General features: G+C 36.9%; 97 protein-coding genes, 1 tRNA gene and 1 pseudogene (1 of these 99 running past the window's edge). 49 read left to right on the top strand and 50 right to left on the bottom strand.

All coding sequences use genetic code 11. The annotated features are described in order from the left end of the window. Window positions 1-158: the 3' portion of a leucine--tRNA ligase gene (gene leuS / locus AN34_RS08065; RefSeq protein ID WP_029284110.1), read on the top strand. It extends 2,668 nt beyond the left edge of the window; the window shows 158 of its 2,826 coding nt (coding positions 2,669-2,826); its start codon lies off the left edge, out of view; its stop codon occupies window positions 156-158. Between the two features lie 377 nt (window positions 159-535). Here the strand turns inward: leuS and AN34_RS08055 are convergent, their stop codons facing one another. Beyond that, complete coding sequence (locus tag AN34_RS08055) at window positions 536-1,840, bottom strand: DEAD/DEAH box helicase (RefSeq protein ID WP_029284107.1); 1,305 nt, start codon at window positions 1,838-1,840, stop codon at window positions 536-538. A gap of 552 nt (window positions 1,841-2,392) precedes the next feature. Between AN34_RS08055 and AN34_RS08050 the strand changes: the two genes are divergently transcribed. Then, on the top strand, window positions 2,393-5,620 hold the full coding sequence (locus tag AN34_RS08050) for a TonB-dependent receptor (protein WP_082468350.1): 3,228 nt from the start codon (window positions 2,393-2,395) through the stop codon (window positions 5,618-5,620). A 15-nt stretch (window positions 5,621-5,635) separates the two neighbouring features. Beyond that, window positions 5,636-7,351 (top strand): RagB/SusD family nutrient uptake outer membrane protein, encoded by a 1,716-nt coding sequence (locus AN34_RS08045; protein WP_029284103.1) that lies wholly within the window; start codon window positions 5,636-5,638, stop codon window positions 7,349-7,351. Window positions 7,352-7,423: 72 nt separating this feature from the next. Here AN34_RS08045 and AN34_RS08040 read toward each other — a convergent pair whose 3' ends face one another. Both AN34_RS08040 and AN34_RS08035 read right to left on the bottom strand, forming a co-directional pair. After that, the gene (locus tag AN34_RS08040; protein ID WP_029284101.1) at window positions 7,424-8,758 is read right to left on the bottom strand and encodes an MFS transporter; all 1,335 of its coding nucleotides are present in this window, start codon (window positions 8,756-8,758) and stop codon (window positions 7,424-7,426) included. Window positions 8,759-8,951: 193 nt separating this feature from the next. After that, window positions 8,952-10,286, bottom strand: coding sequence for an APC family permease (locus AN34_RS08035; RefSeq protein ID WP_029284099.1), 1,335 nt, complete (start codon window positions 10,284-10,286; stop codon window positions 8,952-8,954). Window positions 10,287-10,646: 360 nt separating this feature from the next. Here AN34_RS08035 and AN34_RS08030 point away from each other — a divergent pair, with 360 nt between their 5' ends. Both AN34_RS08030 and AN34_RS08025 read left to right on the top strand, forming a co-directional pair. Then, window positions 10,647-12,515 carry a DNA topoisomerase IV subunit B gene (locus AN34_RS08030; protein ID WP_029284098.1) on the top strand — a complete coding sequence of 623 codons (1,869 nt, stop codon included), beginning with the start codon at window positions 10,647-10,649 and terminating at the stop codon, window positions 12,513-12,515. A 40-nt stretch (window positions 12,516-12,555) separates the two neighbouring features. Then, window positions 12,556-14,697 (top strand): ATP-binding protein, encoded by a 2,142-nt coding sequence (locus tag AN34_RS08025; protein ID WP_051666333.1) that lies wholly within the window; start codon window positions 12,556-12,558, stop codon window positions 14,695-14,697. A gap of 46 nt (window positions 14,698-14,743) precedes the next feature. Here the strand turns inward: AN34_RS08025 and AN34_RS08020 are convergent, their stop codons facing one another. Genes AN34_RS08020 through AN34_RS08010 form a run of 3 tightly spaced genes read right to left on the bottom strand, consistent with a single transcriptional unit; the run spans window position 14,744 to window position 23,095 of the window. Then, window positions 14,744-15,766, bottom strand: a complete 1,023-nt coding sequence (locus AN34_RS08020) for a YihY/virulence factor BrkB family protein (RefSeq protein ID WP_036676808.1) — start codon at window positions 15,764-15,766, stop codon at window positions 14,744-14,746. Window positions 15,767-15,774: 8 nt separating this feature from the next. Beyond that, window positions 15,775-18,078, bottom strand: coding sequence for a BamA/TamA family outer membrane protein (locus AN34_RS08015; RefSeq protein WP_029284092.1), 2,304 nt, complete (start codon window positions 18,076-18,078; stop codon window positions 15,775-15,777). Beyond that, complete coding sequence (locus AN34_RS08010) at window positions 18,062-23,095, bottom strand: translocation/assembly module TamB domain-containing protein (protein WP_231625510.1); 5,034 nt, start codon at window positions 23,093-23,095, stop codon at window positions 18,062-18,064. The genes AN34_RS08015 and AN34_RS08010 overlap by 17 nt, the downstream gene beginning before the upstream one ends. Window positions 23,096-23,203: 108 nt before the next feature. Here AN34_RS08010 and AN34_RS08005 point away from each other — a divergent pair, with 108 nt between their 5' ends. The 4 genes from AN34_RS08005 (at window position 23,204) to AN34_RS07990 (ending at window position 29,333) form a co-directional block, all read left to right on the top strand. Next, window positions 23,204-23,692, top strand: a complete 489-nt coding sequence (locus AN34_RS08005) for a cytidine deaminase (protein ID WP_029284088.1) — start codon at window positions 23,204-23,206, stop codon at window positions 23,690-23,692. A 161-nt stretch (window positions 23,693-23,853) separates the two neighbouring features. Next, window positions 23,854-26,820, top strand: coding sequence for a DNA gyrase/topoisomerase IV subunit A (locus AN34_RS08000; protein WP_029284086.1), 2,967 nt, complete (start codon window positions 23,854-23,856; stop codon window positions 26,818-26,820). 736 nt (window positions 26,821-27,556) lie between these two features. Continuing rightward, a complete protein-coding gene (gene pnuC / locus AN34_RS07995; RefSeq protein WP_029284084.1) occupies window positions 27,557-28,177 on the top strand; it encodes a nicotinamide riboside transporter PnuC in 621 nt (206 codons plus the stop codon). Window positions 28,178-28,244: 67 nt separating this feature from the next. Further along, entirely contained in the window at window positions 28,245-29,333 is a 1,089-nt protein-coding gene (locus AN34_RS07990; RefSeq protein ID WP_029284082.1) for an acyl-CoA dehydrogenase family protein, read from the top strand. A gap of 84 nt (window positions 29,334-29,417) precedes the next feature. Here the strand turns inward: AN34_RS07990 and AN34_RS07985 are convergent, their stop codons facing one another. The 6 genes from AN34_RS07985 to AN34_RS07960 form a co-directional block, all read right to left on the bottom strand. Further along, window positions 29,418-30,464 carry a hypothetical protein gene (locus AN34_RS07985; RefSeq protein WP_029284080.1) on the bottom strand — a complete coding sequence of 349 codons (1,047 nt, stop codon included), beginning with the start codon at window positions 30,462-30,464 and terminating at the stop codon, window positions 29,418-29,420. Window positions 30,465-30,558: 94 nt separating this feature from the next. After that, window positions 30,559-31,440 (bottom strand): class I SAM-dependent methyltransferase, encoded by an 882-nt coding sequence (locus AN34_RS07980; protein ID WP_029284078.1) that lies wholly within the window; start codon window positions 31,438-31,440, stop codon window positions 30,559-30,561. Next, the gene (locus tag AN34_RS07975; RefSeq protein ID WP_029284076.1) at window positions 31,437-31,826 is read right to left on the bottom strand and encodes a type II toxin-antitoxin system VapC family toxin; all 390 of its coding nucleotides are present in this window, start codon (window positions 31,824-31,826) and stop codon (window positions 31,437-31,439) included. Before AN34_RS07975 ends, AN34_RS07980 begins: the two co-directional genes overlap by 4 nt. Continuing rightward, window positions 31,826-32,068 carry a DUF2281 domain-containing protein gene (locus AN34_RS07970; protein WP_029284074.1) on the bottom strand — a complete coding sequence of 81 codons (243 nt, stop codon included), beginning with the start codon at window positions 32,066-32,068 and terminating at the stop codon, window positions 31,826-31,828. The genes AN34_RS07975 and AN34_RS07970 overlap by 1 nt, the downstream gene beginning before the upstream one ends. Before the next feature lie 22 nt (window positions 32,069-32,090). Then, complete coding sequence (locus AN34_RS07965) at window positions 32,091-32,843, bottom strand: ABC transporter ATP-binding protein (protein ID WP_029284071.1); 753 nt, start codon at window positions 32,841-32,843, stop codon at window positions 32,091-32,093. After that, window positions 32,843-33,577 (bottom strand): ABC transporter permease, encoded by a 735-nt coding sequence (locus AN34_RS07960; protein ID WP_029284070.1) that lies wholly within the window; start codon window positions 33,575-33,577, stop codon window positions 32,843-32,845. The genes AN34_RS07965 and AN34_RS07960 overlap by 1 nt, the downstream gene beginning before the upstream one ends. Window positions 33,578-33,722: 145 nt before the next feature. On the opposite strand from AN34_RS07960, the gene AN34_RS07955 reads away from it, so the two are divergent. The 6 genes from AN34_RS07955 (at window position 33,723) to AN34_RS07930 (ending at window position 40,528) form a co-directional block, all read left to right on the top strand. Further along, the gene (locus AN34_RS07955) at window positions 33,723-34,412 is read left to right on the top strand and encodes an SDR family oxidoreductase (RefSeq protein ID WP_029284068.1); all 690 of its coding nucleotides are present in this window, start codon (window positions 33,723-33,725) and stop codon (window positions 34,410-34,412) included. Between the two features lie 19 nt (window positions 34,413-34,431). Further along, the gene (locus AN34_RS07950) at window positions 34,432-35,127 is read left to right on the top strand and encodes a PspC domain-containing protein (protein ID WP_029284066.1); all 696 of its coding nucleotides are present in this window, start codon (window positions 34,432-34,434) and stop codon (window positions 35,125-35,127) included. 5 nt (window positions 35,128-35,132) lie between these two features. Next, window positions 35,133-36,110: a LiaI-LiaF-like domain-containing protein gene (locus AN34_RS07945; RefSeq protein ID WP_029284064.1), complete on the top strand. Its 978-nt coding sequence runs from the start codon at window positions 35,133-35,135 to the stop codon at window positions 36,108-36,110. A gap of 83 nt (window positions 36,111-36,193) precedes the next feature. Next, window positions 36,194-36,808: an RDD family protein gene (locus tag AN34_RS07940; RefSeq protein WP_029284062.1), complete on the top strand. Its 615-nt coding sequence runs from the start codon at window positions 36,194-36,196 to the stop codon at window positions 36,806-36,808. Between the two features lie 178 nt (window positions 36,809-36,986). Then, window positions 36,987-38,963: a (E)-4-hydroxy-3-methylbut-2-enyl-diphosphate synthase gene (gene ispG, locus AN34_RS07935; protein WP_029284060.1), complete on the top strand. Its 1,977-nt coding sequence runs from the start codon at window positions 36,987-36,989 to the stop codon at window positions 38,961-38,963. Between the two features lie 290 nt (window positions 38,964-39,253). Beyond that, entirely contained in the window at window positions 39,254-40,528 is a 1,275-nt protein-coding gene (locus AN34_RS07930; protein WP_029284058.1) for a mechanosensitive ion channel family protein, read from the top strand. Between the two features lie 21 nt (window positions 40,529-40,549). Here AN34_RS07930 and AN34_RS07925 read toward each other — a convergent pair whose 3' ends face one another. Beyond that, complete coding sequence (locus tag AN34_RS07925) at window positions 40,550-41,380, bottom strand: S9 family peptidase (RefSeq protein WP_231625509.1); 831 nt, start codon at window positions 41,378-41,380, stop codon at window positions 40,550-40,552. A gap of 112 nt (window positions 41,381-41,492) precedes the next feature. After that, entirely contained in the window at window positions 41,493-41,777 is a 285-nt protein-coding gene (locus tag AN34_RS22085) for a DoxX family membrane protein (RefSeq protein ID WP_051666331.1), read from the bottom strand. A gap of 220 nt (window positions 41,778-41,997) precedes the next feature. Between AN34_RS22085 and hemA the strand changes: the two genes are divergently transcribed. The 11 genes from hemA to AN34_RS07865 all read left to right on the top strand — a co-directional run bounded on the left by hemA (window position 41,998) and on the right by AN34_RS07865 (window position 52,777). After that, complete coding sequence (gene hemA, locus AN34_RS07915) at window positions 41,998-43,224, top strand: glutamyl-tRNA reductase (protein ID WP_029284052.1); 1,227 nt, start codon at window positions 41,998-42,000, stop codon at window positions 43,222-43,224. Window positions 43,225-43,560: 336 nt separating this feature from the next. After that, window positions 43,561-45,150 (top strand): hydroxymethylbilane synthase, encoded by a 1,590-nt coding sequence (gene hemC / locus AN34_RS07910; protein WP_197285503.1) that lies wholly within the window; start codon window positions 43,561-43,563, stop codon window positions 45,148-45,150. 221 nt (window positions 45,151-45,371) lie between these two features. Then, window positions 45,372-46,340, top strand: a complete 969-nt coding sequence (gene hemB / locus AN34_RS07905) for a porphobilinogen synthase (protein WP_029284048.1) — start codon at window positions 45,372-45,374, stop codon at window positions 46,338-46,340. 97 nt (window positions 46,341-46,437) lie between these two features. Continuing rightward, complete coding sequence (hemL, locus tag AN34_RS07900; RefSeq protein WP_029284046.1) at window positions 46,438-47,808, top strand: glutamate-1-semialdehyde 2,1-aminomutase; 1,371 nt, start codon at window positions 46,438-46,440, stop codon at window positions 47,806-47,808. Between the two features lie 79 nt (window positions 47,809-47,887). Next, the gene (locus AN34_RS07895) at window positions 47,888-48,754 is read left to right on the top strand and encodes a sensor histidine kinase KdpD (protein ID WP_029284044.1); all 867 of its coding nucleotides are present in this window, start codon (window positions 47,888-47,890) and stop codon (window positions 48,752-48,754) included. A gap of 8 nt (window positions 48,755-48,762) precedes the next feature. Beyond that, window positions 48,763-49,467 (top strand): response regulator transcription factor, encoded by a 705-nt coding sequence (locus tag AN34_RS07890; RefSeq protein WP_029284042.1) that lies wholly within the window; start codon window positions 48,763-48,765, stop codon window positions 49,465-49,467. Next, complete coding sequence (locus AN34_RS07885) at window positions 49,467-49,982, top strand: hypothetical protein (protein WP_029284040.1); 516 nt, start codon at window positions 49,467-49,469, stop codon at window positions 49,980-49,982. The genes AN34_RS07890 and AN34_RS07885 overlap by 1 nt, the downstream gene beginning before the upstream one ends. Before the next feature lie 194 nt (window positions 49,983-50,176). Then, window positions 50,177-51,202: a uroporphyrinogen decarboxylase gene (hemE, locus tag AN34_RS07880; protein ID WP_029284038.1), complete on the top strand. Its 1,026-nt coding sequence runs from the start codon at window positions 50,177-50,179 to the stop codon at window positions 51,200-51,202. A 44-nt stretch (window positions 51,203-51,246) separates the two neighbouring features. Continuing rightward, window positions 51,247-51,480, top strand: a complete 234-nt coding sequence (locus AN34_RS07875; RefSeq protein ID WP_029284036.1) for a hypothetical protein — start codon at window positions 51,247-51,249, stop codon at window positions 51,478-51,480. Further along, complete coding sequence (locus AN34_RS07870; protein WP_029284034.1) at window positions 51,480-52,223, top strand: hypothetical protein; 744 nt, start codon at window positions 51,480-51,482, stop codon at window positions 52,221-52,223. The genes AN34_RS07875 and AN34_RS07870 overlap by 1 nt, the downstream gene beginning before the upstream one ends. Next, window positions 52,220-52,777 (top strand): CopD family protein, encoded by a 558-nt coding sequence (locus AN34_RS07865; protein ID WP_029284029.1) that lies wholly within the window; start codon window positions 52,220-52,222, stop codon window positions 52,775-52,777. Before AN34_RS07870 ends, AN34_RS07865 begins: the two co-directional genes overlap by 4 nt. Before the next feature lie 43 nt (window positions 52,778-52,820). On the opposite strand, the gene AN34_RS07860 is transcribed toward AN34_RS07865, so the two are convergent. Further along, on the bottom strand, window positions 52,821-53,069 hold the full coding sequence (locus tag AN34_RS07860) for a hypothetical protein (RefSeq protein ID WP_036676801.1): 249 nt from the start codon (window positions 53,067-53,069) through the stop codon (window positions 52,821-52,823). A 27-nt stretch (window positions 53,070-53,096) separates the two neighbouring features. Then, entirely contained in the window at window positions 53,097-53,438 is a 342-nt protein-coding gene (locus AN34_RS07855) for a DUF2085 domain-containing protein (RefSeq protein ID WP_036676798.1), read from the bottom strand. A gap of 136 nt (window positions 53,439-53,574) precedes the next feature. Between AN34_RS07855 and AN34_RS07850 the strand changes: the two genes are divergently transcribed. From AN34_RS07850 to AN34_RS07835, 4 genes are all read left to right on the top strand, one after another. After that, window positions 53,575-54,723: a hypothetical protein gene (locus tag AN34_RS07850; RefSeq protein ID WP_029284023.1), complete on the top strand. Its 1,149-nt coding sequence runs from the start codon at window positions 53,575-53,577 to the stop codon at window positions 54,721-54,723. A 192-nt stretch (window positions 54,724-54,915) separates the two neighbouring features. Next, on the top strand, window positions 54,916-55,485 hold the full coding sequence (locus AN34_RS07845) for an RNA polymerase sigma factor (protein ID WP_029284021.1): 570 nt from the start codon (window positions 54,916-54,918) through the stop codon (window positions 55,483-55,485). After that, entirely contained in the window at window positions 55,466-56,221 is a 756-nt protein-coding gene (locus AN34_RS07840; RefSeq protein ID WP_029284019.1) for a hypothetical protein, read from the top strand. The genes AN34_RS07845 and AN34_RS07840 overlap by 20 nt, the downstream gene beginning before the upstream one ends. Before the next feature lie 95 nt (window positions 56,222-56,316). Next, complete coding sequence (locus AN34_RS07835) at window positions 56,317-57,129, top strand: outer membrane beta-barrel protein (RefSeq protein ID WP_029284018.1); 813 nt, start codon at window positions 56,317-56,319, stop codon at window positions 57,127-57,129. A gap of 63 nt (window positions 57,130-57,192) precedes the next feature. On the opposite strand, the gene AN34_RS07830 is transcribed toward AN34_RS07835, so the two are convergent. Both AN34_RS07830 and AN34_RS07825 read right to left on the bottom strand, forming a co-directional pair. After that, the gene (locus AN34_RS07830; RefSeq protein WP_197285502.1) at window positions 57,193-57,612 is read right to left on the bottom strand and encodes a PIN domain-containing protein; all 420 of its coding nucleotides are present in this window, start codon (window positions 57,610-57,612) and stop codon (window positions 57,193-57,195) included. Continuing rightward, window positions 57,599-57,877, bottom strand: a complete 279-nt coding sequence (locus AN34_RS07825) for a DUF6364 family protein (protein WP_029284015.1) — start codon at window positions 57,875-57,877, stop codon at window positions 57,599-57,601. The genes AN34_RS07830 and AN34_RS07825 overlap by 14 nt, the downstream gene beginning before the upstream one ends. A gap of 173 nt (window positions 57,878-58,050) precedes the next feature. On the opposite strand from AN34_RS07825, the gene AN34_RS07820 reads away from it, so the two are divergent. Beyond that, window positions 58,051-59,043, top strand: coding sequence for an ABC transporter ATP-binding protein (locus tag AN34_RS07820; protein WP_051666329.1), 993 nt, complete (start codon window positions 58,051-58,053; stop codon window positions 59,041-59,043). A gap of 8 nt (window positions 59,044-59,051) precedes the next feature. Here the strand turns inward: AN34_RS07820 and AN34_RS07815 are convergent, their stop codons facing one another. Continuing rightward, complete coding sequence (locus AN34_RS07815) at window positions 59,052-59,444, bottom strand: hypothetical protein (protein ID WP_029284008.1); 393 nt, start codon at window positions 59,442-59,444, stop codon at window positions 59,052-59,054. Window positions 59,445-59,580: 136 nt separating this feature from the next. Here AN34_RS07815 and AN34_RS07810 point away from each other — a divergent pair, with 136 nt between their 5' ends. Beyond that, entirely contained in the window at window positions 59,581-60,141 is a 561-nt protein-coding gene (locus tag AN34_RS07810; RefSeq protein ID WP_029284006.1) for a DUF4230 domain-containing protein, read from the top strand. Window positions 60,142-60,189: 48 nt separating this feature from the next. Here the strand turns inward: AN34_RS07810 and AN34_RS07805 are convergent, their stop codons facing one another. The 19 genes from AN34_RS07805 to atpD form a co-directional block, all read right to left on the bottom strand. Further along, a complete protein-coding gene (locus tag AN34_RS07805; protein ID WP_029284005.1) occupies window positions 60,190-60,537 on the bottom strand; it encodes a cupin domain-containing protein in 348 nt (115 codons plus the stop codon). 108 nt (window positions 60,538-60,645) lie between these two features. Beyond that, window positions 60,646-61,896, bottom strand: a complete 1,251-nt coding sequence (gene ilvA, locus AN34_RS07800; protein WP_029284004.1) for a threonine ammonia-lyase IlvA — start codon at window positions 61,894-61,896, stop codon at window positions 60,646-60,648. A gap of 375 nt (window positions 61,897-62,271) precedes the next feature. Beyond that, on the bottom strand, window positions 62,272-63,432 hold the full coding sequence (locus tag AN34_RS07795) for a 2-isopropylmalate synthase (protein ID WP_082468349.1): 1,161 nt from the start codon (window positions 63,430-63,432) through the stop codon (window positions 62,272-62,274). Window positions 63,433-63,442: 10 nt separating this feature from the next. Next, window positions 63,443-64,534, bottom strand: a complete 1,092-nt coding sequence (leuB, locus tag AN34_RS07790; RefSeq protein WP_029284002.1) for a 3-isopropylmalate dehydrogenase — start codon at window positions 64,532-64,534, stop codon at window positions 63,443-63,445. A 55-nt stretch (window positions 64,535-64,589) separates the two neighbouring features. Continuing rightward, the gene (locus tag AN34_RS07785; protein WP_036676793.1) at window positions 64,590-66,083 is read right to left on the bottom strand and encodes an ATP-binding cassette domain-containing protein; all 1,494 of its coding nucleotides are present in this window, start codon (window positions 66,081-66,083) and stop codon (window positions 64,590-64,592) included. 114 nt (window positions 66,084-66,197) lie between these two features. Then, window positions 66,198-66,779, bottom strand: a complete 582-nt coding sequence (gene leuD, locus AN34_RS07780) for a 3-isopropylmalate dehydratase small subunit (RefSeq protein ID WP_029284000.1) — start codon at window positions 66,777-66,779, stop codon at window positions 66,198-66,200. Window positions 66,780-66,841: 62 nt separating this feature from the next. After that, a complete protein-coding gene (locus AN34_RS07775) occupies window positions 66,842-67,528 on the bottom strand; it encodes a class I SAM-dependent methyltransferase (RefSeq protein WP_029283994.1) in 687 nt (228 codons plus the stop codon). Window positions 67,529-67,651: 123 nt separating this feature from the next. Further along, window positions 67,652-67,942: an antibiotic biosynthesis monooxygenase gene (locus tag AN34_RS07770; protein ID WP_029283993.1), complete on the bottom strand. Its 291-nt coding sequence runs from the start codon at window positions 67,940-67,942 to the stop codon at window positions 67,652-67,654. A gap of 72 nt (window positions 67,943-68,014) precedes the next feature. After that, the gene (leuC, locus tag AN34_RS07765) at window positions 68,015-69,421 is read right to left on the bottom strand and encodes a 3-isopropylmalate dehydratase large subunit (protein WP_029283992.1); all 1,407 of its coding nucleotides are present in this window, start codon (window positions 69,419-69,421) and stop codon (window positions 68,015-68,017) included. Window positions 69,422-69,478: 57 nt separating this feature from the next. Further along, complete coding sequence (ilvC, locus tag AN34_RS07760) at window positions 69,479-70,960, bottom strand: ketol-acid reductoisomerase (RefSeq protein ID WP_029283991.1); 1,482 nt, start codon at window positions 70,958-70,960, stop codon at window positions 69,479-69,481. Between the two features lie 43 nt (window positions 70,961-71,003). Continuing rightward, a complete protein-coding gene (locus AN34_RS07755; protein ID WP_029283990.1) occupies window positions 71,004-71,465 on the bottom strand; it encodes a DinB family protein in 462 nt (153 codons plus the stop codon). A 116-nt stretch (window positions 71,466-71,581) separates the two neighbouring features. Then, window positions 71,582-72,220, bottom strand: a complete 639-nt coding sequence (ilvN, locus tag AN34_RS07750) for an acetolactate synthase small subunit (protein ID WP_051666327.1) — start codon at window positions 72,218-72,220, stop codon at window positions 71,582-71,584. A gap of 135 nt (window positions 72,221-72,355) precedes the next feature. Beyond that, the gene (gene ilvB / locus AN34_RS07745) at window positions 72,356-74,107 is read right to left on the bottom strand and encodes a biosynthetic-type acetolactate synthase large subunit (RefSeq protein WP_029283984.1); all 1,752 of its coding nucleotides are present in this window, start codon (window positions 74,105-74,107) and stop codon (window positions 72,356-72,358) included. A gap of 21 nt (window positions 74,108-74,128) precedes the next feature. Further along, entirely contained in the window at window positions 74,129-74,686 is a 558-nt protein-coding gene (locus AN34_RS07740) for an ORF6N domain-containing protein (protein WP_029283982.1), read from the bottom strand. 74 nt (window positions 74,687-74,760) lie between these two features. After that, window positions 74,761-76,443 carry a dihydroxy-acid dehydratase gene (gene ilvD, locus AN34_RS07735; RefSeq protein ID WP_029283980.1) on the bottom strand — a complete coding sequence of 561 codons (1,683 nt, stop codon included), beginning with the start codon at window positions 76,441-76,443 and terminating at the stop codon, window positions 74,761-74,763. A 56-nt stretch (window positions 76,444-76,499) separates the two neighbouring features. Beyond that, the gene (locus tag AN34_RS07730) at window positions 76,500-77,078 is read right to left on the bottom strand and encodes an O-methyltransferase (RefSeq protein ID WP_029283972.1); all 579 of its coding nucleotides are present in this window, start codon (window positions 77,076-77,078) and stop codon (window positions 76,500-76,502) included. 58 nt (window positions 77,079-77,136) lie between these two features. Then, window positions 77,137-78,027, bottom strand: a complete 891-nt coding sequence (locus tag AN34_RS07725; RefSeq protein WP_029283970.1) for an aminotransferase class IV — start codon at window positions 78,025-78,027, stop codon at window positions 77,137-77,139. Between the two features lie 638 nt (window positions 78,028-78,665). Beyond that, window positions 78,666-78,911, bottom strand: a complete 246-nt coding sequence (atpC, locus tag AN34_RS07720) for an ATP synthase F1 subunit epsilon (protein WP_029283968.1) — start codon at window positions 78,909-78,911, stop codon at window positions 78,666-78,668. Window positions 78,912-78,996: 85 nt separating this feature from the next. Continuing rightward, entirely contained in the window at window positions 78,997-80,499 is a 1,503-nt protein-coding gene (gene atpD / locus AN34_RS07715) for a F0F1 ATP synthase subunit beta (RefSeq protein WP_029283967.1), read from the bottom strand. Between the two features lie 160 nt (window positions 80,500-80,659). Between atpD and AN34_RS07710 the strand changes: the two genes are divergently transcribed. From AN34_RS07710 to obgE, 5 genes are all read left to right on the top strand, one after another. Further along, on the top strand, window positions 80,660-81,574 hold the full coding sequence (locus AN34_RS07710; RefSeq protein WP_029283966.1) for an NAD(P)-dependent oxidoreductase: 915 nt from the start codon (window positions 80,660-80,662) through the stop codon (window positions 81,572-81,574). A gap of 144 nt (window positions 81,575-81,718) precedes the next feature. Continuing rightward, the gene (locus AN34_RS07705) at window positions 81,719-82,183 is read left to right on the top strand and encodes a redoxin domain-containing protein (RefSeq protein ID WP_029283965.1); all 465 of its coding nucleotides are present in this window, start codon (window positions 81,719-81,721) and stop codon (window positions 82,181-82,183) included. A gap of 100 nt (window positions 82,184-82,283) precedes the next feature. Beyond that, window positions 82,284-82,357 (top strand) — tRNA-Arg (locus AN34_RS07700). A 425-nt stretch (window positions 82,358-82,782) separates the two neighbouring features. Next, complete coding sequence (locus AN34_RS07695) at window positions 82,783-83,352, top strand: adenylate kinase (protein WP_029283963.1); 570 nt, start codon at window positions 82,783-82,785, stop codon at window positions 83,350-83,352. Window positions 83,353-83,519: 167 nt separating this feature from the next. Next, window positions 83,520-84,515 (top strand): GTPase ObgE, encoded by a 996-nt coding sequence (obgE, locus tag AN34_RS07690; RefSeq protein WP_029283962.1) that lies wholly within the window; start codon window positions 83,520-83,522, stop codon window positions 84,513-84,515. On the opposite strand, the gene AN34_RS07685 is transcribed toward obgE, so the two are convergent. Together AN34_RS07685 and AN34_RS07680 are read right to left on the bottom strand one after the other, a co-directional pair. Further along, a complete protein-coding gene (locus AN34_RS07685) occupies window positions 84,516-85,256 on the bottom strand; it encodes a YdcF family protein (RefSeq protein ID WP_029283961.1) in 741 nt (246 codons plus the stop codon). 55 nt (window positions 85,257-85,311) lie between these two features. Further along, window positions 85,312-85,677 carry a YtxH domain-containing protein gene (locus AN34_RS07680; RefSeq protein WP_051666325.1) on the bottom strand — a complete coding sequence of 122 codons (366 nt, stop codon included), beginning with the start codon at window positions 85,675-85,677 and terminating at the stop codon, window positions 85,312-85,314. Between the two features lie 210 nt (window positions 85,678-85,887). On the opposite strand from AN34_RS07680, the gene AN34_RS07675 reads away from it, so the two are divergent. The 4 genes from AN34_RS07675 (at window position 85,888) to AN34_RS07660 (ending at window position 90,530) form a co-directional block, all read left to right on the top strand. Next, window positions 85,888-86,268: an OsmC family protein gene (locus tag AN34_RS07675; RefSeq protein ID WP_029283957.1), complete on the top strand. Its 381-nt coding sequence runs from the start codon at window positions 85,888-85,890 to the stop codon at window positions 86,266-86,268. 82 nt (window positions 86,269-86,350) lie between these two features. Further along, window positions 86,351-87,604 carry a DUF2130 domain-containing protein gene (locus tag AN34_RS07670; RefSeq protein ID WP_029283955.1) on the top strand — a complete coding sequence of 418 codons (1,254 nt, stop codon included), beginning with the start codon at window positions 86,351-86,353 and terminating at the stop codon, window positions 87,602-87,604. A 163-nt stretch (window positions 87,605-87,767) separates the two neighbouring features. Then, complete coding sequence (locus AN34_RS07665) at window positions 87,768-89,903, top strand: glycoside hydrolase family 97 protein (protein WP_231625508.1); 2,136 nt, start codon at window positions 87,768-87,770, stop codon at window positions 89,901-89,903. A 147-nt stretch (window positions 89,904-90,050) separates the two neighbouring features. Next, a complete protein-coding gene (locus AN34_RS07660) occupies window positions 90,051-90,530 on the top strand; it encodes an acyl-CoA thioesterase (RefSeq protein ID WP_231625507.1) in 480 nt (159 codons plus the stop codon). Here the strand turns inward: AN34_RS07660 and AN34_RS07655 are convergent. The 10 genes from AN34_RS07655 to AN34_RS07615 form a co-directional block, all read right to left on the bottom strand. After that, the gene (locus AN34_RS07655) at window positions 90,527-92,266 is read right to left on the bottom strand and encodes an ATP-binding protein (RefSeq protein ID WP_029283951.1); all 1,740 of its coding nucleotides are present in this window, start codon (window positions 92,264-92,266) and stop codon (window positions 90,527-90,529) included. The two genes, AN34_RS07660 and AN34_RS07655, sit on opposite strands and share 4 nt — an antisense overlap. A gap of 79 nt (window positions 92,267-92,345) precedes the next feature. Next, complete coding sequence (locus AN34_RS07650) at window positions 92,346-93,470, bottom strand: sensor protein KdpD (RefSeq protein WP_029283950.1); 1,125 nt, start codon at window positions 93,468-93,470, stop codon at window positions 92,346-92,348. 18 nt (window positions 93,471-93,488) lie between these two features. Then, window positions 93,489-94,559, bottom strand: coding sequence for a porin (locus AN34_RS07645; RefSeq protein ID WP_029283949.1), 1,071 nt, complete (start codon window positions 94,557-94,559; stop codon window positions 93,489-93,491). 140 nt (window positions 94,560-94,699) lie between these two features. Continuing rightward, window positions 94,700-95,260 carry a K(+)-transporting ATPase subunit C gene (locus AN34_RS07640; protein ID WP_029283948.1) on the bottom strand — a complete coding sequence of 187 codons (561 nt, stop codon included), beginning with the start codon at window positions 95,258-95,260 and terminating at the stop codon, window positions 94,700-94,702. Window positions 95,261-95,403: 143 nt separating this feature from the next. Further along, window positions 95,404-97,431: a potassium-transporting ATPase subunit KdpB gene (kdpB, locus tag AN34_RS07635; RefSeq protein WP_029283947.1), complete on the bottom strand. Its 2,028-nt coding sequence runs from the start codon at window positions 97,429-97,431 to the stop codon at window positions 95,404-95,406. A gap of 77 nt (window positions 97,432-97,508) precedes the next feature. After that, a complete protein-coding gene (gene kdpA / locus AN34_RS07630) occupies window positions 97,509-99,227 on the bottom strand; it encodes a potassium-transporting ATPase subunit KdpA (RefSeq protein WP_029283946.1) in 1,719 nt (572 codons plus the stop codon). A 103-nt stretch (window positions 99,228-99,330) separates the two neighbouring features. Further along, complete coding sequence (locus AN34_RS21410; RefSeq protein ID WP_082468366.1) at window positions 99,331-99,408, bottom strand: potassium-transporting ATPase subunit F; 78 nt, start codon at window positions 99,406-99,408, stop codon at window positions 99,331-99,333. A gap of 465 nt (window positions 99,409-99,873) precedes the next feature. Continuing rightward, window positions 99,874-101,454 carry a M1 family metallopeptidase gene (locus AN34_RS07625; RefSeq protein WP_029283945.1) on the bottom strand — a complete coding sequence of 527 codons (1,581 nt, stop codon included), beginning with the start codon at window positions 101,452-101,454 and terminating at the stop codon, window positions 99,874-99,876. 417 nt (window positions 101,455-101,871) lie between these two features. Then, entirely contained in the window at window positions 101,872-102,096 is a 225-nt protein-coding gene (locus AN34_RS07620) for a hypothetical protein (RefSeq protein ID WP_029283943.1), read from the bottom strand. 51 nt (window positions 102,097-102,147) lie between these two features. Continuing rightward, window positions 102,148-103,485, bottom strand: a complete 1,338-nt coding sequence (locus AN34_RS07615) for a sigma-54 dependent transcriptional regulator (protein WP_029283941.1) — start codon at window positions 103,483-103,485, stop codon at window positions 102,148-102,150. 285 nt (window positions 103,486-103,770) lie between these two features. On the opposite strand from AN34_RS07615, the gene AN34_RS07610 reads away from it, so the two are divergent. The 8 genes and pseudogenes from AN34_RS07610 to AN34_RS07575 form a co-directional block, all read left to right on the top strand. Further along, window positions 103,771-104,364 carry an N-acetyltransferase gene (locus tag AN34_RS07610; protein ID WP_036676787.1) on the top strand — a complete coding sequence of 198 codons (594 nt, stop codon included), beginning with the start codon at window positions 103,771-103,773 and terminating at the stop codon, window positions 104,362-104,364. A 21-nt stretch (window positions 104,365-104,385) separates the two neighbouring features. Next, window positions 104,386-105,492, top strand: coding sequence for a M20 family metallo-hydrolase (locus tag AN34_RS07605; protein ID WP_051666323.1), 1,107 nt, complete (start codon window positions 104,386-104,388; stop codon window positions 105,490-105,492). A 77-nt stretch (window positions 105,493-105,569) separates the two neighbouring features. Beyond that, a complete protein-coding gene (locus AN34_RS07600; RefSeq protein WP_029283935.1) occupies window positions 105,570-108,038 on the top strand; it encodes a PIG-L family deacetylase in 2,469 nt (822 codons plus the stop codon). A gap of 348 nt (window positions 108,039-108,386) precedes the next feature. Then, entirely contained in the window at window positions 108,387-110,081 is a 1,695-nt protein-coding gene (locus AN34_RS07595; RefSeq protein WP_029283933.1) for a sodium:solute symporter, read from the top strand. 129 nt (window positions 110,082-110,210) lie between these two features. Further along, window positions 110,211-110,729 carry a DUF2911 domain-containing protein gene (locus AN34_RS07590; protein ID WP_029283931.1) on the top strand — a complete coding sequence of 173 codons (519 nt, stop codon included), beginning with the start codon at window positions 110,211-110,213 and terminating at the stop codon, window positions 110,727-110,729. A gap of 705 nt (window positions 110,730-111,434) precedes the next feature. Next, a complete protein-coding gene (locus AN34_RS07585; protein ID WP_036676784.1) occupies window positions 111,435-113,519 on the top strand; it encodes a glycoside hydrolase domain-containing protein in 2,085 nt (694 codons plus the stop codon). An 81-nt stretch (window positions 113,520-113,600) separates the two neighbouring features. Further along, window positions 113,601-113,783 (top strand): hypothetical protein, encoded by a 183-nt coding sequence (locus AN34_RS07580; protein WP_157263255.1) that lies wholly within the window; start codon window positions 113,601-113,603, stop codon window positions 113,781-113,783. 805 nt (window positions 113,784-114,588) lie between these two features. Continuing rightward, window positions 114,589-115,343 (top strand): annotated as a pseudogene (locus AN34_RS07575) (hypothetical protein); the annotation flags it as partial.

The raw sequence follows: 115,343 nt of genomic DNA, 5'->3' as shown, positions 1-115,343 counted from the left end.
GTAAAATGAAGATGAACCTGAATTTGAGTTTAACCCTGGCGCAACCAGAAGTAGAAGCCATTCTATTCGCGAATGAACAATTCCAGAAATTTTTGGATGGCAAAACACTGAAGAAAATCATTTTTGTTAAGGGAAAGATTATTAATGTAGTAGTTTAAGCTGAAAGCTAAAGGACTAAAGCTAAAAGCATCCTGTAAAGTTTCTTAAAATCCCCGAATTTGTGAGATATCAAATCGGGTTTTTTTGTGCCTATCATCGGCAATGAATGGAATCAACTTACGACGTTTAGTTAGCCTTTACGAAGGAAATATTAACCGGGTTTTTTTATTGGTAATATCCTATTTGTTAAGCCGTAATGAGGTTGCCATGGCTGATAGAATCAGCCTCGCAATTACTAACGTTCATATATGTGGCAAAACAACAGGTAGAAAAACAAAACCCAGACTGTAATTTACAATCTGGGTTTTATATAATTTGCAGGAAAGCTTTAGGCTTTCAGCTCTAAGCTTTATGCTTTGGTCTTTCCGTTTAAAAACTACGCTTTCGCTTTATTTCTATTTCCGCCAGATCTCCTGTTATTGCTGGCGTTACGTGGTTTACCACTCATATTTCCATCACCGCTTCTTTTACCGCCGCCGCCGCCACCTTTGGATTGTGCCTGAGGTTTACGTTTAACCTGGTTTTTAGCCAACATACTTTCCCAGCTAAGTGGATAAGGATGATCATCAACAACAGGTAGTGTTATTTTAATCAGCTTCTGAATGTCTAACAAATATTCATTTTCTTCCGCATCACAAAAAGAAATGGCAATACCATTGGCACCTGCACGGCCTGTACGCCCAATTCTGTGTACATATGATTCAGGTATGTTAGGTAACTCATAGTTAAAAACGTGAGATAACTGGTCAATATCAATACCACGGGCTGCAATATCTGTTGCCACCAACACACGAATTTTCCGATCTTTAAAATCAGTTAAAGCCCTTTGTCTGGCATTTTGCGATTTGTTGCCATGAATGGCGGCTGCTTTGATTCCGGCATGTGCTAAATCTTTCACAATCCGGTCAGCACCATGCTTGGTGCGTGTAAATACTAAAGCGGTTTCAATCTTTTTATCTTCCAGCAGGTGGATTAATAATTTCTTTTTATCAGGCTTATCAACAAAATAAACAGATTGCACAATGGTTTCTGCAGTAGAAGAAATTGGGGTAACTTCTACTTTTGTTGGACTGGATAAAATGGTATTGGCAAGTTTCTGAATTTCATCAGGCATGGTAGCCGAGAAAAACAAAGTCTGGCGTTTAGCAGGTAATTTTGCAACCACCTTCTTCACATCGTGAATGAAACCCATGTCTAACATACGGTCAGCTTCATCTAAAACAAAAAGTTCAATGGTGCTCAAGCTAATAAAGCCCTGGTTCATTAAATCCAATAAGCGTCCTGGTGTAGCAACTAAAATGTCAACACCTTTTCTAAGTGCTTCTACTTGTGAGTGTTGGTTTACACCACCAAAAATTACCAATCGGCGTAAATTTAGATTGCTACCATAAGCCTTAAAGCTTTCTTCAATTTGAATGGCAAGCTCACGGGTTGGTGTTAAAACTAATGCCTTAATGTTTTTGGTCGCCTTAGTGTTGATGTGTTTTTCATGCAATAATTGCAACATTGGGATGGCAAAGGCAGCAGTTTTACCTGTTCCTGTTTGCGCACAGCCAAGTAAATCTTTTCCTTTTAATATAGTAGGGATGGATTGCTCCTGTATAGGGGTAGGTTGTGTATAACCTTCTTTCTCTAGTGCCTGTAAAATTGGCTCTATGAGGTTTAATTCTTTGAATAACATGTATGAATTTTTGTAATATTTATTGAAGAAGCTAGAACAATCATTTGTTGAAGGACTAACTTGCGGAGAGAATATGCCATTCAGAATGGCAAGCCCTTATTCCTGCTTCGGCATCAAAGATACAGAAATAAATGAAAAGCCAGAATAAATAATTTCGAAAGACATTTAAGATAATCGCTCATATCTAACCTTTTAAATGATAATAAAACGATTTAAAATTTTATTTAATTAATTTTTGTTTTGCTTGAATGTTAATTTTTGTTAAATTGTATTCAGTTTGTGAGGAAAAGTGTGCAGTTTAGTCTGTATTAAGTATGATTAAGTCTACTTATTTTAAATAACCAAATAGAATATTTTTATGAAACTACCTTTATCTAACCAGAGAAGCCATTCTTCTATCCATTGTAGAGCCATTTTTCCAAATCCTTATAATACTCGCCAAGATCGAGACTTTCACTTCAGGCTTTCATCCTAAAAGTCTGAATATTCCAATCTGCTTAATTTTTTAGGCAGTATCAAAACGCTAACTAATTTCTAACCAATATATAAACTATGACACAAAATTTATCCTTTTTCAGGAGGGGCTTTCTTCTTCTGTGCTTGAGTTTGTTGTTTGCCATCAGCGCAACTGCTCAAACTAAAGTTACTGGTAAAGTTATTGCCAGTGATGATCAGCTACCTGTTATAGGTGCAACAATCAAACTTAAAAATGCGGCCGGAGGTACTACAACAGATGCCAATGGGGCATTTTCAATCAGTGCAAAGCCAACAGATGTACTGGTAATTTCATTTATTGGATTTATCAATAAAGAGGTAACAGTTGGTAGCCAGACCAATATTTCAGTAACATTACAAGCAGAGAATAACAATTTAACTGAGGTAGTGGTTACCGGTTACTCCTCACAACGTAAAAAGGATTTAACCGGTGCGGTAGCCGTAGTAGATATGGGTGTTTTGAAAGCCCAGCCAGCGGCTAGTGCTGTAGAGGCATTGCAAGGGAAAGCGACCGGTGTTCAGATTATTAATGATGGCGCACCAGGTTCTACACCGCAAATCCGCATCAGGGGAACAAGTACCATTAATAATAATGAGCCCTTATATGTTATTGATGGTGTGCCGTTTGAAGGCAAACTATCCTGGCTTAATCAGAATGATATCGAAAGTATGCAGGTGCTGAAAGATGCTTCTTCAGCATCAATTTATGGCTCCAGAGCAAATAATGGTGTTGTAATTATCACCACCAGAAAAGGAACATCTGGCGCACCAAAAATTACCGTTGATTCTTATTATGGCACACAGGTGCCAAGGAAAGGCAGTTTTCCAGAAATGATGAACCCGCAACAATATGCGCAATATGTATTTGACAGCTATACCAATGCCGGAAAAGCAATTGCCGCAGGTAGAAATTATGGTTCTGGAACAACACCAATATTACCCGAATATTTAGTTGCAGGATCTGCTTTAGGTCAGGATGTTACTTCAGCAGATGCTGATCCATCAAGATACAATTATAGCCGGGATCCTTCGCTTTTTTATCAGATTACCAAGGCCAACAAAGAAGGAACCAACTGGTTTGATGAGATTACACGTTCAGCTCCTGTACAAAATTATCAGTTGGGGGCAACAGGTGGCTCTGAAAATGCTACCTATGCATTATCGGCTGGTTACCTCAATCAGAAAGGTACAATAGATTATACCGGTTTCAAACGCTATAATATTCGTACAAATACAACTGTTAATGCATTTAATAAACGTGTTCGTTTTGGTGAAAATGCACAATACAGTTATTCTGAAGGATATGGTTTTGGTGTAAATCCTAATACACCAGGTGGTTACCAGGATCAGGGAAGTGCGTTGGGATGGGCCTATCGGATTCCGACCATTATTCCGGTTTATGACATTAATGGAAATTTTGCCGGTAGCCGCGGAAGTCAGCTTGGAAATGCAGAAAATCCTGTTGCTTTTCTTTACAGAGCAAAAGATAATGTAAACAAAAGCAATTTCTTCTTTGGTAATATGTTTGCCGAAGGCGATATTCTTAAAGGTTTGGTGTTGAGAACCAATTTTGGTATACGTTATGAGAACTATAACGGCTTATCTATGCGTTATCCAAACCTTGAATTCTCGGAAGGAAATAACTCAAATAATTTAAGTGAATACCAGGGATATAATACAGAATGGACATGGTCTAACACTTTAAATTATAGTGCTACCTTTAATGAAAAGCACAAACTAAATGTATTGGTTGGTACTGAGGCCATCCGTTCAAGATCCAGACAATTAAATGGTTCAAGAAATGATTTCTTTCTATTAGGTGATCAGGATTACTATTACCTCAATACCGGATCTTCCAATATCAGTAACTCCAGTACCGGTTCTATCGGTTCCCTTTTCTCCATATTTGGAAAGGCTGATTATTCCTTTAATGATCGCTATCTGGCCAGTGTAACCGTTCGGAGGGATGGATCATCCAACTTCGGTCCGGCAAACAAATACGGGGTTTATCCAGCAGGAAGTATTGCCTGGAGATTATCAGAAGAGGAGTTTTTAAAGAGTGTTAAATGGGTAAGTGATTTAAAACTTCGTGTGGGTTACGGACAAACCGGTAACCAGCGGATTCCGCCATATCAATACATCAACAGGTACCAAAGTTCGATCACCAATGCAGCCTATGCGGTTGGTGGCGGAAATACGCTCACCACTGGTGTATGGCAAAATGCTTATCTAAATTCTGATGTGAAATGGGAATCATTAAAAGCCTTGAACGTGGGTTTAGATTTTACCTTATTTGAAGGTGTCTTTGATGGGTCTGTAGATTGGTACAACAAAAAAACAACAGATATGCTTTATAACTTGCCTTTGCCATCAAGCGTAGTGGGTGGAGGAAGTTCACCATATGTTAACATTGGTGATATGAGTAATAAAGGGATCGAGTTTAATGTGGCTTATCACTATGGCAGAAAAGCCGATAATCCATTTAAGTTTGATATTGGTGTTAACTTTTCAAGAAACGTAAATAAAATCGATCAGCTTGCTCCCGGAATCTTCAACCAGGTATATGGTAATTATAGAAGTTTGCAAACCAGTGTTTTACAGCAAGGTGCCCCATTTGGATCTTTCTATGGATATAAAACCAATGGAATTTACCAAAGTGCAGCAGATATTCAGAACAGCCCATCATACACTGGTGCCCGCGTAGGTGGTTTAAAATACATGGATATTAACGGAGATGGTGTGATTGACCCGAAAGACCGTACCATTATCGGAAATCCAAATCCTGATTTCACTTATGGAGTAAATCTGAATGCTTCTTATCGTAATTTTGATATTACAGCCTTTTTATATGGTGTACAAGGCAATGATATCTTTGAAGCCACCCGTTACTTTACCGATTTCCCATCATTTGACGGTGCAAAAAGTACCCGTTTGCTAAATGCCTGGAGCCCAAGTAATCCTACCAGTACTATTCCATCTGCTTACGCAGGTGCATCTGATGTGGAATTTGCTTCTTCTAGTTACTATATTCAAAACGGCAGTTTTTTAAGGCTTAAAAACCTTCAGATTGGTTATTCAATTCCTACCAAAGTTTTTGGATCTAAAGCAAATATCAGCAAGTTTAGGATATACGTGGCCGCAAGTAATTTATTTACCATTACTAAATATACCGGCGTAGACCCAGAGGTTAGTCAGGTTACTGATGGTTTCACTGCTCCGGGAGTTGACCAGGGAGTATATCCATCACCTCGACAGTTCTTATTAGGTATAAATGTTGGATTTTAATTAAAAGATTTTACGATGAAACATATTAAATATATTTTCTTTTCCATATTAATTTTAAGTAGCGTATCCTGCAAAAAGGATTTTCTTTCGCTAAACCCACAGGCTGAGCTTACAGCAGAACAATTAACCACACAGGATGGGGTAGAAGGTTTACTCGTTGGTGCATACGGTTTACTTAATGGTAATATTAATGGCACATGGGGCAATTATGGTGCAGCACCAAGCCAGTGGCTATTTGGTGAAGTAGCTTCTGATAATGCGCACAAAGGCAGTAGTAATGGAGATCAGCCTAATATGAACGCCATAGAACAACACTCGCCTACCAGCACAAATGATAACCTCGCTAACTTATATGATAGGTGCTTTGAAGGTGTTCAACGTTGTAATAATACTTTAAAGGTACTTGCAACGCTACAATCTGGAAGTGGCGCGACAAAGTTTTCAGATAGCAGGGCAAAGGAAATTCAGGGTGAAGCCAGGTTACTAAGAGCACATTATTATTTCTTTTTGGTTAGGGTTTTTAAACTGGTACCCTATGTTACCGAAGCTTCAAACGGAGCAATTCTTCCAAATGATAAGGATATTTATCCAAATATCATTGAAGATCTTCAGGCTGCAGTAGCAAATCTGGGAACCACCAAGCCTAAGGGTCAAAAAGGGCGTATGGATAAATATGCTGCTCAGGCTTACCTTGGAAAGGTTTTATTGTACCAAAAACGCTATGCTGAAGCTTACGCTCAACTTAATGCTGTAATTTCTGCAAAAGGAAGTTTAGTAGATATGCCTTATGGTGATAATTTTGATATTACCAAAGAAGACGGACCAGAATCTATTGTAGCTGTACAGCATTCGGTAGGTACAGATGGAACTGGTGGTGATAATGGTAATGTTGGTGATATGTTAAACTTCCCGTATGGAGGGGTAACACCAATTAATTGCTGCGGATTTTTTCAGCCAACTATTGATTTAGCAAATGCTTTTAAAGTGGATGCATCTGGCTTACCACTATTGGATGGAAGCTATCGTACTAATCCTTATACTTCCGATCTTAATTTAACTACAACACAAAAAGCAAGTTATCAGGTAGATCGTTCTATAGCATTTGATCCAAGAATAGAATCTACCATCGGACGTCGTGGTGTACCATATCGCGATTGGGGAATTATGGCTGGTGATAGCTGGATCAGGGATGCCAGTAATGGTGGTCCGTTTGTGGCCGTTAAAAATTCAATTGAAGCTTCTCAGATTGCTTCTGGCACTGGCCCGGGAATGACTAATGTAACAGGTTTGAATGTGAATCTGATTCGCCTAAGTGATGTTTATTTAATGGCAGCGGAATGTGCTGTTGAAACAAACGACCTTCCAACGGCATTAACATTAGTGAACGCCGTTCGACTTCGGGCAGCTAAAATAACCCCGACAACAATTAACGGTACGCCGGCGGCAGCTTACAAAGTTAGTCCATATCCATCTTTTCCAAATGCCACTTATGCCAGGAATGCTGTTCGTTTTGAGCGCAGACTGGAACTGGCTATGGAAGGACATCGTTTCTTTGACCTGGTGCGCTGGGGAATTGCTAAACAAACACTTGAAAGCTATTTTGCTTTTGAAGGGAAATACTTCAACTATTTGAATGGTATAACCATTGAATCAAGAGACGAATACTTTCCTTTGCCACAAGATCAGATTGACAGAAGTAATGGAACTTTAAAACAAAGTCCAGGGTACTAATTGTCTTAATTTCAAAAAACGCATGAAGCAAAATGTTTCATGCGTTTTTTTATGCCTGCTCATTTAATTGATTTATTTTTCTTCTTTAAACCTGCTAAAGAATAAAAGCGCCAGCAAACAAAGTCCGAATCCTACAATTCCATTCAGGCGGAGTCCAAAATCATTTCCCGGATCTTTTCCGTAAATTGTTAGCATGGCAAAAATAGCAATGCCCAATGTCTGACCTAACTTTACAAACAGGTATTTTACAGCGAAGAACATTCCCTCATGGTTTTCGCCAGTTTCTATGGTGTCTTTTTGTGCAATCTCTGCTAAGATTGCATTGGGTAAAATTCCTAATGCGGCCAAAGGAAAAGACGCAGACAATACCAGAAGGTAAATTTGTGTATAGGGCCCAAAGGGAAGTTTTCCTAAAAAGTAGATGGTTACAAATATCAGGCAAAGAATCCCAAAGCCAAGTAAGACTAATGGTTTTTTACCGATTTTAGCTGAGCCAAAAGTAATCAATGGATAAAATAATAGTGATGCCATGACCATTGCAGCCATAAACTTACCACCTTCAGATTCTGGTAAGCCAAGTAAAACTGTACAGAAAAATAATAAACCACTTGAAATAATGCTTAAGGCAGTATAAAAGGCAAAGTCAGAAATTAAATAATATTTAAAATTGCTGTTTTTAAAAGTATTTTTAATAGCTGGCCAAAGTGGTACATGAGTTGGTTTTGCAACAGAGAAATCTTTTTCCTTGATGCTGAATATTGGCAATAACATCATCAATCCGGATAATATACAAAGGCCCCAAATGGCAATTTGTACAGCCTCACTTCGATCTGCAATAGCAAAATTTTGTTGAACCAAATCGGCAAAATTATTGGTACATGCTGAAAAGATAATGCCAATTACAAATCCAACTTGTTGATAGCTAGATAATTTAACCTTTTGCTGCGGCGTATTGGTTACTTCAGCAAGTAGCGCATTATAAGGAATGATATAGGTGGTTACGGATATGAAAAATAAACATAGCGAAATGGTTAGCCACCAGGCATTGTGTAAACTTTCTACTTTTTCAATAGGATTAAAAACCAATCCACAAAAAATGATGGAAGGCAAAATTGCCCATTTCATAAATGGCATCCGGCGGCCGTTTGGATTTTCACTTCCATCGCTTCGGCTTGCAATAAATGGATCAAATAAGGCATCTACCAATCTCCCTGATGCAGCAATAATGGATAAAATGTTAAAAGCACCAAAAAAAACAAGTTGCGGAACAAGTGTAGGTAATCCAGAATTACTTGGCGGAAGATAGAAAAATGGAAGCATCACAATGATAATATTTGTCATGGTACTCCAACCAATCATGCCAGCCGCATAAGCAATTTCTTGTTTTAGTGAGAGCGTTTTATTCATTAATTTGGTTAAATTGTTTTGTACAGCAAGGTCTTATTTTTAATTGGTAAAATCAGGCTCGCCTTTATTTTTTTTCTTTTCTATTCTAATTTTGGTCATGTGAACGGTTTAACCACCCCCTCCTGCGGGCACCTAGAAGACGATATTAATGAAGAATCAAGTAAGGAATCAAGTTCCCTACTTCAATTGATACTTACTTTTTAATCCACTTGGAAATGAAATAAATGATCATAAAGCCTATAAAAATATATAAGCCATTTAGGGCAGCGCCAGGATCATCTGCATAAATGCTAAACGCAACAAAAGTATAGGCTGCAATAAATATGATTGGTAATATAGGATATAATGGAACGGTATAAATGGTTTTTTTGTCGAGATGGGCCGTACGCTTTCTTAAAATAAAAATGGTTGCTGCAGAGCTAGCCATGCTGATGCTTTCCAGGAAAATGGTGTAATTTAAAATCTTATCAAAAGTTTTGGCATAAAAAATAATGACCACGGCAATCAAGGTAAAAACAGTTAAGCTTAGGGTAATCACTTCGGTTTTCTGATTCATTTTACTGAAAACCTTTGGCAGTGCTCCTTCTTCACCCATGGCAAACATTGCCCTTGGGTTGCTTAATAAATTTACGTTCACATAGCCCATTACTGAAACAAAAATAATAACAGAAAGCATTTTAAAACCAGCCGGACCAAATATTTTGGAAGCTAAAATGGCTGCAATACTCTCTGCAGATTTAAGTTCTTCAAAACCAATTACCTTTACATAAACATAGTTGATAATGAGGTAAAGGGTTACAATAATGGTTAAACCAATAATAATAGAACGTGGAATAACCTTCTTGGCTTCTTTTACCTCGCCTCCGAAATTAATGGTTTGTGCATAGCCTGCATATGAAAAAGACACAGCAATTAAGCACAACCCCAAGGCTTTTCCATAATCTGTCCAATTTGGCAAAGTGCCGGCTTCCGTTTTAAAAACAGGAGCAATGGTTTGAGTTTGCGAACCAAAAAAGAGTGCAGAGATGAGTAATAAGATTAAACCAATTTTAACTATTGTTAACACATTTTGTGTTTTGGCACTTGCCTTTAAGCCCAATAAATTAATAAAATAGAAAACCAGGATGGTGGTGATGGCAATAGCCACCCGATAAACATCTGTTTGCATATTGGCCGGTAAAATAATCTTGCCTAAATATTCTGCACCAATAATCGAAATTGCTGCTACAGATGCTGCACTCGAAATGATCACGATACAATTAATTGCAAATGCAATAGATGGATGATAAGCTGCAGAAAAGATTTTATAATATCCACCGGTAACGGGATATCTGGAGCCGATTTCTGCATAGGTAAGTGCCCCACAGAACGCTACAAAACCACCAATAAACCATGCCAGGTAAAAAAGTTCGGGTATCTGGGCTTTCGCTGCTACATTTACAGGCGTACGAAAAATCCCCATTCCAATCACTAAACTTACTACAATCATGGATAAATCGAAGAGCGAAAGTTGCTTTTTAGGTTGCATTAAATCGGGTTTTAAAATAAAACAACGAAGGTATGGAAATTATGCAAGAAGTTTGAGTTGGCAACTTGCAGTAGGCGATATTCCGTTTATCGGTTCAGCAATTTAATGCTTCATTAATTCCCGATAAGCACTTTTGTTGAAATTTTCATTTGCTAGCTTCAAAGAATAAAACTATTATTGTATAATAATTTTTGCTATTCGATTTTTGAGAAATCATTACTTATGAATTTTCATTTATACGATATCAAATCATCCCAAACCTATTGTCATGTTGAACGTTAAAGCTTGCTCCGAACATCCCTCGGTATGGCTCCTTTGTGCATCACAAAGTTCTATCAACCTGATAACAAATAAAAATTTATGGCAGAAGTAATTTATAACGACGACAGTATTCGCTCATTAGATTGGAAAGAACACATCAGATTACGGCCCGGTATGTATATCGGTAAGCTGGGTGATGGCTCTGCACAAGATGATGGAATTTATGTTTTGTTAAAAGAAATTGTAGATAACTCTATTGATGAGTTTGTAATGGGCACCGGAAAAACCATCGAAATTACAGTTTCTGAACAAAAAATTAATGTTCGTGATTACGGTCGTGGGATTCCGTTAGGAAAAGTGATAGATTGTGTAAGTAAAATTAATACCGGTGGTAAATATGATAGCAATGCCTTTCAGAAATCTGTTGGCTTAAATGGTGTAGGTACCAAAGCAGTAAATGCATTATCAACCATTTTTACCGTACAATCTTACCGTGATGGTAAAACTAAAAAGGTAGAATTTTCTAAAGGAGAAATGGTAAACGAGCAACCTATAATTGATACTACTCAGCGTAACGGTACAGCCATTACTTTTTATCCTGATGAAACCATTTTTAGAAATTACCACTACATTCCGGATTTTGTAGAAAGTATGGTGTGGAACTATGTGTTTTTAAATACAGGTTTAACCATCAATTTTAATAATCAAAAATATTTTTCAGAAAGAGGTTTATACGATTTGCTTTCTAAATTTAATAAGCCTGAAGAAATTCGCTATCCGATCATTCATATGGTTGGTCATGACATCGAAATTGCGATGACACATGGTCAGCAATATGGCGAAGATTACCATTCTTTTGTTAACGGACAACATACTACACAAGGTGGAACACATCAGGCGGCATTTCGCGCTGCCGTGGTAAAAACTGTTCGGGAATTTTTTAAGAAAGAGTTTGATGCTGCCGATGTTCGTTCATCGATCATAGCAGCCATTTCGATTCGGGTGCAGGAACCTGTTTTTGAATCGCAGACAAAAACAAAGCTGGGTTCGCAAAACATGGGGCCGGAAGGACCATCAGTAGCCACATTTATTAATGATTTTGTTAAAAAGGAATTAGACGATTATCTGCATAAAAATCCTGATGTGGCAGATGCACTTTTAAAACGCATTAACCAATCTGAACGGGAGCGTAAAGATATTGCAGGGATCAAGAAGTTAGCGAACGACAGGGCTAAGAAAGCATCATTACACAACAAAAAACTTCGTGATTGTAAGGTTCATTTCAATAGTACGCATGAAAAACGTTATGAAACCACTTTATTTATTACTGAAGGTGATTCTGCATCTGGCTCGATCACTAAATCTCGTGACGTAGATTGCCAGGCTGTTTTTAGCTTAAAAGGTAAACCGCTTAACTGTTACGAATTAACGAAGAAAGTGGTTTACGAGAATGAGGAATTTAATTTATTACAGCATGCACTAAATATAGAAGATGGTTTAGAGGGCTTGCATTATAATAATATTGTAATTGCCACAGATGCCGACGTAGACGGGATGCACATCCGTTTACTTATGATGACCTTCTTCCTTCAATTTTTTCCTGATTTAGTAAAAGCAGGCCATGTTTATATATTACAAACCCCTCTGTTCAGGGTTCGAAATAAAAAAGAAACTATTTATTGTTATAGTGATGAAGAGCGTCGAAATGCCATTGCAAAATTAGGTAATAAGCCCGAAATCACTCGTTTTAAAGGATTGGGAGAGATTTCTCCTGATGAATTTGGTTTGTTTATTGGTAAGGATATCCGGCTGGATCCTGTTATTTTAAAAGATCAAACCATTAAAAGTTTGTTGGAATATTATATGGGAAAGAACACTCCCGACAGACAACAACACATCATCAGAAATCTGCGTGTTGAAAAAGACGAGGTAGAAGAAGAACCTAAAATTATTGATGAAGTAGCATAAAATTCGGCGTTGATGTAATCACAAAATTAAATCGACGCATTTGAAACCCATTAGAAGTTCAGCAGGAAAGTACTTAATAGTTGTATCCTTAATTTTAGCCATTTTCGGTATAACAGCAGTTGTGCTTGTAAATTTTTCCAATTTACCACTTCTTAAATCGGTAAAGAAAATTGTTCAGGTACAATATGATTACGCCAATTTAGATAGCTGCATTTTTAAGCTTTACAATGCAGAAAATAACTGCAGAATGTATATGGTGAGTAGAGATCGTAATTACTACAACCAGTTTGTGAAGGAGATTAAAGAAATCTCCTTCATTATGGATACCATCAAGCAGAAGAACCAAAGCGAACATACCTTTTTGTCTGAAGACTTTTATGGGTTAATCAAGCAAAAAAAACTGCGTACCAACCAATTTATAAAACTAAAAAATCTTTGCGATAGCCTAATTAACTTCACGGTAAAGGTTAATCAGGGAGAAGAAAAATATCATCCAGAAACAAAGCTTTTCACGATGAGGCAATTTAAAAACATTACCAGGATTGATACCATTAAACCTGGAATTACCGCGCATCAAAAAAAAAGATTTCTGAAACGTGTACTGGCTGCCATTAATGGAGAGACCAGTAAAGAAGCTGGAAAAGCTAAGCCTACATTAATCAAAACCACTATTTCTGCAGATACTTCATCAATTAATGTAGCCTATAATAAATTACAGCTAAATTCAATAAATGATTATTACTTAAGGCTTTACCGGGTTAATAATAAGCTAAAGAACAAAGAAAAGCAATTGCTCAATGTTAACCATCGATTAATATCCAACATTGTTAGCGGGTTGAGAAAATATAAAGCTATTGAAAAGAAATATTATGCTTCCCTTCAGCAACTATCAGACAAAACTACGCTGGGTGCGGTAGAGAATTTAGATAGATTTGCCAAAGTTTTGCTTGCCCTTGCTGTTGGTTTACTGGCATTTGTTTTTTATATGATTTATCATTTTTATAAGAATGAAAAAGTACTAATCGAAAATAGCAATAAAACCGCATCTTATGCACTATCTAAAAGCCGCTTTCTGGCAAATATGAGTCATGAGATCCGTACACCATTAAACTCTATAGTAGGATTTTCAGAGCAGCTAACTCAAATTGATCTTAATGTAGAACAAAGAGAACAGGTCGTTGCCATCAGAAATTCATCAATTATGCTTCTGGAAGTGGTGAATGATATTCTTGATTTTTCAAAATATGAAACTGGAAAAGTGGTTTTAGAAGAAGTTCCTTTTTCTCCGTATACTGCTATAAAAGATGTTTTTGATAGCATGAGTATTCAGGCAGCGAAAAAGAAAATCAGCTTCTACCTGCAGATGTCAGTAGACCAGGATATTTATATTTTAGGTGATCCCTTGCGTTTAAAGCAAGTGGTGATGAATTTGTTAAGTAACGCCATTAAATTTACATTAAAGGGTAGTGTTACTTTGTCAGCAGAACTTACGCTGCCAAATAGAAATCTGGCCAAACTTAAAGTTAACATTATAGATACAGGTTTGGGCATAAAACTCATTGATCAGGGAATTATTTTTGATGAATTTGCTCAGGTTTACTATGCATCTACAAAAGAAAGGCAACAGGGCACCGGGCTAGGTTTAGCCATATGCAAAAAAATAGTAGAATTTCAAGGTGGTACCATCAGCGTAAAGAGTACAGTAGGAGAGGGATCGGTTTTCTCTTTCGAATTATCCTATCAAACTACTGAAAAACCGACATCTGTTCAAATACCAATCTCTGTGTTATGTAATGAAACCTCGGTCCTAATTGGAAAACGAATATTGTTGGCTGATGATAACATGTTAAATATTCTCCTCGCAAGTACCATTTTAAAAAAATATAATATTGCTTATGATCCTGTATACAATGGCGAAGAAGCTTATGAATTATTTCTTGAAAAAGAATATGATCTTATTCTAACAGACATACAAATGCCTAAAATGGGGGGTATAGAACTTACACAAAAAATTAGAAATATAAGTGACGCTAAAAAGCAAAGTATACCTATATTGGGTGTAACAGCTAATGTTTTACAGGAAGATAGGCAGAAGTACCTCGCATCTGGTATGAATGAATTGGTTCTTAAACCATTTCTGGAGCATGATTTATTGGAAAAGATTTTAAAATATATCCGATAACATTTCTTTTAAACAGCTATCTGATTTTAACAAAAATCTATCTTAATTATTTTTCTGGTGCGTGAATAGTTTCTTCAGGATGTTGTGGAGGAAGAACGTCTACATGTTTCTCTACAATAGTGATTTTTGTAAATACAGCATACTTGCTCGGTGCGATTCCACCATCATATTTTTCAGCATATGCCTGAGTAAATTCAGCACCGAAATAAAGAATTATAGAGGTATAATAAATCCAGAGTAAGATTACAATAATTGAACTGGCCGCACCGAATGCAGAACCTGGGTTGCCTTTTTCAATATATATTCCAATTAAATATTTACCTAAACTAAAAAGCAAAGCGGTAAATAATGCACCGATGATAGCCGATTTCCACTTGATCACTACATCTGGAAGCACTTTAAAAATTACTGTAAATACTGCGGTAACTGCAGCCAAAGTAATTACATTATTTAAAATGTAAATGATTAGTGCCATGGTATCATCGGCAACAGGAATCACTTCATCAATTTCGCTTTTCGAAAGTAAGGATATTAATTTATCTCCAAGGCCAACCACTACACTATTAATAACAAGCGATACCAATAGTAAAAATCCCATGGAAATGATAAGCGAAAACGATAGCAATCTATTGGTTAACATTTTTAGCCATCCCTTTTTTGGAATTGCTTTTACCTTCCAGATCATGTTGATACTGTCCTGAATTTCAATAAAAATTGCGGTAGAACCAATGATAAGTGTTGCAATACCAATAATTAAACCAATTGTAGACTGACCTGATTTGGTTGAATGCTCCACGAATCCTTGAATTTGAACCGCGGCATCCGATCCTACCATATCTGTAATCTGTGCGAAGAACTTATTCCTGGTTTCTGTATTGCTTTTATCGCCCAAAAATAGCGTAGCGGCAGAGAGTACAATGATAATTAATGGTGTGAGCGAGAAGATCGTATAATAAGCCAATGCTGCACTGAGTTTCATCACCCGATCTTCTACAAATCCCTTTCCTGCAGCAATAAATAAATGGTATAAAGCGATAAAAAAATGTCTGATCTTGCTAACTAACTTCATTCGAATAATTAAAACGGATATCCTATTCCTATATTAAAAATTAAATTTTCTCTTCTCCAGTCTTTATCCCCAAAGGCGATATTGTTAAACACCCAACGTTGTCCTTCTGCTAAATAAGGCTTGCGAACGGGAAAGGCTACATCTAAACGCACTACAAAGATGGTAGCGTCAACACGTAAACCAGCACCTGTACCAACTGCCAATTCATTTAATGCGTTTTTAAGTTTGAATTCAGATCCAGGTCTGCCTGTATTGTCCGTTCCTGGTACCCCAACATCTTCTTTCCTTAGCCAAACGTTACCAGCATCTACAAATAGTGCACCATATAAAACACTCACCAATTTAAATCTTAATTCTGAATTCAGCATTAGTTTAATATCACCACCCTGATCTGCAAAAACAGCATTATCTGGTACTTTGTATGTTCCCGGGCCTAGGGTTCTGGCCGCAAAAGCCCTGATGTCATTACTACCACCCGCAAAAAACTGTCTTACGAAAGGTAAGGAAGTACTATTTCCATATGCATAACCATAGCCTAGGTTCAATCGGTTTGCCCAGGTTACATTTCTGTTTACTTTGTAGTAATCTCTTAAATCGGCCTCTAACCTAATAAATTGCGACAGAGGAACGTTGAAGATAGATCTTTTACCTTCATCATCTTTGGGAACAAACGTGCCCCATAGGTTACCACCTGTTTCTACGCTACCAAAGAAAAAAGTATTGTTCCTTCGGTTTGTTTCCATCTGGTTGGTATAAGTGAAGTTATAATTACTTCCAATGATAAATTGATTCTCGAGTGTAGTTCTAAGAAGCGGATTTTCTGCATATAACCTTGCTTTTGTGGTATCAGAAGGAAAGGCCGTAGATATATAACTTACCGATATTGGATTAAAATTATGCTCCTTATATTGGTTCTCCTTAAAATTATAACCGAATTCACCTTTAAAAGCGTTCAAAGTATATTCGCTACCTCTGTTTAACATTTGATACGAAACCGAGGCTATTGTTTTTGGAATGAAGGCTGTAGTACTGTTCGGTTTATAGAAAGGAACAATGAACCTTGGAAAAGTTAATTTGGCCTCTGCGGTAAGCGAAAGTGAATTTCTACCTAGAGAAGTTCCCTTGGTTTGCGTTTCAAAACCACCGCTAACGCTTAAATCCAGTTGTTCTGCACCTCTAAAAAGATTTCTCGTGGTTTGTGTTACCCGAACTTCCGAGCCTACAAAGTTGTTGGATTTACTGGTTCCGGTAACAGAAAACGTAAGTGAATTTTTCTTTAAAGGCGTAAGGTAAATGTTAAGATCTAACTGATTGTTTTTAAAACTATCTACTGGCAAAAATTCTGCTCTCACATCCTGAAAGGCTCCGATATTTACCATTCTGTTTAAAGATTGATTATGGTCTTTACGATTATATGGCTCGCCTTTCTGAAAGAAAACCAAACGATCAAATAAACGAGGTTTGAAGGTGTTTCTATCATCATAAATATTAAAATCCTTATATTCCAGGGGTTTCAAGCGTCTTAAAATGGTATCTCTTCTTAGTGAATAGCTTGGGTAAATATTGATATTTTTAATGGTATAAGGTTTTAACGCTGCATCTGGTGCAATATCCTTTACCTTTATTGAAACATTAACCAGGTTTTTGCCTATGGTACTATCTACCTGCATAATTAAATAATCCGGACTGAAATAGAAATAACCACTCTCTTTTAAATCGTTGTCAATTCTGATCCTTTCATTTTTGTAGGTGTCCAAATCATAAAAATCACCAACCTTTAGTAAGGTTTTAGCTTTGTTGCTATTGATGATATTAGTGAGTATGCCAGAATCTGGCGGAAAATTAACCTGGTTGATTTTGTATCGCTGACCAGTATTAGCGGTGTAGATGGCTTTTCCTTTTCTATCTTTCACAACCGTATCACCTGTTACTTGTGCCTGAAGGTATCCTTCACTCAACAGATAACTGGTTAGTACATCATTATTATATTTCAATTTAACTTCACTTAAAAGCACAGGAGCCTGACCTTTTTTTCTAATCCAGTTTCTTAACCCGCCTTTTGCTTTTTTAGGTTCACCAGCAAAATTATAAATCGCCAGTTTTAATTTATTATTAGGCTTAGGCCGTGTTTTACCTTTTAAGTCTGCCTTTATCTGTTTTTCATCGTCAATTTTACCTGTAGAATCAGGATTGATGTTTACTTCAGCGCCGGTATATAAAATCTGTCCTGGTTTTAAAGATTTGGTACTGCTACAGCCCGCGTAAACTAAACAGGCCAATAGAAATAGGATAGGTCTAATTAGTTTTCTCATTTTGTGCTTTCTGTTCAATGTTTCTTGTTCTTCTATTTCTTTTCTTCTGGAATATTTCTCTGAATTTATTGTAATCCACAACAAGGGTAAATCCTAAACCTGTTTCAATAATCTGTCCCTGAACAATTACATCGTTCTGATTTCTTCTGTAAGCTCTCAACCTATATCTTCCATCTGCCGATAATGCATATTCCACATTTACATTTCCTGCAATATCTGTTGATTTTTCACCTGGCGCCTGTGGGCCTTCCAGTGCAAACGAACTTCCTACAGTTACCGTTAACCGATCGTTAAGCAGTTTTTTGGATAAGCCAACTTCAAGATCTGTTTTTTGCTGCATGGAACCTGTAGAGTAATCTTCGGATGAATTCACACCAAAATTAAGGTCTACCCCCTGAATTAAATCAGAAGTCAGGTTATTTAATTGTTCGGTTAAAAGCTTGCTCACACTAGAACGGGCTAGTGTAGAAACTCCGCCACCGCCGCCAGCTAAACTTTCGAAAGGGTTATTAGCGATAAACCTGTTCAGTGCCAATAAGGCAAATACCTGTTTGTTTAATTCACTTTCATTTCTGTTAACGTTAATTAATTTTGTATATACCTGCCCGCCTAAAGCATTGCGTTCGTTCTCTGGCAAGTCTAATCTAAAGGAGATAATTGGCTTTAATAATTCACCTTTCATCATCAAATAAACCTGAAAAGGTAACTTGGTTCTGGCTTCATAATAATCTGGCTGGTTAAGTAAATCAATAGGTGCAGCATTAACTTCATAAAGAGCAGTTAAATTTACATTTGCAGATGTAGGTTCACCTGTCCAAATGATGGTACTACCTTTAACCAGTTTAAATTCTTTTTTGCCTAGCGGACCAACAGATAAATTATATGAACCATCAACAACCTCGTACCGACCGGTCATACTAATTTTTCCACTTGGGTCCATAGTGGCATTCAGGTTTGCATCACCTTTAATATTTAAAGCGTCGCCGTTTGAAGGATCTACCACTACATTAAGCTCCGCTTCCGGATCAATGGTTATGGCTGCAACCAGGTTAATTCCCTTCAACGAAGATTTATTAATGCTGTCTACCTTGAGTGCTTTTTGTCCGTTAAAAGGAGGTGCATCTGCATCAATAAACTGAACTATCCCATCCTGATCAATAACAGATGGATCACTGGTAGGTAAGGCAAAGAAGAATCTGGTATCTTTATTTACCTTGATATTCATTTTCACATCAGGCTGATTCATGTCTCCCCGAACCTGGATATCGCTGGTTAGGAAAACCTTTCCATAAATCATGTCATTATCAGCTGCAGTGGAGTTAATGGCCCTGAAATTATTCATCTTAATATCTAAACCAAAACGATAACTTCTGTAATCTTTAGTCATTACTTTTCCATTGATGGTTGCTTTCTGGTTTAGGGAGTCTATCAGTGTAAAGTTATTAAAGCTAATGCCTTCATTGGTAAATGAAATCTTTTCATTAGGCATTCTAAAATAAGAGTTAACATAAGCTACATTAATCCCGGCATTATTAAAAGTAAGGTCGCCTAAAACTTTAGGCGCAGTTAATTCACCTTTAACACTTAAAGCTCCCGTAATGGTTCCGGTTCCATTTTTTAATTGTCCGGCAGATAAGCTTTCGATATTTTTTAATTCTATTTTATCAATGTTTACGGTTAAATCAAGCGCACTTTTAGGAGCGGTGTAATAGAATCCATTTACTCTTAAATCATGTACACCACTTAAAGCTACATTTACTTCATAAGCATTTTGCGTCGCATTATTTACCGCCAGGCGAAGTGTGCCCAGTTGGTCTTTTTGGTAGCGTAGCTGATCAATAGTTAAGTTCGCCTCAAATTTAGCTGTTGAAGACAGATCTTTAACATTTGCTGTTCCATTTAAACGCCCGCCCACCAAAGTAGTATCAGTTTCTGCAAATTTTGTTAAGGTTTCTAACTGGAAATCTTTAAACTCAACCGATAGTGGCGCATTAGGTTGTGTTGGATTACTATTAATAGACAATGACTGCCCACTGTTACTAATCTGAAATTGATTTACCAATATGCCAGATGCACCAAATTGAATATAATTATCTTGTGATACCACCCATTTTTGATAATCAAGCAGTAACTTTTGCGGATCTAGGGTAAACTTAAAGTCTTTATTAATAGATTGAAAATTTCCACCGATTACATATTTATCTTTACGTTGTCTGTCGCGTAGGAAAATATTAACCCCTAAAATATTGCTTGCCGCATTACCACTTACTTCAGTATTAAAAAGTGAAACAGACGGACTTTGCAATGCTTTAACCGTTAAAGCATAATCTAGTTTATTATTATCGTTATTGATGTTTATAAGTGTGGTGTCGATTTTAAAATCGCCATAAACCACCTGAGGGAAGTTACCTTTAATCAGCAGGCTGTCTTTTTGGGTATCAATTAACCCATAAAATTGCGATGGTTTAAAAACGGTTAACTCTGGAACAAACTGCTTCAATAATTTTGAATCGTAAACCTTAACGAAGAAGCGCATCCGCTGATCAGGGATTTTAGTCACTTCTCCGAAAGCATAATATTTGTTAATTTCATTAATAATGGCATTGCTCACTTTCGTTAGTTGATATTTACCATCGATTTTTGCCGATAAAACTTCTGATCTGAGGGTCAGCTCATTTTCACTCGCTGTGCTTTTAGCCCGAACAGATATAGTATCTACATTAATTCTTTGCTGATCTTTTACCAGCTGTAAACCTGTTACATCAACACTACCATTCAGATAGTCTGCATCAGCGGTGGCCAAATCAACTTTTATAAGACCGGCAGCGCTTAGTACGGTCGGACTAAAATTTAAGGCCTGTAAATTTAATTGCTTTAAGTTTAAATCTGCCTTTACAGCTGGGTATTTTCCGACCAGGTTAACATTAGCATTCAATGCAAAATTGGCATTGCTATCAGGCATGCTACTCTTAATGGCCACTTTCTGGTTGGCATACGTACCAGCAAGATTCAGGTTTCGATAGGTATACTTATTGTAGTAAGCATTTAAAACCCGTGCATTAAATTTTGCATTAATTTTTTTAGGATCCAAGCCAGTACCTGAAACATCAGCCTTCACCGTAACACGACCTAATTTAGGCTGCATTTTTAGCAAGCGACCAACATTAAAATTATTCAGACTGATATCTGCCTTATAGCTTTCTCTTCCTTTTGCTCCCTTCATTCCTGCAACTACAATGGCACCACCCATATCCGTTTGGATATTCATATTGGTATTGAAGTCAGTCATTGATCCGGTAAACTTTCCTTTGGCATTGATTACATTCGGAAGTTCAATAGATGGTGGAAGTGATTTTTTAGGTACAGCCACCAGGATATCACTTTTTGTAACATGAAGTTTTTTAATATTCAGATCGAGAAAGGTTTTATTCACGTCAGGTAAGCCTTTAGCTGTTCCGCTAATGTCAATCTGTGTATTTTTTAATCCGCTGATTTGTAAAAGTGGAATATTTAGGTTATTGAGATAGCCATTTACCCTAGCATTCAATTTAATTTTTTCATTGCGGTAATTCGCCGGAATGGCATCGCTAAAATAGCCTGCATCCTTTAAACCTATGGTGGTGTTTTTGAAATTCAGGGCCAGTTTCACTTTTTCCGGATGTTTGGATAAGTCATCCATTGAAGTAAAGTTAAGTTCAGTCGCGTTTTCAATGGTTGTGTTTGGCGTTTTTAAAATGAAGTTGCTTAATTTAATCTGCTTATCATTGTATATGGCATTTCCTTTTAACTCATTTAATACAAATCCACTCTTCTCTTTTAATGATCCGTTTTTAACGGTTGCTTTAATCCCATCTGCACTATAGCTTACATCGCCTGCGCCGAAAGTTAATCCGGTAATTTTAAGGTGATTAAAATCCATCCCTTTAGGAGCAGCTTTTGCACCAAGGTTATCAAACTGAAAATTATTATCGGCTAAGCTGATATTTTTAATCATCAAGCCCAAAGGTGATTTTTCAGGAACAACGGTGTCTTTAACCTTTTTTAAATCATTGCTTGGTGCAGGTTTAAAAGCGAAAAGGATATTAGATTTATTTAATTTAGCATCTTCTACAGCATATTTACTGTTCGTTAAGTCTACCTTTAAATTAACCAGGCCCAATTCGTTTACATCAGCAACAGCTTTTGTTGTAGAGATCTGATCATCATAATTTACCTTAACATTATTGAAGGCAAAATTTTCCACTTCAATTAAAGGCAGTTTCCCTGTTTCTTTCTGGCTGCTATCTACACTATTGGTGAGGTGTTGTACCAATTGGGTTAATGGTTTTTGCTGAAGGTATTTAAGCGAAGTATTGTTTAAGTTAAGTTCTTTAATTACATAGTGCTGGTTGGCTAAATCAAATGTTTTTAATTTAGTTTTAAATGCACCTAAATAAAGCTTCACATCATTTCCAGCCACATCATCCCGATAGGTAATGCCAATATCTTCGAAGGAAACCTTATCAACAGAAAACTTAAGTGTTGAGGTCGTATCCTGATCCACTTTTTTTTCTGGTTTTTTCTGGTCACTCATAAAAGCGTCAACTAGAAAAGAAAAATTAAACGTGGTATCCGGGTTAATACGCCTTACATTTGCTCGAATATTTTTTAGCTCAATATTGTTAATCTCAACCGTATTCTTGAGCAATTTAAACAGGCTGATATCCACTGCTAATTTTTCAGCATATAGAAGCGTGTCTCCTTTACGATCTTCGATGTAAAACTTATTTAATACCACATCTTTTGGCAAAGCAATCTTAATGCTTTCCAAACTAACTTCGGTTTTTGTTTTTGTTTTGAGATAGTTAATGGCCTTTCCTTTTACAAAATTTTGAACCGCAGGAATGTTTAGCGAGAGGGCGATACCGACAACAAGGATGATTATTGAAGCAATAACCCAAAGTAAAATTTTTAAACTTTTACGTACGTATTTATTCAAAGCTGTTAATGTTTGATGGTTTTTAAATGCTAAAAGCATACCACTAAAATTAAATTTAATGGCATATTTATAAATAATACAAAAAATAAACTAAATTGTTCACCCGCTATAAAAATTTAACATTAGCGGATTGATAATCAATTATAAATGAAATTATTAAATCTGAATATTAGTTTTGAGCAATATGCAGGCATTGGTGAGTTAAATGAACAAGATCAGCTACTTTGTAATAAAGCAGAACAGGCCTTGGCAAGTTCATATTCACCTTACTCAAAATTTAGGGTAGGTACGGCAATCCGTTTAGCATCAGGAGAAATCATTCTTGGGAGCAACCAGGAAAATTTGGCATATCCATCAGGATTATGTGCAGAACGTGTTGCACTATTCTCTATCGGTTCCAATCAACCCAATGCCGTTATTGAAAGCATGGCCATCACCGCCCAAACTGATAATTTCGATATCACAAAACCCATTACCTCATGTGGTGGTTGTTTGCAGGTAATGGCAGAATTTGAACGTAAACAAGCAAGGCCAATTGAAGTTATTTTTTATTGCCTCACCGGCGAAATCTTAAAAGTAACCAGTGTAAAAAGCTTATTGCCTTTTTCTTTTGTGGAAGATAGGTTAGAAAGATAGCATTTTATCAAGGCTAAAAAATCTGGCATCATATAGAATAACTACTTCATTAAATGACTTAAACTTAACTCCATCAAAATTTGAACTTTGAATGTGCATAACCTCTGTTCATTCGATGAGATCATTTTTATTATATTTACGGCTGCCAATTTTGTAAATAGATGAGTGAAGAATTAGACCAAAACATAAACGAAGAACACAAGCATACGGTAACCCCAATTAATGGTTTATACGAAAATTGGTTTCTGGATTATGCGTCTTATGTGATCCTGGATCGTGCTGTTCCGCATATTCATGATGGTTTAAAACCTGTACAAAGGCGCATTATGCATTCATTGAAAGAGATGGATGACGGGCGTTTTAACAAGGCAGCTAACGTAATCGGAAATACAATGAAGTATCACCCACATGGTGATGCCTCAATTGGTGATGCGATGGTACAAATTGGTCAGAAAGATTTACTGATAGACATGCAGGGTAACTGGGGCGATCCCATTACGGGCGATAGTGCTGCAGCTCCACGTTACATTGAAGCCCGTTTGTCGAAATTTGCAAATGAGGTCGTTTTTAATCCCGATACTACCGAATGGCAATTAAGTTACGATGGACGGAATAATGAACCAATTACTTTACCGGTTAAATTTCCCTTGTTATTGGCGCAGGGGGCAGAAGGTATTGCCGTAGGTTTAGCTACCAAGGTAATGCCACATAATTTTAACGAATTACTGGATGCATCTATTGAGGTGTTAAAAGGTGTTCGGCCTAATATCGTGCCCGATTTCTTCACTGGAGGAATGGCTGATTTCTCCAATTATAATGAAGGACAACGGGGTGGTAAAATCAGGGTTAGGGCAAAAATTACAGAGAAGGATAAGAAAACCCTGGTGATTACTGAGGTGCCTTACAGTACTACTACCAGTTCGGTAATTGATAGTATTTTGGCAGCCAATGATAAGGGCAAAATCAAAATCAAGAAAATTGAAGACAGTACAGCAGCACATGTAGAAATTATTGTGCATCTCGCTCCTGGAATTTCGCCTGATGTAACTATTGATGCACTATATGCATTTACAGCATGTGAAGTATCCATTTCGCCAAATACTTGCATCATTCAGGGAGATAAGCCACACTTTTTAAGTGTAAATGACATCCTGATTGAAAATACAAACCACACCAAAAGTTTATTAAAAAGAGAACTGGAGATTCGTCTGCATGAATTGCAGGAAAAGATTTTCTTTAGTTCCTTATTAAAGATATTTATTCAGGAAGGGATGTATAAAAATCCTGAATATGAAAATTCCAGTAATTTCGATACCGTAGTTGAGGTATTACATTTACTTTTTGATCCTTTCAAACCATCGCTTTACCGCGAAATTTTGCCTGAAGATTTTAAAAAACTGATCGATAAGCCGATGAGTAGCATCACGCGTTTTGATGTGAAAAAGGCAGATGAGCAAATGAAAAATTTGGAAGATGAAATTAAAGTGGTTAAAAATCATTTAAAACACCTTACTGATTATACCATCGCCTGGTTCCAAAAATTAAAGGATAAATACGGGAAAGGTAGAGAACGAAAAACTGAAATCCGCTTGTTTGATCGGGTGGAAGCATCGAAAGTGGCTTTGGCAAACGTGAAATTATATATGAATCGTGAAGACGGTTTCATTGGTACGGGTTTGCGTAAAGATGAGTTCATTGCCGATTGTTCCGACATTGATGAAGTGATTGTTTTCCGTGAAGACGGAAAGTGTATGATCACCAAGGTTGCCGATAAAACCTTTGTTGGAAAGGGAATTATCCATGCCCAGGTTTTTAAGAAAAACGACGAACGAACCATCTACAATATGATTTATAAAGATGGTGGTACCGGAGTAGCTTACATTAAACGTTTTGCAGTTGTTGGCGTAACAAGAGATAAGGAATACGATTTAACCAAAGGATCAAAGGGCTCGAAAGTTTTATATTTTACAGCCAATCCGAATGGTGAGGCCGAAATTATAAATGTTGCCCTGAAGCCGCACTCTAAATTACGCAAGCTTCAGTTTGATCAGGATTTTGCTGAAGTAGCCATTAAAGGCCGTGGATCGCAGGGTAATATTATTTCTAAATATCCGGTTAAAAAAATCACCTTAAAAAGTAAAGGCGTTTCTACGCTGTCGGGTTTAAAAATCTGGTATGATGATTTATTAAAGCGTTTAAATGTAGATGGCAGAGGGAAGTATCTTGGTGAGTTTGATGGCGATGACCGAATTTTGCAGGTGCATAAGGATGGTTATTATGAATTAAGCTCATTTGAATTGAGCAATCATTTTGATGACGGCTTAATTCTGATAGAGAAATTTGATCCTGAAAAGGTCTTTGCTGCAGTTCATTTTGAAGGCAAAGCACAGAATTATTTCATCAAACGTTTTGTTTTTGAGTTACAGTCTATTGGTAGGAAAACAATTTTTATCAGCGAAGAGCAAAAATCGAAGTTATTGTTTTTAACTGCTCATCCGGCAGCGAAGGTTATTGTTGATGTGCTTAAGGGTAAAACACAAATTCCGGAGACATTAGATTTGATGCTTGCCGAAATAATTGATGTAAAAGGCTTAAAGGCAAATGGCAACCGCTTATCGCCACATGATGTGCAAAAAGTAGTGCTGGAGGAGCCTGAAGTTGAGGTAAAAGAAACGGATGAAAATGAAGAAGGAGGAAACAATGATGAGTCAAGTGAAGAGGGGGAAGTGGAAACAGTTAAAGAGATTGTCGAGCCTGAAACCAATGAAGAAATTTCTAAGCCAGAAGTAGGTGAGGAGATTGCCGAAACAGCAATAAAAGAGCAGCCTAAACCTAAATTTGAACGTAAAATAGTACCTGCTGTTGAAGAGCAAGTGGTACAGGAAGAAAAGCCGGTAATCAAACAACCAGCTTCAGAAACAACTGAAATTAAGGAGGAAGAAACCAACGAAAAAGCTGTTGAAGAAGAAGTTATAGAAAAACCAAAACCTACATCAGCGAAGAAAGAGGAACCTAAAGTCAAGGATAAGCCAAAAGCTGAAGAAAAACCAGTTAAGAAAGTAGATTTCGAAATTACCAATCCCAATGATATTGAAATTGATGATAAAGGGCAGTTAGGTTTGTTTTAGCATAGGTCGTTATTGCGAGGAATAATTCAGCACCTATTTAGGTAAGATCCTGAATCAAGTTCAGGAGGACGTTCGTTGCAAAGGGATTTCCTCGAGAGGTGCACTAACCAATTCGTCATGCTGACCTGTAGCGCAGCGGAAAGCTACGCAGTAAATTCAGTTCAGCATACTATCTAGATAAGATGCTGAATCAAGTTCAAGAGGACGATTTGTTGCAAAGGGATCTCCTCGAGGCATTATCGCGATAAAACATAGGCAGGTTGGTGAGACACCAACCTGTAGAATCTTGTTATTTAGAATGCCGAACAAGAACTGTCGTCATTGCGAGGCACGAAGCAATCCTAACACGACCGCTATCTACAACAAACATATCGGTCTGGTGTCTCACTAACCGAAACACAATATAATTCGCCTGATGGAAGTGGAAATGTAAATTCCATATAGAACCAAAACCTATCAATTTAAAAACTATATTTGCCTTACTCAAAGGGGTGCTGGTGACCTTGCGATTTCTATTGCAAGCATTGGCTGAGATTACACCCAAAAGAGGTAGAAGGTATAAGATCTAAAGGTAGATGGTTTCCAAACCCTCCGCTTTTAAATCCTCTATCCCTCTGCCTTACACTACCTGATTCGGATAATGCCGACGTAGGGAAGAGGTTAAATTCAAAACACTGTTTCGCCCTGAAAGCAGTTTCAATTATTTTTTATTGGTCGCAGGACAAAATTATTGTAAATGAATTTCCAAGAGTGGTTCAGGCTTTTTCAACAACAAATTCTACATACTTCAATCATAGAATGGCTTGCGGTTGGCTTCGGTGTTTCTGAAGTTTTACTGGCAAAAAAAAATAGTATCTGGTTATATCCTACTGGAATTATTTCCATTCTTTTATCCATGTTTCTTTTGCTTAACGTGAAGCTCTACGCAGAAATGTTGCTCAGTATTTATTATTTGGTGATGAGTGTTTACGGCTGGATGATTTGGAAAAAGCGCAAGATTGAAGGCGAGAACCAAGTATCATGGAGTACAAACCAAGAGTTGTTAATCGCCATATTGATTTCCACTGTCGGTTTCTTCATTTTGTATTTTGTATTACGAAATCATACAGACTCTGACATGCCGCTTTTTGATGCCTTTGTTTCATCAACTGCATGGGCAGGAATGTGGCTGCTGGCAAAACGTAAAATTGAGAACTGGATTTTCCTTAATATCTCCAATATCGTTGCTATTCCCTTATTATTTCATAAAAAGCTCCCCCTGATGGCCTGTTTAACTACTTTTCTTTTTGTGGTAGCGATACTCGGTTTTATAGAATGGAAGAAAATTATTGGCAAAAGAAACCTTAGAATGGCCTAGTTTTTCACAATCAAAGTTGTTTTCTACGAATTCAACATTACCGTGAAAATAAATAAACAAAAAAAATATGCGAAATACATTAACACAAACCTGGCAGGAAAAAGTAAAAGAATTTGCAGCGCAATCTGAAGAGATGGGTGAGCTACAGCCGGCAATTCTGGAACTTGCTTATCAGGAAAATTGGTTTAAGCTTTTTGTGCCAGAAGTTTATGGAGGAGCGGGGAAAAAACTTCCTGAAATTTTAAGGCTGGAAGAGGAACTGGCGGAGGCTGACGGGAGTTTAGGATGGACAGTTACACTTTGTGCGGGCGCAGCCTGGTTTGCAGGTTTTTTAGATCAGGGATTGGCGAAAGAAATTTTTGCCGAAAGAGAAGTTTGTTTTGCAGGTAGTGGTGCTATTGGAGGAACAGCCATTAGAACTGAAAACGGTTACCTGATAAATGGTCATTGGAAATATGCCAGTGGTGCTTTGCACGCCACTATTTTAACAGCAAACTGTACTATAAAGGAAATGGATGGTACTGATCTTTTGGATGAAGATGGAAATCCTGAAGTCATGTCTTTTATCCTTAAAAAAGAAGAAGTGGAAATTCTATCCGGCTGGTCATATTTTGGCTTGATTGCAACAGGAAGTCATGCATTCGAAGTAAAAGATTTGATTGTACCGTTAAACAGAACCTTTAAGATAAATGATGATATTAAAGTTGCCGATCAAGGCTTTGATTACCCTTTTTTACAACTGGCAGAAACTACACTGGCTGTAAATAGCCTTGGCATGGGTCAGCACTTTATTCGGTTGGTTGAAAGTTCTTTTTTGTCACGTACTGGTTTGCGTAGATACAATGAAGATCAAATAGCCTTCTTCAACATGGAATTAAATAAATGCAAAACAGAAGTTGAAACTTTAAAGATTCAATTTTATCAAGCTTTTGATGAGTCTTGGAATCAGCTAATTAACGCAGGAGTGATCGATCATCAGCAGCTGGAAGCTGTAAGTAAGGTAAGTAGAAAACTTACTCATGCTTGCAGAAGAGCTACAGATACACTTTTTCCTTATTGCGGATTGGAAGCTGCGAAAAAGGAATCTGAAATTAACCGGGTTTGGCGAGATATTCATACAGCAAGTCAGCATGCACTGCTCACTTTTGAAAATTAATAGTAGATATACTTTTCAATTTGATTTAGATCCTAAAAAAATGAAATATAAAAAAAGCCCATGACTTGCATGGGCTTAATCTTCTTACTGATACTGAATGTAAATCGGTTTCGGTGTAAGTTTTAATAACTCTTCCGGAGTCATTAAACGTTTAGGTTCTTTTTTCAAATCATTTTTATAAAACAGCTTGAAACCTGTAAACTGTACAGGTTCGCCATAAACGAAATGGCGATAAGTACCTTTCTTTAATTCTGGTTCACCCCATCCATCCATATGTACAACAACCTGTACTTCCGGACGTAATTTAATATTTGCAGAATTAGTTACCATTTTCTTCGTAAAACGGTGTAAAACAAACACTTTCGGAGGCAAGTTGTATTTTTTAACTAGATCAGCAAGGTATCCGGTTACATAGTTAACGTCAGCAGCATCATAAGTTCCGATTTTTTTACCAGGAAGAGAACCATCCTTCATGGAAAATTCAGGATCAATTCCTAAATGTACATATGGCAATTCAAGGTATTTGGCAATATGTGGAAGCTCATCTTTTATAGTGCTTAACGCCACCTGTAAATCCAGAAAAACAATGGTATTAGGTTGCATTTTTGCAATGGTCAATACAGAATCAATCTGTTTGTTCCCCATTCGGTTAATATATTTTTTATCTTTTCCAGGTGTTCCACTTGCTACTGCAGCAATGTAATGCAAACCTGGTTGAACAGGTGTAGAAGGATCAGCCTTTTCCCAATGTTTAACTTCAGCATTTAAGCGTTGCCACATCTCTTTTGGTGCATATTCACCTAAAGCGCCCATTTTTTTAGAGTGAAGGTTTCCATAATACACTACAATTCTTTTAAATGGTAAGATGGCGCCGGCAAGTGGAACAGGTTGATTTTTAACCGGCCATTTGCCTGTGGTATCGCCGTTAGCAAGTTTTTTTACAAGAGAATCATATAATTTTGGATCAACAGGCTTCATTACATTGGCTGTTGAATCTCCTTTCTTTTTAGTGGTGTCAGATGTGTTCTGGCCGATACCACTTTTGCTCTTGCCATCTGAGTTACAGTTTGCAAATAAACTGATTGCCGCAAAACCGAGAATAATCGTGCCTGCTAATTTGGGGAATTTCATAGATAATTTAATAGGTTATTAAGTATTGCCTTTTTATTACAACTGGCTTTTAAGGGGAAAAGATATGGAAATTTGCTGAATTAAAACAAATAAATTATACGTTACAGAATTTACCAAAAACACCTAAAGGTAGTTTTATACCTGCAGTAGCTTGTAAGTATAACTCGCCTGTTTCTAAGTTTTGAACACTTGGATAAGAGGTACGGATTAAGTTTTCTACAATTACAGATGAAAATCCTAATGAATAGGTGTTTAAAATTAAGAAATGTTCCTTTTCATCTAAAAGTTGAACCACATCTTGCATCATTTCCTGAATATGATCTTCTAGTTTCCACTTTTCACCATTTGGACCATGTCCATAAGCTGGTGGATCTAAAATAATGCCGTTATATTTTTTACCTCTTTTTAATTCTTTCTTAACAAACTTCAAAGCATCCTCCACCATCCAACGGGTATTTTTCAATCCTGAAAGTTCCTGGTTTTCATTGGCCCAGGTTACCACTTGTTTAATCGAATCAACATGAGTGGTTTCCGCTCCGGCTGCGTTTGCAATTAATGAGGCAGCACCTGTGTAAGCAAATAAATTTAAAACCTTAGGTTGGGGAGTTTTAAATTTTTTAATGGATGATGAAATGTAATCCCAATTAACAGCTTGTTCAGGGAACACACCAACATGTTTGAAGGAAGTTAGTCCTAAACGAAGTTTAATAGCGACTTCGTTGTTTTTATATTCTACATGCCAGCGATCTGGTATGGATTGATTTTTTTTAACCCACTCTCCGGAAGTTGCAGACCTACCTCTAAACGTAATGTTAGCTGTTTTTTTCCATTCTGTTTCTGATAATGTTTTTTTCCAAACAGCCTGTGGTTCAGGACGGATTAAAATCACATTTCCAAAACGTTCTAATTTTTCAAAATCCCCGCAGTCAATCAGTTCATAATCTTTCCAGTGCGTTGGGGCCAATAATTGTATCATGTATTCAATAACTTTAAATTTGGATAATTTCTGATGTATTGATCATCAGTAATTAGCGTTAGCTCGTCTGCCAATGCTTGTGCAATAATCAACCTGTCAAAAGGGTCTCGATGAATTAACGGAAGAGACAAGTAGGTATCAAGGTGGTGCTTTTGTATATTGAGAACAGATATGTTAAAATCATCTATCAAAGCATACATTTCCTCAAGATCTCGGGTAACGGTCAATTTACCTATATTAGTTTTTACTACGACTTCCCATAAACTCGCAATACTCAGAAATTTATCGTTTTCAGGATTTTCGATATTGGCAATTATTGATTTTTCAAGCCCTCGATCTTCATTAATTAAAGAGATGAAAATATGCGTATCAATTAAAATCCGCATTACATATACTCTTTTAAATCCTCTATTGGATCATTAAAACCCTTAGGAATAATAAATAAACCCTTTGCTGCACCATATAAGCTTTTGGGCTCTTCAACAACATTATTATTATCAGTTTTTTCCTGATAAAAGCTTTTAGAATGTTTAGCTTTCAAAAAATCAATAAAATCTTCTACCTCATTTACCATATTTTCTGGTAAGGTTTTCAACTTGTTAATGATATTTTTAGTAGCTGTAGTCATATAGACAAATATAATAATTTTCTTAAAACTTATCTTTAGCAGCTTTCATAAAGCGACTTGCAAATACAAAATCATTCAACTCTTTAATATCTGTATGCGCAATTTCCTTATTACTACCTTCCCAAAATTTCTTACCTTCATGTAAAAATAAAATATAATCTCCAATACCCATTACGGAGTTCATATCATGGGTAACTACAATGGTGGTGGTTTTAAATTCTTCTGTTAATTCCTGAATTAATTCATCAATAACGATTGAAGTTTTTGGATCCAATCCAGAGTTAGGCTCATCACAAAATAAATATTTTGGATTCATTGAAATGGCACGGGCTATACCCACACGTTTCTTCATGCCGCCTGAAAGTTCTGCCGGGAACAATTTGTTTTTGCCAGCCAGATTAACCCGTTCCAAACAAAAATTCACCCGTTCAAGCTTTTCTTTTCTAGTTTGATCAGTAAACATATTGAGGGGAAACATAATGTTATCCTCTACCGTCATACTATCAAATAGGGCAGAACCCTGAAAAAGCATTCCAATTTCTTTACGAACTTCGATCCGTTGTTCGTAAGTCATAGGTGTGAAATCGCGTCCATCATATAAAACTGAACCAGAATCTGGCTGATGCAAACCCACCATACATTTTAATAAAGTAGTTTTGCCCGAGCCAGAGCCACCTATAATCAGGTTGGTAACACCTTCTTCAAACTTTCCAGAAATGCCTTTTAACACGTCATTACCCGAAAATGATTTATATATATCTTTAACTTCGATCATTACAATAACAATTGAGTAACTAAATAATCGCAAACAAGAATAGAGATACAGCTAATTACAACTGCCCTTGTACTGGCCTGTGAAACTTCTAAAGCACCGCCACGAACATAAAAACCTTCATATGCAGGAACTGAAGTAATGATGAAACCAAAAACAAAAGCCTTTACCAAAGCAACCACAATGGTATAAGGGTTAAAGTCTGTTGTAATTCCTTGAAGATATTCTGCCGGAGTAACTGCACCTGATAGTGAACCACCTAAATAACCTCCTGAGATACTTAAAAACATAGAGATGATTACCAGCATGGGTACCATAGTAATGCCTGAAATAATTTTTGGAAGAATTAAATACCCAGGAGCATTGATGCCCATAATTTCCAGGGCATCAATTTGTTCGGTTACACGCATAGAGCCAATTTCTGAAGAAATAGCAGAACCGATTTTTCCGGCCAGCACAATTGCGCTGATGGTTGGACTTAATTCCAGAATACTCGAATCTCTGTTTACCGAACCGATAATGGTTTTAGGTATAAAATCACTCACCAGCTGGAAAGCAATCTGAAGAGTCATTACTGCGCCAATAAACGTAGAAATGATGGCAATAAGCCCTAGAGAGCCCACGCCTACATAATCCATTTGCTTGGCAATTTCCTTCAAATATATTTTAAGTTTTTCCGGCCTTCTGAATACAGATTTGAGTAGCAGGATGTATCTCCCGAAATTGGTAAAATTCATTCCGTATGTATTGCTTAATTTAAATGATCATTTATATAACTACAAAGAAACGATAAAAAAGTTGTCGGTCTTTGATAATTCAAAAAATATTCGTGGTTTTGATTATTAATATGGTTTTTTGCTAACAAAAATTAAACCATAAGAAATGAAAGCAGTAATCACAGGTGCAACAAAAGGCATTGGAAAGGCAATAGCCCTTAAACTCCAGGCAGCAGGGTATGATTTAGCATTAGTGGCCAGAAATTTACATGATTTAGATGCACTACGTGAAGAACTTGCACTTCCAGATCAAATGATTAAAACTTATCAGGTAGACTGCTCCATCAAGGAGGAGGTTTATCAATTTCTTCATCAGGTAAAAAATGAATTTGGTGATATAGATGTTCTTGTTAATAATGTAGGTATTTATATGCCGGGTAGTTTGTTAGATGAAACCGATGAAGTTTTCGAAGAGCAACAGGCACTAAACCTAAATGCTGCCTATTACATGAGTAAATTTTTTGGGAAAGAAATGCGTTCAAGGCGCTGTGGACATATTTTTAACATCTGTTCTGTCGCAAGCAAAATTCCTGTAGAAAATGGTGGAAGTTATAGTGTAACAAAATCAGCGATGTTAAGTCTTAATCATGTATTGCGGCAAGAGTTAGCACCACACCATGTTAAAGTAACAGCCTTTTTGCCGGGTTCAACAAAAACAGCTTCTTGGGAAGGAACAACTATACCTGATGAGAAATTTGTACAGCCCGTTGATATTGCAGAAACACTTTATACCATTTTAACGCTAAGTAAAGGGGTTAATGTTGATGAGGTTTTAATCACTCCGCTGGATTTTTAAACATAAAATAAACAGCATTATGGAAAAGAAGCTTTTTAGAAACGAACACGATAAGATGATTGCCGGAGTAGCTTCAGGACTTGCAGACTACATGCAGGTAGAGGTTACCATAATCAGATTATTATTTGTATTATCTACTATTTTTATGGCTGGGGCCGGCCTCATTGCCTATGTTATTATGTGGATTATTGTGCCTGTAAACAATGATCCTGCAGCCAGATTTTCAAAATTTAACGACTATTTTAATAAAAACAATACCAATTCATTTGGTAATCCATCTCCATTTACCGGACCTGCAGGCACTGGAAATGCAAACTGGACGCAGCCTGTAAATGATGGTGCTCCAAAAACTGCTTTTGAAACCCAACCCGATTTCAGCAAGTTTAATAAGCCTAATGATACCGGACGTACAGTTGCTGGTTTAGTGATGCTCGTAATTGGCTGTTTCTTTTTAATGCGGGAAATGGATTTTATCCCAGATTGGTTTACCATTAGAAACTTGTTTAAGTTTATGTGGCCTTTAATTTTTATTGCATTGGGCATCAGCATTATTGCAAAATCAAAAAGAAAAAATGATTGGCAGGCTTTTCAACAGCAACAAAAAGCTGCTGAAGAAGATAAAAAGGCAGACTTTTCAGAAGCAGTTGTAACACAAGAAGAACCAACATCTCAAGAGTCTAAAGATAATTTAACAACTAACTCTCCTCAATTATAAATATTATGAAATTAGATAGATTAATTTGGGGTATTTTACTGCTTTTTATAGGTGGTGTACTTCTACTCGAAAACTTTGGAATTATCAATTTTTACTGGCGTAATGTTTGGGGCTTTTGGCCAATATTCTTAATCATAGGTGGCCTGAATATTTTGTTTAATAGAAATAACTCTCAAACTGGCAGCATCGTATCTATTGCTGTATTGGTGGTGGCCTTATCTTTTCTATTTATTAGAGGGCAACAGGTTCCTGAACGTGGTTCATGGTGGGGCAGTCACTTTAAGAAAGGTGTAGATATTGATATCGATGACAATGATGTGGACGACGATAATGATGGAGATACATCATCCGTGAGAGAATTTAAACTTTCCGAACCCTTTGTGCCTACTGATAATGCAAAGAAAACGATATTGAATATCTCAGGTGGTGGAATCTCCTTTAATTTAAACGGAGAAACTTCAGAATTGATTGATGCGAATGTTAAAGGAAAAAATGGTAATTTTTCATTGAAAAAAGCAGTAACGGATAGTGCTACAGTTCTTACTTTCCAGCTGGATGATAAAAGAAAAAAATGGAACTTTAATAACGGCTCTAATGATGTTGACTTTAATTTAAATAAGACCGCGAACTGGGAAATTTTTATGAAACTGGGTGCAGGTTCAGCTGATCTCGATTTTCAGGATTATAAAGTCCGCACATTCCGTTTTGATGGAGGCGCTGCAGCTTTAGATATTAAACTTGGCGAATTGTTGCCCATTACTGATGTGATTGTGAAATCAGGCGTGGCAGATGTTAAGATTAAAGTTCCTGTTAACTCAGGTTGCAGAATAAAAACACAAACCGGCTTATCTGCAAAAGATTTTGAAGGATTTGAAAAAATGAGTGATGGACTTTATGAAACTTCAAATTATAAAACTTCAACTCACAAAATTTTTATCAATTTAGACGGCGGATTAAGTAACTTTGAGGTGAGCAGATACTAAAAAGGTTAAAGGTTTCAGGGTGGAAGGTTTAAGGCTATACATGTCTGGCCTTTAAAAACTTTGATCCTAAAATCTCAAAGCCAATGAACCCAGATAAAGAATATACAGTTGTAATTAATGGTAAGCCACAAGGCCCTTACCTTTTATCTGATCTGGAGGGTTTAAACATAACTCCTAATACCTTCATTCGGAAACCCGGAATGGATGATTATAAAGAAGCTCACGCAATTCCCGAATTGCGTGAGCTTTTAGGCTTTAAATATCAAAAAACAGCACCACAGTATTTTGCGGCTTTTGATCAGCGTCTACTCGCTTCAGTAATTGATCACTTTATTATTTTTGGTATTTATACTATTCTCATTCTCACCAGTTATATTTTTATTCAAGGAAAAGATGAAAGGATTATGGCCTTTTTGGTGCCATTTCCCATAATTTTTATCATCAAATTAGTTTATGGTGTATTTGCAGAATCATCATTAAAAAAAGCTACTCTTGGTAAAAGGATTTTGAATATTAAGGTGACAGATTTGGAAGGAAGCAGGATAACCACAAGTCGTTCCATGGCTCGCAATTTTTCTAAAATTTTATCTGTAATTCCTGTTTTTTTTGGCTACCTATATTGCTTTCTCAATAAAAAAAATCAATGCTGGCACGACATTACTGCTGATACTCTAGTGATTAAAGATAGGTTGATATAGAAGAAGACTAACTAAATTGCATAAGATTTATAGCAAAACGAGCATGAAATTGCTATAAAATTATAGCAAAATAAGGAAAAATTGCTTTTAGTTTTTAGCAAAATCAATTTATGCTAGCTTAAAATTTTAACAATCCATCAATTTAACAATTAAACATTTAGCTTATCTTTGCCATAGCATGGAAAATTTATCGGTAAAGCATGAGTTAGGTGGAGGGTATTGCAATAGTTTAACGCAGTATTCCAGGTTTTTAACCCGCGAAGTTAAGATTGGGGATATTGCTTTGGGCGGTCATAACCCCATTCGTATCCAATCGATGACAACAACCGATACCATGGATACCATTGGAACAGTAGAGCAAACCATACGAATGGTAGAATCTGGCTGTGAATATGTTCGTATTACAGCACCAAGTATCAAAGAAGCTGAAAATTTAGCCAATATTAAAAAGGAATTACGTTTTCGAGGCTATGATGTTCCACTGATCGCTGATATCCATTTTACACCTAATGCAGCTGAAATGGCGGCAAGAATTGTCGAAAAAGTGAGGGTAAATCCAGGAAATTATGCAGATAAAAAGAAATTCGAAAACCTGGAATATACGCATGATGCCTATACAGCTGAACTGGAAAGAATTAATAAAAAATTTATTCCACTAATTAAAATTTGTAAAGAATACGGTACTGCCATGCGTATTGGAACCAACCATGGTTCCCTGTCTGACCGGATTATGAGTCATTATGGCGATACACCAAGAGGAATGGTGGAATCTGCTATGGAATTTATCCGCATGTGCGAGGCCGAAAATTATTATAACCTGGTGATCTCTATGAAAGCCAGCAATACACAAGTAATGGTTCAGGCTTATCGTTTACTGGTTGAAACCATGGTGAAAGAAGGCATGAATTATCCTTTACACCTGGGCGTAACAGAAGCAGGCGATGGAGAAGATGGCCGAATTAAATCAGCAGTAGGAATTGGTACTTTGCTGGAAGATGGTTTAGGCGATACCATCCGTGTTTCCTTAACTGAAGATCCTGAATTTGAAGCACCCGTGGCAAAAGCTTTAGCTGATCGGTATTTGAAAAGGAGTTTGGACTTTGAAGTTCGGAGCTCGGAGTCGCCGATTATACTCTCAACTCCTAACACTCAACTTCCAACTTACTCTCCATACGCTTATTCAAGAAGAATTACACAATCAGTTCAGCACATTGGTGATCATCATCATCCCCTGGTGATGGTAGATGTTTCAAAGGAAAACCTGAAAGATCCTTACTTTTTGAGTTCGGTTGGCTATAATTACAGTGCAGGTTTAGATAAATATAACTTAGCTGATCAGGCATGTGACCTGGCTTTTCTTGGCGACAACCTGCCTTCATTTTCTTTCCCTGGAAATTTAAAGCAGGTTTATAACTATCATACATGGCTAAATCTTCGTGATAAAAACAACTGTCACCCTCTATTTTCTTTAGAAGAATTTAACAAGGCTGAAGTGAAGGATGAGTTTTTGAATTTCGTCAGAATTGATACAAGCCAATTAACTACTTTAACAACTGCATCACTAAATAATGTTGTGCTCATTCTCGAAACATCTGCTAAGAATGGCATGGCAGAACAAAGAGCATTTTTTGTTGCTTTGCAGGAAAAGAATATCCAAATTCCGGTAATCATTAGAAGAAGTTACGAAAATTTAGATGCAGATACATTAATGCTTTATGCTGCAACAGATTTTGGAGCACTATTTACCGATGGTTTTGGTGATGGAATCTGGATAGATGCACAAGGTCAGGATTTAGCATTAATTAACTCAACCAGCTTTGGTATTTTGCAGGCCACACGTACACGCATCAGTAAAACTGAATATATTTCCTGCCCAAGTTGCGGCAGAACACTTTTTGATTTACAGGAAACTACACAGTTGATCCGATCTCGCACCGATCATTTGAAAGGCCTTAAGATTGGAATTATGGGATGCATTGTGAACGGCCCGGGTGAAATGGCAGATGCTGATTATGGATATGTTGGTACAGGACCTGATAAAATTACGCTATATCGCGGTCAGGAAGTGGTTAAGAAAAATGTAACAACTGCTTTTGCTTTAGATGAACTGATTGAAATTATTAAAAATGATGGCAATTGGGTAGAAAAAGTTTAGTGCCATCGTTCGCCAGGAACGAAGCAATTTCTTTTTTATCATAATTAGGTTGTGTTTACTAGTGTAAATTTTTCACTCCATAAATAACGTTTTAAAAGTTTTCGTTTCGCGCTGGGGCACGAAGCAATCTTTTTGCTTAAACTACATTTCGAATACAATTACTTCGATCAAATAAAATCAATTTCGAAATAACTAAAAAAAATGGTAGGCTGTAGATAAAGTATCTTTATAACGAAAAATATCGAATCACTGCCATTTATAAACTTACCAATAAACCCTACATTACGCTCATGAATCTATTTGAATTTCATTTTATATTTAGTGAGCTAAGAAGACTTTTAACTGCACAAGGTTTAACTGGAGGAGCATTGGTTTATAGTTATTTCCTTCTGGGTTTAATAGGTGTTACACTCTTTCTATTCATTACAATATTTGTTACCAGACAGGTTTTTATTGGCGTAGTAAAAAGTGCAAAAACTAAATCTGATTGGCAACAGGCCCTATATGAATTTCGTGTTTTCAGAGCCTTTGCCCTGATATTTGGTGCCTATATTATCTACAATGCCGTTCCGTATGTATTTGTTGATTTTAAAAACTGGTATTTCTACGCCATTATTTTTTCTAAAATTTATGTCGTATTGGCAACCATGTTTGCTATTAATGCCTTTCTAAATGCATCGGTTTCTGTAATGGAATCGTCACGAAAATATGCTGATAAACCCATTAGAAGTTATAAACAGGTAGCTAAAATTATCATCTATATTTTCGGTTTTGTGTTGATTTTATCCATCATACTTAACCAGTCGCTTTTATACATTTTTGGAGGATTTGGAGCGGTTACAGCTGTTTTTATTTTAGTATTTCGTGATCCAATTTTAGGTTTTGTGGCTTCAGTGCAAATGAGTGCCATTGATTTGGTTCGTGTTGGAGATTGGATTACCGTAGAAAAATATGGTGCTGATGGAGAGGTAACCGAAATCAATTTAACTACCATTAAAGTAAGAAATTGGGACAAAACGGTTACCATAGTACCCAGTTACGCCATTGTAAGTGAATCATTTAAAAATTGGCGAGCCATGGAAGAAAGCGAGGGTAGGAGGATTAAACGCCATATTAATATTAAAATATCGAGCATAAAATTTTGCGATGATGATTTGATCAGCCGTTTGCAAAGCATCGATTTTTTAAAAGATTATCTCAAAGAAACACAATTACAGATTGAGCAATTCAACGCCGAAAATACAGTAAATCCAAATAATTTGGTAAACGGCCGTCACATGACGAATATTGGAACTTTTAGGGTTTATGCTGAAAAGTATTTAGAAAGTAATCCATCCATCAATACTGATTTAACTTTTATGGTCCGCCAGTTACAGGCCACTGAAAATGGTCTGCCTATTGAAATTTACGTTTTCTCAAAAGAAAAAGGCTTAAAGAAATTTGAAGAAGTTGCTGCTGATATTTTTGATCATCTTTTGGCTGCGGTGCCATACTTTGATCTGGAAATTTTCCAAAGCCCTAGTGGCAGCGACATGCGTGGATTTGTTGGAAGGGGAAATGATTAAGCATCTATTTCCCCTCAATGATCATGACTCTTTTAGAAAGGTTAAACACCTTTCGCAAACCTTAAATAAGAGTGGTGGTAAGGTTTCGTTTTCATAAGGATGAGATGTGCCATACACATGGTTAGCACCTTCAATTTTAGCGAGCCTGCTATTCGGATTGGCACCTGCTAATTTTTGTGCATGCTCAAAAGGAACATTCACATCATCATCACCCTGAACAATTAACCATGGAATATTAATCCGTTTCGCTGCATCAATAATGTTGAATGTTTGAGTGTTTTGCTCAAAGTCTTCCAGTAAGGTAACATTTAGCGGCATTTGTTCTTTCGTTCTTGCATTAGTTACAAAGATTTTACCAGTTTTTTTCCATTCTGATTCCTGTTCCTTTTTCCAAAGGCTATTGAAACTCGAAATAGCGCTCCAGGTGATGAGCTTATTAATTCGTACATCAGTAGCAGCTTCAATAATGGATAATCCACCTCCTCTACTATGGCCAATTAAATTGACTTCGGTTTCGCTTCCATAAGCTTTGGTTATAAAATCAAGTATTGCATTTACATCAAAAAGTTCTTTAGAAATGGTATTGCTGGCAAAGGCTTCCATATCAGTAACATCTACAGGATGATCTGCAGGTACGCCACTGTGTGATAAATTGAATTTAATATACCTGTATCCATTGCTGGCAAAATATCGGGCCACCAGGTGATGTGCACCCCAATCTTTAAACCCTTTAAATCCATGAACAAAAAGTACAATCGGGGTATTTGGGTTCTTATCATCAAAAGTGATGTCACCGATAATTAGTTTTCCATCTGAACCACTTAAGCTAAAATCATTTTGTATAATCATCATTTAAGGAATTGGTGTATTAGATAAACTTACTAAATCTGATTTTGTTGTAAAGTTTTTTGCTGATACCATTACTTTTTAATGGTTAGATGAAATGATGAACGTTAAATTTCTATCATTTGCCCCAATCTCGATAATAATACCAGGCCCAACCCATTAATAATATTTGAAACGGCAATCTCAACCAGGCGATAAGGGGTGTTACTAGAATTTTGCCAAGCTGAAAGGGTGCGATTTGAATCATGTATATATGTGAAGGTAGGAATGCGACTAACATGAAAATAATGAATAAAGCAGCCAGTTTTTTTGTTCTTGAAAAAAGCAGCATTATTCCCAAAACAATTTCCATTACGCCTGATAGATAAATTAAAAACTCATGAGCTGGCAACCATTTTGGCATAATAGTAAGATAGCCGGATGTTGATATAAAATGATTAATCCCGCCAGGATATATAAAAGGCCATATAACCAAAGGAGAACTTTGAAAAAGATATTACGATTGTCAGTGTTATGCATTTATTTAAAACCGTTCTAAATTGACGTAAATTACAGATGAATGACGTTGACATGCATGATGCATGCTACTTTTGTGTCCCGATAATAGTTAACAACGGAAGCACTTGGAATATTTAAAAGTAATAGCTTTTACGCATCACCACATCGACCTGAAATCTTTAGGGAAATTAGTTATTTGTGACCAAAGTTTAGATAGCAGGTTGAAGAATATTCAAACTGAACTTCCCGTTAGCGAAATTTTTTACATTGGAACCTGTAACCGTGTAGAGTTCGTTTTTCTCACTAAAGAGAAAACAGATAAAGAATTTGTTACCCGGTTTCTTACTGTATTGGACATGGGGTTGCCTCCGGAGTTTATGGAGCGTTTCCTTGATAATGTTACCGTTTACGAAAACGAAGAAGCTTTCAATCATCTTTTAAGAACGTCTTGTTCATTGGAAAGTTTGGTTGTTGGTGAAAAAGAAATCCTTGCTCAAATACGTAAAGCTTATGAAAACTGCCGTGATGCAGGTTTTACCGGCGATTACATGCGTATGATTATGGAAAGGGTAGTAAAAACAGCTAAAGAGGTTTATACACATACCAACATTTCAAAAAATCCGGTTTCGGTAGTTTCTCTGGCTTATCGCAAGCTTAAAGAATTAAATATGTGTGGCAATTCACGTGTATTAATCATTGGAGCAGGTGAAACTAACCAGAATATTGCAAAATATCTTAACAAACATAAATACTCAAACTTTTCTATTTTTAATCGTACGCTATCAAAGGCAGAAACTTTAGCTAGCGAATTAAATGGGAAAGCTTATCATTTAGAAGCTTTAGAAAATTTTACCGAAGGTTTTGATGTGATTATTACCTGTACAGGTTCTACTGATGCAATTATTAACGAAGCGCTTTATGCTAAGTTACTAAACGGTGATACAGGTAAAAAGGTAATTGTCGATCTAGCGATTCCAAATGATGTTGCTCCGGCTGTTATTCACAATAATCCGGTTCATTATATTGAAGTAGAATCTTTAAAAGAAGTTGCCCGTAAAAATATTCAGGAACGTTATAGTGAATTGGTTCACGCCGAAGAAATTATAAGCAATAACATTTCCGAGTTCTTCACGGTTTTAAAGCAGCGTAGGATTGAATTGGCCATGCAAGATGTTCCACGGAAGATTAAAGAAATCAAAAACACAGCACTTAATGGCGTGTTTGCTGATGAAATTAGTCAGATGGATGAAGCCTCCCGCGAAGTGTTAGAGCGTGTAATGAATTACATGGAAAAAAAATGCATAAGCGTTCCAATGATTATGGCAAAAGAAATTCTGGTTAAAGAATCTTAATTTAACCGCAAAGAACGCTAAGTTAGGCTTTATCTCTTTTAGATTTACTAATAATGAGCAAGTTTTAGATGCATTGCTCTTCGATTAAAAGCTTATACTTTCTTATATTCCTTATCTGGTCAGGCTAATTTATTTTACTTACATTTTAGCATTTTAAATCACAGTTTCTTAAGGCTTGTTGACATAAATAAAAACAACTATCTGTTACTAAGGCCTCTTACCATGATTAAATTGTACTACTTTCATCTCAATCTCCCTTCTCTGTAACCTCACTGTCTCATTTTTAAACAATTTATAGATTCAAGCAGTATTTACCTTAAATTTGCTACTCATTAAATGTTTATAGTGAAGAAATTAACCATCGGAACACGCGGTAGCGAACTCGCTTTATGGCAGGCTAATCATATTCAAAATGAGTTAGCAGCAATTGGAATAGAAGCTGATATTAAAATTATCAAAACACAGGGAGATAAAATCCTGAATTTGAGATTGGATAAATTAGAAGGAAAAGGTTTTTTTACCAAAGAATTGGAAGAAGAGCTCCTGGCTGGTACAATCGATCTGGCCGTTCACTGCCTTAAAGATTTGCCTACCAATCATCCTGCTGGCTTAACTATAGCTGCCATCCCTCCCCGCGAGGAGGCTACTGAATATCTGTTGATTTTAAAAGATTGCGTAGATGTATCGCAGAAACTTTCTCTTAAAAAAGGTGCCATGGTGGGTACTTCATCAAATAGAAGAAAAGCCCAGTTATTGGGTTTAAGGTCTGATTTGGAGATTGAAGATTTACGTGGAAATGTACCTACACGTATTCAAAAATTAAGGGATGAAAACTATGATGCCATTATGCTTGCTAAAGCTGGTATTAAACGTTTGGGTTTAGATGTAAGCGAATTTCATGTAGAAGAATTGGCTCCTACAGAATTTGTTCCGGCACCAGCGCAGGGTGCCTTAGCCATACAAATCAGAGAGAATGATCATGAACTTTTTGATGCACTTCAAACACTGCATGATCCTTTAACTGCTGAAGAAGTTGGTGTAGAACGTAAAGTTTTGAATTTGTTTGAAGGGGGATGCCATATGCCTTTAGGCTGCTACTGTAAAGAAGAAGATGGTGCCTTTGAAGTGTGGACATCAAAAGCTGAAACTGCAGATGATTTTCCAGAACGTTTATTTTTACGTGCAGATACCACCGAAGGTTTAGCCGAAAAAATTGTAGCGAAGTTTAGTAAAGAAAGAAAGAAACCATCTAAAGTTTTTATCTCACGCGAAATAGGTGAACATAGTTATTTTCGTAAAGCATTAGAAAGTAAGGATATTGAAATTGAAGGCCGCTCATTAATTCGTACTTTCCCTATTGTAACGGTTTTAGACCAGTTTATTTTAAAAAATATCGATTGGATTTTCTTTAGCAGCCGGAATAGTGTAGAATATTTCTTTAATCTTAAACCACTTTTACCCAAGAAAACACAATTTGGTGTGGTAGGTAGAGGTTCAGAAGATGCCTTGCGTAAATTTGGTCACTTTGCTGATTTTGTAGGGGAAAGTGGAGATATCACCGAGGTTGCTGAAGATTTTGCAAAGCTGGTTTCAGGAAAAAATATTCTATTTCCGAGGGCGCAGGATTCATTGCAGTCTATCCAGAAATCTTTGCCAGCTGACGCTAAAATTATTGATTTGCCCATTTATGAAACGGTAATTGAGGAAAACATCGACCAAAGTTATGCTGATGTGTTGATTTTTACCAGCCCATCTAATGTGGATGCCTATTTTGCTGATAATTTGCTAGAACCCGGGCAACAAGTGATTGCCATTGGTAATTCAACAGGGAAAAAGTTTGATGAGATGGGTGTAAAATATGCATTGCCATATTCGCCAGATGAAATTGGATTGGCAGAGGCCGTTTTTGGAATCGAAATTAAATAAAGGTATAACGAGCTTAAAGCTGAAAGACCAAAGCGAAAGAAATACCAAATCGCAATTTCCATTTACAAAGCATCTTGCTGCACCTTTACAACGAGTCGTCATGCTGAATTCATTTCAGCATCTTAATGCAAAAGAGACTTACTGATAAAGACATAGGCAATTTAAAAATAATAATATGATCATGTCTTTATACCTGATACTAAATAAATGATACTAATAATATGTTACATCGTCCGAGAAGATTAAGAAAGAATCCGTTAGTGAGAGAGATGGTAGCCGAAACCCGACTATCGAAAGATATGTTTGTGTATCCATATTTTGTGGTGCCTGGAACGAATGTTACACATGCGATTGATGCCATGCCTGGTGTAAACCATTATTCGGTTGATGCTTTGATTAAGGATGTGGAAGCCGAAATGAAAAAAGGCTTGAATAAAATCATGCTCTTTGGTGTGGGTGATGAAAAATCTGCTGATGCGAAGTCTGCCTATCATGATCATTCTCTGGTGCCAACTGCAGTTCGTGAATTGAAGAAACAATTTGGAGATGATTTATATGTGGTTACCGATGTATGCGTTTGTTCTTATACCACTCATGGACATTGCGGAATTATGGAGAACGATTATGTTCAAAATGATAAAACTGTAGATGTAATTGCCAAAATGGCTTTAGCGCATGCAGAAGCTGGTGCAGATATGTTCGCGCCATCTGATATGATGGATGGCAGAATTGAAGCGATGCGAAATTTGCTGGATGAAAATGGTTTCGTAAATGCAGCTATTATGAGTCATGCTACAAAATTTGCTTCGGCTTATTATGGCCCGTTTAGAGAAGCTGCAGATTGCGCACCGAGCAAAGGAGATCGGAAAGCTTATCAAATGGATTTCAGAAATCCGCTAGAAGCAATGCGTGAAGCACAATTGGATGAACAGGAAGGTGCTGATGTGCTGATGGTAAAACCCGGATTGGCTTATTTGGATATTATTCAGCGTTTAAAACAAGATACCAATTTACCCATTGCTGTTTATAACGTATCTGGCGAATACTCCATGGTTAAAGCTGCTGCAGAGCGTGGATGGATTGACGAACAAAAAGTAGTAATGGAAACGATGCATGCCTTTGCAAGAGCTGGTGCAAGCATCATTACTACTTATCATATTAAAGATATTTTAAATAACGATTGGATGTAATTTGAGCTGAAAGCTTAAAGCTAAAAGAGTAAAGTGGCTACTTAGCACTTTACTCTTCGCTTTAAGCTTTAGTCTTTCAGCTTTTAGCTTAAAAAAAATGTTAGATTCATTAAAAAAAATGTTTTCTGGTAATGAGGCCGATATTCCGGTCAATACTGGAAGTAAACTAGATATTTCGAGAGTAAAATCTGCGGAGTTATATGAGAAATCAAAAACGTACTTCCCTGGTGGCGTAAACTCTCCGGTAAGGGCTTTTAAGTCGGTTTATGGTACACCACTCTTTATTGAAAAAGGGGATGGCTGTTATATCTGGGATGCAGATGGTAACCAATTTATTGATTTTTGTGGAAGTTGGGGTCCTTTAATTTTAGGCCATAACCATCCAAAAATTCGTGAGAAAGTTACTGAAGTGATGCAAAATGGAATGAGCTTTGGTGCACCAACGGCTTTAGAAAATGAGCTCGCAGAACTGATCATCAAAAACAACCGGTTTGTAGAAAAAATTCGTTTTACCAGTTCGGGTACAGAAGCCGTGATGTCTGCTATTCGTTTGGCCAGGGGATTTACTGGTAGAGATAAAATCATTAAATTTGAAGGTTGCTACCACGGTCATAGCGATTCATTATTAGTAAAGGCAGGATCGGGTTTGGTTACTTTTGGTGAAACATCATCTGCAGGTGTTCCAAAATCTTTTGCTGAAGAAACAATCGTAATCCCATTAAATGATACAAATGCCATTGAACAAGCTTTCAATCAGTTTAAAGATCAGGTAGCTGCTGTAATTATTGAAGGTATTCCGGCAAATAATGGCTTGATCATGCAGGATGAAGAATATATCAAATTCTTGCGTAAAATCTGTTCAGATAATAAGTCTCTGCTCATTTTTGATGAAGTCATCACTGGTTTCAGGGTTGGTTTTGAAGGTGCAGCTGCGCATTATGGCATCACACCAGATATTGTAACTTATGGAAAAATCATCGGTGGAGGTTTACCAGTGGGGATGTATGGTGCATCTGCTGAAATTATGGGTCATATTTCTCCTGATGGAGGTGTTTATCAGGCAGGTACTTTATCAGGCAATCCTGTGGCAATGGCTGCAGGTATTGCAACTTTAACAGAATTAAATAAATCTGGTTTCTACAAAGATTTAAATAATAAAACACAAGATTTTGTAGCCAGCATTCAACGATTTGCTACAGCCAGAAATTATAAATTTAAAGTGTTCACGGTAGGTTCTATTTTTTGGTTTGCCTTTACAGAGAAAGATAAAATTCAATCAGCAGATGATATTGATGCTGGAAGCATGGATAAATTTAAGATTATGCACCGTGAATTGCTTAATAGAGGAATTTATTTAGGCCCATCAGGTTATGAGGTTGGTTTCGTATCTGCAGCACACACTAAAATAGAATTAGAGAAAGCAAAAAGAGCGATCTTTGAAGCGCTGGATTTGGTGTTCAAGAAATAAATATAAATACCTATAAGATTTTTAAAATCTTATAGGTATCTTAAAATTAACTATAAATTAAGTCCATTAGGGCTCGGTTATGAAGAAATCCATTATCATTTTTTACGCATTACTGCTGTACGCATTAATTCAGCTCATTTCATGGGGAACTTTGGTGGTGCGTCTGCAGCCTAGTCGCATGACGATGATTATGGGAGAGGGTTCTGTTTTTCTTTTCTTGCTATGCATTGGTGGCTATTTTCTGCATCAATCATTAAAACGTGAGGACAAATTAAGAGAGCAACAACAGAATTTTTTGATGTCCATTACACATGAATTAAAATCACCACTTGCCGCAATAAAACTTTCTATCCAAACCATTGTTAAAAGAGATCTGGATAAGGCTCGTCAGGTTTCTTTATTGAATAATTCATTAAAGGATATTGAGCGGTTAGATGATTTGGTTGAAAACATGCTTTTGGCTACTAAAATTGAAAATCGTTCATACAGCTTTCCAAAAGAAGAGTTTAATTTCTCTGAATTGGTTTATAAAATTACAGACAGGTTGCAAGTGCACTCTTGCGGTAATGAACAGCTGATTAATGCGCAAATTCAGCCAAATTTGCAGATTGTGGGTGACAAGTTTGCCTTATCGTCAGTCGTGACGAATTTGATTGAAAATGCAGTTAAATATTCAAGTCCTTGTGATGAGATAAATGTGGCTTTAGATAAGGTGGATGGCCATTTAAGATTAAGTGTTACCGATAAAGGCCCAGGCATTTCAGATGCCGAAAAAATGTTGATATTTGATAAGTTTTACCGAGTTGGTAATGAGAATGTCAGGAAAGCGAAAGGAACAGGTTTAGGCTTGTTTATTGTGAAAGAGGTTTTACAATACCATGATGCAGATATTACAGTAAAAGACAATCTGCCTCAAGGAAGTATTTTTGAAGTAACATTTAGTTAATCTCAATTATGTCACAAAAATTAAGAATTCTATTGGTAGAAGACGAGGATCACTTGTTAGATGCTATCAAATTAAACCTCGAGCTGGAGGGTTATAAAGTTCACGCCGTTAAAGATGGCAAAACTGCTCTTAAAGTTTTTAAAGAGGAGCGCTTTAATCTTATCGTATTAGATGTTATGCTTCCTGAAATGGATGGTTTCCAGGTTTGTGAAACTATTCGTTTAGAAAATGCAGAAGTTCCGATTATGTTTCTAACGGCTAAAAACACTTCAGAAGATCGTGTTTTAGGTTTGAAAAAAGGTGCTGATGATTATTTGGTTAAACCATTCAACTTAGAAGAATTAATTCTTCGTGTGGGTATTTTAGTTAAACGCAGCTTAAAATCGGATGATTTAAAAGAATTAAACTCTTATAAAATCGGTGATAAAACGATCTATTTTAATTCTTTCGAATTGAAAAATGATGATGGTACCATTACGCCATTAACCAAAAAAGAAACCATGTTATTAAAGCTTTTAATTGAGCGTAAAAATGATGCCGTTTCTCGTGAGCAGATTTTAGAAACCGTTTGGAATTATGATGTTTATCCATCAACCAGAACAATAGATAATTTTATCTTAACGTTCCGTAAGTATTTTGAACCAGACCAAAAGAATCCAGTTTATTTTCATTCAATTCGTGGCGTAGGTTATAAATTTACCGATATACATTAATGTATAACAGTCTCGGCAGGTATGCACTGATGGCTGTTTTCTTGCTGGCTACATTAGTTTGCGTTTTTTATACTCAATATGAGCTGGCAGCAGTCGCTGGTTTTCTTTGTCTCTTTGTGATTTGGAGTCACTTCAGGCATAGTTCCGTATTGATGGCTTCTAAATATTTTAAAAATAATGATTTTGTGAAAGCTAAACTAATGTTAGCTGAAGTACCTAATCCAGAAAGATTATCTAGAAACCGCAGAGGTTATTATGAATTTATGCAAGGCAATATGGCTTTGAAGGAAGAAGATTACGAAAAGGCTGAGTATCATTTTCAGCTGGCCAGTCGTTTTCCGGTTGGTGGTAAAAACCAAAAAGGTTATGTTTTAATCCATTTGGCTAATCTGGCCTTAAGAAAAAAGGATAAAGAAAAAGCAGAAGCATATACAAAATTAGCGAAGGAGTTGGCAGAATCAGCACGCTCAAAGGATATTATTATTAAGATAGAAAAGGAAATCAGTAAATTATAATATAAATATTGTCATTTTGAATAACGAAGAACCAGTTTAGGAATAAAAAGGTACTTCGTTTTTTTTTTATTTATAGATTTGCACATTAAATTTTTTTTCCATTCGTCATCCAGAATTTAGTTCTGGATCTAATTATAGAGAAAGATGCTGAAATGAATTCAGCATGACGGTTATTGGAACACCAACTAGAAATCATGAAGAATAATTTATTTTTAGACGCTGCATTTTCAAAACAGACAGAACGCCCACCAGTATGGATGATGCGTCAGGCAGGTCGTTTTATGCCACAATATTGGGAGATCAAAAACAAATACTCTTTTTTAGAGATGTGTAAAACCCCTGAAATTGCGGCAGATGTAACCATGTTGCCTGTGGATTTATTAGGTATTGATGCAGCGATTTTATTCTGTGATATTTTAGTAACTGGTGAGGCAATGGGTGGGGATTTAAGCTTTACTCAAGGCATAGGTCCAAAATTTGCAAACCCGGTACGTAATGCACAAGATATTGAAAACCTCAATGTAGATTGTTTAGATGAATTGCAATATGTTGCCAACGCAATTAAGGTGATTCAACAACGGTTAGACGGAAATATTCCTTTAATTGGTTTCGCAGGTGCACCATTTACAGTAATGAGTTACCTAATTGAAGGTGGTTCTTCTAAAGATTTTAAATTAACAAAGCTTTTTATACATAACCAACCAGAATTGGCACATAAGCTTTTAGCGAAGATTGCTAAAGTAACGGCTGATTATCTGAACCTACAGATTGCTGCGGGTGTTAATGCCGTTCAGATTTTCGACAGCTGGGCGCTTGCATTGTCTTGGAACGATTATCAGGAGTTTTCGCATCGTTACATTCAGGAAATTATTGCTAACTTAAATAGAAAAGATATTCCTGTAATTTCTTTTTGTAAAGGGAGTTCTGTCTTTGCACCAATTATGGCAGAGGCTAAGCCTGATGTGATTTCAGTAGATTGGAACGCAGATTTATTGAATATTAAGAATGCTTTGCCCGCAGGTATTGCGGTTCAGGGAAATTTAGATCCACATATTTTATATGCAGATCAATCAGTGATTAAAGCACAAATTCATAAATTATTTGAACGCATGCGTGGTACAGAAGGATTTATCTTCAACTTAGGTCATGGTATCATGCCAGACATTCCTTTTGATAATGTAAAATATGCGATTGAGGTGGTAAAGGAATTTAGATATTAATTGAATCATTTGATTTTTGTATATTAGCTACATAACTCAAAAATATGACTGTTAAATCTTTAAATGATGAGGATAAGCTGCCAATTAAACAATTAATAAAAGCAGTTAATAAGAAGATGAAAGATGTTTTGAGGGTTGTTGATGCATTAAATCTAGGCAGAACTGAAGTTAAAGTAGATGGAGTTTACAGAACATTTAATAACGGAGATTCAGTTAAGGTAGCAGAAGGTAATTTTAAAAGAAGAAGAATTACTGAAAAGAGAATTAAGATTTTTTAATGCCTAAACAGCCTAAATTAAGGATTTTTGCCGGACCAAATGGTTCTGGTAAAACTACTTTGTTTGATTCTATAAAATCAAACTATTTTTCTACCCAGATTTTTGTTAATGCAGACTTATTGGAGGAAGAATTTCAGAAGAAAAATTTCCTCAACTTATCTGATTTTGAAATTGATACAACCAATGAAGATTTTGCATCGTTTTGTTTTCAGAGTGGACTTTTCATAAAAGCTGGATTCAACACAGAAAGTTGGAATTTAGCCGTCAGAGAAAATGTTGTTGTTAAAAATATTGCACATTCAACAATTTATAACTCCTATCATTTTGCCATCATTGCAGATTTTATTCGATATACATTAATCAGAAATAAAAAATCATTCAGCTTCGAAACTGTATTTTCACATCCTTCAAAATTAGACCTTATAGATTTTGCTCATCGTAATAATTATAAGGTTTACCTTTATTTTATAGGCACAGAGACGCCAAGGATGAACTTAGAACGAGTAAAGGATAGAGTTTTGAAAGGAGGTCATTTGGTTGGAGCAGAAAAAATTGAGACGCGTTACTTTTTGACAATGGATTTATTAATTGATATGTTGAAAAAAGTAGATGAAACTTACCTTTGGGATAATTCAGGGTTAAAACACGACTTTGTTGGGCATATTAAAGAAGGAGTTTTAAACCTTGAAGTTCTCAATGTTCCAAATTGGGTAGATACTTATATTTTAAGTAAAATTGAATGATAGAAACCCTACAACCCTATTATTACTATTTCGTTGCTGTACACATTGTGTTTGTAATCAGCTGGATGGCCGGTTTGTTCTATATTTTAAGTCTTTTTATTTACCATACCGAGGCAAATGAAAAGCCAGAACCTGAAAAGAGTATTCTCCTCCAGCAGTTTACCAAAATGGAGGCTACGCTGTGGAAGATCATTTGCGCTCCGGCAATGATTATTTCTGTTGTGGCAGGTATCTCAATGCTAACATTACATCCAATGCTATTACAAATGTCATGGATGCATGTTAAACTCGGCTTTGTAATTGGTTTACTGATATACCACTTCATCTGCCAGAATATTGTTAAGCAGCTTAAAAATAATCAATTTAAAATGACCAGTTTTCAGTTGCGCTTGTGGCGGGAATTGGCAACCATTTTTATGATTGCAATTGTATTTGTGGTTATCCTTAAAAGCGCAATCAACTGGATTTATGGTTTAATTGGCATTATGGGCGTGGCAATGGCAATTATGATTGCGGTTAAGCTCTATAAAAATTATAGATTAAAAAGTAAATAAACTTTCTTAAGACCTAAGCTTGAAGAAAGTTCATTTAAATATATTAGCCTCTTACAATATAGCTAATTATATTAAGTACTATTCCAATTCCAAAACCTATTAACGCCAGGTTACAGGCTGATTTCGCAGCTACAGGTTCGGTATCTTTTTTGACGAAGTAAATAATAGCACCTGCTAAAGGGATACAGAATGAAAGGATTTTCATTCCTGTACTTAGATCTTCATTAGACTGGTTATTAAAAGGATTAAACTGTGGGTCTTTTTGAGTGTTAAATGGATCGTTTTCTGACATGATGTTTTTAATTTTAGATAGGGATTATTATAATAAATGATATAAAAATTTAAAAGATACAACAATATAATAGGCTATAAAATCACTTATCCCAGCCAAGCCTAAGCCTGCAAATATTCCTGTTATAAATCTAAGTATGTTATTGCTTTCCCGATTACAGTAAGCCTGAGTTAGTCCATCTATTGTAGTGGGCATAATAGCAAGTAGGGCAAAAAATATATTTATTTTTATAAAAAATATAATAGGTATAAAAATAGCATAGCCAACATATATCCCAGTACATCTGGCACATAGTGGAAACTGTTTTCCCTTAAAAAAAAATGATCTCTCCGGTAGCCGATGGCAATCAACAAATTCTAACTTCGTCATATTTTCTATCAATAATAGAAAAAAATATTTATTATCAATAATCTAATCTGTCTAAAGTAAAATAAATTATATTAATACTTTAACTACTTCTGCATTACAAAAACTATCCTAAATTTGAGCGATAAAATCCAAGCACATGTTTACAAACACAGGTTTGAAAAAGGCCTTACTCTTCTTAACTTTTTCATTTATATCCTATTTCGCATCCGCACAGTTCAATCAATCGGCTTTTGAAAACAAAATCCGTCCTGATAGCAGTTTAACTAATGAGGTTCATTTTAACTTTTATAATTTAAACTACGTTCGGAACTACGAATACACCAACGATTTTCATGATGGTTATACCCTTTACGGCACCCAGTTGCAACCGCAGATTGTTTATTACGCACATCCTAATCTGGCTATCACGGCAGGGGCATTTATTAGAAAAGATTTTGGGCGCAATGGTGTAACAGATGCAAAGCCTTTATTTAGCTTAAAATATCATAAAAGAAATTTAACCTTGGTTTTTGGAAGTTTAGAAGGAGGGATTCAGCATAAATATATAGAGCCACTTTACGATTTCGAAAGGACAATTACTACACCAATTGAATACGGAACGCAGTTACTGGTAGAGAGAAAGAAATTTAGTTTAGATGCCTGGATTGCCTGGCAGAAAATGATTTACACTGGAGAAGCTGCAAAGGAAGAAATTATTGGTGGTTTATCTACCGAAACTTTTTTACTGAAAACCGATGATTGGAAACTGAGTATTCCAGCCCAGTTCTTAGCTTTTCATCAAGGTGGACAAATAGATGTGTTAAAAGAAATTCCTATTAGTACCGTATTTAACGGTGCAACAGGTTTAAAGCTGCATAAAGATATCAATACGAATATCAAGCAAGTTTATACGGATAACTATATTGCAGTATATAAGGATTTCTCTCCCACTAAAAGAAGAGCTTATGAAGGCGGTTTCGGATTGTGGCTAAATGCTGGTGTAGAAAGTAAATGGGGTAGCTTAGTAGCATCTTATTGGAAAGGAAATAACTTTATTTCAATTAAGGGTATGCCTTTATATGAATCCGTTTCCAGTAACTTATATACCAACGGTTTAAAGCAAAGCGGAAGAAATATCGTTTCGTTACGTTATGCCTATCAAAAGGAATTAATTCCACATTTATATCTGGATGTTCGTTTTGAGCCACACATCGATTTGGATCATACTGATAAACAGTTGCAATTTAATCATTCATTCTTCTTAACCTACAAACAGGATTTTAAATTGTTTAAGGTGAAGAAATAAGCTTAAAAATAACCTGCTTTCAAACCTCATAGATTTTAAAATCTATGAGGTTTATTGTTTATTATAAAAAAAATAAAGTATATCTTTCTGATAATCAGCTGCTATTGTTTTAATTTTAACTTTATTTAACTTTTTTTATCTCACCATGCAACCAATGTGTGTCATCTATCATCTACTCTATACAAACACACAATGAAATTGACGCGAAGCTATACGATAAACGATTTGATGGAAGGCTGCAAAGCTGGCGACCGGAAGATGCAGGAGCTGCTTTATAAGCAAACAGCATCGAAAATGTTAGCCGTTTGTATGCGCTACGCCAAAGATAGAATGGAAGCTGAGGATATATTGCAGATGGGATACATTAAAATTTTCCAAAAAATTGAAGCGTACCGGGGCGATGGTTCTTTTGAAGGCTGGATTAGAAGGGTAATGGTAAATACCGCGATTGAAAGTTATCGTAAAAATTTACGCAGCCTTAACGTGGTAGAGATTGATGAGGCATATGAGCAACCCTCAACCGGATTTGATTTTGGTACGCTCGGCATGCAGGATTTAATGAAAGTAATACAAAAATTAGCAGATGGCTACCGAATGGTTTTCAATATGTACGTGATTGAAGGGTATTCACATAAAGAAATTGGCGAAACGCTTGGCATCTCAGAGGGAGCCAGTAAATCTCAGTTGTCAAGAGCCAGAGCAATATTAAAAGAAGAAATTATAAAAATGGAGGGATTTGGTTATGCAACCTATACAGGATAAGGATTTTGATCAGTTATTTAAAAATGCTTTCGAAGATGCCGAAATTACCCCATCCCGTAATTTATGGAGTAGCATTGAAAGTGAAATTGTACCGAAGAAAAAGAGAATAGTTCCGCTTTACTGGTTATCTGCAGCCGCAGTTTTATTAATCGCAGCAGTTGGACTTTTGGTTTATCAACAACAAGAAGTTAAGCCAAAGCAGTTTGCAAATCATGTTGAACTTCAAAAAGCAAAGCCAATTATAGAAACATCACCAGTAAGTGACTCTTCAAAAACGATAACAACACCAGTTAGAAAGGTAGATCAAGTTTTACCTTCTACAACACAACATGTTGAGGCAATAGCAAAAACGGCAGTAAAAGAAAAGGTTCGTTCGTTGGGAAGTCAAAAACAAGTTACTGCACCAGAAATGCAAAAGCAGGAAATTATGATTGCTAAAGTTGAAGAGCCTAAAAAAGACATTAAAGCTAAAATTGATGAGGCGATTTTACAATCCAAAGATGAAACTGTTTTAGCATCTAATGCCAATACAATTTCAATTGATGAAGTAGTAGGTGAGCCAGATCATGCCGAAAACAAGGGTATCCGTAACGTTGGAGACGTGGTAAATCTTATTGTAAATAAAATGGATAAAAGAAAAGATAAGTTAATTCAGTTTCGTACTGATGATGATGATTCTTCTATTTCATCTATAAATATCGGACCATTCAGAATAGGAAAAAAAAGTAGAAAATAGGACTGGATTAAAGGACCATAAGATTCGAATGCTTAAAACATTCTCTCATTTGATAATTCACTTATTCAACATTGATAAAATAACACACACAAAATATGAAAAATATAATTTTTACAACACTTTTGGTAAGCGGGCTTGCCAGTGTTATGGCTCCAGGTGCATTTGCACAGCAAGATACTGTGGTGAAAGATACGGTAATGAAGAAAAAGGCAAAATATACCTTAAATATTGGTGGAGGAAGTCTCATTACAAAAAATACAGATTCTCTGGATAAAGTTAAAAAAGGTCGTTTTGTTGGTGGCATTACCTTTACCAGGGTTGATTTGGGTTTTTCGAGATTAATTGATAATGGTAGCTTCAATTTATCACCTACAAACGAATTTTTAGATTATAAAGGTGGTAAAACGAGTACATTCTCTTTCGATGTTTTACAATTTGGTTATCGTTTCAATTCGAACTTTAAAGTTTATGTAGCGGGTGGGTTCGACTGGACTTTAATTCGCTTAAGAGATAACATTACCATTCAGAAAAATCAACCTACTTTAGCCTATGTAAACGAAAATATTGCTTTTTCAAAAAATCGTTTTTCGAGTAGCTACGTACACATTCCTTTAAACTTTGAGTTGCGTACCAAAGAAAATGATAAGGGCAAAAGGTTCTATTTCATTTTAGGTCCTGAGGTAAGTTTCTTGTTGAATGGGAAAATAAAACAGATTAGCGATGAACGTGGAAAAGAAAAACAATATGATAATTACCACTTTCAGTCGGTACGTTACGGTGGAACATTTAGATTAGGTTATGGTGGCTTTGGCTTATTTACCAAATACTATTTTAACGATATGTTTAATACAACAGCGCAAGCAGGTTTAAAAAATATGAGCTTCGGCTTAACCTTTGGACTTAATTAAAATACAGCAACACACAAATAAAGTTAAATCCTGTTTCGGTTAGGCGAGACAGGATTTTTTGTTTTATAGTGTTTTTAATAACATGGTTGGAGTGAGCACACTAAGCTTACTTTTTTTATAATCTTTAATGTTCCGGGTGATGATAGCATTAATTGAGCCATTAGTGTCTGCAGAAAAATTTTGAAGTGCATCTTCAAAATCAGAAAATTCAGAATCAATGGCTTTTAAAATTATAGCTTTATCAACTTTAATAACATCTAAAAAGTTAAGAAGAACTTTTATACCCTGCAATATTGATTTAGATTTATGTTCCTTTCTTAGTAAATAATATATATTGGCAATGGCTATTCCAGTGACAAATCCATTTAATTTCCCTGTTTCACACAAGGCTAAAATCTTTGAAGAATTTTCAGAGAAAGGTTGTCGATCTAAAAAATAATCGAGAATAATATCAGAGTCAATTAGTATGTTATTTATTTTCATTATCAAGATATCTTTGATATTTTTCGTCTCTGATCTTATTCAATTCTTCTTTGTAATCAAAATCTAAAGGCATTTTGAATGCACCTTTAAATGATTTTAATATAGGAGAAAGTTCATCCTGAATGGGTTCGATTTCTTCTCTTTTAGTTACAGCTTTAAGGTAATTTTCTACCACAGCAGATAAACTCCGACCTTGCTCTTCTGCATAAGCTTTTGCCCGTTTTATAACAGACTCATCTATTGTTAAGGTTAACTTGGTATTCATAATCTTTAGTTATTGATGTAAAGATACATTGATATATTTGCACGTGCAAATTTTAATAAAAGCACACGTGTTATATTTTAGCTATAAACTTTATTCTGTTAGCTTACTTAGTTATGTAATATTCTTTTGCTTTAAGCTTTAGTCTTTCTGCTTTAAGCTTTATCTTTACCTCTGTGAGCAATACCATCATCAGCGTAAGAAATTTAACCAAACAATACCAGGCCAGCCAGGCTGGTGGAATTAAAAACATCAGTTTCGATATCGATAGGGGCGATGTCGTAGCCATTATTGGCGAAAGCGGAAGCGGCAAGTCAACTTTGTTAAAATCAATTTATGGCTTATTAAAAACCGATGAGGGCGAAATCCTTTTTAATAATGAACTTGTTAAAGGGCCAGATGAGCAACTCATTCCCGGGCATAAGCAAATGAAAATGGTTACCCAGGATTTTTCTTTGAATATTTACGCAAAGGTTTATGATAATATTGCCTCCCAGTTATCGAACACTGATCTAAAAACCAAGTCCGAAAAAACGCTATCCATTATGGAGCACCTTCGGATTCTTCCCTTGCAAAACAAGAAAATTATCGAGCTGAGTGGGGGTGAACAACAACGTGTAGCCATTGCTAAAGCTATGGTCGCGGACACAAAAGTGCTACTATTGGATGAACCTTTTAGTCAGGTTGATGCTTTATTGAAGAATCAGCTGCGAGCCGATATCAAACGTGTTGCTGCTGAAACCGGTGTTACCGTCATCCTCGTTTCTCATGATCCGGCTGATGGTTTATTTCTCGCCGATCAATTGTTGATTGTACGCGATGGAGAACTTTTGCAAACAGGTAAGCCGTCAGAAATTTATCAACAACCTAAACACATTTATACAGCACAGATTTTAGGCAATGCAGTGGTGCTGTCTCGTGGAGATGCAGAAAAAATCGGACTGAAAACATTTGCCGCTTCAGTGGTTTTTTATCCGGAATGGGCAGAAATTTCTGGCAATTGGAGTAGCAGACGTTTTGAAGTGAAAGACGTTTATTACAAGGGTTTCTACGATGAACTATTGTTGGAAAGAAATGGTGTTGCTGTAAGGGCTCTACAATTGAATAGGGGTGAGCATAAAAAAAACGACCACGTTCAATTGAACATTAGTCGTTTTTTAGAGTTTTAAAAAAATATTTAGGTCACATTCTGTGCTGCAACTAAAACAACTTTTATACGAATTGTACTTGTTGGAGGTGGACCATATGAATATATACGAATTGAACCAGTATATATATCGTAATCATAACTTTGAGCTTGATTTGGGATCTGAAAATAGCCAGTTGATGTAGTCCCATCAGTTGCGATATAAACTAAAACACCTTCATCCTGGACATTGATATTATCAATTTCACTAGCAACTAAATCTACAAAGTATGTATTAGTGGTTCCGCCTAAAAGCCTCCACGCATTACCAGGTTTATCGAATATTATTGTTCTGTTTGGAGTACTTTGAACAATAGTGTCTTTCTTGCACGATGCCAAACCTAGTGTGGCAATGCAAAGCATTAGGATAGTAAGTTTTTTCATGTTGATTAGTGTTTATTTGTGTGTGTTTATTGTCTTAATACAAAACAACTGCCAAAAATTCTGAATCACACAATGTGGATTAATAATTGTTTAATCGCTATCACACAATAATAAAATTTGAATTAATTCCTTCACAATGAGAATATTTTTTAGGGTTTTACCGTGGTTAATTTTGCTGGTAGCCGGCTATTTTTTTATCTCCAAAAAGTTCAGCATTAGCACTTCTGTGGAAAGTAAACATCAGCTTCTGGTAGAGAAAATAGAGGCTATTGGCAAGCTGGAGCTGGTTCGCTATCAAATTAGCGATGTACTGGAGCACAAAAATAAAACAGACTTTTTGCCAGAAGCCAGTGTTTTACTCATTGTAAAAGCAGAAGCCGTAGGCTGTATTGATCTCAGAAAAATTACACGCGAAGATATTAGTGTTGAAGCGGATACAGCTGTAGTAAATTTGCCACAGCCCGAGATTTGTTATGTAAAAATTGACCATAAAAACTCAAGGGTTTATGATACTAAAATGGCCTATTTCAGAGAGGCCAAACTGGTAGATGAGGCCTATAAAGCTGCTGAACAAAAGATAACTTCTGAAGTGAAAAAATCAGATATTTTAGCACAGACTAAATCTAATGCAGCCAGTGTATTGAAACCCATAATTGAAGGCTTGGGTTATAAAAATGTCAGGTTAACTTTTAATTAAATTTTTAGTATCAGGATATGATTATCAGGTATCAAGATTCAAGAAATATTATAAAAAATCTTCCCGGTGGGGATTAAAGATATCAATAAGCAGACCTGCTTCCAGACAAACCACACCATGAAATATGTTGGATGGTGCAAAGAAAACATCTCCTTCATTCAGGATTTTTTGATCATCGCCCATAGTTACTTCGAAACTACCTTTGGCAACGTAACTTAATTGTAAATGTGGATGGTTATGAATGGTTCCAATTGCGCCTTTCTGAAAGCTGACTTTCACCAACATCAGGTTATCATCAAAGGGCATCACTTTACGCTTAACACCAGCACCTAAATCATTCCAATCGATGTTGTTATCTTCTATTAATGTTTTGTTGGCTAAATCTTTGAAGTTCATTTTGTTATTGGTTTGAACCATATAAGGAACTTAAGCTCATTTAGTTTTGATACTTAATTTTCTTAAATTCCTTACATGATTAATTTTTATTGCAACTGGCTGGCTATATTAAACCAGATACTCAAACAATGTCTGGTCTTGGTTCAACTCAATAATCTCGAATTTAAAATCCTTCATGCGCTGTACTAAACTGGCATAATCATCTTTATTGGTAAGCTCAATTCCAACCAGGGCAGGCCCATTCTCTTTATTGGTTTTTTTAATGAATTCAAAACGCGTAATATCATCCTGCGGACCTAAAACTTCATTCACAAATAACTTTAACGCACCTGGTCTTTGCGGAAAACGTACAATGAAGTAATGTTTTAAGCCTTCAAAAAGCAAAGATTTCTCTTTAATTTCCTGCATCCGCTCAATGTCGTTATTGCCGCCGCTAATCACACATACCACATTTTTCCCTACAATTTGATCTTTTACTTGCTCTAATGCCGCAACAGACAATGCACCAGCAGGTTCTACAACAATAGCATCCTCATTATAAAGCTTTAAAATGGTGGTACAAATTTGTCCTTCAGGAATTAAATAAGTAGAGCTAAGCAGTTCCTTACAGTATTGATAAGTGATCCAACCCATTCTCTTTACTGCTGCACCATCAACAAAACGTTCGATGTTTTCAACGGTTATTGGTCCACCATTTTTTAGGGCTTCGCTTAATGATGGTGCGCCCATTGGTTCAACACCAAAAATTTTTACAGCGGGCTTTACCGTTTGCAGATAAGCAATCACTCCGGAAGCTAAACCACCACCTCCAACAGGAACAATTATGGCATCTAATTCTGGTAAATCCTCAAAAATTTCCATCGCAACCGTAGCCTGTCCTTCGATTACTTTATCATCATCAAACGGAGGGATAAATGTTGAGGCTTTTTCTTCAGCATAAACCAGGGCTTCTTTTAAACAATCATCAAAGGTATCACCAACCAAAATAATTTCAATATTATCGCCGCCAAACATATTAACCTGTTTGATCTTCTGTTTTGGTGTAATCTCCGGCATAAATATGACGCCTTTAATCCCTAACTTCTTACATGAATAGGCTACGCCCTGCGCATGATTACCAGCACTGGCACAAACCACGCCATTTGTTAAGGCCTCCTGTGGCAAAGAACTAATTTTGTTATACGCACCACGTAACTTGTAAGAACGCACAATTTGCAAATCTTCTCTTTTCAAATAAATATTTGCATTGTAATGAGCAGAAAGTCCGGCGTTAAATTCCAAAGGTGTACGCTTTACCACACCTTTAAGTCGCTGTGTGGCAGAATTGAAATCTAAAGTATTTGGCGTTGTTATGTTCATATTTTAAACCTAAACCCTTAAAGGGGGCTATTTAATATCAGGTAAGTAATTTGCGAATATATTTATTTCGCTTTATATTGTTTTGAAAAGCTAGTTCAGTGCTTTTCGGTTATGGCAGTCCTGCTATTCCTTTCAATCTTTTTTTAAAATTTCTGTCATGCTGAGGTACGGAGCATCTGTTTCATCGGTTGCAGATGCCTCGTGCCTCAGCATGACAGCATATACCAAGGTTGCTGCCAAGCAAAAAGTATTTCACTACTATCTAGTTTAGGAAACTAAGTTGTCTGCTCAAAATTCAGATAACACCCTCAAAGTTTCTTAATCCAAAAGGTATCTTATGGATTTTACAAGCTTTCAGCTTTAACCTTTCCACTCCTAAGCCAAATGCAAAGCAACCAATTGGTTTAAATCGTGGTCATTAATGCCTTGTTTGCCATCTGCTAAAACTAAAAACTGTTTGTAAACAATATCCAAATTGTCTTTTTCTAATCTATGGCCTAAACGATCCAAATGGTGTTTTAATGCATGGCGACCGCTTCTGGCAGTTAATACAATTGTCGCATCAGGGAAACCTACATCTTCAGGTTTAATGATTTCGTAGTTTTCACGGTTTTTTAAGAAGCCATCCTGATGAATTCCAGAACTGTGTGAAAATGCATTTCCGCCAACAATTGCCTTGTTTGGTTGCACTGGCATATTCATTTGGTTTCTAATCATGTGGCTCATTTCATAAAAACGAGTGGCATCAATTTGCGTGTTTAATCCCAAAACTTTATGCGTTTTTAGAATCATTACCACTTCTTCCATCGAAGTATTCCCAGCACGCTCACCTATTCCGTTAATGGTACATTCTACCTGGCGGGCACCATTTTGCAAACCTGCTATTGAATTTGCAGTAGCCAAGCCTAAGTCATTATGGCAGTGAACAGAGATAATGGCCTGATCAATATTCTTTACATTTTCTTTTAAATAAAGAATTTTCGAACCATATTGGTCTGGCAAGCAATAACCATTGGTATCTGGAATATTAACTACGGTTGCTCCAGCTGCAATAACAGCCTCAACCATTTTAGCTAAAAATTCTATATCAGCACGGCCAGCATCTTCCGCGTAAAATTCTACATCTTCTACGAATTTTTTTGAATATTTTACGGCTTCTACAGCACGTTCTAAAATCTCATCGCGGGTACTGTTAAATTTATGTTTAATGTGGAAATCAGATGAACCAATTCCGGTATGGATACGAGGTCTTTTGGCATAACGCAAAGCATCAGCAGCTACATCGATATCGTTTTTGTTTGCACGGGTTAACGCACAAATTATAGGGTTGGTTACTGCTTTTGATAATTCGATTACGCTATTAAAATCTCCTGGACTAGATACGGGGAATCCTGCTTCAATTACATCTACGCCTAATAGCTCAAGAGATTTTGCGATTTCTACTTTTTGGTTTGTATCTAATTGACAGCCTGGTACCTGCTCACCATCACGTAAGGTGGTGTCGAAAATATAAACTTTGTTTGGGTCGTGAATCATAATCTAGAGTTTAGGATTGATTAATTTTTTGAGATAAGAATTTTAATACCAATTTGCCCATTTCGGCAGTGCCTAAAACTTTAAATCGGTTAGTACTTTGGTCGGCAATATCATGCGTTCTGAAACCCTCTTTCAAAACCTCATCTATAGTATCAACCAATAATTTAGCTTCTTCTTTAAGTCCGAAGCCAATTTCGAGCATGAGCGCTGCAGATAGGATAGAGGCCAGCGGATTAGCTAAATCTTTACCTGTAATGTCGTGCGCAGAACCATGAATAGGCTCGAAGAAACCTGTGCTTTCGCCAACAGATGCAGAGGCTAACATTCCCATAGAACCTGCAATTTGAGAAGCTTCATCCGTTAAGATATCGCCAAATAGATTTGCGGTTAACACCACATCAAATTTCTTCGGGTTTTTGATCAGCTGCATCGCTGCATTATCAATAAACATGTGCTCCGTTTCTACATCAGGGTATTGTTTTGCAATCTCCTGAACGGTTTCACGCCACAAACGAGAACTTTCTAAAACATTCGCTTTATCTACTGAGCATAATCTTTTGCTGCGTTGTTGAGCCGCCTGATAAGCTTTATGTGCAATACGTTCCACTTCATATCGGTGATAGATCATTAAATCGGAAGCGGTGTTTCTATCTTCTGAACGGGTTTTTTCGCCGAAATAAACATCACCCGTTAATTCACGGAAAAATAAAATATCAGTTCCTCTTAAAATTTCAGGTTTAATGCTCGAAGCCTGAAGAAGTTCATCAAACAATAATATTGGGCGGAGATTTGCAAATAAACCAAGTTCTTTACGGATTTTAAGCAAGCCTTGTTCCGGGCGTACTTTTAAGCTTGGATCATTATCATATTTGGCATGGCCGATGGCACCAAAGAGGATGGCGTCGCTTTTTCTGGCTTTTTCTAAAGTTTCGTCTGGCAGCGGCTCGCCCGTAACTTCAATTGCTGCATGTCCCATTAAAGCTTCATCAAAAACAAACTCATGTCCGAAAATTTCTGCAATTTTCTCTAATGCTGCTTTTCCCCATGTAGTGACTTCAGGGCCAATACCATCTCCTGGTATTACTAAAATGTTCTTCTTCATTGTATGATATATTATCGTCTTTGCCAGGTACGAAGCAATCTTTGCACTGTATTTTCTAGATGGAATTGCTTTGTACCTCGTAATGACGAGTTTTAGTATTTAAACTTTCGACGACTTTTACCTCGCCTTTTTCTAATAATATTCTTTTTTCTATGCAGGTTGGCAGCTGCGATTCAAAATGACCAACGTAAATTAAGGTCATTCCATTACTGCAAAGTGCATCAACCAGTTGGTTAAAATGTTGTGTTTGCTGTAAGTCTAAACCCTGGCAGGGTTCATCCAGAATTAATAATTCCGGATTTTTGATGATGGTCCTCGCCAATAAAACCAGTCGTTGTTTTCCCAGTGGAAGGGTGCTTAATAACTCATCTTTGCTTTCCGTTAAACCAAAATATTTAACCAGCTCATTCACCTGTTCACTTTTTGAATAGGGCAGTTGCTGAAATAAACCAACGGTATCATAAAAACCTGAGGCAATGCTTTGCCAAACAGTTGCACTAGGATCAAAATACCAGTGAAACTCAGGTGAAATTAAGCCAATATGTTGTTTAATCTCCCAAATGCTCTCACCACTGCCGCGTCTGTTACCAAATAGATAAAGTTCGTTGGCATACGATTGGGGGTGATCACCATTTACAAGGCTTAATAATGTTGATTTTCCTGAACCATTGTGGCCTTGCAATAACCATTTTTCTCCGGCCTTCACTTCCCAGTTGATGTTTTTCAAAACTTGCTTCTCGCCATAGCTGATGCTTACATCCACCATTTTAACAATATGCTGAGAGGAATAAACTGGAGATTCTTTTAAAAAATCAGGGATTTCTCTAAAATGTTTTTCAGCAGTTGATGGAGTTATTTCATTTGAATCAACTTCAATTAAATGGCCATTTTTGATTTCAGCAAAGCGATTGATGGAAGCAGGTAATTCTGAATCATTACTGATTAAAATTAATTTAACGCCTTCAGCAGAAACGTTATCAAGTAAAATATTCAGATTTTTACGTGATGCGGCATCTAATCCTGTATAGGGTTGATCGATGATTAGCAATTGGGGTTTTAACCAAAGGGCTTTAACCAATTGCAGTTTTTTATGTTCGCCGCTCGATAATTCTATTAATTGTGAACTGGCGAACGAAGAAAAATTTAAGGATTCTAAAATAGGTTCTACCTGATCGAAATGAAGTCCTTTTTCTTTGCCATAACTCACTAATTCTGCATGAACCGTTAGGGTGTCTTTTGCCTGCTGGCTGGTATAACGCTGCTGGTAATAAAAGTTTGCAACGCCCTCCAGGTTTTTAAATTGGTACCAGCTTTCTACAAATAAAACTGTGGCAGGTAAAGGACTATTAGTATCAAAATTGATTTTCACCTCTCCAATTCCACTTAATTGACCAGCTATTATTTTAGCCAGAGAAGTTTTACCACTGCCACTTTCACCAAATAAAACATAATTATCGCCCGTATTGATCTTCCAGTTCAAATCCCTTAACACCGATTTTTGTTGGTATTTTAGGTTTAAATTCTGAATACTGACGAAACACTCTTTCATATTTTTCCTGCGGTTTGATTACACAATGAGGTGATTACACTGATTTTGTACGATTGTGCTCGCTTTAATCTTTCTGCTTTTAGCTTTAATCTTTCTGCTTTAGCCTTTCAGCTTTTATTTTGTTTCAAATTCCTCAATCAGGCTTTTCTGATTCAGGATGAAGTCTATATCATCATAACCATTAATTAAGCATGATTTTTTGTAAGGGTTAATCTCGAAAGATTCCTGTATGCCATTTTCGATAATGGTTACTGTTTGGTTTTCCAAATCAACCTCTAATGGGGATGTAGCATTGTGATCAACTGCTTTAAAGATCTGGGCTAAAAACTCTTCACTTACCTGAATAGGCAACAGTCCATTGTTTAGCGCATTTCCTTTAAAAATATCAGCAAAGAAACTGCTGATCACTGCATCGAAACCTGCATCCTGGATGGCCCATGCGGCATGCTCACGACTACTTCCACAACCAAAGTTTTTACCGGCAACCAAAATTTTTCCGCTATAAGTCGGATCGTTTAAAACGAAATCAGCTTTTGGTTGGTTATCGTTTTCATAACGCCAGTCGCGGAACAAGTTTTCGCCAAAACCCTCACGAGTGGTCGCTTTTAAAAACCTTGCAGGAATAATCTGGTCGGTATCAATGTTCTCGATGTTTAAAGGCACTACTGCCGATGTTAATTTTGTGAATTTTTTCATTTCGTTGGTATCAAGTAGCTAGTATCAAGTATAAAGACCTGCATACCGCCTTATCGTAATGTTTATTTATTTGCGGCAAAAACTACAAAATTGTAATATTGATAATAACAGTTTGCATTTTGTAGTCCTGCATTTTCAAGCCATTCTAACTGCGGTTTCAAAGGCGCCATGATGTCAATTTTAATCCGTTCGAAAGCGCTTTGTTTTTCTTCTTCCGTTAAATCCGGATGCTGTGCCACATGATTTTTCCAGTTTTCTGTGTAAATCCTTTCTGCCAGATCTGTTTCACCCAAAACCTGGTCGGCATTGATAAACCAACCACCTGGTTTCAGTGTTTTAGCAATCTTATTAAAAAGCTGTTGTTTTAATTCATTTGGCAAATGGTGTATCGCTAAGCCCGAAACCACCAAATCGTAAGCATTTTCAGGTAAATCTACTGTAGCAAAATCAGCATTTAAAAAACTGATGTTTTCATTTCCATCGAAACGTTCTTCTGCTTTTTTTAGCATAGCTGAAGAAATATCAACCAATGTGATTTTTGCATCTGGGTACTTTTCATTGAAAAATGCACTCATCAAACCGGTTCCGGCACCAACATCTAAAATATTTTTTACACTCGAAACTTCCTCCGATAGGGTTAAAGCGGTTCCATAAAAATCATTGAAACAAGGTATAAGGAATTGCCTTTGCCTGTCGTACTTTTCAGAAACAGCATTGAACTGATTTTGTATTTCTTGTAATGTTTCCATTTTTGTTTTTTTGTCGTCATTGCGAGGTACGAAGCAATCTCTCTTATATAATAGATTGCTTCGTGCCTCGCAATGACAATTTGGTTATGGGTTTTTGCTTACCTTACACCTTTTACCTTTAAGCTACCCCACCTCAGTATAATGTTCAACCGTTGGAAAAGGCTCATAAAAATGATGTAGTAACTTTTTCCAATCCTGGTATGCTGCCGAACCTCTAAAACCTTCGGTATGCGCTTCCAATGTTTTCCAGTTTACAAGCAAAATATATTTGTCAGCCTCTTCAATACATTTCTTTAATTGATGGGAAATATAACCTTCCCTTGTAGAAATGATTTTTTGGGCTTCACTAAAGGCTTTTTCAAAATCAGCAGATAAACCAGCTTTTACATTTAATATCGCAACTTCTAAAATCATACACTTAGGTTTATGACGAATAGGTTAGGCACTTTGCAAATGCTTTCACCTTTCACCTTTAGTCTTTCAGCTTTAAACTTTCTCCAGCATTTCCCTTACATCCGTAATCACACCTGTTACAGCAGCTGCAGCAGCCGTTAGCGGACTGGCCAATAGTGTGCGGGCATTTTGTCCTTGTCTACCTTCAAAGTTTCTGTTCGACGTAGACACACAGTACTTACCTGCCGGGATTTTGTCTTCGTTCATACCTAAACAGGCACTGCAACCTGGTTCGCGTAACTGGAAACCTGCTGCTTCAAAAATCCGATCTAAACCTTCATTTTTAGCCTGTTGTTCCACTTGTTTTGAACCTGGAACAATCCAAACCGTTACGTTATCTGCCTTGCGTTTATCTTTAACGAAATCTGCTACTTCGCGTAAATCTTCAATGCGAGAATTGGTACAACTTCCAATGAAAACATAATCAACTGGTTTCCCAATTAAAGCGGCATCATCGTCAAAGCCCATGTAATCCAACGCCTTTTGATAAGAAAGTTTTTCTTTTTCTGGTTGTGTGTTAGTTGCCGGAATATGTTCCTGGATGCCCATGCCCATTCCGGGGTTGGTTCCATAAGTAATCATTGGGGCAATATCTGCGGCATCAAAAGTGAGTACGCTATCGAATTTTGCATCAGCATCGCTGTATAAAGTTTTCCAGTAGGCCAATGATTTGTCCCACTCTTCACCTGCTGGCGCAAATTCTCTTCCTTTAATGTAATCGAAGGTGGTTTGGTCTGGTGCAATCAATCCGCCTCTGGCACCCATTTCAATACTCATGTTGCAAATGGTCATACGGGCTTCCATACTTAAAGCTTCGATTGCCGAACCTGCGTATTCTATGAAATAACCTGTTCCACCAGCTGCAGAAATTTGTGCAATAATGTATAGGATGATATCTTTTGCGCCAACACCTTTTCCAAGTTCTCCGTTTACTTCAATTTTCATGGTTTTAGGTTTCGATTGCAATAAACATTGTGTTGCAAAAACCTGCTCTACCTGTGAGGTGCCTATACCGAAAGCAATTGCCCCGAAAGCACCATGTGTAGAAGTGTGACTATCGCCACAAACCATTGTTTTTCCGGGTAAAGTAATGCCTAATTCAGGTCCGATGACGTGAACAATACCTTGAAACGGATGACCTAAGCCATATAATTCAATCCCAAATTCTGCACAATTTTTAGTGAGCATATCCACCTGGTAGCGGGAAAGCTCTTCTTTAATTGGCAATAACTGGTTTAAGGTTGGTACATTATGATCAGCCGTAGCAACCGTTTGTTTCGGGCGTAAAACAGGTAGCCCTCTTTTACGCAAACCATCAAAAGCCTGCGGAGAGGTTACCTCGTGTATTAAGTGTGTATCAATGTATAAAATATCAGGAAATCCTTCGTCACTTTTTACAACGTGAGCATCCCAAATTTTTTCTACTAAAGTTTTTGACATCTTGTTATATTTTGTAAACCTTCTAGGTTTTTTAAAACCTAGAAGGTTTGAGTTTTATTATGCAGTCTTAATGGCCTTCATCGCAGTCATCGCTTTACGCAAAGTAGCGCCAATTTGTTCTACTTCGTGTGTGCGGATGGCCTCATTCACATCAATCAGTTTTCTATTATCTACAGCGCCATCTTTACCTTCGTTAAAGTTTTTACCAACTAAATCAGTATCTACCTTTTTCATGAAATCAGCCAATAACGGTTTACAAGCCTGATCGAATAAATAACAGCCATATTCTGCAGTATCAGAAATTACGCGGTTCATTTCGAATAATTTCTTACGGGCAATGGTGTTGGCAATAAGTGGTGTTTCGTGTAGTGACTCATAGTAGGCCGATTCTGGTTTGATCCCTGCCTGTACCATGGTTTCGAAAGCCAATTCCACACCGGCACGAACAAAGGCAACCATCAATAAATAGTTGTCGAAATATTCCTGCTCACCAATTTTAACATCACCAGCAGGTGTTTTTTCAAAAGCCGTTTCGCCGGTTTCAGCTCTCCATTTCAATAAGTTTTTATCACCAGCAGCCCAATCTTCCATCATCGTGCGGCTAAATTCGCCACTCATAATATCATCCTGGTGTTTTTGAAACAACGGACGCATGATGTCTTTCAGTTCTTCCGAAATTTCAAAAGCTTTGATTTTAGCAACATTGCTCAAACGGTCCATCATCGCAGTAATTCCACCTTGCTTTAATGCTTCAGTAATTACCTCAACGCCATATTGAACGAGTTTAGAAGCATAACCAGCATCGATTCCTTTTTCGACCATTTTATCGAATGATAGGATAGAACCTGTTTGCAACAATCCACAAAGGATGGTTTGCTCGCCCATTAAATCAGATTTAACCTCAGCAACGAAAGATGATTTTAATACACCTGCTCTATGACCACCTGTACCTACGCAATAAGCTTTAGCTTGTGCCAAGCCTTTACCTTGAGGATCGTTTTCAGGGTGTACAGCAATTAAAGTTGGCACACCAAAACCACGCACATATTCTGCTCTTACCTCACTGCCCGGGCATTTAGGAGCCACCATGATTACGGTTAAATCTTTACGGATTTGCATGCCTTCTTCCACGATGTTGAAGCCATGTGAATATAATAATGTAGCACCATCTTTCATTAATGGCATAATGGCATTTACTACCGCGGTATGTTGTTTATCAGGTGTAAGGTTAATAACTACATCAGCAGTTGGGATTAATTCTTCGTAAGTGCCTACAGTAAAATTGTTTTCCGTTGCATTTTTCCATGAATCTCTTTTGCCTTCAATCGCCTCTTTGCGCAACGTGTAGCTTACATCTAAACCACTATCTCTTAAATTTAAACCCTGGTTTAAGCCTTGTGCGCCGCAACCAACAATTACCAGTTTTTTGCCTTTTAAAGCGCTAACGCCATCTAAAAATTCGTTGCTATCCATGAAATCGCAAACACCAAGTTGGTTTAATTTTTCTCTAAGAGGTAATGTGTTAAAATAATTTGACATCGTTTTATTGGTTAATTTCTATTTATTATCGGTTTATGTTCTATTATATTAGTTTTTTCAGTGCCAAAGCGTATCCGAAATGTACATTATCATGGCCAACTGTGGTTGTCAATACTTCCTCAATACTTTTCAGTTCTGCACCATAAGTGGAAGTTACAAAAGGAGTAATGCTGGAGAAATGACCATTGGTATAATCTTCTTTTATCTTTCCTATACTTTCTAAAGCTAACTTTTTTAACTCTGCTACTTCTTGTTCAGTTACGGTGTAGGTTGGCCGTGTATCTTTCTTGTAAAATTCATTAAACTTTACAGCGTTGGTATCTGTCAAAATCCCTGTACGTACGTAGCAAAGCGTTTGTGTGCTCACTACAATGTGACCGAAGTTCCAAATGATATTATTATTGTATCCATCTGGAATTTTATTCAATTGTTCGATAGATAAGCTGTCTATCAATTGAATAAATGCTTGGCGTGAGTTAATTATAAATTCAAATATTTCGTTCATTGTTGTTTCTTTTTCATCATTACCAAGCTGGAATGGTGTGTTCCGAAGCAATCTATTTTGATTCATCTAATAAGATTGCTTCGTTGTTCCTCCTCGCAATGACGATTTTGGTATGATTACATGGTGAAAATCTTCTCGCCTTTATCCAAAAACTCGTTCTCAACCAATTCTTCTCCAGGTTCAAAAGCTTCAAATTCTTTCAACTTTTCGTGGAAGCCTGCACTGTCTTTAATAATGGCTACTCTTGCGGAACGTACAAACTCAATCAGCTCATAAGGTTCCAGTGCTTTCACCAAAGCATCGGTTTCTTCTCTATGGCCAGTTACGGCAAAAACCGTATAATCTTTACGGATCACTACTGCACTCGCGCCGTATTGTCTTAATAAACGCTCAACCGTTACTTTTTCCGCAATTTCATCTGTAGACACTTTGTATAGTGCCAATTCCTGCCAGATAATTTCCTCATTAGTGTTGAAATAAACTTTCAATACTTCGATTTGCTTTTCAATCTGGCGGGCAAGCTTCCTCACCACTTCGTAACTTTCTGTAATTACGATATTGAAACGGTGAATCCCATCAATTTCAGATGGAGAAGTGTTCAGGCTTTCGATATTGATCTTCCTTTTGGAAAAAATAATTGCAATCCTGTTTAATAAACCAATTCGATTTTCAGCATAAACGGTGATTGTATATTCCTGCTTTCCTTCGAAATCGGCTTTTGTTATTGTATGTTCTAATGTATTTTCAGTACTCATGATAATTTCTTTTTAGTTTCGTCATTTCAACCTTGTGGAGAAATCTTTGTAACTGTATGTTCAAAGTTCTCTCCGTTTTGCTGCGCTCTAGTCGAGATGAAGATTGCGCGATCCAAAAGGCTTTAGTCTTTCAGCTTACTTCAACCTAATTTCGCTTACACTCATTCCTTGAGGAACCATAGGAAAAACGTTGTTTTCTCTTCCTACCATTACTTCTAATAGATAAGAACCATCATGGTTGATCATCGTTTCTAACGCTTTTCTCAAGTTAGCACGTTCATCAACTTTATCAGCCTCAATGTAATACGCTTTAGCTAAAGCCACAAAATCAGGACTGGTAATATTCACAAATGAATAACGCTTATCATGAAATAATTGTTGCCATTGGCGAACCATTCCTAAGAAACGGTTGTTCAAAATCAGGATTTTAACAGCTGCCCCGAATTGCATAATGGTACCCAATTCCTGTGGCGTCATCTGGAAGCCACCATCACCAATAATCGCTATTACCGTTTTCTCAGGAGCGCCATATTTAGCACCAATTGCTGCGGGTAATCCAAAACCCATTGTGCCTAAGCCTCCAGAGGTAATGTTACTGCGGGTATTGTTAAATTTTGCATAGCGGCAGGCCACCATTTGGTGCTGACCAACATCGGTTACAATTACGGCATCGCCGCCGCAAATCTCATTGATGTTACGCAATACTTCACCCATAGTCATTTCATCACTTGTTGGATAAAGTTCTGGTGTAATTACCTGGTCAATTTCCTGTTGGTTATAATCTCTAAATCTAGCTAACCAGTCTTCATGTTTATTTTCATTAACCACGTTGGTTAATAAAGGTAAGGTTTCCTTGCAATCGCCCCAAACGCCAACATCTGCCTTAACATTTTTGTCTATTTCTGCTGGGTCAATATCTAAATGAATAACCTTTGCCTGTTTTGCATATTTATCTAAACGACCCGTTACCCGGTCATCGAAACGCATGCCAATCGCAATTAAAACATCACATTCATTGGTTAAAACGTTCGGTCCGTAGTTACCATGCATTCCTAGCATTCCAACGTTTAATGAGTGTGAAGTAGGAATTGCACCGTCACCTAATATGGTCCACGCAGCAGGAATTCCACTTTTCTCAATAAAGGTCTTAAATTCATTTTCTGCTTTCCCTAAAATAACACCCTGGCCAAATAAAATAAAAGGTTTTTTAGCTGAGTTAATTAATGCAGCGGCTTGCTCAATATATTCTACCCTTACTTTTGGTTTTGGGCGATAGGAACGGATATGATTGCATTTCACATATGCTGGAAATTCCTCCACCTGCAACTGTGCATTTTTAGTGATATCAATTAAAACGGGGCCTGGTCTACCGCTTTTAGCAATGTAAAATGCTTTGGCTAAAACCTCAGGAATTTCTTTTGCATCAGTAACCTGGTAATTCCACTTGGTAACTGGTGTAGTAATATTGATTACATCAGTTTCCTGGAAAGCATCAGTACCTAATAGATGTGCAAAAACCTGTCCTGTGATACAAACAAGAGGAGTGCTATCAATCTGAGCATCAGCTAAACCTGTTACTAAATTAGTTGCACCTGGTCCGCTAGTGGCAAAACACACCCCAACTTTACCGCTGGTTCTGGCAAAACCTTGGGCTGCATGAATACCACCTTGCTCATGGCGTACTAAAATATGCTGTAATTTCTCTGCATAATCGTATAGTGCATCATATATAGGCATAATTGCTCCACCAGGATAGCCGAAAATGGTCGTTACGCCTTCTTCAATCAGTCCATTCAAAAGCATCTGCGACCCTGTTCCTTTGAATAAAGTTTTTGAGGTTTCTGCTTTTGCCTCTGGTTGTTGTATTGTATCTTGTGCAGTTTCCATAATTATGTTTTTGCGGTTCTATTATTCTTTAATTTTAAACCCAATTCTATTTCTGTCTTTCCACTTCAATTGAGCTATTTTCTCATCAAGTAAATTGTCCATTGCATCATAAAGCTCATTCAGTTGAACATCATGTTCCCCAATCCGTTCTTTAAATTCGATGAGGTGTTCGTTGATATTACTTTGTTTAAGCAAAATCCGCCTTATATCTACAAAGGCTCTCATGATTGCAATGTTCATGTTTATCGCCTTTTCACTTTTTAAAACACCACTTAGCATCGCTACACCTTGTTCTGTAAAAGCATAAGGCATTTTTCTCGTACCACCCCAACTTGAAGTCACAATTTGTGACTTCAAGTTGGGGTTATTTGTCGTCACAATTTGCGACCGGATATTTTCCCATTCAAGCGAAGTTAATTGAAACATAAAATCTTCAGGAAAACGATTTATATTACGTTTTACTGCCTGATTCAATACTTTTGTTTCCACTTCATAAAGAGATGCCAGATCAAAATCTAACATTACCCTTTCATCCCTGATTGTATAAATTCTACTTTCAATGCTCTTGATAATTTGCATGTTGTATTCATTTTAATATCAATTTTAGTCGGGATGACTGTTTTTTTTACCTTCCCCATTCAAGGGTAAGGAGGTTAATACTCGTCAGTTACGCAACCACTTGCCGCGTCTGAAACTGTTTTAGCATATTTATATAAAACACCTTTTGTTACTTTTAATGCTGGCTGAACATATTTTTTTCTTCGCTCGGCGATCACTTCTTCACTTACCTGCAAACTGATGATGTTGTTTACTGCATCAATCAAAATGCGATCTTCATCTTCAACCAGGCCAATTAAGCCTCCTCTGTAAGATTCTGGCGTGATATGCCCCACCACAAAACCGTGTGTGCCTCCAGAGAAACGGCCATCAGTAATCAATGCTACCGATTTACCTAAACCTGCTCCAATAATTGCTGATGTCGGTTTTAGCATTTCCGGCATACCTGGTGCGCCAACTGGTCCGGAGTTTTTAATTACAATCACATCTCCTGGTTGAACACGACCACTGGAAATACCAGCAATTAAATCATGTTCACCATCAAATACACGTGCCGGACCTTCAAATTTTTCGCCTTCTTTGCCCGAAATTTTAGCTACCGAACCTTTTTCTGCTAAGTTTCCATAAAGGATCTGTAAATGGCCAGTTGCTTTGATCGGTTCATTTAACTTCTGGATGATTTTCTGATCATAATCCATAATTGATTTTACATCAGCCAGGTTTTCAGCCATTGTTTTGCCGGTTACCGTTAAGCAATCGCCATGCAATAAACCTTCATTCAGTAAGTATTTCAATACTGCAGGGATGCCACCATATTGGTGTAAATCTTGCATCAGGTATTTCCCACTCGGCTTAAAGTCAGCTAATACTGGTGTTACATCACTCATTTTCTGGAAATCATCCTGAGTAATTTCCACGCCGATTGCTTTACCCATTGCAATGAAATGTAATACAGCATTGGTACTTCCGCCCAAGATGATGATCGAACGAATGGCATTTTCAAATGCCTTTCTTGTCATGATATCAGATGGTTTAATATCTTTTTCTAATAAAATTTTGATGTATTTACCAGCATCTAAACACTCTTGTTTTTTCTCCGGACTTATTGCTGGATTAGAAGAGGAGTAAGGCAAACTCATTCCTAAAGCTTCAATTGCCGAAGCCATCGTATTGGCAGTGTACATCCCGCCACATGCCCCTGCACCAGGACAAGTATGTTTAATGATCCCCTGATAATCTTCTTCTGAAAGATTACCGCAAATTTTTTGCCCCAAAGCTTCGAAAGCAGAAACAATATTTAATTCTTCTCCTTTATAATGCCCTGGAGCAATTGTTCCACCATAAACCATAATTGATGGACGGTCTAAGCGGGCCATGGCCATAATTGCGCCTGGCATATTTTTATCGCAACCTGGTATAGAAATAATACCATCATAATATTGCCCTCCGCAAATGGTTTCAATGCTGTCTGCAATAACATCGCGACTAACCAAAGAGTAGCGCATTCCGTCGGTACCGTTACTCATTCCATCACTTACACCAATCGTATTAAAAACCAAGCCCACTAAATCATTTTTCCAAACCCCAGCTTTAACATCTTTTGCAAGATCGTTAAGGTGCATATTGCAGGTGTTACCATCATAACCCATACTCGCAATACCAACCTGTGCCTTTGCCATATCCGCATCGGTTAAACCGATTCCATAAAGCATGGCTTGCGCCGCTGGTTGTGTAGGGTCTTGTGTAAATGTTTTACTGTACTTATTTAATTCGCTCATTGTTTAAAATGTATATTCTGGTTCTGTTAGTTATTCTTTTGAAGTAAAATATTTTATTACTTCTTTACTCCGATTACAATTCCTGTTGCCCAAACTTGTTTGGTCAGGTACAAATCTTCGTGAGATTCTAATTCTTTAATTAACCTAATCGCCTTGTCCTGATGTCCTTCAGGCCAATTGGGCTGAGGAAGCATATCATCAATAATATAAAGTCCTCCTGTATTGAGCATTTCAATTGCTTCATCTAAAAGCAAATACTTTCCATGCCAGGTATCAGCAAAAATGTAATCAAACTTTTTATCCTTACTTTTTTGTATCCATTCACCACCATCAGTTAAAACTAAAGTTAAGCGGTTATCATTTCCCAAATACTTGTTTGCAATGTTTAAAAACTTATCATCTGCATCAATAGATATTAATGATGATTTTTCATCCATTCCATCTAATATCCATGATGTAGATAAACCCGTTCCGGTTCCTAATTCTAAAAAATTACCTGAAGGTTTAGTAGCGGCAAGCGTTCTGAGCAATGAGCAGGTTAACACATCAGATGCCATATCAAAGCCAGATGCTTTGGTTGCACTATCTATGTTAAGATAGGCTATAGGGAATTGATAGTTAATCTCGTTGGTCATCTACTTTTTCTACTTAAGCAATTACTAATTTGTTCATGTTATGGACTCTTAACCCTGACTATATAATAACTTCATAATTTACTTTTTCAAGCACAAGGTTCTTGTATGCACGTTGTATGGTATACCCGATAGATTCTCTCCATAAACTACGGAATACAATATCATCTACAGAGGCGATACCTGCAACTTCAGTAGCTGTTCCACACAAGAACGCACTATCTGCTTGCCTTAAATCTTCGATAGTCAATTTTTTTTCTATGCATTCAATATCAAGCACCGTACATAATTCTTTAACTGTTGCCCTTGTTATTCCTGGTAAAATGTTTCCTGGAGATGGCGTGTAAAGTTTACCATCTTTTTCGATGAAAATATTAGCACCTGAAGCTTCGGCGATAAAGCCATGCATATCTAAAAGTAGGGCTTCATCATAGCCTTTAATGTTAGCAGCAGTGGTGGCTAAAATGGAATTTACATAATTGCCGCTCAATTTAGCTTCCATTGGAGTCGATTTTGGGTTTGGTCTTTCGTAATCAGAAATGGTTAGTTTTAATAACTTATTACCTGAATAAGCATCCCAATCCCAGGCACAAATCAAAATTGATACTCCGCTTGGTTCATTCAGCTTCATATTAGGGTGACAAAAAACTAATGGACGGATATAAGCATCTTTAAGTTTATTTAGTGTAAGTAGCTTATAAGTTTCTTTGATCAAATCATGTTTATCCCATGGAAATGGAATATTGGCCAGCTGACAAGAGCGCTCTAAACGATCAAAGTGAGCGGCGGCTTTAAAAATACGGTTTCCATTGTGGGTTTTATAGGCTCTTATACCTTCAAAAGCAGCATAGCCATAATGTAGCGACTGTCCATATAAATCAGTACTGCTATCTACAGCTTTCTCAAACCGCCCATCAAGGTAAATAATTGTATTAGAATTGTAGTATTTCATAATACCATGTTTTGTTATTTAAAAAAAGCGTCCTGTTTGTATCAGGACGCTTTAAGTATATTTAGTTTTTTTAATCTAATTAAAAGCTGTCCGTTTTCTTCGTAAGTAAAATATTTAGAAGTAGCAGGTTTAGAATAATGACAGGTAACAATACTACATTTACTGCAAAATTTGCAGCAGTGTTATTTAAAAAAGTATTGATTTGAATTGCCATTGGTTTCTGATTCTTTATAAATACCAATTTAGTTTTTGGTCTACTAATAAACAAGAGAAATCGAAAAAAAATAAAATCAGAATATAATTCTTCTTTGTTATTTAATTTCAGAATATAATTCCATTTATTGGTGAAGACACTGATTTAATATGGGTGATGGTAGACTGAATATCAAAACGGTATATAGTATGTTTGTTATGCTAGCATTATAAATAATATGATTTTCTTCGTGAAAATGGACATTTGTTGTATAAAATTGAAAATTTACAGCTGTATTAATTCTAATTAGGGAATAAATACTATTATCTAATTTATATGTTTTCTTAAACTTTATTTCATAATTGTTTGATTAACAAAAAAGCCTTTCCGAAATTAATCGAAAAGGCTTTTATTAACTTGCCAAAACAAATTCAGCGTATTTTTATTAAGCAATACCTTCTGCCAAAACAACAATTTTATTGTGGATGGCTTCAACTACGCCACCTTTAATAAAGAAACGTTGTTCATCAGTTTTACCTGCTTTTATAATAACTTCTCCATCTTCCAAAGTTGAGATGATCGGCGCATGATCTTTTAAAATTTGAAAAGAACCTAAAGTACCTGGAACCGTAACGGCTGTTACTTCACCTTCGAAGACTTTTTTATCCGGAGTTAATATTTCTAAATTCATTTTTATAGATTTGAGTAACAAGTATCTAGTATCAGGTATCAAGATAAGGTTTCAAATCTTGATACTTAATACTCAAATCTTGATACTAGTTCGCTTCTGCTAATAATTTTTTACCTTTTTCGATGGCATCTTCAATGCTACCAACTAAGTTAAAAGCAGCTTCAGGATATTCATCTACTTCACCATCCATAATCATGTTAAATCCTTTGATGGTATCTTTAATATCAACCAATACACCTTTTAAGCCTGTGAACTGCTCAGCTACGTGGAAAGGTTGGGATAAGAAACGTTGAACACGACGAGCTCTTGATACGACTAATTTATCTTCTTCAGATAATTCATCCATACCTAAAATCGCGATGATATCTTGTAATTCTTTATAACGTTGTAAAGTTTCTTTAACGCGCTGTGCGGTGTTGTAATGCTCATCACCTAAAACAGCAGGAGAAAGGATACGTGAAGTAGAATCCAATGGATCTACTGCAGGATAAATACCTAACTCAGCAATTTTACGTGAAAGTACAGTAGTAGCATCTAAGTGGGCAAATGTTGTTGCCGGTGCAGGGTCAGTTAAATCATCTGCAGGTACATATACCGCTTGTACGGATGTAATTGAACCGCGTTTAGTTGATGTAATACGCTCTTGCATTAAACCCATTTCAGTTGCCAATGTTGGTTGGTAACCTACCGCAGATGGCATACGACCTAATAGTGCAGATACCTCAGAACCTGCCTGAGTGAAACGGAAGATATTATCTACGAAGAAAAGGATATCTTTTCCAGCGCCTTCACCATCACCATCACGGAAATATTCCGCAACTGTTAATCCTGATAAAGCTACACGAGCACGTGCACCAGGAGGCTCGTTCATTTGACCGAAAACCAATGTTGCTTTAGATTCTTTTAATTTTTCAGTGTCAACGGCTTTCAAATCCCATCCACCTTTTTCCATGGAATGTAAGAAATCATCACCATAGTTAATTACACCAGATTCGATAAACTCACGAAGTAAATCGTTACCCTCACGAGTACGCTCACCTACACCTGCGAATACTGATAAACCAGCATAAGCCTTAGCGATGTTGTTTACCAACTCCATAATTAATACCGTTTTACCTACACCAGCACCACCGAATAAACCGATTTTACCACCTTTTGCATAAGGCTCTAATAAATCGATTACTTTAATACCTGTAAAAAGTACTTCAGTTTCGGTTGATAAATCTTCAAACTTAGGAGGAGTAGCATGAATAGGGCGGCCACCTGTTTTGTCAACAGCAGTAATACCATCAATGGCTTCACCAACTACGTTAAATAAACGGCCTTTAATTTGGTCGCCCACTGGCATTTTAATCGCAGAACCAGTGTCAAGTACACTCATTCCTCGAACTAAACCATCTGTAGAGTCCATTGAGATTGCACGTACACGATCTTCACCTAAGTGTTGTTGAACTTCTAAAACAATTTTTTGTCCATTTTCTTTCGTTATCTCTAACGCATCAAAAATTTTAGGTAGATGGGCATCATCAGCAAAGCTAACGTCAACCACTGGGCCGATAATTTGTGCTATTTTTCCTAAGTTAGGCATATCTGTTGTGAGTAAATTTATTACAGTCAATGAATTAAAGCCGTTTGTAAGGGCTCCAATTCGGTTGGCAAAGTTAAGTTATTATTAGTAAATTTTAAATATATATTGGAAATTTTTCCAACAGCGTTTTAATCGTAATTTTAGCGCATCAAAAAATCAAATGAAAACCATTTTAGTAACAGGAAGCAACGGTCTTTTAGGACAGAAAATCACGGAAAAAGTTTTAGCTGAAGGGCGTGTGAAATTAATTGCAACTTCTAAAGGTATAAACCGATATCCCTTTGGCGAAGGTTATGAATATATCGAAATGGATATTCTTGATAACGATCGAGTAAAACAAGTTATTTTAACATATCTGCCTGATGCTATTGTTCATACTGCGGCAATGACTAATGTTGATACCAGTGAAGAAAATAAGGAATTGTGTTATGCATTAAATGTGAAGGCCACACAAAATCTCGTATCGCTTTGTGAAGAATACCAGATTCATTTTATACATTTAAGTACCGATTTTATTTTTGACGGTATTAAAGGGCCATATGCTGAAGAAGATGCGCCAAATCCATTAAGCTATTACGGGGAGACAAAACTGCTTGCTGAGCTTGCTGTTAAAGAATCAAAAGCAAACTGGGCAATTTTACGAACGATACTTGTATATGGCATAACTAAGGATATGAGCCGAAGTAATATTGTGCTGTGGGCTAAAGGTGCCTTAGAAAAGGGGTTGCCGATTAATGCCGTAAATGATCAGTGGCGGATGCCTACTTTAGCTGAGGACTTAGCTGATGCCTGCCTTTTGGCAGTTGAAAACAATGCCCGGGGCGTATACCATATTTCTGGTAAGGATGATCTGAGTATTTTGGAGATAGTGAGAAAAGTTGCTGATTACTGGTTGCTTGATCAAACATTAATTTCTGAGATTAGTTCAGAAAACTTAAATCAAAATGCTAAACGACCAGGTAGAACTGGGTTTATTTTGGATAAAGCTATAAAAGATTTAAAATACCATCCGCATAGCTTTGAAGATGGATTGAAAATATTGGACGAGCAGATGAAAAATAGTATGAAAGTATAAAGTAGTTAGTATCAAGACTGTGGTGCTGTGATATTTACTGTTTTAGAAATATTAGGAATTAACAAGAAGCGCCTGACAATAAACTAAATACGAACAACTAAGCAATAAACGGCAAACGAATAGCAAACAAAAACAATTAAACATATGTCACTACAAATTGGCGATCAGGCCCCGGATTTTAAATTATTTAGTTCTGATTTAACAGAAGTTTCTTTAGCAGCCTTTAAAGGTAAAAAGGTCATCATTCATTTTTTTCCAATGGCTTTCACCGGTACTTGTACCGAGCAACTGTGTACCATGAGAGATAACTTCAGCTTTTATGAAGGGATTAATGCACAAGTATTAGGCGTTTCTGTTGACTCGCCGTTTTCTTTAGCGAAGTTTAAAGAAGTACAAAGTTATCAGTTCCCGTTATTATCTGATTTTAATAAGGAAGTATCAGAAGCATACGGTGCTTTTTACCCTGAATTTGTATTTGGATTAAAAGGTGTATCTAAAAGAGCGGCGTTTGTTATTAATGAAGAAGGAAAAATCGCTTATGCAGAAGTTTTGGAAGATGCTGGCAAATTGCCTGATTTTAAAGCAATTGACGATGCTGTAAAAGCCTAAAGATAGATCTTCTGAATATAATTTGAGATTTTTTTTGAAAATTAATTGGAAATTAAAATCTCAAATTATACCTTTGCAGTCCGTTAACGATACGGAAAATGCATTTGTAGCTCAATTGGATAGAGCATCTCACTACGGATGAGAAGGTTTGGGGTTCGAATCCCTACAAGTGCACAGAAAGAGGATTTCAAATTGAAGTCCTCTTTTTTTGTTTAAAATCCATATTTTTCTGCTCTATTAACATTTGAGATATTCTTTAAAGAAAAAGAAGAGGCTTTTAATCTTGATATGATGTTGCAATAATATTTATTTAACATTAAGCATAATTTAGTCTTTTTTAAGGGATAGTTCGCTTAAAAAGACATGAAAAATTCTCTTGATGCCGATAGGTATGATATGAAATTTCAATAATCCATTAAAATAGTTTAGATAGAATTTAAACTATTGGGTTTTTAAATAAATTTTGAATAATAAATACCATCTAAATTAATAATTATATATTTGCAGCCTTGAAAGGCAATACTTTATATTTCACTTTCATGTTGTATAGCCATAGGAATAAGGCTTTTTTATTTTTAAAGATAACCTAAACCACGTTAATGCTTAATTTAGTTCTCTTTGGCCCTCCAGGGGCGGGTAAAGGCACCCAATCTGAAAAACTGATTGCAAAATATCAGTTAGTACATGTTTCAACAGGCGATCTTTTTAGAGCACACGTAAAAGGAGAAACAGAATTAGGAAAAAAAGTTAGTCAATTGTTAGCTGATGGCGAATTGGTTCCTGATGCGATTACAATAGCCATGCTTGAAGAAGAAGTGGATAAAAATCCTGATGCGAAAGGATTTGTATTTGATGGATTTCCACGTACAGTTCCACAAGCAAAAGAACTTGATTTATTTTTGGAGCGTAAAGGCAGCAATATTGCTGGTGTAATTGCTTTAGATGTTGATCAGGTAGAGTTAACCAAACGTATTGCGGAACGCCATAAAGTAAGTGGCAGACCTGATGATGATGCGGAAAAATTAAAAAAACGTATTTCAGAATACTTTGAAAAAACGATTCATGTTTTGCCTTATTATGAGGAGCAAGGAAAGTTAAAAAAAGTAAATGGAATTGGCGATATAGAAAAAGTTTATAGTGATCTTTGCGCAGTAATTGATCAGTTCTAAATAATTAAATTTTAAAATATAACATCCGCAAAAAAAGCATTAGTTGTTTTTTGCGGATGTTTGTTTTTTAGCGATTTTTGTAATTAAAAGTCGCAAGTATAAAAATAGAGTAACAGTTCATCGGCGGTTTTTAAATTTTAAATCGCCATTTTAAATCGTAAATCATTATGTCTCAGGGTTCAAATTTCGTAGATTATGTAAAAATTTGTTGCCGTTCTGGTAAGGGCGGTGCAGGTTCAGCACATTTACATCGTGATATTTTAACATCAATGGGCGGTCCGGATGGCGGCGATGGTGGTCGTGGTGGACATATTACCGTGGTAGGGAATAGCAATATCTGGACATTATTACATTTAAAATACCGCAAGCATATTATTGCAGAAGATGGCTTAGCTGGAGGAAGTTCTCATAAGTTTGGTCGCCAGGGTAAAGATGAAATTCTGGAAGTTCCACTTGGAACGATTGCAAAAGATGCTGAAACCGGAGAAGTACTTTTTGAAATTACGAAGCATGGTGAAACCAAAATTTTAACTGCAGGTGGTAGAGGTGGTCTGGGTAATGCGCACTTTAAAAACTCTGTTCAGCAAACACCTCGTTTTGCACAACCGGGCGAGCAAGGTAAAGAAGTTTGGAATATTCTTGAGCTTAAGGTTTTGGCCGATGTGGGTTTAGTTGGTTTCCCAAATGCAGGTAAGTCTACCTTATTATCTGTAGTTTCTGCAGCCAAGCCTGAAATTGCCGATTATCCTTTTACGACTATTGTACCGAACCTTGGAATTGTAAGTTACCGTGGCGGTAAGTCTTTCGTTATGGCTGATATTCCTGGGATAATTGAGGGCGCATCGAAAGGAAAAGGCTTAGGATACCGTTTCTTACGTCATATCGAACGCAATTCTGTATTGTTGTTCATGGTTCCAGCTGATACCAGTAGATCTATTAAAGAGGAATATGAGATTTTGAAACGTGAACTAGACTCATACAATCCTGAATTGATGCAGAAACCACATATCCTGGCCATCACTAAATCTGATATGTTAGATGAGGAATTAATGAATGAAATAAAGCAGGATTTACCCAACATCCCATCAATTTTTATTTCATCAGTTGCTGAAAAAAATATATTAGAACTGAAAGATTTGTTGTGGAAAGCTATAGATGCTTAGTTAACTTCTGGCATAATCTACTGCGCAACCTACCCATTCCTTTAAAAGTAAATCCCAGTTTGAAAATGCTGCTGCATCAGGGATAATAAAATCAGGCAGGTCGTAATCAGTTTTACCTATAAAATTGGTAGGATAATAATCTATTTTATTAGTTGAAAGTTTATTAAAAATTAGCTTGGTTCTAGGGATGTGCCAGGCGCTAGTAATTACCAGTATTTTCGCATTTGGCACATGTTTTTTAATTAAAGCGAGGCTGTATTTAGCATTTTCAACTGTATTTCTACTCCGATCTTCAATCAAGATAGCAGAATCTGGAATATTCATTTGTTTTAAAAATCCAAGGGTCAAATCTGCTTCTTTTACTGTGGTATCTAAAAGATTTGCACTTCCGCTACTGATTAAAATTTTCTGAATGTTCCCGCCTTTAAATAATTTTAATGCCTGAAAAAGCCTGTCGCCGCTAGCTCCAAGTGCAATCTGATTGGTGCGCTTATTGTAAAATGAATAACCTCCTAAAACAATACCTACATTATACTTTTGATTTTTTGGATAAGCAGCTTCGTAGGTATTTGATACCTTACCTACAATAAAATTATTGGAAAAGAAGAGGAATAGCACAATACCTGTAATCAGTAATTGTCTTTTTCTTTTTTTTGCGAAGAGTACGAAGATTAAGATTACAAATACCCAAACCAAGGGTCTTAAGAAAAATATAAAAATTTTAGAAAAAATAAAAATCATAGATAAGGTTTATTATCGCCTAAAACTATGATTTTTATTTTATCAAATATAAAATTTAGCCTTGACCCTCTTGAACCTGAATATTTTCATGGGCATTTTCCAGCAATTCTTTAATGTCAGATTTTGGCTTTTTTTGTATGGTTTGCTTAAAATGAGGAACTTCATGTTCAACAATATCTTCCTCAATTGCTTCTACGCCAAATACTTTTTCTTTTAACAAATTGTATTTATCCTGGAAACCATAGCGCAAATTTTTTGCTCCACCAGCAATTTTTTCTCGTGTTTCTGCTCCACTATCTGGTGCAAACAAGATACTTACAATTGCACCTGCAGCTAAACCTGCAACTAATGCCAAAGCAATTTGACTGCTGTTGTTCGATTTGTGGTCTAAATATTTTCCGATTAATTTTCTGTATTTCATGGGTTTATGTTTTTAGATGCTATTTATTTGTAAAATTGAGCCAACATAATAAAAAAACAACGAGATCATACTGGTAATATGTTTAATTACCTCGCTCTCATTACTATGCGTTTATGAAAGGAACAATTGCTACCGTAGAATGTTTCAATAAATCTAAATCAGATACCGATAGAATAAAATATTTGGTAAGTTTAGGTAAAAAGCAGACAGATGGTAAAAGCAACGATAAACAAGGAACATTACGCTTGTTCAGTAACAAATGGTTCACACGATATTGTGGTGGATGAGCCTTTTGATTTAGGTGGCACAAATAAAGGTTTTGCGCCTAAAGGATTATTAATGGCATCATTAGCCTCTTGTGTGGCCATTACGCTTAGAATGTATGCTGATCGAAAGGATTGGCCTATAGATAAAATAGAGGTTGTGGTAAATGTAGATACTGAAAATGGTGAAACCGTATTTTTTGAGGAAATAACCTGTACAGGTCAGTTAACTGATGACCAAAAAAGCCGATTGGAAGACATCGCTTCTAAATGTCCGGTGAGTAAGATGCTAACCGTTGGTCATGAGGTAAGATCGAGGGTACTTTAAAAAGGTGCAAAACTCATCTGCTCATTCCTGAAAAGCTTTAATATCTTTGTATAGCTTCAGCTCTTTCTGAAGAAAATTATTTATGGCTACTGAAATTAAATGTCCAAGTTGTGCCCATGTTTTTCCAATGGAAGAAGCAATGGCCGAAGATTACAAAAAGGAACTACGTGAGAAGATGGTCACTTTTACGAAACAAAAGGACGAGGAATTTCAGCGTAAGCTTGCTGCAATGGAGAACGAAAAGCAACTCCAACAAAAAGCCTTTGACATAAAACTTGCTGAAGAAAAAACCAAATTGAAAGATGATTTGGAAGGAAACCTGCGAAAAAGCATTGCTGCTCACTTTGAAACCAAATTACAAATGCTGGAGGGTAATGCAAAGGATAATGAAGAGAAGTTGAAGGTGGCAAGGGAAAAAGAACTGGAATTTTTACGAAGAGAGCAAAGCCTGAAGCTGAAAGAAGAGGAAATGGAATTGGCTTTTCAACGTAAAATGCAGGAGCAGCGTAATGAACTGGTAGAACAGATTCGCAAGCAGGAAGCTGAAAAAAATAGCATTAAGGATACCGAACACCAGTTACGTTTAAGGGAATTAGAAAAACAACTTGATGATCAGAAAAAGCTGGCAGAAGAAATGAAGCGTAAGGCCGAGCAGGGCAGTATGCAGTTGCAGGGCGAGGTTCAGGAATTGATTCTGGAAGAACTTTTGCGTAGCAATTTCCCATTTGATTTAATTGAAGAGGTTGGTAAAGGCGTTCGGGGAGCAGATTGCGTTCAGGTGGTGCGTAACCAGTTTGGCCAGGAATGTGGCAAAATTATTTATGAAAGTAAGCGAACCAAGGATTTTGGCGGAGACTGGATTGAAAAACTGAAAAAAGACATGCGGAGTATGGGGGTTGATGTGGCGGTTATTGTCAGTCAGTGTTACCCAAAAGGCATGAGCAGTTTCGGCCAGCGTGATGGTGTATGGATTTGTTCTTTTGAGGAAGTCAATGCGGTAGCTTATGTGCTTCGTGATGGTATCTTGCGCTTATCAACAGCTATAAAATCACAGGAAAACCGTGGAGATAAAATGCATATGCTTTATGATTACCTCACCGGAGCTGAATTTTCTGAGCAATGGAAAGCCATTCGTGAAGGTTTTATGAGCATGAAACTTTCTATTCAACGTGAACGTGATGCCATGGAACGTTTGTGGAAAGCCCGTGAAAAACAACTGGAAAAGGTATTATTAAATGCAACACATATCCGTGGCTCTATCGAAGGGATTGCAGGGAATGACAGTATTCAGTTAAGCTTAACTGATGACGATGATGAAACTTTGTTACTGGATTAAGTTTTAACATATAATTAATGTAACTGTGTTATGCCATATTTGATAAAATAGTAGTTGGTTTAATAAAATTAACCATATAAGGAATATAAGTGCATTTAAGCTTATATAGACAAAAAAATAATTGCGGCTTGCCACATTCTAAATTGAATAATAAATATATAACGTGAATAAACATCGAAAAAATAAATCTTATAAGCTCTTCATTTTCTTAATACTGATTTGCTTCTCACTATTGGGTTCGGCAGTTTTTGCCCAGGAATTAAAATCACCTGATGCGAATTTAATCGCCAATTTTTCATTAGCTGAGGGTGGCGTACCAACTTATAGCTTGAAATATAAAGGGAAAGATGTAATTAAAACAAGTAAGCTTGGCCTGGAATTAAAAGAAGGCAAATCTTTAATGAATGGCTTTACCATTTCGGATATGAAAACCAGTACCTTCAATGAAACCTGGAAGCCTGTTTGGGGTGAAGTGAAAGAAATAACCAATTATTATAATGAGTTAGCGGTAACCCTTACTCAAAAGGAAACCAACCGATATATTATTGTACGGCTAAGATTATTTAATGATGGTTTAGGTTTCAGATATGAATTTCCAGAGCAGAAAAACCTTGATTATTTCATAATTAAAGAAGAAAAAACACAATTCGCGCTGGCTGGTGATCATAAAACCTTTTGGTTGCCTGGTGATTATGATACCCAGGAGTATAGCACGGTGACTTCAAACTTATCTGAAGTTCGCGGTAAAATGAAAGATGCCGTTACCCCAAATGCATCGCAAACGACTTTCTCTCCAACCGGTTTGCAAACCCCTTTGATGATGAAAAGCAAAGATGGTTTATACATCAATATTCATGAAGCGGCATTAATCAACTATTCTTTAATGTCCTTAAATCTTGATGATAAAAATATGGTTTTAGAATCGTGGTTAACTCCTGATGCCATTGGAGATAAAGGTTATATGCAGGCACCTTGTACATCGCCATGGAGAACGATTATTGTAAGTGATCACGCCGGAGATATTTTAACTTCAAAATTAACGTATAACCTTAATGAGCCGACAAAATTTAAAGATGTATCCTGGATTAAACCAACGAAGTACGTTGGTGTTTGGTGGGAAATGATCACAGGTAAAAGTACCTGGGCTTATAATAATTTAACCAGCGTACAATTGGGTGTAACAGACTATTCAAAGACCAAGCCTAACGGGAAACACGCTGCCAATACCGCACACGTAAAAGAATACATCGATTTTGCGGCTAAGAACGGATTAGATGCTGTTTTAGTAGAAGGATGGAATGAAGGCTGGGAGGATTGGTTTGGCAAAACAAAAGATTATGTTTTCGATTTCGTCACCCCATATCCGGATTTTGATGTGCAGGAATTGCATCGCTATGCAGCTAGCAAAGGCATTAAAATGATTATGCATCACGAAACTTCTTCATCAGTACGTAATTATGAAAGACATTTGGATACCGCTTATAAATTTATGAAAGCCAACGGTTACGATGCTGTAAAAAGTGGTTATGTAGGCAATATGATTCCCCGTGGCGAACATCACTATGGGCAATGGCTAAACAATCATTATTTATATGCCATTCAAAAAGCTGCTGAATATAAAATTATGGTTAATGCGCATGAAGCGGTACGCCCTACTGGTTTGGCTCGTACTTATCCAAATTTGATTGGAAATGAATCTGCCAGAGGAACGGAGTATGAGGCTTTCGGTGGGAATAATGCAGATCACACTACAATTTTACCTTTCACAAGGTTAATTGGCGGTCCGATGGATTATACGCCAGGTATTTTCGAAACTAAAGTGAGTGCTTATAATCCAGAAAATAATTCTTTTGTACACAGTACACTTGCCCGTCAGCTTGCGCTATATGTTACCATGTATAGTCCGTTGCAAATGGCTGCAGATTTACCAGAAACCTATAATAAATATATGGATGCTTTCCAGTTTATTAAAGATGTAGCAGTGGATTGGGATGATACCAAAGTTTTAGAGGCAGAACCTGGAGATTACATCACTTTCGCCCGTAAAGCAAAAGGTAAAAATAACTGGTTTGTTGGCCGTACAAATGATGAAATCGCCCGCACGTCAAAAATAGATTTTGGCTTTTTAGATGCTGGTAAAAAATATACGGCAACCATTTATGCTGATGCAAAGGATGCACACTATGAAAAAAATCCTAAAGCCTACACTATTCGTAAAATGGAAGTAACCAATAAAACGAAGTTAACGCAATATTGCGCACCAGGTGGGGGGTATGCGATTAGCATAATGGCAAAATAAAATAACAAGTTTAACCGTAAAGAAAGCGAGTAATCAGAATAAAAATAGGGGTAGCAAAACCTCGTGTTTTTTCTTTATTCCTTTTAACCTTTTCGTACTTTGCGAAAAACTTAGCTTTCTTTGCGGTTTTAAGTCTCAATAATTTAAATGATGGCAAAAATTAATAACCACATCGAACTTCAATTTTTAAGCGAACCTTCTGACGTAAATTATGGCGGTAAAGTGCATGGTGGAATGATGATGAAGTGGATTGATCAGGCTGCTTTTGCCTGTGCTTTACAATGGAGCCAGACTTATTGTGTGACTGTTTATGTGGGTGGAATCCGGTTTTTTCATCCGGTTCATATAGGTCATTTGGTTAAAATGGAAGCACGGATTATTTATACCGGTAAAACCAGTATGCATATTGCTGTAGATGCTTTTTCTAAACCCGTTGGTCAGGCCGACTTTGTTAAAAATACGCACTGCATCATCGTCTTTGTTGCTGTAGATGATGAAGGACAACCTAAACCAATTCCTGCCTTTAAACCAAAAACTGAAAAAGAAATTGCCATGCATGGTTATGCAATTAAACTGATGGAACTTCGCAAAAGTATTGATAAGGAAATGGAACCTTATATTGTTTAGGATACGACAGGTAGAGAAAAACTAAATTTACTGCCTTCTCCAATAGCACTTTCCACCCATATTTTTCCATCTTCTGCTTCAATGAAATCTTTGGAAATGGCAAGTCCTAAACCCGATCCGGATTTATTTTGTCCATCGGTTGGTACCTGAAAATAGCGTTCAAAAAGACGCTTTTGGTATTTTTCGTCAATGCCCTTTCCAAAATCCTGAACCGAAAACTGAATAAATTGATCTTTTTGGAATACATCAATGGTTACTTTTGATTTTTCTGAACTATAACGTAAAGCATTCGACAGAAAATTAACTAAAACCCAGGCTGTCTTCTGGATATCAGCATTAACAAACCCCAGGTTTTTATCGCAGTTCAATTCCAACTGTATTGATTTCTGCTCCGCCTGAAATTTAACCGCATCCACGGCATAATTTACAATATCTAGAGGCTTGGTGATGGCAAAAGTAAGTTTTAAATTGCCGGTTTCCACTTGAGACAGATCCAAAAGCTCACTGGTAATTTTTAATAACCTGTCGCTATCTTCTTTAATGTGGGTTAACAATTGATTTTGTTCTTCATTCATCATACCAACACGCTCATCACTAAGCAGCTTTAAACTCATTTTTATGGATGAAAGTGGTGTTTTCAGTTCATGGGACACTGTTGCAATAAAATTGGTTTTGGCCTCGTCAAGCTCTTTAAATTGAGTGATGTTTTTTAAAACATACACACTCCCGGCTGATTTTGAAGATGCAATTAAGGTCTTTTCATCCTGATCATCATAATTTGGAATCACGATTTCCCGATGCTCTAAAAGGAAATAAGATTCCTTATCATCAGCGTAGATTTTTAAAGTTTTATCTTCAGTTGCTGGTTTTATAATTCGCTTTAATAACTCATTTTTTTTCATGAGTTCTGTAGCATTCTGACCGATGATTTTGTCTTCATCCAGATTCATTAATTTCGCAGCTAAATGATTTAGAAACAGAATTTCCCCTTTTTCATTTAAGCCGATAATTGCATCCTGCATTTGTGCAATAATGGCTTCAATACGCAATTTTTCAGATTTGATTTTAGAAAGATTACTGTTCTCCCATTCATTTAATTTAAGTACCATCCCATTAAAAGCATCTGCAAGTTCAGTAAACTCATCATGGTTGTTAAAATGAAGGCGTTGTTTGTAATTTTTTCTGCTGATTTGTTTAATGGCAGCGCTGAATTCAGCCAGCGGATTTGCTACAAAGCCCGGGAAGTTAACAATGAATGTAAAGAGAATTAGAAAGCTCAGAACTGCAGCAATTGAAATATATAAATTGGCTCTGGAAGATGCTGCATTTGCCTGCTCATTCTTTTGGTAAATGGCCTTCATGTTCACGTCCTCAATATTATGTAATGCAGAACGAAGGTTTTTTAAGCTATTTACATTTGAAGAAAGCTGTAGAGAATGGTAAGCAGATGCTAATTTTTCGAAGGCAATTTTTTCCCCGTGTTCAGTAATGTTTTGTCCCTCATGGTTTAAATTTTCTTCAAATAGCTTTGCATTTTCTGTTGATAACGGAAAGCTGCTTTCATCCACTATATGCCGCATGGCACTCACATATTTTAGCGATTTATAGTTGTCTTTCAGGATTACTTTTGATTTATCGGATAGCTCATTCAGAAAGAATAAGGCAATTAATCCAAACGATAAAACGAGTATAAAGAGAAACCCGAATCCGAGGCGGAGCTTGGTTTTTATTTTCATGATAATATTATTTGATTACCACCTGAGAATCCTAAGCAAACATAAGCTTAGATATCTTGGGTGGTAATTTAAGTTAGATTTAAGAAAGTATCACCAAATCAATTTCTTTCGCAGCTAAATTACGCAACAGCTGATTAAAAATTGCCGTTCGCAACATTACCTGAAAAATGTTTAAATGAGGCTTGCCCATGCAAATGGTGGTGATCTCTTTTTCCGTTGCCATGTTAATAATACTTTGTGTGATCTGATTGCTTTTAACTTTAATTACTTCAGCGCCCAATTCAGTTGCCAGCTTAAAATGGTTAATTAAGTGCCGCTGCTTATCCAACTTAATTTTATCCAGGCTCTCTGCATCGCTTTGCACATAAAGTACCATCCATGTGGAGTGATAATAGGAAGCCAATCTGGCAGTTTTACGGATCACTACGCCTGCGGTTTCTGCATTGGATGAAATGCAAGCCAGAAACCGTTCTTTGCGGAGTTTAATTGATTTCGGAATTTCAGTCTGAATTTTCCTTTCCACCTGGTGCACCACTTCTTTTAGTGCTAATTCCCGGAGCTGTAAAATTTTATCTGCCTGGAAGAAATTGGATAAAGCCCGATCAATTTTTGATTGATCGTAAATCTTTCCTTCCTTTAAACGCGTAATCAGTTCATCAGCAGTTAAATCAATATTAACAATTTCATCTGCCAGTTCCAGTATTTTATCTGGAATTCGTTCGGTTACAGTAATGCCCGTAAGCTGTTCAATCTCTTCATTGATGCTTTCCAGATGCTGGATATTTACTGCTGAAATAACACTAATCCCGGCTTCAAGTAAATCAAAAACATCCTGCCAGCGTTTGCCATTTTTACTACCATCAGCATTTGTATGGGCCAGCTCATCTACAATCACAATTTCAGGATGGCGGTTTAAAATACCCTGCAAATCCATCTCAGCAATTTCTTTGCCCCTGTAAAAAATATTTTTCCTTGGGATGATTGGTAAGCCTGCCACCAATGCCTCGGTTTCAGCTCTGCGGTGTGTTTCCACATAACCAATGCAAACATCAATGCCGTTACGTAAAAGTGCATGAGATTCCTGTAACATCCGGTAGGTTTTGCCCACACCGGCGCTCATCCCAATATAAATTTTGAGCTTCCCCCGACGTGATTTCTGAATTAATTCGAGGAAATGTTGTACAGAATCTTCTTTTTCTTGCATTGATGTTTTTATTGGCTATTAAAAAGCAACAGCTATACTTGCTGTTAATGTGGTATTTGCATTTACTGAACTGGTTCCACGATTAAAAATTTTATCCTTGCTATCATAGGTTTTTCCTTCTAAGCGAACAACTGCATTCGGGATTGGTGAATAGTCTATATTTAAGGAGTAACCTTTTGTTTTAAATCCGTTTGGCGTTGCTGTTGATATAAAAATACCATTTTTGTCTTCGTAATATTCAAATCTTCCTGCCATAGCCCATTTATCTGCAAATTTATATTGCACAATGGCTACTGGTGAAATTACTTCATTTACACTGCTGCTACCTTTGGTTTTTTGTTGGGTGCCATAGTCTAAACCTAGCGTTAATCCGAATTGATCTGTTACCTGGAAAATACCGTACAGGTTATGGTAAAAACGATTTACACGAACAGAATCTACACCTTCGGTTCCAAGGTAATTGCTGTAATTAACAGTGATTTTAGGCGTTGGCTTCCAGCTCAATTGCAATCCACCTGCAGGCTTATCATTTCCATTTTGCCGGGTGATTCTTTGCCATCCATTTAGATAGAGTAGGGCGGCAGTGAGTTTTCCATCTTTGGTGCCGTAAGTTAATTTTGCGCCAGATTCATAGTAAGGTGTGTTTTCAGAAGAAATATTTCTGGTTAAAACCCAGCAATCTTTAGAAACAGCACTTTCAAAACCAATATGAGATGAAAAGATGCCGGCATCAATCCACAGGTTTTCTGATTTAGAAAGTTTAACTCCCGCATTGGCTTCGTAAATATTTTTGAGTACGCCAGGCTCGGCAGATAGATTAGCGTTGGAATACGTTCCTGCCATTACAGCAAGGTTTGCTCTGATGTTGCCGCTATCATAAGCCGCTTTAATAAAACCCAAATTCAGGTTAACCTCATTGGTTCTATTGTGTGAATAAATGAATCCAGGGCGGTTATGATCGGCAGGTTTATTAAAATCGTAGCCATAGTAAGTTTCTAAATAACCAGAAAATTTTACTTTAGGTTCTTCTTGTGCAAAGGCAGTAATGGATGCTGTTAAAGTTGTAATAAGGGCGATGAGTTTTTTCATATTGATAAGGTGATTACACCGATTTTAGTGGTATTTAAGAAGTTTTTATCTAAAGCGGTCGTCACACTGAATTTATTTCAAGGTCTGTTTTAGATGCTGAAATGAATTCAGAATGACGATTGCATAAGAGATTCGTTTTATTATAAATTATCCAGTGCCAAATTCAACTTCAACACATTTACTGATGATGGGCCAAATAAACCCATCAGAGGTTTAATAGTATTAAGGGCCACCAATTCTTTAACTTTCTGTTCGCTGATTTTTCTGGTTTTAGCAACTCTGGCAATTTGAATGGCAGCGCCTTGTTCAGAGATATTGGGATCTAAACCACTACCAGATGCTGTAACCATATCTGCAGGGATTTCTGATTTTTTTAATCCGGGATTATATTTTAACAAGGTGTCAATTCTTGATTGTACTTCTTTCAAATAATCTGGATTTGATGGTCCTTTATTTGAACCTGCTGATCCGGCGGCATTATAGCTTACTGCTGATGGCCTTCCCCAGAAATATTCTGGTTTAGTAAATGATTGGCCTAATAAGGCATAACCGATTGTTTTTCCATTTTTAGTGATTTTTTCACCAGCACCGTTGCCTTTGGAAAGTTTGCCGGCTAATGCAATGCTGATGGGATAGATGATGCATAGCAATACGATTAAAACTAATGTTAAACGTATCGATTGTATGATGTATTTTTTCATGATATTTTGTCTTTAATAATGTGAGGAAAGGAAATAGATAAGCGTAAATAGAGAATAGATGTGAGAAAATAGGAAGCCCATTAGATGTTAATTATTTATTTTCGGCTTTATATCTATTCCCTATTCTCCATTTACTTTAAATTTTAAACCAATAAGCCTATGACTAAATCAATTAATTTGATGCCGATAAATGGAGCGACAACACCTCCAATTCCATAAATAAATAAGTTTCTGCGAAGTAAAGCCGTTGCACCGATGGGTTTATATGCCACACCTTTTAAGGCCAGTGGAATTAAAATCGGAATAATAATCGCATTGAAAATTACGGCCGACATAATTGCACTTTCTGGTGAGTGTAAACCCATAATGTTTAAGCTTTGCAAGGCAGGGATAGAGGCAATAAATAATGCCGGAACAATTGCAAAATATTTTGCCACATCATTGGCGATGGAAAAAGTAGTTAACGTTCCACGGGTAATCAGCAACTGTTTCCCAATTTCTACAATTTCAATCAGCTTAGTTGGATCATTGTCCAAATCCACCATGTTTCCGGCTTCTTTGGCAGCCTGTGTTCCGCTATTCATGGCCACGCCAACATCTGCCTGGGCAAGTGCCGGAGCGTCATTGGTACCGTCACCCATCATGGCTACCAATTTACCCAAAGCTTGCTCATCTTTGATGTAGTTCATTTTATCTTCTGGCTTTGCCTCCGCAATAAAATCATCAACACCCGCTTTTTCTGCAATGTATTTTGCAGTTAAAGGATTATCACCAGTCACCATTACGGTTTTAACACCCATTTTACGCAAGCGCTCAAAACGCTCGCTGATGCCTGGTTTAATAATGTCCTGCAGTTCGATCACACCCAGCGCTTTTTCGTTTTCCGAAACCACTAGAGGTGTTCCTCCATTAGTAGCGATATTTTTAACATAGTTTTCAATATCTGAAGGGAAGATGTTTCCTGCTTTTTCTACAATATTTCGGATGGAATCAAAAGCACCCTTTCTAATCCGTCTTCCATCGGCAGTATCTAATCCGCTTGAGCGGGTTTCGGCTGTGAATTTGATAAATGTAGAACCTTGCGGTGTTCCAGAATTTTTAAAGCCCTGCTCACTCGCCAGTTCAATAATTGATTTTCCCTCTGGTGTTTCATCTGCCAGAGAACTTAATACGCAGGCATCAGTAAAATCTTTAATTACTACCCCAGCAGTAGGGTAGAAGTTGGTTGCCTTACGGTTACCAATGGTGATGGTTCCGGTTTTATCCAACAACAGCACGTCTATATCACCTGCAGTTTCTACTGCTTTACCTGATTTGGTAATCACGTTTGCCCTTAGGGCACGATCCATTCCGGCAATACCAATGGCCGATAGTAAACCGCCAATAGTGGTTGGAATTAAGCATACAAAAAGCGAAATTAAGGCAGCAATAGTAATCGGAGTGTTGGCATAATCTGCGAAGGGTTTCAACGTAACACAAACAATGATGAATACCAGTGTGAAACTTGCCAACAGGATGGTTAAAGCAATTTCATTTGGTGTTTTCTGGCGTGATGCACCTTCAACCAAAGCGATCATTTTATCGAGAAAACTTTCGCCTGGGGCGGTACTTACACGGACTTTTATTTCATCAGAAAGCACTTTAGTTCCACCTGTAACAGATGATTTATCACCGCCAGATTCACGAATTACCGGAGCAGATTCTCCTGTAATGGCCGATTCATCAATGGTTGCAATACCCTCAATGATTTCTCCATCGGTTGGAATGGTATCACCGGTTTCACAAACAAACACGTCACCTTTTTTTAATTGGTTTGAAGAACGAATTTCAATTGTTCCATTGTCTAAAAGCACTTTTGCTGGTGTTTCTTCACGGGTTTTACGCAAACTGTCTGCCTGAGCTTTTCCTCTTGCTTCTGCAATGGCTTCTGCAAAATTTGCAAATACTACGGTAAGCAGAAGTACCAAAAAGATGAAAAAGTTATACAATGGCGAGCCTTGTCCGCTGTGGCTAATAGAGTAAACGGTAACATAAGCCATTACTAATGTACCTACTTCAACCGTAAACATTACCGGGTTACGCACCATTACCCGTGGATCTAATTTGATGAAAGATTGTTTCAATGCAGTTTGCACCAGCGCAGGTTCGAACAATTTATTATTGGGTTTCATTATTTTATTTTTAAGTGATTCACAGATGTTAATGATCTCACAGATTTTTAGTGGATTATATTAATCGTAGTCTTGATTTATTTAAGCATGGTAAAATATTCCGCAAGCGGACCTAAAGCCAGTGCCGGGAAGTAAGAAAGGGCATTGAGTACCAAAATCACAGCAAAGGTCATCAAGGCGAATGTTTTAGTATCTGTTTTTAAGGTTCCTGCCGATTCTGGAATGAATTTTTTAGCACCTAATAAACCTGCAATTGCTACCGGACCGATAATAGGTAAGAAACGACCTAGAAAGATGATTACACCTGTTAATACATTCCAAAAGATATTGTTATCACCTAAACCCTCAAAGCCTGAACCATTGTTCGCATTTGATGAGGTTACTTCATACAGCATTTCTGAAAAACCATGAAAGCCGGGGTTGTTTAACCATGCTTTAGGCTGAACGGCCCAGGCTGCGTTACCATGATTAGTAAAAACATAACTCGCAATGGCTGTACCTGCAAGAATTAAAAAAGGACTTAACAAAGTAATTAATGCTGCAATTTTGATTTCTCTTGCCTCAACTTTATGACCTAAAAACTCTGGTGTTCTACCTACCATCAAACCTGAAATAAATACAGCAATAATCAGATAGATGAAATAATTCAGCAAACCTACGCCACAACCTCCATAAAAGCCGTTAATCATCATGGCCAATAATTGCCATAACCCAGTGAGTGGCATGGTACTGTCATGCATTCCATTTACAGAGCCTGTAGAAATCACGGTGGTTAAGGTACTCCAGTAGGCTGTAGCGGCTGGTCCAAAGCGAACTTCTTTCCCTTCCATAGCACCTGTTGTTTGTGAAATTCCCATTTTGGCTAATGCTGGGTTTCCACCTAACTCTGAGGTAACAGTTGGAATCATCAACATAAATAAACCGATAGTCATGACACCAAAGATGGTCCAGGCCAGTTTACGTCTGCGGATAAAGTAGCCGAAAGCAATGACCATAGCAAGCGGAATAATCGTTTGCGACATCACTTCTACCATATTGGTTAAATAGCTTGGGTTTTCGAATGGGTGGGCAGAATTTGCACCGAAATACCCACCTCCATTCGTTCCCAAGTGTTTGATGGCGATAAATTGAGCGGCTGGTCCACGGGAAACATTAACCGTATCTCCCTGAACAGAAATAAACTGATCTTTCGCATCGTAGCTGGCTGGTGTGCCATTAAAAGTTAAAATTAAAGCAACTATAACAGAAAGAGGTAACAACAATCTGGTAATGGCTTTAATGAAAAACTCCCAGAAATTGCCCAGCTGTGTGGTGGTTTTATCTCTGAAAGCTTTAAACAATACTACTGCGGCAGCAATACCGGTTGCGGCGCTCACAAACTGAAGAAACATCAATACAAATTGTTGCGTTAAATAGCTTACACCGCTTTCGCCAGAATAATGCTGAAGATTACAGTTAGCAACAAAACTAATAATGGTATTGAAGGCAAGATCTGGTGTCATGCCAGGGTTTCCATCTGGGTTTAATGGAAGCTTATGCTGAAAGATCAACACGAAAAAGCCGTACACCAACCACAATACATTAATGGTGAGTAAAGCTTTCAACTGCTGTTTCCAGTCCATTTGCTCTTTAATATTTATACCCGAAAGTTTATAGATACCAGTTTCTAGTGGTTTTAAAAAGTCTGTCCAGACCTTTTCTCCTGCAAAAACCTTCGCCAGATATTTTCCCAATGGGATGGCGATAACCAGGGTAAGTAAGAATGTGGCAATGATGCCAATTAATTCAGTGTTCATTTTTGTTTTTTAAAGGGAATAGGGAGTAGGAAATAAAGAAAAGACATATTGCAGATAATTAAATCAATCTATTTCCCTATTAACTGTTTCCCATTTCCTGGTTTTAGAATTTTTCTGGTTTAATCAGCACGTAAATCATATAGATAAATACGGCGATGGCGATGATGAATAGTGCTAACATGGCTTTAGATTTTTTCGAACCAATCGATTGATTTGTAAGTTGCCCAGCAGAGCAAGAGGATAATTAAAAATAGGGCTATAGTCATAACTTTATTGATTTATGAAATGCCTATTGCCAACTCTTATGCCGCAGAAAGATATTTTTTGTTAAGTTATTGTTTTATAGTTGTTTATGTTTTGTTTTGAATGGGATCGGAATTTTAGGCATAAAAAAACCCTTCCATTTTGGAAGGGTTTTTGTCATTTCGGAAGGGGGTGTTTTAATTTCTTTAGAATAGATTTTAGTATAATTTTATAACCTGAATTTGATTAATCATCAGTGTTAGCGTTCTATTATTTAATCAGGTTATTTATATATTTTGACCACCCCGCCCTACGGGCACCCCTCGAAAGGAGGGGAATAGCAAAGTAGTAAATGATTATCGATGTAATTTGTGGACCCAGACTTAAGACTATGGACTCCAAACTAAAGCTTCCCTTTCTGATTTAATAAGCTAAAATATTTATCAAGGTTTACACCTAATGATTTTTCCATTGATACTTTAAAATCAATTGGTCTTGGATGTTTATTTTTCCATTCGCTAAAATAATCTTGAAAGGCTTTATCAAATTTATCTTTTCCAATTTGTGATTCCAAAAGGTAAAGCCACAATGCTGTCTTTGCATATGAAACTAAGCTATATTCTTCGGAGGTCTTAAAATCTGCTGCGGGTGTTTCAATAGCCGATTGCATGGGTACATTTGATAGTGCACCATAAACACTGGACAGGAATTGATCAGTAGGTAATTCCTTAATTTTTGCGGGAATGGCATCTCCAAAAATAGAATTTGATTTGTATTTTTCTGCTTCATAACGAAACTGATAAAAGGTATTGAAGCCTTCATCCTGCCAGGTATGTATTCTTTCATTGCTGCCTAGCATACTCATGAACCAGTTATGGCCTACTTCATGCGTAATGACGCCATCAAGGGTTTCTTTCTTTGCATCAGGACTGGTAATTAAAGTAATGGTTGGGTATTCCATTCCACCACTGGCATTATTTTTTGGCCCTTCAATGGCCTGCACCACCGGATATTCGTATTCACCAATCCATTGGCTATATTTTTTAGTGGCATCTTTAATGTAATCTATACTGTTTACCCAAAGCGTATTTTCTTTATTGTGATAGTAACTAAAAGCATCCACTAGCTTTCCTGAAGCAAGCTTAATGGTATCGTACTGGATAACTAAATCACGATCAGCAAACCAGGCAAAGTCTGGAACATTACTGATTTTATAGGTTAAAGTTTTGGTAGCTGATTTACTTTTTGGTTGGTATAATTCAGGTTTATTGTTTCTGATTGATGCATTTTTGGCACCAATACTTTTATAAGCAGCAAGTTCATCTGTATTTTGCATCACACCAGTAGCGCCAACTATATAATTTGAAGGTAGCGTGATATTCACTTTATAATCTGCATACTCACTGTAAAACTCTCCCATATCCAAGTAAGGAAATTCATGCCATCCATCGCGGTCAAAAACAGCAGGTTTTGGATACCATTGTGCAATCATAAATTCTGTGTCAGCATAACCAGAACGAGAAAAATAATTGGGTAACTTAACATTAAAACCAGTGGTCAGTGTTACAGAATCGCCGGATTTTAATGGAGAAGGCAGCATCACTTTTATAATATCAATATACTGTGGATTTGGGTGGGCTTCTGTTTTTGCTTCTTTTCCATTCACTTTGAAAGCTAAACCATCAATACTACCATAGGTTACATTTTTAAGTTTTTCCGTGCGCGAAGTATCATTCCTGATCTGTTGGAAAAGTGCCGTTGATTCATTTTTATATGCATTTGGCCAGATGTGAAACCAGATGAAATTCAGCGTTGATGGTGAATTGTTTTTATAAACAATGGTTTCAAATCCTTTTAAAGATTTCTCTTTATCATTTAAAGTAACATCAATGGTATAGTTTAAATGTTGTTGGAAATATGCATCCTGAGCAAAGAGGGAAAAGGAGAGTGCTGATAATAAAATGGTTAAAATGTATTTATTCATGCTGTTTTGTTTAACGGTATATATTGGTGTGGGTAAATGAATTTAATAGAATGAATTGATTAGATAATTAGATAAGCATCCTTGACTAATTTTAAACATTTTAAGATGTTATTGATTTCTATTATGATGTGATACAGGATTGCGTGCTTGATGTAAAATAGCAATGATAACAACTTTTTTAAGTTTTTCGTCAATAAAAAAATGGATGGAATATGGAAAAATGGCGGTAAAAATTGTGCGGATATTTTTATACCTGATTTCATAAATCTCTGGATTTTTTTGGAGTCTAATGATAGACTTTTTTTACTTCCTGGGAGAAGTGTTTTTCCAATCCAGATTGTTGTTTTCTATACCATTCTTTAGCTTCCCTGATATCTAATCTTACCTCGTCAAAAAAATGCACACTATAATCCATTCTTATTTGTCGAGTTCATTTAGTAATTCTGATATCGGTGCTATTCTACTTGAATCTTTAACTATTGCTTGCACTCTGGCATCTAAGATTTCTTTATGCCATTCTGGTAATGAAAAATCGATAGACTCTACATTCGGGTATAGATTTTTAATCTTCTCCCAATCTTCAATAGGAAGTTGAACCGCAGTAATCTGACCTTGTTCATTTGATAAATATTGAATGCTCATATCACAAATTTAACAAATATATTTCTAATAAAGCAGCTCATTAGATGTGTATTATAACTCCATGATGCCATATTCTTCAATTTTTCTATACAGCGTAGTAAGCCCAATTCCCAGCAATCTGGAGGTTTCTGTTTTGTTGCCTTTGGTATGTAGGAGTACTTTTTGAATGTGTTGTTTTTCCACTTGCTGAAGATTGAAATTATTTTGAAGCGGTGCAAACTCAAAAAACTCAGGCGGTAAGGCGGATAGGTTGAGTTCCTCCCCATCAGATAAAATGACCAAACGCTCCATCACATTTTTTAGCTCCCGGATGTTTCCCCGCCATTGATATTTTTCAAAAATCTCGAGAATTTTATCGTCTAGATGCAATTGAAGTCGGTTAGATTTAATTGCAAACTCATTCAAGTAATACTTTGCCAGTAGTGGAATATCTGCTCTTCTTTCGCGCAGGGGTGGGAGCATAATGGTGAAAACGGAAAGGCGATAATACAAATCAGAACGAAATTTTCCAGATTCAGCATCAGCTTTTAAATCCTTGTTAGTGGCCGCCAGTATACGCACATTCACTTGTTGCGTATGCGTATCTCCAACTTTAATAAAACTTTGATTTTCCAGCACCCGTAACAGTTTGGCTTGTAAATCGAGGTTCATTTCGCCTATTTCATCCAGAAATAATGTACCTCCGTTAGCTTCTTCCAGTAAACCTTTTTTATCTTTGTTTGCCCCGGTAAATGCACCCGCCTTATATCCAAAGAGTTCACTTTCCAACAAATCAGGACTGAAGCCACTACAGTTTAGCGCCACAAATGGCTTCGCCGTTCGAGGACTTTCATAATGAATAGATTGCGCAAAAACCTCCTTTCCAGTTCCCGTTTCTCCCAAAAGTAAAACAGTGGTATCTGTTTGACTTACCCTCTTGGCTAAATCAATGGCTTCATTTAATTTTTTCGATTGACCAATAATCGTATTGAAATGATGTTTGCCAGCAATTTTCTGCGATAATTCAGAAACACGTTGTTGCAGATTGGCTTTATCGATCGCTTTGTAGAGTAAGGGAATAATTTTATCATTATCATCACCTTTCACCAGGTAATCAAACGCCCCGTTTTTGATGGCTAAAACACCATCGGAGATTGTTCCGTAAGCTGTTAGATTGATCACTTCTACATAAGGTTTCAGTAATTTAATGTCTTTAACCATGGCTACGCCATTCACATCAGGCAATTTGACATCGCTGATCACAATACTTACATCGTTGTTTTTTAAAAGCTTTAAGCCTTCTTTTCCCGTAGCAGCTTGTAAGGTTTTAAAACCCTCCAATTCAATAATTCTGGAAAGTAAACTGCTGATTTTTTTTTCATCATCAATGATGAGGATGATCCCGTTCATAGGTTTGAAATAAGCTACAATATTAAGGATAAAAATGACGAATCATCTAAAACCAATGGATAATTGATCGTTCATTGGTTTGTGTGATTCGGATCGTTTTGAAATCCTGAGCACTTAATCTTTTCATAATGAAAAAAAGCCTTTCATTTTGGTGAGTTAAATGATCATGCTAAGTATTTTAATCACTGCTATTTTATTTTTATATACAGATAATCAGTAAGATACGTGATCGTTGTTCGCAAGGCATCCTGTTTGTATAAGTGGTTTATGAAATTTTAAATAAAAATGAATAATCCAATAATATTTGTACGCGTTGCCACGAAAGAAGATGCCATATATGCAGACGAAATCGTGAATGAGACATTAAATTCTGCTATCCTTAGGGGATCAGGGATCTCAAAAAGAACTCCGGATTCCATAATCGAAAAGATGAAAACTGGCAAAGCGATAATTGCTTTAACCAGTGGTGGCGAATGGGTAGGTTTTTCTTATTTTGAAACATGGGAGCATGGGGATTTTATATCCAATTCCGGACTGATTGTAAAACCAAAGTTCAGAAATTCTGGCGTAGCCAAATGCATCAAAAACAGAATTTTTAACCTGTCCAGGCGTAATTTTCCTCAGGCAAAAATATTCAGCATTACATCAGGCGCAGCAATTATGAAGCTGAACAGTCAACTTGGTTTTGAACCCGTAACCTTTGACCAGATCACTAAAGACAAAGCTTTTTGGGCGGGTTGTGCAAGCTGTATTAATTTCGATATTCTGGAAAGAAAAAATCGGTGTAACTGCTTATGTACAGCCATGTTGTTTAGCCCCGAGCACATTGATCAAATTATTACTCATGCTTCCTTAGCAGAGGAAAAAAACATTCACTAGAAATCCATTAATCAACTTACCATGAATATTTTAGATAAAACGATTGAATCACATCCCGATTTAAATATACTTTACAACGAGTCTATTAACCTTCTGGCTACCTTGATCACCATTCCATCCTTTAGTGGTGCTGAAGACAGAACCGCTGATGAAATTGAATCACATTTGGCGAAGCATCAGATAAATACCAAAAGGAAACATAATAATGTATGGTGTTACAATAAGTATTTCGATCAGCAAAAGCCAACTATTTTACTCAATTCGCATCATGATACTGTAAAACCAAACGAACAATATACCAGAGATCCGTTCACTGCGGTGGTATATGATGATAAGTTATATGGTTTGGGAAGTAATGATGCCGGCGCATCTCTCGTATCTTTAATCTCTACTTTCATTTATTTTTATGCGGTTAAAGATTTGCCTTTTAATATTTGTTTGGCCGCAACGGCTGAAGAAGAAATTTCAGGTGGAAATGGCATCAAATGTATTCTAGAAGAGCTAAAGCCAATTTCTTTTGCCATTGTTGGTGAACCTACAAATATGCAAATGGCCATCGCAGAGAAGGGTTCAATGGTGATTGATTGCACAGCAAAAGGTCGCTCAGGTCATGCAGCCAGAGAAGAGGGTGATAATGCGATTTACAAAGCCATTAGAGATATCACCTGGTTCTCCAGCTACCAGTTTCCAATTGAAGATAGCGCACCGCAACCCGTAAAAATGACAGTAACGCAAATAGATGCTGGTATGCAGCATAATATTGTGCCCGGATGTTGCCATTTTACAGTCGATATTAGATTTGATCATAATTATACTTGCAGAGAAATTCTAAATACGATTATTAATCATACTGTTTCCAGTTTTAATGTTCGTCCGAATATTTTGCATCCGTCGAATATTGATTTGTTTCATCCGGTAGTGGTAGCAGGTTTAGGGTTAGGCAGAAAAACATATTTATCGCCAACAAGCTCTGATCAGGGTTGGCTGGATATGCCATCAGTAAAAATGGGTCCGGGAGAATCTGCAAGATCACACACGGCAGATGAATTTGTATATATTGATGAAATTGAAGAGGGTATAACGATGTATATACGTTTGCTGGAATCTGTTTTTAAATATGGAGCGTAAGCTTTTTGTACTTTTTCGTTTACGGTAGCCTTAAATAAATCCTTTTTAAGCATATTTGGCTCCGTAAACCAAATTCTATGTTTAAAAGATTAGCCATTGTATTCATCCTCGGTTTTTTTACAGTTTTCTGCTCAGCTCAACAGGTGCGGCCTGCAAAGTCTTCAGAAATTTATCGGGAGCTGAAAACACTGAAGCATTTGCCAAAGGTTCTTTACCTTGCCGCACACCCCGATGATGAAAACACCGGTTTACTCTCCTGGTTAATTAACGATCAAAATGTAGAAACCGGCTATCTGTCACTAACCCGTGGAGATGGTGGTCAGAACCTTTTAGGCACAGAGCAGGGAGCAGCTTTAGGGTTAATCAGAACACATGAATTATTAGAAGCACGTAAACTGGATGGTGCGCAGCAATTTTTTACACGTGCCATTGATTTTGGCTTTTCAAAAAATACAGATGATACGTTTAAACAATGGGATGCCGACAGCATTACTGCCGATGTTGTTTGGGTGATCCGCAAATTCAGACCTGATGTAATTATTTGCCGTTTTCCACCAACAGCGGCGGCCGGGCATGGTCAGCATGCGGCTTCTGCAGTGGTGGCAGAAAAGGCTTTTAAACTGGCGGGAGATCAGACCGCATTTCCCAATCAATTGAAATATGTAAGTGTTTTTCAACCTGAACGGATACTTTGGAATACTTTTAGGTTTGGATCAACCAATACCACTGCCGAAAATCAACTAAAGGCAACTGTAGGCCAGTATGATGCTCAGTTGGGAATGGGTTATGGTGAACTGGCAGGGTTAAGCCGAAGTTTGCACAAAAGCCAGGGCGCAGGTACACAATCGGTAGCCGGAGTGCGAACTGAATATTTTTCACCTGTTTTGGGCGATCAGGCTAAAGCAACTCTGTTTGAAAGGATTCCAATGAACTGGTCTGATAGGGGGATTAATGACATAGATGAACTGATTGATATTACTCTTCTATCTTTTGATTATAACCATCCGGATAAGAGTTTACACGGTTTGTTGATGCTGCGCAAAAAGATAGCTGAGCTGCAGGATGTAAATCTTCGAAAAGATAAGTTAGCTGCCATCGACCATATCATTTTAAGCTGTACAGGCTTTATGGGTGAAATGGTAACTAACCAGGCAGAAGCTGTTGCGGGTGATAGCTATAACTTTCGTTTAAACGTAATTGCGAGATCTTCAGTTCCTGTATTATTAGAACAGGTAAACTGGATCAATCAAACAGATAACCTAAATCGCAGGGTTTCTGGAGATTCCTTACTAACGATTGAACGTAAAATTCAGATTCCTGCAGGAGCAGCGCTAACAGAACCTTACTGGTTAGAAAAGCCTGCAAAAAATGCAGCCACCTTCAGCGTCACTAATGATACTTTGATTGGCCTTTCTGAAAATGAATCTGCATTGAATGTAGTCTTATCACTCAAAATTGGCACAGAACAATTTAAAGTAAAGCTTCCCTTATCTTTCAAAAAACTAGACCCGGTTAAAGGCGACGTGGTAGAACAACTGCGCATTGTTCCGGCACTTGGTTTAAGTTTTGCTGAGCCTGTGTATTTCGCTAGAGAGAAAGAAGGATTAGCCGTAACCTTAAGATTAAAAGCGACTAAATCCATCAATTATGGTAAAGTAGATTTTAAGATCGGAAATGTAATTGTCAAAACATTTACCGGAATCAATTTACCGGAAAACACCGTAACGATTAAAGATTTTTTAATTCCTGCTGAAGATTTATCGAAAATTAAAACCAGTCAGAATAAACTTGAAGCTGTTTTTTCTGCAGAGCAAAATACCTTTACAAAAGGTCAGGTCTTAATTCAATATCCGCATTTGCCTTCCCTGCAGTATTTTGTACCCGCAACAACCTGGTTGTTAAAGGGTGATATTAAGGTGTTAGCGAAAAAAGTAGGTTACATTCAAGGTGCAGGAGATTTAATTCCTGAATTTTTAAGTCAGGCAGGATTACAGGTAGATGTATTAACTGAAGCTGATATTTTGAATCCGGCTAAGTTAGCCACCTATGATGCCATTGTAACGGGTGTTCGGGTGATTAATACAGAAAAAAGAATTAAAAACTGGCAACCTGCCTTAAAGGCATATGTAGAAAACGGAGGAACAATGGTGATGCAATACAATACTACCCAGGATATGGCCCTGCAAGATTTTGGTGTTTATCCTTTCACTATTAGCGGTAAGCGGGTTACAGAAGAGAACGCATCGGTTAAATTTTTAAATCCGAATCATAAGCTTTTAAACTATCCGAATAAGATTACCACACAGGATTTTAGTGGTTGGGTACAAGAACGAGGTGCTTATTTTCCAGATCAATGGGACAATAGATATGAGCCATTATTTGAAATGAACGATACTGGCGAAGAACCTTTAAAAGGCTCAACGCTTTATGCTAAATACGGAAAAGGTAATTTTATTTATACACCACTGGCTTTTTTCCGTCAGTTGCCGGCAGGTAATGTTGGTGCGGCAAGGTTATTTTTTAATTTTATATCGGCGGGGAAATAGATGAATTTAGATTTCGGTCGGTGGGACACCAACCGATAGGGAAACACCCGCTATCCGCCTATCGGCACCTTTCCCCTTGAAGGGAAAGGGTTTGTAATAAGGATTTGTTGAGGCGGGGTAGAGAAATGTTATTGGTCGCCATTCCCCTCCTCTGGAGGGGTGCCTGAAAGGCGGGATGGTTAATTAAGAGCAAAAGAAACAATATAATTTTCATTCTCGTCAATCATGAATATTACATTTTAACCAAATGAAAAATCAGCTCAAAAACTGGAACACCTGGTACATATTACTGGCACTTGCATTGGTATTTCAGGTGGTGTTTTATTATCTCTTCACTAAATTTTGGTCATGAGCAATATCGATTGGTGCGTACTCATTTTTACATTATTGGCTGTTGTGGTTTATGGTGTCTTTATTGGTCGTGGACAAAAAAGTAATGAATCCTATTTAAAGGCTGATAGTAAAATGCCCTGGTATATTGTGCTGTTGGGTATCATGGCTACACAGGCGAGTGCCATTACCTTTTTATCGGCTCCCGGGCAAGCCTATACCGATGGGATGCGTTTTGTGCAGTATTATTTTGGTTTGCCATTGGCGATGATTGTGATTTGCATTACTTTCATTCCCATATTTCAAAGGCTGAACGTTTATACCGCTTATGAATATCTGGAAAATCGTTTCGATAAAAAAACCAGGGTTTTAACCTCTCTGCTTTTCCTGTTTTCCCGTGGCTTATCAACCGGGATCAGTATATATGCGCCGAGTATTATTTTATCAAGTGTATTAAACTGGAACATCTATTTAACCAATGTTTTAACCGGTGGAATCCTTTTAATTTACACTTACGTAGGTGGTGCAAAAGCCATCGCTCATACTCAGAAATTACAGTTTCTGATCATTTTAGGTACAATGGCTTTCGCTGGTTATTTGCTGGTGCAAAATATGCCAAATGGGATTGGTTTTAGTGATGCCCTATATCTCGCCGGGAAATCAGGTAAGCTGAATGTGATCACTACTAATTTTGACTGGAAAGACAAGTATAACATTTGGAGTGGGTTAATTGGTGGGTTTTTCTTAGCACTATCTTATTTTGGTACTGATCAAAGTCAGGTGGGACGTTACATTACCGCAAAGGATAACACCAATGCCAAGATGGGGTTGTTATTGAATGGATTGGTTAAAATTCCAATGCAGTTTGCCATCCTCTTGATCGGAGCATTATTATTTGCCTTCTTTTCACTAAAACCAGCCCCAATCTATTTCAATGAAAGGTCATATCAATATTTAAAAGAAACTCAACCTAAACAGGCTGCAGTATTTGAAAAAGCACATCGCAATTTAACTGAAAAATTTAACAGCGAATCCAAAAATATCCTTATCCAGAAGGAAAATCATTCTCCCGGATTAAATGAATCAATCGCAAAATTTAAGGCTACCCAAAAGGACGTTAAAGATTTGCATGGCAAAGTGGAGGAAGCCATTAATCAATCCAATTTTAATGCTGAGAAAACGGATACTAACTATATCTTTTTATATTTTGTTAAAAATACGCTACCCGTTGGAATGATAGGATTACTATTTGCTGTGATATTCCTGGCCAGTTGGGGGTCTATTTCTGCGGCATTAAATTCATTGGCCGCCTGTTCTCTAAAAGACATACATTTAATCTTCAGTAAAAAAGAAATGAATGATTCAACCGAACTGAAGTATAGTCGGTTACATACACTGGCATGGGGCATATTTTCTATCGCGGTGGCGATGTTTGCTACGCAGATGGGTTCGCTGATTGAGGCTGTAAATGTTTTAGGGTCACTTTTTTACGGCCCAATTCTGGGGATTTTTCTAGTAGCATTTTATTTCAGGAAGATTGATGGCCCTTTAGTATTTATCTCTGCTATCTTATCAGAAATAACCGTAATTGGCGTTTACGAGTTTGATGTGGTATCTTTTCTCTGGTTAAATGTAATTGGTGCTGCTGCGGTAATTATTTTTTCGATTTTGGGATTGTTATTTTACAAACCAAAAAACATAGGCGAACGTTAACTTTGCAAATTAAAACCCTAATTATGCAATATTGAAAGGATGGTTCCGCTTTTAGACATTAACATTATAGTTTTTATCGTGCTAAAGCCATAAATTCGTAGATTAAAAACAACAAAACAAATATACCATATGAAAAAGATGATTAAATCCATCACCATGCTGGTAACAGCAATCACCATTTCTGCAAGTGCAATGGCACAAGATGCGCAGCCAAAACCAAGTCCTGCAGCAACTGTTACCGGAAAAGTGAAAGGTGCAACCATTACCATTAACTACAGTAGCCCTGCAGTAAAGGGACGTAAAATTTGGGGAAGTTTAGAAGCTTATGATAAAGTATGGCGTGCTGGTGCAAATGAAGCCACTACTTTCGAAACAGATAAGGATATTATGGTAGAAGGTAAACCATTGGCAGCAGGAAAATATAGCTTTTTCTTAATCCCAAAAGAAAGTGGAACATGGACGGCAATTTTTAACAAAGAACCAAAACAATGGGGAGCTTACAAATATGAAGAAAGTAAAGATGCTTTACGCGTTGAAGTAAAAACGAAAGCTTTAAAAGCCACTCAAGAGCGTTTGGTTTATAAAATTACCAAAACAGGTTTTTCTTTAGATTGGGATAAAATTTCTGTTCCAGTAGCGATTAAATAAGTTGAGAAAATAGACACCCAACATTATTTTTAAAGGCCATTTCACTCATCTGAAATGGCCTTTTTGATGTATAGCTGTTTTATAAACCTGAACTGGCTAATTATTAATTGTCTGCGACCGCCCATCTGAAAGGGGGGATTACCATTGCCATTTCCCTTCCTTTGTACTATCGTGTGGACACATCTTTTGATCGTGGTTTTTTATGCGTTTTGCTACTACCTTTAATAAAATATAGGCTTTACCTAAGAACGCCGTCAATCCCAAGGGCCGGAGAAATCAAAAAAACAGTTGTACAATAGTATATATAGCACTAACAAACCTTACACTCAGTGGTTTTGTGTTCATAAATGTGGGTTCGAAGTTTAAAAGAATGCTGAACACAAAACGAAGTGCCACTTGTTTTTTTGATGTGTGTGGGGTAGTGTAAAAGGCCCCTTGTTGGATTGACAAAGCGCTTTGGGTACTTTGGCGCTCCAAAGTACCATGCCTCCGCGGCAAAGAGCGGGTAAAATCCTTAAAAGTTTATGGTGTCCACATGATAGTCCTTTGGAGGGGTGCCAAAGGGCGGGGTAGTTAAGGTATAAATAACCTATTCAAATAGTATTGTATAACATATTATTAATCGAACTCAGGTTGTAAATAAATGGAAACATAACATCAACTTCATTCTAAAGTATTATTTTGGGCATATCTTAAAATCCCATCATGAAATTATTTATTCGATTGACTTCTATTCTCATTTGTATTCAGTTAAACGTTTTAGCTCAATCAAATGAGCGCTCTTTTTCAGTTAATGGAAAACTACCTGTAGATTTGGTAAATGTTTTTTTAGGTTCTTCAGGAGATCATGGACAAATGTCACCTGCTGCTTCTTACCCTTTCAGTATGTTAAGTATTGGGCCGCAAACCTACCCTAAAACTCATACTGGCTACGAGTACCTGGCCAAGAAATTTGAGGGATTTACCCATAATCGTTTTGAAGGTGTGGGCTGTCAGGGTTCAGGCGGCAATATTTTGATTAAACCATTTTTAGGTGATGATCCTTCAAAAACAGATTTAATTAAATTAACCGAAAATGCTGGCCCCGGTTATTATGCTGTTGGCTTCGAGAATAAAATAAGTGCCCAATTAAGCGTTTTAAAAAATGCCGGAAAACATCTTTATCAATTTCCTAAGGGCAAAAAGGGATTCTATCTTGATTTAAGTTATGCCTTTAACGGTGCCTTTGTTGATGAACAGCATCAGGTTAAAGGGAATACGATTTCAGGATGGATTACATCCAGAACCACTTGTGGTGTAGGGAAATACAAAATTTATTATTGCCTCTCTGTAAAAGGTGTTGCAAATTGGGAAGATAAGGGCAATCACCGTTTAATTTTGATGCTACCAGATGATGCGGTTACTGCTCAAGTTGGTGTTGCCCTATCATCCGTTAGTGCAGAAGCCGCTGCGGCAACAATTAATCAAGATTCATTTGAGCAGTTCACCATGCAAAGTACTGCAGATTGGAATCGCAATTTAAGTAAAATTGAGGTGAATGGAGATTTAGAAAGTTCGAAGTTATTTTATTCGCTTTTGTACCGCACCATGCAATCGCCATATGTCATTTCAGAAAAGGATGGCACCTATAGAAATACCAAAGGAGAGTTGCAGAAAGATAAGCAAATTCATTACAATGGTTGGGCCATTTGGGACAATTACCGCACACAATTGCCCTTACTCTCCATCATCAATCAAAGTGAGTATGCCGGGATGGTTACTTCGATCGCAGAACTATATCAATCCGGTAAAAAAGATTATGCAGGCCAGCATGAACCATCAAATACAGTACGTTCAGAACATGCTATTGTAGTTCTTCTGGATGCCTACTGGAAGGGCTACAAAGTTGATTTTGCAAAAATTGCAGATTCCTTGGTTAAAGAAGTAGATAGATTAGATTATAAATCGCCAGATAAGGCTTTAGAAACAAGTTACGATCATTGGGCATTGGCAGAAGTATTCTCTATTTTGAAGAATAATGATAAATCTGCCTTTTATCGGAATAAAGCCCTGGAGTATAAAAAGTATTGGAATAAGGACTTTAAGGATTTAACCAGAAACGACGTAGACCGCATGCAGGCAAGAGGTTTGTACCAGGGAACCATTTGGCAATACCGATGGTTTGTACCCTATGATGTAAAAGGCTTAATCGAACTGGATGGGGGAGAAGCATCTTATCTGGCCAATCTTGATCAGTTCTTTGCAAAAGACTTATATAACCATGCGAATGAGCCAGATTTGCAGGTGCCGCTTATGTACAATGCTACAAAATCAGGCTATAAATCTCAATACTGGATGCACCAGCTGGCAGCAGATACAGTAATTCAGAATTATTTTAATGATAATAGTCGCGGCATTGGTTCCTACATCGGGAAGATTTATAAAAACGAACCTCAGGCTTATTTAAGAACCATGGATGATGATGCAGGCGCGATGAGTGCCTGGTATATTTTTACAGCCAGTGGCTTTTCACCTGCCTGCGTGGGCTGGCCGGTGTATTATTTAAATGTTCCGCTATTCCCTTCATTAACTTATCATTTGCCAAAAGGAAAAACCTTTAAAATCGAAACCGAAAACTTTGATGTGAAAAATAAGTTTATCAAGGCTACATTATTAAATGGCAAGCCTTTTAAAAAGAATTACATCACTCAGGCAGAAATAAATGCAGGAGGCATATTAAAAATCATAGCTACTGCAGATCCGGTTAAGGTTTCAGATACCGAAAACTGGATCTCATCAATAGAAAAATAATTTATAAAAATATGCCTGATAAGCAAACTTATTTTCTGTAGACATGTTATTCTGATATAAAAAATTATTAACATGGCCCCATTGAAAATAAGCGAAGAACAGCATGCTACGTTGAGCAATAAAAACACCACAGAATCATTGAATGATCAATCATTAGAATTACATCCGGAGGCCTATAAGGTTAAAGGACCATCACCTGAAAAGATGCAAAGTGTTTCAGCCTCATTGCGTACCTATGCACATGGCTTGTACGGATTATTGTAGATTTTCCGATATAAAATAGAAATGTCCATTTATAACTAGATGGGCATTTTTTTTTACTATTTATTTGTCTTAACCACCCGCCAATTTAAGAATTCAACTTGCGAAGTTTCAAAGGGCAAAAGCGTGGCAGAACTTAGCCAGTTTTAACTGAATAGCTTATAATTACCCCTTTAAAAACCTTAAAGCCAAATTCTTATTGGTTTACCAATTTCCCCCTGCTCGTCATCCGGTAACTGTTTTGTTACTTAGTGAGTTTTAAAGGCTAAAAGTGTGGCAAAAATTCAACAGTTTGGTTGGTTAGTTGTTTGGGTACCACTAGAAGACTGATGAAGTTTTTCCATCTTACCATACAGCAAAACTTCGTCAGCCTTTTTATAACCCGCTATGCTCTAAAGGCGCTCTGCAGATAATTAATTTATCACAAATTAATATTGGCCTTCCCCAAAATACCCCGTTTTAACACAACTATAAGCTCTTATAGTGTGGTCTTTATTTTATATTTTGATAAATGTCAATATATATAGTTTAAGCAATTTAATTGGCACTAATTTAAAAAAAGAATTATAGTCAATATGGGAAATAAATTACCCGAAAATACGGGTATAATTTTACTCATAACCTTGTGCTAATAGCCCTTAACTTCATTTAATACCCATCTATGTTTTTGGTTCATCTTTTGGATTAGTCGTATTACGCTTACAATCAGTATATAACTATTTTTTGATCATCTACTTTAAATGCTCAATCTCTTGCCTGCCTATATACTCTTCGTGAGAATAAACATCATGTATTAAAAACAAATTAGATGAATAAACATTTACTGCTCAGTTTAACCGGAGTCCTTTTGAGTATTTCGGTTTCTTTTGCCCAGCAAAAGGTAAAGGATGGTACCGTGTCGAGTACCAACATTTCAAATCAGGATGCCATTTTGGAATTGGAAAGCAATAACAAAGGCTTGCTCCATGCCCGTGTTAATTTAATTAGCACAGATAATCCTGCTCCGCTTAAGGCGCACGTAACCGGTATGATGGTTTACAATCTATCTACCGTTAATGATGTACTGCCTGGTATTTATTATAACGATGGTACTAAATGGGTTTACGTTAGGAGCAGTAGCAATTCAACGATAATTGAGAATCAGCCCGGCAAAACTGGTACACCAGCAAAACCAGGTAGTGCAGGCGGACCAGCTGCAGGGGTTACCATTGTGACCAATGACAGCGGAACATGGATTTATAATCCAGCCACTGGTACCTGGGAAAATTTAAATGATAAAAAAGGGGATAAGGGAGATAAAGGTGACCCCGGTGTTGTAGGTGTTTCTGCCCAGCCCGGACAAAGCGGAACCCCAGGTAAACCTGGTACAGCTGGAGGACCTGGTGCAGACGTTACCATTGTAACCAATGATGATGGTACCTGGGTGTATAACCCGGCTACTGGTACCTGGACAAATATAAATGGTAAAAAAGGCGACAAGGGTGATAAAGGTGACCCCGGTGTTGTAGGCGTTGCCGCTCAGCCCGGAAAAACGGGTACCCCAGGGAAACCGGGTACAGCTGG

Origin of the sequence: Pedobacter sp. R20-19 (assembly GCF_000708265.2) — a bacterium.
Classification (GTDB): Bacteria; Bacteroidota; Bacteroidia; order Sphingobacteriales; family Sphingobacteriaceae; genus Pedobacter.
This window is presented reverse-complemented; position numbering and strand designations above follow the sequence as displayed.

Excerpts from the sequence above, each read along its gene's own strand:
- AN34_RS07625 (WP_029283945.1), bottom strand. The coding sequence starts at position 101,454 with ATGAATAAATACATTTTAACCATTTTATTATCAGCACTCTCCTTTTCC.
- AN34_RS07830 (WP_197285502.1), bottom strand. The coding sequence starts at position 57,612 with ATGAAAATAAATAACATACTAATTGACTCTGATATTATTCTCGATTAT.
- AN34_RS08035 (WP_029284099.1), bottom strand. The coding sequence starts at position 10,286 with ATGCAACCTAAAAAGCAACTTTCGCTCTTCGATTTATCCATGATTGTA.
- AN34_RS07725 (WP_029283970.1), bottom strand. The coding sequence starts at position 78,027 with ATGAAATACTACAATTCTAATACAATTATTTACCTTGATGGGCGGTTT.
- AN34_RS07600 (WP_029283935.1), top strand. The coding sequence starts at position 105,570 with ATGTTTAAAAGATTAGCCATTGTATTCATCCTCGGTTTTTTTACAGTT.
- pnuC (WP_029284084.1), top strand. The coding sequence starts at position 27,557 with ATGAATTTCCAAGAGTGGTTCAGGCTTTTTCAACAACAAATTCTACAT.
- AN34_RS08000 (WP_029284086.1), top strand. The coding sequence starts at position 23,854 with ATGAGTGAAGAATTAGACCAAAACATAAACGAAGAACACAAGCATACG.
- AN34_RS07590 (WP_029283931.1), top strand. The coding sequence starts at position 110,211 with ATGAAAAAGATGATTAAATCCATCACCATGCTGGTAACAGCAATCACC.
- AN34_RS07675 (WP_029283957.1), top strand. The coding sequence starts at position 85,888 with ATGGTAAAAGCAACGATAAACAAGGAACATTACGCTTGTTCAGTAACA.
- AN34_RS07705 (WP_029283965.1), top strand. The coding sequence starts at position 81,719 with ATGTCACTACAAATTGGCGATCAGGCCCCGGATTTTAAATTATTTAGT.
- AN34_RS07895 (WP_029284044.1), top strand. The coding sequence starts at position 47,888 with ATGAAGAAATCCATTATCATTTTTTACGCATTACTGCTGTACGCATTA.
- AN34_RS07965 (WP_029284071.1), bottom strand. The coding sequence starts at position 32,843 with ATGATCGAAGTTAAAGATATATATAAATCATTTTCGGGTAATGACGTG.
- hemE (WP_029284038.1), top strand. The coding sequence starts at position 50,177 with ATGAAGAATAATTTATTTTTAGACGCTGCATTTTCAAAACAGACAGAA.
- AN34_RS07885 (WP_029284040.1), top strand. The coding sequence starts at position 49,467 with ATGTATAACAGTCTCGGCAGGTATGCACTGATGGCTGTTTTCTTGCTG.
- AN34_RS07605 (WP_051666323.1), top strand. The coding sequence starts at position 104,386 with ATGAATATTTTAGATAAAACGATTGAATCACATCCCGATTTAAATATA.
- AN34_RS08040 (WP_029284101.1), bottom strand. The coding sequence starts at position 8,758 with ATGAATAAAACGCTCTCACTAAAACAAGAAATTGCTTATGCGGCTGGC.
- AN34_RS07970 (WP_029284074.1), bottom strand. The coding sequence starts at position 32,068 with ATGACTACAGCTACTAAAAATATCATTAACAAGTTGAAAACCTTACCA.
- AN34_RS07940 (WP_029284062.1), top strand. The coding sequence starts at position 36,194 with ATGAACCCAGATAAAGAATATACAGTTGTAATTAATGGTAAGCCACAA.
- kdpB (WP_029283947.1), bottom strand. The coding sequence starts at position 97,431 with ATGAAACCCAATAATAAATTGTTCGAACCTGCGCTGGTGCAAACTGCA.
- AN34_RS07660 (WP_231625507.1), top strand. The coding sequence starts at position 90,051 with ATGATGGCAAAAATTAATAACCACATCGAACTTCAATTTTTAAGCGAA.
- AN34_RS22085 (WP_051666331.1), bottom strand. The coding sequence starts at position 41,777 with ATGCCAAAATGGTTGCCAGCTCATGAGTTTTTAATTTATCTATCAGGC.
- ilvD (WP_029283980.1), bottom strand. The coding sequence starts at position 76,443 with ATGAGCGAATTAAATAAGTACAGTAAAACATTTACACAAGACCCTACA.
- ilvC (WP_029283991.1), bottom strand. The coding sequence starts at position 70,960 with ATGTCAAATTATTTTAACACATTACCTCTTAGAGAAAAATTAAACCAA.
- AN34_RS07855 (WP_036676798.1), bottom strand. The coding sequence starts at position 53,438 with ATGACGAAGTTAGAATTTGTTGATTGCCATCGGCTACCGGAGAGATCA.
- ilvN (WP_051666327.1), bottom strand. The coding sequence starts at position 72,220 with ATGAGTACTGAAAATACATTAGAACATACAATAACAAAAGCCGATTTC.
- AN34_RS07710 (WP_029283966.1), top strand. The coding sequence starts at position 80,660 with ATGAAAACCATTTTAGTAACAGGAAGCAACGGTCTTTTAGGACAGAAA.
- ispG (WP_029284060.1), top strand. The coding sequence starts at position 36,987 with ATGGAAAATTTATCGGTAAAGCATGAGTTAGGTGGAGGGTATTGCAAT.
- leuB (WP_029284002.1), bottom strand. The coding sequence starts at position 64,534 with ATGAAGAAGAACATTTTAGTAATACCAGGAGATGGTATTGGCCCTGAA.
- AN34_RS07615 (WP_029283941.1), bottom strand. The coding sequence starts at position 103,485 with ATGAACGGGATCATCCTCATCATTGATGATGAAAAAAAAATCAGCAGT.
- AN34_RS07670 (WP_029283955.1), top strand. The coding sequence starts at position 86,351 with ATGGCTACTGAAATTAAATGTCCAAGTTGTGCCCATGTTTTTCCAATG.
- AN34_RS07840 (WP_029284019.1), top strand. The coding sequence starts at position 55,466 with ATGCAACCTATACAGGATAAGGATTTTGATCAGTTATTTAAAAATGCT.
- AN34_RS07620 (WP_029283943.1), bottom strand. The coding sequence starts at position 102,096 with ATGAGCATTCAATATTTATCAAATGAACAAGGTCAGATTACTGCGGTT.
- AN34_RS07645 (WP_029283949.1), bottom strand. The coding sequence starts at position 94,559 with ATGAAAAAACTCATCGCCCTTATTACAACTTTAACAGCATCCATTACT.
- AN34_RS07730 (WP_029283972.1), bottom strand. The coding sequence starts at position 77,078 with ATGACCAACGAGATTAACTATCAATTCCCTATAGCCTATCTTAACATA.
- AN34_RS07835 (WP_029284018.1), top strand. The coding sequence starts at position 56,317 with ATGAAAAATATAATTTTTACAACACTTTTGGTAAGCGGGCTTGCCAGT.
- AN34_RS07785 (WP_036676793.1), bottom strand. The coding sequence starts at position 66,083 with ATGAAAGAGTGTTTCGTCAGTATTCAGAATTTAAACCTAAAATACCAA.
- AN34_RS07695 (WP_029283963.1), top strand. The coding sequence starts at position 82,783 with ATGCTTAATTTAGTTCTCTTTGGCCCTCCAGGGGCGGGTAAAGGCACC.
- AN34_RS07975 (WP_029284076.1), bottom strand. The coding sequence starts at position 31,826 with ATGCGGATTTTAATTGATACGCATATTTTCATCTCTTTAATTAATGAA.
- AN34_RS21410 (WP_082468366.1), bottom strand. The coding sequence starts at position 99,408 with ATGTTAGCACTATTCATCATCGCCATCGCCGTATTTATCTATATGATT.
- AN34_RS07740 (WP_029283982.1), bottom strand. The coding sequence starts at position 74,686 with ATGCAAATTATCAAGAGCATTGAAAGTAGAATTTATACAATCAGGGAT.
- AN34_RS08010 (WP_231625510.1), bottom strand. The coding sequence starts at position 23,095 with ATGCTTTTAGCATTTAAAAACCATCAAACATTAACAGCTTTGAATAAA.
- AN34_RS07815 (WP_029284008.1), bottom strand. The coding sequence starts at position 59,444 with ATGAAAAAACTTACTATCCTAATGCTTTGCATTGCCACACTAGGTTTG.
- atpD (WP_029283967.1), bottom strand. The coding sequence starts at position 80,499 with ATGCCTAACTTAGGAAAAATAGCACAAATTATCGGCCCAGTGGTTGAC.
- AN34_RS07875 (WP_029284036.1), top strand. The coding sequence starts at position 51,247 with ATGACTGTTAAATCTTTAAATGATGAGGATAAGCTGCCAATTAAACAA.
- hemL (WP_029284046.1), top strand. The coding sequence starts at position 46,438 with ATGTTAGATTCATTAAAAAAAATGTTTTCTGGTAATGAGGCCGATATT.
- atpC (WP_029283968.1), bottom strand. The coding sequence starts at position 78,911 with ATGAATTTAGAAATATTAACTCCGGATAAAAAAGTCTTCGAAGGTGAA.
- AN34_RS07810 (WP_029284006.1), top strand. The coding sequence starts at position 59,581 with ATGAGAATATTTTTTAGGGTTTTACCGTGGTTAATTTTGCTGGTAGCC.
- AN34_RS08030 (WP_029284098.1), top strand. The coding sequence starts at position 10,647 with ATGGCAGAAGTAATTTATAACGACGACAGTATTCGCTCATTAGATTGG.
- AN34_RS07680 (WP_051666325.1), bottom strand. The coding sequence starts at position 85,677 with ATGAAATACAGAAAATTAATCGGAAAATATTTAGACCACAAATCGAAC.
- AN34_RS07950 (WP_029284066.1), top strand. The coding sequence starts at position 34,432 with ATGGAAAAGAAGCTTTTTAGAAACGAACACGATAAGATGATTGCCGGA.
- AN34_RS07985 (WP_029284080.1), bottom strand. The coding sequence starts at position 30,464 with ATGAAATTCCCCAAATTAGCAGGCACGATTATTCTCGGTTTTGCGGCA.
- AN34_RS07955 (WP_029284068.1), top strand. The coding sequence starts at position 33,723 with ATGAAAGCAGTAATCACAGGTGCAACAAAAGGCATTGGAAAGGCAATA.
- ilvA (WP_029284004.1), bottom strand. The coding sequence starts at position 61,896 with ATGAACATAACAACGCCAAATACTTTAGATTTCAATTCTGCCACACAG.
- AN34_RS08050 (WP_082468350.1), top strand. The coding sequence starts at position 2,393 with ATGACACAAAATTTATCCTTTTTCAGGAGGGGCTTTCTTCTTCTGTGC.
- AN34_RS08005 (WP_029284088.1), top strand. The coding sequence starts at position 23,204 with ATGAAATTATTAAATCTGAATATTAGTTTTGAGCAATATGCAGGCATT.
- AN34_RS07980 (WP_029284078.1), bottom strand. The coding sequence starts at position 31,440 with ATGATACAATTATTGGCCCCAACGCACTGGAAAGATTATGAACTGATT.
- leuD (WP_029284000.1), bottom strand. The coding sequence starts at position 66,779 with ATGAAAAAATTCACAAAATTAACATCGGCAGTAGTGCCTTTAAACATC.
- AN34_RS07795 (WP_082468349.1), bottom strand. The coding sequence starts at position 63,432 with ATGATTCACGACCCAAACAAAGTTTATATTTTCGACACCACCTTACGT.
- AN34_RS07990 (WP_029284082.1), top strand. The coding sequence starts at position 28,245 with ATGCGAAATACATTAACACAAACCTGGCAGGAAAAAGTAAAAGAATTT.
- AN34_RS08015 (WP_029284092.1), bottom strand. The coding sequence starts at position 18,078 with ATGAGAAAACTAATTAGACCTATCCTATTTCTATTGGCCTGTTTAGTT.
- AN34_RS07595 (WP_029283933.1), top strand. The coding sequence starts at position 108,387 with ATGAGCAATATCGATTGGTGCGTACTCATTTTTACATTATTGGCTGTT.
- AN34_RS07755 (WP_029283990.1), bottom strand. The coding sequence starts at position 71,465 with ATGAACGAAATATTTGAATTTATAATTAACTCACGCCAAGCATTTATT.
- AN34_RS08045 (WP_029284103.1), top strand. The coding sequence starts at position 5,636 with ATGAAACATATTAAATATATTTTCTTTTCCATATTAATTTTAAGTAGC.
- AN34_RS07860 (WP_036676801.1), bottom strand. The coding sequence starts at position 53,069 with ATGTCAGAAAACGATCCATTTAACACTCAAAAAGACCCACAGTTTAAT.
- AN34_RS07960 (WP_029284070.1), bottom strand. The coding sequence starts at position 33,577 with ATGAATTTTACCAATTTCGGGAGATACATCCTGCTACTCAAATCTGTA.
- AN34_RS08020 (WP_036676808.1), bottom strand. The coding sequence starts at position 15,766 with ATGAAGTTAGTTAGCAAGATCAGACATTTTTTTATCGCTTTATACCAT.
- hemC (WP_197285503.1), top strand. The coding sequence starts at position 43,561 with ATGTTTATAGTGAAGAAATTAACCATCGGAACACGCGGTAGCGAACTC.
- AN34_RS07685 (WP_029283961.1), bottom strand. The coding sequence starts at position 85,256 with ATGATTTTTATTTTTTCTAAAATTTTTATATTTTTCTTAAGACCCTTG.
- hemB (WP_029284048.1), top strand. The coding sequence starts at position 45,372 with ATGTTACATCGTCCGAGAAGATTAAGAAAGAATCCGTTAGTGAGAGAG.
- AN34_RS07890 (WP_029284042.1), top strand. The coding sequence starts at position 48,763 with ATGTCACAAAAATTAAGAATTCTATTGGTAGAAGACGAGGATCACTTG.
- AN34_RS07945 (WP_029284064.1), top strand. The coding sequence starts at position 35,133 with ATGAAATTAGATAGATTAATTTGGGGTATTTTACTGCTTTTTATAGGT.
- AN34_RS07650 (WP_029283950.1), bottom strand. The coding sequence starts at position 93,470 with ATGCAAGAAAAAGAAGATTCTGTACAACATTTCCTCGAATTAATTCAG.
- obgE (WP_029283962.1), top strand. The coding sequence starts at position 83,520 with ATGTCTCAGGGTTCAAATTTCGTAGATTATGTAAAAATTTGTTGCCGT.
- kdpA (WP_029283946.1), bottom strand. The coding sequence starts at position 99,227 with ATGAACACTGAATTAATTGGCATCATTGCCACATTCTTACTTACCCTG.
- AN34_RS07775 (WP_029283994.1), bottom strand. The coding sequence starts at position 67,528 with ATGGAAACATTACAAGAAATACAAAATCAGTTCAATGCTGTTTCTGAA.
- AN34_RS07610 (WP_036676787.1), top strand. The coding sequence starts at position 103,771 with ATGAATAATCCAATAATATTTGTACGCGTTGCCACGAAAGAAGATGCC.
- AN34_RS07925 (WP_231625509.1), bottom strand. The coding sequence starts at position 41,380 with ATGATGATTATACAAAATGATTTTAGCTTAAGTGGTTCAGATGGAAAA.
- AN34_RS07655 (WP_029283951.1), bottom strand. The coding sequence starts at position 92,266 with ATGAAAATAAAAACCAAGCTCCGCCTCGGATTCGGGTTTCTCTTTATA.
- AN34_RS07585 (WP_036676784.1), top strand. The coding sequence starts at position 111,435 with ATGAAATTATTTATTCGATTGACTTCTATTCTCATTTGTATTCAGTTA.
- ilvB (WP_029283984.1), bottom strand. The coding sequence starts at position 74,107 with ATGGAAACTGCACAAGATACAATACAACAACCAGAGGCAAAAGCAGAA.
- AN34_RS07870 (WP_029284034.1), top strand. The coding sequence starts at position 51,480 with ATGCCTAAACAGCCTAAATTAAGGATTTTTGCCGGACCAAATGGTTCT.
- AN34_RS07850 (WP_029284023.1), top strand. The coding sequence starts at position 53,575 with ATGTTTACAAACACAGGTTTGAAAAAGGCCTTACTCTTCTTAACTTTT.
- AN34_RS07845 (WP_029284021.1), top strand. The coding sequence starts at position 54,916 with ATGAAATTGACGCGAAGCTATACGATAAACGATTTGATGGAAGGCTGC.
- AN34_RS07825 (WP_029284015.1), bottom strand. The coding sequence starts at position 57,877 with ATGAATACCAAGTTAACCTTAACAATAGATGAGTCTGTTATAAAACGG.
- AN34_RS07770 (WP_029283993.1), bottom strand. The coding sequence starts at position 67,942 with ATGATTTTAGAAGTTGCGATATTAAATGTAAAAGCTGGTTTATCTGCT.
- AN34_RS07640 (WP_029283948.1), bottom strand. The coding sequence starts at position 95,260 with ATGAAAAAATACATCATACAATCGATACGTTTAACATTAGTTTTAATC.
- AN34_RS07865 (WP_029284029.1), top strand. The coding sequence starts at position 52,220 with ATGATAGAAACCCTACAACCCTATTATTACTATTTCGTTGCTGTACAC.
- leuC (WP_029283992.1), bottom strand. The coding sequence starts at position 69,421 with ATGTCAAAAACTTTAGTAGAAAAAATTTGGGATGCTCACGTTGTAAAA.
- AN34_RS07930 (WP_029284058.1), top strand. The coding sequence starts at position 39,254 with ATGAATCTATTTGAATTTCATTTTATATTTAGTGAGCTAAGAAGACTT.
- AN34_RS07805 (WP_029284005.1), bottom strand. The coding sequence starts at position 60,537 with ATGAACTTCAAAGATTTAGCCAACAAAACATTAATAGAAGATAACAAC.
- AN34_RS08055 (WP_029284107.1), bottom strand. The coding sequence starts at position 1,840 with ATGTTATTCAAAGAATTAAACCTCATAGAGCCAATTTTACAGGCACTA.